This is a genomic window from Franzmannia pantelleriensis (assembly GCF_900102875.1).
Classification (GTDB): domain Bacteria; phylum Pseudomonadota; class Gammaproteobacteria; order Pseudomonadales; family Halomonadaceae; genus Franzmannia; species Franzmannia pantelleriensis.
In genome coordinates this window covers 1-114,916 of the sequence record NZ_FNGH01000002.1, presented here as the reverse complement: position 1 = coordinate 114,916, position 114,916 = coordinate 1, and the positions used below count along the sequence as shown (strand labels likewise).

Sequence of the window (114,916 nt, the reverse complement as noted above, 5' to 3'; positions counted from 1 at the left end):
CGCGATCCTCGGCGGTGATGTCGCTGATATGCAGCGGATAGACGCCGTCGCGGCGGTCCTGGTAGAAGTGGCGCAGGGTGCGTTCGATGGTCGGGAAGGCGAGTTCGTCCCAGGGAATCTCATGCTCCTCGAACAGCGCCACCTCGAGACTTTCGGGACCGGCGTCGAAGCCGCCCTCGAGATCGGCGCGGAACATCATGTAGACCTGGTTGATATGCGGCAGGTTGATCATCGTGTAGAGGCCATGGATCGCCACCTCGGCACAGGCCTCCTCGCGGGTCTCGCGGGCGGCCGCCTCGACGGTGGTCTCGGCGTTCTCCATGTAGCCTGCCGGCAGCGTCCAGAAGCCCTTGCGCGGCGAGATGGCGCGGCGGCACAGCAGCACCTTGCTGCCGATCACCGGCAGGGTGCCGGCGACGATGCGTGGATTCTGGTAGTGGATGGTGCCACAGGCGTCGCACAGGTAGCGCGGGCGGTCGTCGCCCTCGGGGATCGCAAAGCGGACAGTCTGGCCGCAGTGGCTGCAGAAATTCATGGCTCTCCTTCATGGCGCGGGGGCGGAGCGCGCCTTGACGCCTGCGCGGGAGCTGGGTACAACACATGAAACCCAGCGGACACCCCATGTTAGAGAAACTGCGCGAGCGCCTGCAAGCACACCGCCCTCAACGCCTGAGGCTCGCCATGCCCGAGGCGGCGGTGCTGATACCAATCGTGACCCGGCACGAGCCAACGCTGCTGTTTACTCGACGCGCCGATCACCTCGACACCCATCGCGGCCAGGTGGCCTTCCCCGGCGGCAAGCGCGAAGAGCACGACCGTGACCTGCTCGACACTGCACTGCGCGAGTCGGAGGAGGAGATCGCCCTGCCCCGCGGCCAGGTCGAACTGCTCGGTCAACTCAGCGAAGTGGTCTCGCTGCACGGCCTCAAGGTTACGCCTTACGTGGGGCTGATCCCGCCGGACCTGCCGCTGACGCCGGACCCAAACGAGCTGGACGCGATATTCGAGGTGCCGCTGGCGCTGTTCCTCGACGACTGCCGCAGCCACACCGACGTCATTACCGTCGACGGCCGCCCCTACTACGTGCCCAGCTACCAGGCCCAGGGCCAGGTGATCTGGGGACTCTCGGCAATGATGCTGGTGGAGCTGCTCAGCGAGGGATTCGGCTGCCCGGTGAGCCTCGACCGCGCTCCCGACGGTGGCCCACTGCGCCATCGCCCACCCCGTCGCGGCCCGCGGCAGACCTCACCAACCACCCATTCTCGACAAGATTGAGCCGTATGACCCAAGTTGTGCTGATTAGCGTCGCCATTGCCGCCCTGCTGGTATGGTTCTTCATGCGTACCAAGGCCAAGGGCTTCCAGCTGATGCGCTGCGCCCTCTACCTGCAGAACCTTCAGGAAGTGATTGACGGCAATCCCGGCGACGACGACCTGGTCGTCACCCGGGAGCAGGCCGAGCAAGCCTACCAGGCCGCCCGCGAGGATTTCGCCGGCATGGCCACCCGCCAGGGGCAGGCCTACTGCGTGCATGTCACCCAGGCCCAGCTCAAACTGTATGGCAAGAAGCGTGTGATGCTGGCCCGTGCCCGCGCCCACGGCTTCCCGGAATGAAAACGCCATGAGCGGTCCCCCCGTCGTCGACCCGCGGCAGCTGGCGCCGCTGGTCGATGCACTGGTCGAGCAGGGCTGGTTCGTCGCCGAGGACGTCGTTGACGCCGAGCTGTGTCGGGCGCTGTATACCGAGATTATCCAGCTGGCAGAGAGGGACGCGCTGGCTGTCGCCGGTATCGGCCGCGGCAGAGAGCACCTCCTGCGCCGCGATATCCGCGGCGACGCCATCCATTGGCTCGAGCGCGAGAGCCCGGCCCAGCGCCGCTACCTCGCGGCCATGGGCGAGCTGCAGCAGACCCTCAACCGGGCGCTCTATCTGGGGCTGTTCGAGTTCGAGGCGCACTTCGCCCACTACCCACCGGGCAGCTTCTACAAGACCCATCTCGACAGTTTTCAGGGCCGCACCAATCGCGTGGTCTCCACGGTGCTCTACCTCAACCCTGAGTGGCCCATCGACGGCGGCGGTGAGATGGCCATCTACTCGAGCGACAGCACGCCCCGCGAACTCGCCCGAGTGCGCCCGGAGGCCGGCACCTTCACCTGCTTTCTTTCCGAGACGGTGCCCCACGAGGTCCTGCCGACCCGCCTGCCGCGGGCCAGCATCGCCGGCTGGTTCCGGCGTAACGCCTCGCTGGGCGGTCGCGTCGACCCGGCGCGGTAAGCGTAGACGTCAGGCCTTGAGCACGTAGCGCAGGATCTCGACCACCTGGTCGGTGGTAGTGGCCCACGCCATCGCCTGGGCGTCGACTTCCTTGAGCGGGTGCACGATGTCCTCGGCGTGGAGGGTCACGTAGGGCTTGCCCAGCGCCGCGCAGTAACCAGCGTCGAAGGCCGCGTTCCACTGCTTGTACTGGTCGCCGAAGCGCACCACCACCAGGTCGCTCTGCTCGATTAGGGTCTTGGTGCGGATCAGGTTGACCTTGGAGGACTTGTGATCACGCCAGAACTGGTGGCTATCCTCGCCGAGGTGGTCGCCGGCGGCATCGCTGGCGGCATGGTCGGTCACCGCTGAGGTAAATACCACGTCGAGACCTAGCGCCTCGGCGCCGCGCTGGATCTCATCGCGCCAGTCGGTGTGGATCTCGCCGGAAAGGTAGACGTAAAAGCTCATCAAAGGCTCCATGGCAACGCAAAAAGGTCGGCCATGATAGCCCAGCGAGACGGACGATCAAAAATCCCGCGACAGGGTAACGTTGCCGAACACGTCATGGCTGGTCTGGCCCTCGAACTCATGGCTACGACGCACCGCGGTGTAGCTCAGCTGCCAGGCGTCCCAGGCCAGCGCTGCCCCACCCACCAGATCGCCGACCCACTCGCGACGCTCCACCGAGTGGCTGCTCTTGACGGTATTGCCGTCGAGGGTCAGGTTGTGGGCCATGTAGTAGCCCTCGACGCTGGCAAATAGATACCAGCGCAGTCCCGAGCGCTGGGTGAACGCTTGGCGCCCGCCCGGGTTGGGGGTGACCGTAGGGATGCCGGTGGCATCGTCACCGAAACGCACCCCATAGCCGCCGCTGGCATAGGTGTAGAGGTTACCCAACGCCAGGCCTGCGCTTGGGCCGTGGGCCAGGGTCTTGCCGGCCAGTGGCGACTCATGCCACCACTGTCGTTGCAGCGTGGCGTTGACGATTGGTTCGTCGGCGAGTTGATTATCCCAGCCCCGCGGTCGATCGGCGTGCGAGAGCCGATGCGCCTCGCGCTGGATTCGCTCGGCCTGCGAGGAGCGCCCCACCAGGCCCACGTCGAGGTGCACGTCCGTGGCCTGACGCCAGTCACCACGCGCCACGTCTTCGTAGAACGACACCCCGCCCAACACCAGTCCGGCATAGGGGCGATCGTCCTCGATCAGCGCGCGCTGCTCGATGTCGTCGGGGGTATAGATCTGGTGAACCAGCCGATAAGCCACCGTATCGGCCTGGCTAATCAACGCCTCCGGTAGCACCGCGGCCACCCGTTGACTCCAGTGCTCCGCCTCAGGCCGAAAGGCCCAGTTGAGTTCGGCGCCGCTGGTGTAGTGGCCGTCGTCGCTGCTTGCCAGGAAGTCATTTTCGACCTTGAGGGTGAACGTACCGTCAGCAGCTACGGCCACCGCGGGTAGTACCGCCACGGCCGCTGTCGCCAGCCAGCAGCAGACATTGCGATGGGTCATGTCTCGATCCTTGAGCGCCTGAGATTAGAAGCGATAGCTGACAAAAGCGCCTGCCACCGGCTGCAGGGCATCGCCGAGATCGTCGACGATGGGACTGTCGGCGGCATCACCGGTCAAGTAGGTCACGCCAGCCAATGCGGTGAGCGACCAGGCCGGGGTCAGCGCATAGCTGATGGTCCCGCTCAGCCCATAGCGCAGATAGCCGCTGCCCGGTTCGTAGGCGGCCACTCCCGAGCGTGCACTGTCTTGTGCCGAGACGCCAAAAATCGCGCGCGTCCAACTCTCGCTCGAATAGCTCACGCTGGGCCCCAGGGTGACGAAGGTGCGCTCGTCGAGGGGCGCACGCCAGGTGGCCCGCGCCTGCCACTCCGAGCCGTTGATATCACCGCTCACGGCGGATTCGCCGGACAGGCTGTAGCGCCACGGTCCCTGATCGTAGCTGACGCGCAGCCCCAGGGTGGCGCCGCCGTCGACCTCCTCGAAGGCCGCCAGCTCACCGCGACTGTCGCGGCCAAAGGTATAGCCGAGATAGGGCGATACCACCCAGTTGCCCTCGCGAATGGCGTCCCAGCCCAGCCCTTCTCGGGGATTGAAATAGAACGCATCGCCGTAGCGCAGCTCCAGCGACGGCCAGGCCCGGGTGCGGAAATCGTCGCTACCCAGATACTCCGGCGTAACCAGCACCCCGGCACCAACGCTGCCCTGCCACGGGCTTTCCGCCACCGCTGGGGTCACTGCCAATCCTGTCACCAAGCCTAGCCACCATCCGCGCATTGCCATGTTTCTTCCCTGTGATCGACTTTTAAACATGCAAACATTTTTGATTGTATGTAATAAGGCAATCACTTAGCAAGCCAACGGATAATCGTCATCCTGCTTTGATCAGCCGCTGCAGCTCCTCCAGGTAGCCCTCCATTACCAGGTTAGGCGGCGCCGCCTTGCGGGTGATGGCGCAGTAGCGGGTCAAGTAGTGCCAGCGTTCGGGGTTCAGGGGGCGCATACGGTTATCGCGCACCCAGCGCTCGGCATAGTGGGTAGGCAAGTAACCGATGTAGCGACCGGAGAGAATCAGGAAGGCAATGCCCTCACGATCCGTCGCCGAGGCGGAGGCCTTGAGCGGCTCATGCAGCGCCTTGACCTCAGGTGTCTGGGCATAGGCGGGTACCACGGCATCATGCTCGGCCAGCTGCTGTTCCGGCACTGTTGCCACCTTGAACAGGGGATGGTCCGCCGCGCAATAGAGCTGCGAGTGCTCCTCGTAGAGGGAGAGGTAGTTCAATCCGGCCAGGGTCTTGAGCGCCGGAATCACGCCGGTGTGCAAGCGGCCATCCAGCACCGCCAGCTCGATCTCACTAGGGGGCATCATGCGAATATGAATATGCACTTCAGGCCCCCGCTCCTTGAGGGCGCTGAGGGCATGGGTGATATGCATCTCCGGCATGGTCACCAGGTTATCGGTGATGCCGATATTGAGCTCGCCCTTGAGCCAGGCGTGCAGGCCGTTGACGCGGGTGCGAAACCCTTCTACCGCGGCCAGCAGGCGCTGGGCCGCCTCGTAGACTTCTGCGCCCTCGTCGGTCAGCGAGAAGCCGCTGCGCCCGCGCTGGCAGAGCCGCAGTCCAAGCCGGGTCTCCAGATCGTTCATGGCCATGCTGATCGCCGCACGGCTGATATTCAGCTCCACCTCGGCGGCGGAGAAGCCGCCGCACTCCACCACCTTGCGGTAGATCCGCAGCAGGCGCAGGTCGGCATCACTCACTTGACCACTAAGGGCCGCTTTGCGCCTCGACATCGCTTCCTCCTCCTGCTCGACGGCCGTGGCCGTCGCGGAAAAAGTTAACCATACACTTGCATGAGCTTAAAAAAAGCTAGATTTAACTTATCACCGGCTAGGGCTAGGCTACCAGGCACGATGCCAACAATAGCGGCCACATACAGAGGGTACGGTCATGTCAGAGCGAGCGTTATCGCCCACCGCCGGGCTTAGCACAGAGCAGCTGGATGCCTACTGGATGCCCTATACCGGCAACCGCCAGTTCAAGCGCGACCCGCGGATCATCGTTGGCGCCAAGGGCAGCTACTTTACCGACGCCGAGGGTCGCCAGATCTTCGACGGCCTCTCAGGCCTGTGGACCTGCGGCGCCGGCCACTGCCGCCCGGAAATCACCGAAGCAGTGAGCCGCCAGCTGGGCGAACTCGACTACTCGCCGGCCTTCCAGTTCGGCCACCCCAAGGCTTTCGAACTGGCCCACCGTCTGCGTGAGATGACCCCGCAAGGCCTCGACCATGTATTCTTTACAGGCTCCGGCTCCGAGAGCGCCGACACCGCGCTGAAGATCGCCCGCGCCTACTGGCGCAAGAAGGGCAAGCCCACCAAGACCAAGCTGATCGGCCGCATGAAGGGCTATCATGGCGTCAACTTCGGCGGCATCAGCCTGGGCGGCATCGGCGCCAACCGCGCCCTGTTCGGCCAAGGGGTCGACGCCGACCACCTGCCCCACACCCTGCTGGCGGAGAACGCCTTCACACGTGGTATGCCGGAGCGCGGCGCCGAGCGCGCCGACGAACTACTGGAGTTGATCGCGCTGCACGATGCCTCCAACATAGCCGCGGTGATCGTCGAGCCGATGGCCGGTTCAGCCGGGGTGATTCCGCCGCCGGTCGGCTATCTGCAGCGGCTACGCGAGATCTGCGATGCCCACGACATCCTGCTAATCTTCGATGAGGTCATCACCGGCTTCGGCCGCATGGGCGCCATGACTGGCGCCGATGCCTTCGGCGTGGTACCGGATATCATGAATACCGCCAAGCAGATGACCAACGGCGCAGTGCCCATGGGGGCGGTGATCGTCCAGGGTGACATCTACCAGACCTTCATGGACCAGGGCGGTCCCGAGTACATGCTCGAACTGCCCCACGGCTATACCTACTCCGGCCACCCGGTGGCCTGTGCCGCGGCGCTGGCGGCACTCGACGTGCTCGAGAACGATCGCCTGATCGATCGCGTACGCGAGATGAGCCCGGTGTTCGAGTCGGCCCTGCATGGTCTCAAGGGCACACGCTATATCAGCGACATACGCAACTACGGCCTGGCCGGCGCCCTGCAGATCGAGCCGTACCCCGGCGAGCCGACCCGACGTCCCTTCGAGATCGCCATGAAGTGTTGGGAAAAAGGGGTCTATGTGCGCTACGGCGGCGATACCATCCAGCTCGGCCTGCCGTTTATCGTCGAGCATGAAGAGATCGACCACCTCGTCAATGTGCTGGGTGACGCCATCGGCGAACTCAACTGAACACACCAAATTACACGTTTTGCTAGAGGTATTGTCATGACCACGCTTGGCCATTTGATCAACGGCGTACGGGTTGCCGACGAGCGTCGCACCCAAGACGTCTACAACCCTTCCACCGGCGAAGTGGGCGGCCAGGTCGCCCTGGCCAGCAAGGCCACCGTCGAGGAGGCCATCGCCGCCGCCCAGGCCGCCTACCCCGCCTGGCGCGACACCCCGCCCGCCAAGCGCGCCCGGGTCATGTACCGCTTCAAGCAGCTGTTGGAGGATAACGCCGACGAGATCTGCCGCCTGATCGGCCAGGAGCACGGCAAGATCGTCCACGATGCCAAGGGCGAGCTGCAGCGTGGCATCGAGAACGTCGAGTACGCCTGCGGGGTTCCCGAGCTGCTCAAGGGCGAGTACAGCAAGAACACCGGCCCCGGCATCGACTCCTGGAGCGAATTCCAGCCGCTGGGCGTGGTGGCCGGCATCACCCCGTTCAACTTCCCGGCCATGGTGCCACTGTGGATGTATCCGATGGCCATCGCCACCGGCAACACCTTCGTGCTCAAGCCCTCCGAGCGCGACCCCACCTCGACCCTCTATATCGCCGAACTGGCGCTGGAGGCGGGCCTGCCGGCCGGCGTGCTCAACGTCGTCAACGGCGACAAGGAAGCCGTTGACACCCTGCTCGACGACAGCCGGGTCAAGGCCGTCAGCTTCGTCGGCTCCACCCCCATCGCCGAATACATCTACAGCCGCGCCAGTGCCAACGGCAAGCGCTGCCAGGCCCTCGGCGGCGCCAAGAACCACGCCATCGTGATGCCGGATGCCGATATGGACAACGTGGTCAGCTCGCTGACCGGAGCCGCCTTCGGCTCCTCCGGCGAGCGCTGCATGGCCCTTTCGGTGGCCGTCGCGGTGGGCGATGCCGCCGCCGATGCCCTGGTCAGCAAGATGCAGGCGCAGCTGCAGACCCTCAAGGTCGGTCCCTACCACGACGGCGCCAACGACTTCGGCCCGGTGATCACCAAGGCGCACATGGACAAGGTATGTGGCTATATCGCCGGCGCCCAGGAGCAAGGTGCCGAGATCGTGGTCGACGGCCGCGGCGTCGAGGTCCCCGGCTTTGAAAACGGCTTCTACGTCGGCGGCACCCTGATCGACCGGGTGACCCCCGAGATGACCTGCTACCTGGAGGAGATCTTCGGCCCGGTGCTGCTGGTGGTGCGCGTCGACACCATGCAAGAAGCCATGCAGCTGATCGACGATCACGAGTATGGCAACGGTACCTGCATCTATACCCGCGACGGCGAAGCAGCACGCTACTTCAGCGACAACATTCAGGTCGGTATGGTGGGCATCAATGTGCCGCTACCGGTGCCGGTCTCCTACCACAGCTTCGGTGGCTGGAAGCGCTCGCTGTTCGGCGATCTCGCCGCCTACGGCCCGGACGCCGTGCGCTTCTACACCAAGCGCAAGACCGTTACCCAGCGCTGGCCGTCAGCGGGGGTACGCGAAGGCGCGCAGTTCTCCTTCCCGTCGTGAATGGTCACAGCCAGCAATACTGGCTGGATAGATGGCACTGATAGACGGCCGAACCGGGAGACCGGTTCGGCCGTTTGAAATGAGAGGGTAGCTAGTTGTGATATAGAGTGAGTATCTGGTGCTCAGCTGTCGCACCACGCATGAAGTGCTTACTTACATCACGGCCCTAGCGCTTACCCTATATATGATTTCTAGAGCATCCAACCTCATTGCTTGAGAAACTATGGATTAGGACATCTGACACCCAGATACCTTTAGTGTTTGATCAACCCAAGAGCGGTCGACAGTACCCGAGTGGATTTCGGACATCTGCTTATTTTCCGCTTCCTGCTTGCTCTTGGCCTGGGCCAAAACCTCATCTAAACTGTCGTAGGGAACCGACAACACGCCATCGCTATCGCCTAGCACTAAGTCACCAGGCTCGATTATCATCCCTCCAAAGTTGACAGGAACATTAACCTCTCCCGGGCCATTTTTATAGGGCCCACGATGAGTAACACCCGCCGCAAACAGTGGAAGATTAAACTCCCGAATTGCCTCTACATCACGCACGGCACCATTCAGAACGAAGCCAGCAACGCCACGCTTAGCAGCATAAATCAGCATAAGCTCTCCCATCAGTGCGTTAGTGAGATCACCACCGCCATCACAGACGATAACATCGCCCGGCTGCGCAAGATCAATTGCTTTATGCAGAAAGAGATTATCGCCTGGCCGACAACGTACGGTAAGCGCAGGTCCAGCAAGGCCCCCTTCATTATGCAACGGCCTGATATTATTCCCGCCCGCAAACATTCTCGACATGCAGTCGCTAACGTTAGCAACAGGAAGCTCCCTATACTTTTCTACCATGTCTTGACTGACAATTTTTTGGCGCGCAAGGATACGATTACCCAGTGTCATCACAACCACCTTCTAATGTTAAATTTAAATAAACACCACGACAAAACCCACATGCTAGAATCTAGTTAACCATCCGGTCATCTTCTATATGTTTACCGTCCAAATAGTCAACAACTCCACTAACCGCCAACACCCCAACTCGAGAGCCCGCTTCTTCAGTAACACCTGCCACGTGAGGACTTAATACAACTTTTTCAGAGCGCATAAGCGATGTAATATCCTTGGGAGGCTCATCCTCAAATGTATCTAGACCTGCCCCTGCAATATGGTCATTATCTAGAGCGACTGCCAAGGCTTCTTCATCGATCAACCCCCCACGAGACGTATTGATCACATAGCTACCACGGGGCATAAGCCCAATGGTTCTGGAATCTAGAATATGGTGGCTTTCATTGGTATGAGGGCAGTGAAGGCTGATCACATCAGAACAGCGAAACAAAGCATCCAGATCTTTTACACAAGCGGCACCTAGGGAACATATATATTCTTCAGAGACAAATGGGTCATAAACTGAAACCTTAAGACCCAACCCCTTGGCCATTTTTAACGTCTCTACAGCAATGGCCCCACCACCAATCAACCCTAAGCGCATGCCAGCCACTTCACGCCCAAGAAAACTTGCCTTTTCCCAGTGCCCGTTGCGCATACTGGCATCCAAAGGAATGAGTCGCTTAATAGTAGCCAGCATCAATGCAAGAGTATGCTCAGCCACAGAAACTGCATTCGCTCCAGGAGCACGCATAACCTTCACTCCTCGCCTGGTAGCAGCATTGACATCAATATTATCTACACCTGCACCATGCTTGGATATCACCTTTAGGGATTTTCCTGATTTTAAGGCCGCATCCGTAATCTTCCCCATTCTTGAAATAATAGCTACTGGATCATGGCGCTCAATGTAACTTAAAAGCGTGTTCTCATCAGGATAAGGAGGAGAGCAAACAATCTTATAACCAGCCTCATCAGCTATAGTACATGCTTGCTCCGCTAGGTTTGGACCTGTCACGAGTATCGTCTTATCAGCCAACAATTTCAATCCCCCATTCATCACAAATATCTCTTCATAAAAGAAAAATCACAAAGCCAACCCACACTTCAAACATACAGGACGCCCTGACGCCTGTAAGTCGAATGTTTTATTCAACCAATCAAGAAGGTCTTAACGAAGACGTTTAATCAAATTTTACGCAGCCACCAAGCGTGACCAACCAAACATTTAATGACATCTATCGAGTAACGAAATATGGCCTCGCCATATGACCACCTACCACCCTGTGATTGCAGTCAAGTAAACTTCAACAGCAACATCGAACGGCTAGCTTTTTTCGACAGACACAGACTCTTCTAGCACTTTCATGCGTTTAGTCATCTGCCAGCCGGCGAAGATCGCCAGCACCGTGAGTATAATCAGCACTACGGAAAGCGGGCGTGTAAAAAATGACAACGGGTCGCCACCACTTATCACCATTGCACGCCGCAGGCCTGCTTCCGCCATGGGACCAAGAATAGCGCCAAGCAATACTGCGGCTATGGGCACACCTACTTTGGCAAGCCAGATTGCAACTAGCCCGATCGTCACCATTAAACCAATGTCAAACACTTGCTGACGCGCTGCATAGGCTCCGACAAAGGCAATAAGCAACATAGCAGGTGCCAGAATTGCTGTTGGAATACGGACAATAGAGCCAAACCATCTACTTCCATACCACCCCATGCCCAACATGATTACATTACAAAAGAAGCCAGCCGCAATGAATGTGTATGTCGTCTCAGCATGACGAGTAAACAACTCGGCTCCTGGGGTCATGCCATGAATCATCAAAGCACCCAGTATAACTGCAGCCGTTGGGCTTCCAGGGAGAGACAGCGTAAGTAGTGGTACCAGCGAAGCACTGCAGGTCCCATTATTTGAAGACTCAGAGGCAATGACACCATCTGGATTTCCAGTTCCGAACGAGCGCGGGTCTTTTGATGCGCGTTTTGCAGCAGCATAGCCAACAAAGCAAGCAATATTAGCACCAGCGCCTGGGATAATACCAATTAAGGTACCAAGCAGTGAAGAGCGAATATAAGTACGTCGAGAACTCCACATTTCTGCCCAGGATATTTTGGGACCACCATTGCTAGAAGAACCAGCACTAGACAGTGTTTTAGCGCGACCTTGAATGACATCCAGGCCTAATTCCAATGCACGCGGGAATGCAAACAAGCCTAGCAGCATCGGGATCAGTGGCAAACCATCATATAAAGGCACTTGGCCAAAGGTATAACGCATATCACCTACAATTGGGTCAATACCTACGGTTCCCAGTAACAATCCTAGCGCCCCGCCCATTAGACCGAGTATTATTGATGTAGGGGCGAGAGCGGCAATAACCGTCAGACCGAATATTGCTATCAGGAAATATTCATGGGGGCCAAAAGCCAAAGAAAAGCGAGCAAGCGGAGGAGCAAGTAACAGCAATGCTAAAGCACTTATCATTCCCCCAACAGCGGACGCCGTAACGGATGCTGTTAACGCCTTATTAGCCATGCCTTTTTTAGCCATTGGATGACCGTCGAAAACTGTGGCCGCGTCCGCAGAGGTCCCTGGCACCCCCAAAAGTATAGCTGTAATTCCTCCACCATAAATTGAACCAGCATACACACCTGCTAGCATAGGCAAGGCGACATTGGGATCAACCCCATAAGTAAAGGGGATAAGTAATGCTATACCTAGCGTGGCACCCAGCCCTGGAAGCGCACCACATATGATCCCCCATGCTACACCAACAGCCATAGCAAGAAAAACAATAGGATGCGCTAGATTTAAAACGCCATTTAATAAATCCATCATCAGCCCCGCGATTAAAATATTGGCCAAGAGGAAGGAAGTCTGAGCTGAAGCCCCAGCCTAAACACAACTCCCAAGAACATCGGCAGCAAGACTGCTATCCACCAATAGCGGAGCGCGACCCTCCAATCGAGTAGCGCCATACCAATCAGCAATAACATGCTGCCAGCCAACTCAAAGCCAAGAGGGTTTAGGCTTATAACGAACAGGACTGTTGCCCCCACAAAGCCTAAAATACGCAGCAGGGAAGAAAATGACAGCGAGACTTCTTCCGCATCCTTTCCACGTACCTTCCAAACTCTAACCAAAGATAACAATGAAAAACACGCAGCAGAAAGGGCCATCATGCTCGGAAAGTTTGAAGCACTGCCCGTCATCGTGTTTGCTTCCAGAAGAGCCCAAAGGGAAAAAACAAGAACAGCAACTATGACGCATAACTCAATGCGATATCGTGGAAAACTAAGCATCGTCAACCCCCACATTAAAAGAGGTCAGCCAGGAAACAAGCTGACCTCGTTTATATTCCTATTCGACCATCTCTTCTTCTGGAAGGATAGAGCGCATTAGGTCTTGAAGGTCAAGAAGGTAAGAATGGAACTCATCACCGCTCATATATGATAGGGAAGGGGCAAGCCCTAAACGAGCAGCTTCTTCCTGAAAAGCCTCGGTTTCTATGACTTCTTCAATGTTTTTTTGCAACCACTCTACGACGTCATCAGGGGTTCCACTAGGCACGCCAAAACCACGATTCGAGCCCAGCACTATGTCATACCCTAGCTCACTGTATGTTGGAACGTCTGGATAATCGGCCCAACGTTCTGTACCACCTGATGCTAGAATACGAACCTCACCATCATCAGCCAGCGAAGCAAATTCTGAAAACCCACCTGCCGCCATATCTATATGGCCACCTAATAGGGCAGCACGAGACTCAGAAGCCCCATCAAACGGCACATAGTCGTATGAAACTCCAGTTTTTTCACCTAATAACAAAGCATGAACATGATGCGCACCATATAAAAAAGTTCCGCCCCAACTTAGTGGCCCATCTTCCTGAGATCCCTCAACCAACTCTTCCAGTGTCTCATAAGGGCTATCTTCACGAACAACTAGTACTGATGGATCAAGAACCATTTGGGCGACGGGCCGGAAGTTGTCTTCATAAGTATAGGTCACCCCACTTCGGGTTAACTCATGAGTAATAATTGACATCGTAGTGATGGTGCCGAGAGTGTAACCGTCTGGTTCAGCATGAGCTAGGCGTGTATAGCCAATTTGGCCACCCGCTCCAGGGTGGTTTTCTACGACGAAAGTCGCGCCTGTGTGGTTTTCGAGCTGACGAAATACCAAGCGAGCAAGCACATCAGTCGACCCACCAGCTGTGGTATGAACCACGACAGAAACGGGACTATCTGGATAGGCATTATCCGCAATTGCTGAAGACATTGGCGCAACGAGCAAAGCAGCGATAGCTGCAGCAGGCATTATGCTATTAGCATTCACTTTCATGGCGTCCTCTGTATTGGGCTTATTGTGATAGTCAAAATTTGCACGAACCTCAAGGTCCGGCTGCCTCCACTCCCAACCTAGAGCCCGCACATTGTGTAGTAAAGCGAAATGTGCTTCATTTTAGCAACAGATTTCCTTAACATGCTGCAGAGGAGGCAAGCCACCATGGATTTCCGTCAGCTCAGGACCTTGATTGCCATTGCAGAAGAGGGCAGTTTTTCGCGCGCTGCTGAGGCAGTGCACCTGACTCCGTCCGCAGTCAGCCAACAAATGGCAGCTCTGGAGAGTGAGCTTGATATCGCCATTTTTGACCGCTCTGCTAGGCCGACCACGCTGAATGCACGAGGGCTTATTCTTCTTAGCGCGGCCAAGGAGATGGTTCTCATTAGCAACAAGGCCTTGACTACCATATCGGGTCGAGAGCTCGCTGGAACGCTTTCTTTGGGAACGGTTCGCAGCAGTATTTTTAGGTTGTTACCGCGAGCTATTGCTACTTTGACCAGAAGCTTTCCAGAACTAAGCATCCGGTTGCGAACCGGAAAGTCCGAAGAACTACTCCGGGATGTTGCTGCCGGAAAACTTGACGCGGCCATAGTAGCAGAACATGCCAGCATGCCAGCTAAGATACGCTGGCACCCCTTTATAAGTGAACCACTATTAGTTATTGCTCCGCCCAGCACAGCCGCAACTGATGCAATATCAGCACTTAAAACCCATCCGTTCATAAGATTTCAGAGCAACGTACCCTTAGCTCATCTTATCGAAGATGAACTTTCAAAACTGAGCCTTGATCTGAATTCACTGATAGAGGTTGACACCATACCGGCACTCATTGCCTGCGTTGAATCAGGCTTAGGGGTCTCAATCACTCCCCATACAGCTCTGCGAGATTCGCCGCATATGGAACTTCCTAATTTTCCGTTTGGCGATCCGGTAGTGCACAGAAAGATTGGTCTTGCAGAGCAGTTAAGCAGTCCTCGGTCGGATATCGTTGCATGCCTACACGACGAGCTTGCTAAATTGAGCGCTCCATTCGGCATCTATACGCCAAAAAATTAACACTTCCCTACAAGTTAATTATGTTTCATAGCCATTAATATTTTATCCCGAAGCTAGCCGTGAAGCTTTAATAGTTAACGATCCGGCGGATAACGCGGCAGGGGTTGCCGGCGGCGAAAACGTCGGCGGGGATATCCTAAGTGACGACGCTGCCGCTGCCGAGCCAGCAGTCGTCGCCGATGTCGATGAGGCGGCCTGCTTCCAGACCGCTTTCTATCGAATGGGTCGCGGTGTAGCACTGCACCGCCGGGCCAAACAGTACGCGGTGGCCAACCGTCAGCGGGCGGCACCATGCCGCCCGTTCGCTATTGCCTCAGCGTATCCTCAGCCCGCTTGAATCGCCACCTTGAGCACGCCGTCACGCTGATGGGAGAACAAGTCGTAGGCCTCGACGATATTCTCCAGCGCGTAGCGGTGGGTGACCATGGGACCGAGATCGAGACGGCCGGCGGCGATAATGCTCATCAGCCGGCGCATGCGCTCCTTGCCACCGGGGCACAGCGAGGTGACGATCTTGTGATCGCCGAGGCCGGCGCAGAAGGCCCCCAGGGGGATGGTCAGATCCTCGGAGTAGACACCAAGGCTCGACAGGGTGCCACCGGGCTTGAGCACGCGCAGTGCAGATTCAAAGGTCTGCTGCAGGCCAAGCGCCTCGATAGCAGCGTCCACCCCGCGTCCGCCGGTCAGCTTGAGGATCTCCTCGACCACGTCGACCTTGCGAAAATCCAGAGTCACGTCGGCCCCCATCTGCTTGGCCATGGCCAGGCGCTCATCGACCCCATCCACGGCGATGACCAGGCCTGCGCCGCGCAGCCGCGCGCCGGCGGTGGCACAAAGGCCGATCGGCCCCTGGGCGAACACCGCCACCGTATCGCCGATCTTGATGCCGGCGGACTCAGCCCCGGCGAAACCGGTAGACATGATGTCGGGGCACATCAGCACCTGCTCATCCGTCAGGCCGTCGGGCACCGGCGAGAGGTTGGCCTGGGCGTCGGGTACCAGCAGATACTCGGCCTGGGCGCCGTCGATGGTGTTGCCGAAGCGCCAGCCACCCATCGGCTTGTAGCCGTGGCCATGGTGGCCGCCATCCTGGGCGCAGCAGTCATCCTGGCAGGCATACGACGTGAAGCTCGGGCAGATCGCCCCGGCGATCACCCGCTGGCCTTCGCGGTAACCCTTGACGTTGGCACCGAGTTTCTCGATCACCCCCACCGGCTCGTGCCCGATGGTCAGGCCGCGCTCCACCGGGTATTCGCCCTTGAGGATGTGCACGTCGGTGCCACAGATGGTGGTGGTGGTCACCCGCATCAGGGCGTCATTAGGACCGATCTCGGGGATCGGCTTGTCGTCGATCTCGATGCGACCGGGCTCGACGAAGATAGCGGCTTTCATCATGGCGGGCATGTGGCAACTCCTCTGCAAAGTCAGACAAGGCACCACGCCATCAGGCCATACTCCGCGGCCATGATTATTGTCCTGGATCAAGCTGTCCAGGTGTTGCAAGCCGACTGCGTGTCGTACCAGGGCTGTGAAACGATCAAGCTGCCCATCGTGGCCGTAGAAGGCTAAGCTGCTTCAGCAACCCAGCGGGTAATGGAGCCCTGATCGTCATGTCGCGCACAACGCGTCTATTCGACCTGATGCAACTGCTACGCCACCATCGGCGCCCGGTGAGGGGCCAGCTGCTCGCCGAGCAGTTGGGCGTGTCACTGCGCACCCTGTACCGCGACATCGCCGATCTCAAGGCGATCGGGGCCCAGATCGACGGCGAGCCCGGTTTGGGTTACGTGCTCCAGCCAGACTTCATGCTGCCACCCCTGATGTTTTCCGCCGACGAGGTGGAAGCCCTGGCACTGGGACTGACCTGGGTAGAGCGTCGGGCAGACAGTGAATTGGCGGCTGCCGCTAGCGAGGTGCTGGCGAAGGTCTCGGCGGTACTGCCACGCGAGCTGCATGCCCGCCTGGAGGATCAAGCGCTGCTGGTCGGCCCTGGCTGGGATAAGCCCCAGACTGTCGCATTGCGCGACCTCCGTCAGGCCATTCGCGAGGAGCGCAAGCTGCAGATCGACTATCAGGATGAAGCCGGCAGGGCATCGACTCGCACCGTCTGGCCAATCAGCCTGACCTTCTTCGAGTCGAGCCGCATCCTCGCCGCCTGGTGTGAGCTACGCCATGACTATCGGCACTTCCGCGCCGACCGAATTGCTGCGGCCACGCCGTTAGCGGAACGCTACCCACGCCGGCGCTACCTACTGCGACGCGAATGGCTGGCGACTCTCTGCTCTCACGCACCCTGCTGACAAAATCTGTCAGCAGATTCTCCTATGCTGGTAGCTCCCACAATGGCTATCAGGAGTCGATCATGCCAGCAGCTATCACCTTCTACACCAACCCTTTCTCACGCGGCGGCATCGTGCACTGGATGCTCGAAGAGCTCAGGGTCCCCTACCGAGTGGAATATCTTGAATACGGCACGTCGATGAAGGCCCCGGACTACCTGGCCATCAACCCAATGGGCAAAGTCCCGGCTATTCGACATGGTGACGTGGTAGTAACCGAGGCAGCGGCGATCTGCGCCTATCTTGCCGACGCCTTTCCCGAGGCCGGCCTGGCTCCTCCGCCGTCGGAGCGAGGCGACTACTACCGCTGGCTGTTCTTCGCTTCCGGGCCGCTCGAGGCCACCATCGGCCTCAACAGCTGCAATGTGGAAATGACCCCTGACCAGGAGATGCAGCTGGGATGCGGGCGACTCGAAACGGTGCTGGATGTGCTGGCCGATGCGGTGCGGGAAAAACGGCATATCGCCGCCGATCGCTTCTCGGCAGCGGACATCTACGTCGGCAGCCACATCGGCTGGGGCATGCAGTTTGGCACCATCGACCGGCGCCCTGAGTTCGAGGACTATTGGCAACGCCTGGCGCAACGCCCTGCTCACCGCAGCAGTATGCAGCAGATCGAAACGGCAATGGCCAAATACCCGCTGCCCAGCGCCATGACCTGAGCCGGCCCAAGGCCTCGAAGCGGCGAGTGTCGGGCATGGTCAGCATTTCTGCGCAGCTGCTATATTGCCCCGACCACACTACTGACGAGACTCGGCCATGACCACACCGCCGCATAACGCCCCAGGCCAGCACTGGAACGCCGAGGGTTACGCCCACAACGCCGACTTCGTGCCTACGCTCGGCAGTGAGGTGGTTAAGCTGCTGGCGCCGCAGGCCGGCGAGCGCATTCTCGACCTCGGCTGCGGCGACGGCGCCCTCACCGAACGCCTGGCCAAGCTCGGCGTCGATATCGTCGGCGTGGACGCTTCAGAAGCAATGGTCGAAGCGGCTCGTGAGCGGCGTATCACCGCCCAGGTGATCGACGCTCACCAGCTGCCGTTCGACCACGAGTTCGATGCCGTCTTCAGCAACGCTGCCCTTCACTGGATGCTCGAGCCCCAGGCGGTGATCGCCGGGATCAAGCGCGCGCTCAAGCCCGGCGGTCGTTTCGTTGCCGAGTTCGGCGGGCACGGCAACGTCGCCGCCATCTGCACCGCGCTGCTGGCGTCGCTGAAGTTCCGTGGCATCAGCGCCCGCGGTCGCCACCCCTGGTACTTCCCCACCGCCGCGGAGTACCGCCTGCTGCTGGAGAACGCCGGTTTCCGGGTCGAGGAGATCGCCCTGATTCCGCGCCCCACACCGCTGCCCACCGGCATGGCCGGCTGGCTCGAAACCTTTGCCAATCCCTTCCTCCACGGCCTCGACGAAGACGTGCGCGAAGCCGTGCTGGAGAATACCCTGACCCTGCTCGGCCACAGCCTGCGCGATAGCAGCGGCAACTGGAGCGCCGACTACGTGCGACTGAGGGTGCGCGCCCGAGTGTGACAAGGCGCCACGAAATCCGCACAATATCGGTTCGATCTCTCGATTCGTTCTCAGCGAGGCACCCCACCGCATGGCATTCAAGGTCTACGTAGACGGGCAGGAAGGCACCACCGGACTCCGGCTGTTCGAGTATCTCAACGCACGCTCCGACATCCAGCTGCTGCGCATCGACAGCGACAAGCGCAAGGATAATGCCGAGCGCGCACGCTTGCTGAATGCCGCCGACGTGGCGTTCCTGTGCCTGCCGGATGCCGCCTCACGCGAGGCCGCAGCGATGGTCGACAACCCCGACACCTGCCTGATCGATGCCAGCACGGCCTTCCGTACCGATCCCGCCTGGGTCTACGGCCTGCCCGAGCTGGCCCACGACCAGCGTGATGCGATCCGTTCGAGTAAGCGCATCGCCAACGTCGGCTGCCATGCCAGCGCGTTCATCCTGCTGGTTCGCCCGCTGGTGGACGCCGGCCTGCTACCGGCCGACTATCCGCTCTCGGCCTTCTCGCTGACCGGCTACAGCGGCGGCGGCAAATCACTGATCGCCGCCTACGAATCCGATCAAGCCGGCCAGCTGCAGGCGCCGCGGCCCTATGCCATGAACCTGGCCCACAAGCACCTGCCGGAGATGCAGCAGCACGGCCGCCTGGCCCAGCCGCCGGTGTTCTCACCGGTGGTCGGCCCCTTCCTCAAGGGGCTGGCGGTGACGGTGCCGCTGCACATTGACCGCCTGGGCGCCAACGCCAGTGCCGAGGCACTGCTCGCCGCCTACCGTGAGCGCTATGCCGACGAGCCCTTCGTCCGTGTGCACGCCTTCGACGACATGGCCAACCTCGACGGTGGCTTCTTCGACATCCAGGCCAGCAACGATACCAATCGCGTCGACCTGTTCGTGTTCGGTAATGCCGAACAGCTGTGCCTGGTATCGCGCCTCGACAACCTCGGCAAGGGCGCGGCCGGCTCCGCGGTACAGAACATGAACGTCCACCTCGGCCTCGACGAGACCATCGGCCTGGACGCCTGACCCGCTATCGCTAGGCTATGTACAAAAAGTCGGGCCGCGGTCATGACCCCACGGCCCGACTCTTAGAGCAGGTCAGTAGCTTTCGCCTACTCCATCAGTCGAGCGACGATTCGGCGTATTGCCCGTGCTGGCGAGGATACTCATCAAGTTCATCAGCATAGCAGTGGATCATCGCCCCCCAGCCATGTCTTGCCATCGGCTGGCTGGTGGCCGGCGCCGTTTCACCTTCTGCGACGTCACCTTCGGGCATGCGAATGCCATAGGTCTCGCGGGTCTGACGCTCCACGTCGCGCACGAGATCTTCGCCGAGTTCTAGACTAGCCAGTAGATGCTCGGCAGTACGCGTGGTAATGAACTGACGCGCCTGGGCATCGTCTCCCGCCTCGAACAGTTCCAGCGCCTGTGCCTCTACCTCGCCACGCTCATCCAGCAGCTGGCGTTCGAAGGTTTCAATTTCACCGGTCACTGGATGCAGGAAGTCTCGAGGATGCTCGCAGGTATGGTAGAGCAGACGCTTGAAGGTGCGGGTGGCGTAGCGTGTCGCCTCCAGGGGGCCGTAGTCCGGATCAAGGAAGTGCGAATCGGCATCCTTGGTCATATAGCGATGCTGCTTGAACTCCGGCGGCACATCTTCAGCGCCGATCGGGATTCCCACGAACGGCGTGGTAATGGCACTGGTCACTGCTACCCACAGGCTTTGCAACTCTGGGTGGGTTTCGGGGCGCAGTTCGGCGACCTGGCCATAGCCGCTGAAGTCGGTAGACCAGCGAGGATCGCGCACATAGGCCAGCATGTCCTCGAGCGTCAGCGGTCCCATCTCTTCCAGCTCGCGCTCGAGCGCCGGGGGGTTACGCGCCTCGGTGTAGAAGGCTGGGTAAAAGTCGCCCGGATCCTCGGCGGGAAATGCTTGGCCATAGGTCTCCTGGACGTTGAAATAATCGCCTTCGCCGTCCCACCAGCCTTGTTCGATGGCAAAGTCGACAAAGTTGTCCGAGGCCATGTAATCGTCAGACTGACCGGGGTCGGCGGGGAAATCATGAATATATCCCGGATACGAGACCCGTATTTGATCGGCACCCAGCCGCTCGGCTGCCCATAACCCCTGACCGCCGGCGAAATTGATGAATACCCAACCTTCCTCAGCGTCGGCAATCAGATGGGAGTTGCCACCATAGGTAGAGAAGCCGTGTTCATCGATCAGGCCACCGATGATCTCCACCGCTTCGCGCGCGCTTGACGCTCTCTCCATAGCGGCTTTGGCCAGATCACTGTACTGGGGGCCGGTCTGGGGCGTCTGCTCGGCAGCATCTTCCGACATCTCCACCAGCTCTGGCCTTGATGGCGCCCAGATATCGCGTGCCGCCACGCCCTTTTCATTCAACCCACCGTTGGTCAACGGCGGAGGGAAACCAGCAAACTCTGAATAGCTCGAGGAAATGTATTTATAGGTCGTCGACACTTGGGGAATATCGATCAGCTCACCGGGGATCCGCGCCTGGTCGGTCACGCCGACTTGCCAGGTCGCCCCCTCCGGATGCTGCTGCCGGGGAATGATCTCGAGCCAGTGACTGGAGGGCTCGTGGCCAAAGCCAGCCAGGTAGGTGCTGCCGCCCTCGGTCAGTTCACTGCCAACATAGATCCCGATACTTTTTTGATTAGGGTGCCCCATCTCGCCGGGTGATAATGTATCCGCCTGGGCGAAGCCAGCTGGCATCATGACGCCTAACGTCAGCATCCAGGCAAGCTCCCTCCTTCGATCAAAAGCCATTGAATTGACTCCATTTATTAGTGTTTGAGGGTACACACGAGTAGGCTCTTACCGTCAGCAATCCCGTTCAGCTTGTCAAATCGTGCCCCAGCGGGATATGTCAGCGCCACCAAGGACTGACGCCGCGATCACAAGCACTCGTTAGCGCGCTTTCTTTCTCGTCACGGCGGTCGTAAGCTGGGGTGTTTCCGATTCATAAGGACACGGCATGTCTCCCGCCGATACCCTGCGCCTGCTGCTGCTCTCCTCGCTGTGGGGGCTGTCGTTCATCTTCATGCGCGTGGCGGTGCCCGAATTCGGCCCGGTGCCGCTGGTGTTGGTGCGGATGGGTATCGGCGCCCTGCTGTTGATCCCGCTGCTGCTTGGCGCACGTTACCTGAGACTGGTTTGGCAACATAAGCGCCAGCTGTTCCTGCTCGGCTTCGTCAACCACGTGCTGCCATTCAGCCTGCTGGCGCTGGCCACCACCCGACTAGAGGCCGGCTTCACCTCGCTGATCAACGCCACCACGCCGATCTTCACCGCGCTTATCGGCGCGCTGTTCTTTACCACACCGGTGCGCCGCCAGCAGTACCTGGGCCTGGCGCTAGCCTTCGTTGGCGTCTACGTACTCTCCGCCAACCGGCTCGACTTCGCGCTGGGCGGCGACGGCTGGTTCATCCTCGCGGTACTCGGCGCCACCTTCTGCTACGGCATCGCCGGCAACTACTCCAAGACCCACCTCTCGCACCTGCCGGTGCGGGTACTGGCGGCGGGCAGTTCGGCGATGTCGGCGCTGATCCTGCTGATCCCCGGCCTGCTGCTGTGGCCCAGCGAGCCGATCAGCGGCCTGGCCTGGGCCAACGGCCTGGCGCTGGCGGTGCTAAGCACCACCGTGGCCTTCCTGCTCTACTTCGGTCTGCTCTCCAGCGCCGGCGCCACCGCCGCTTCGACGGTGACCTTCCTGGTCCCGGTCAGCGCCCTGCTGTGGGGCTATCTGCTGCTCGGCGAGGTGCTCAGCGTGCAGATCCTGATCGGCATGGCGATCACCCTCACCGGCACCGCCGTGGCCACCCAGATGGTGCGCCTCAGGCGGCGCGCGGTGCCCGCGCCGCCGCCCTGAAGAACGCCGATCCCGGCACTCTCTTAGAACGTGCCGGGATAATTACCACCATCGATCAGCAGGTTCTGGCCAGTGATGTAGCCGGCCTGAGCGCTGCACAGGAACGCACAGTAGCTGCCGAACTCCTCGGCATTGCCGAAGCGCTGGGCGGGAATCGCCTGGGCGCGTTTTTCACGCACCGCCTCCACCGGCTCGCCGGAGTCGGCAGCCACCTTGTCGAAGTTACCGGCCAGGCGCTGGGTATCGAAGGCGCCGGGCAGTAAATTGTTGATCGTCACATTGTTGCCGGCCAGTTGGGGCTGGCGGGCCAGCCCGGCGACGAAGCCGGTCAGCCCGCAGCGCGCACCGTTGGAGAGCCCGAGGATATCGATAGGCGCCTTGACCGCGGACGAGGTGATATTGACCACCCGCCCGAAGCCGCGCTGCGCCATGCCATCCACCGTGGCCTTGATCAGCTCGATGGGGGTGATCATGTTAGCGTCCAACGCATCAAGCCAGTCGCCGCGCTGCCAGTCGCGGAAGTCTCCCGGGGGCGGCCCACCGTTGTTGTTGACCAGGATATCCACCTGCGGGCAGGCGGCGAGCAGCGCATCGCGCACCTCTGGCGTACCGATGTCACCGGCCACGCAATGCACCACGATGCCGGCGTTGAGCTGGCGCAGCTGCTTGGCCGCGGCCTCGAGTTTCTCGGGGTTACGCGAATTGATCGCCAGATTGACCCCTTCGCGTGCCAGTGCCGCGGCACAGCCATAGCCTAGCCCTTGGCTGGCCGCACAGACGATGGCCCAGCGGCCGTTGATGCCTAGTTGCATGAGATGCTCCCGTTCGGATAGCCAGGCGTATCAGCCTAGCATCGATATGCAACAGCGTGACGAGGCGCGTCACGCCGAGCCTGCCACCCGTTCGATCAGCTCGGCCAGCGCCCAGGCCGGCTCGCTGACCTGCCCGCTGGCGCGCTGTACCAGGCCGATGTCGCGGTGGAAGGTATCGCTGCCCAGGTCGATGGCACGCACCGCCGCCGGCCACGGGCGAAGCGCCGCGGTTTCCGGCACCAGCGCTACACCGACGCGGTTGGCGACCAGCTCGACGATGGCCTCGAGCTCATCCACCTCGCAGACTTCGCGCACATTGAGGCGCTGCTCGCGCAGAAAGCGTTCGACCTGACGACCGCCGAACGACGCGCGGTCATAGCGCACGAAGGGCCGCTCGTTCAAGCACTCGCGCCAGTCGTCGCCGGCCTGCCCGGCGGGCACCAGCAGGCGGAAAGGCTCCCGCGCCAGGGTCGTCCAGCGCAGGTCGCTCTGCAGCGAGAACGGCGGGCGGATGCTGACCGCCATGTCGAGTTCGCCGGCATCGACCAGGTCGACCAGCTGCATCGAGAGGCCCGGCATCACCCGCGTGCGACAGCCGGGATAGTGGCGATGAAAGCGTGCCAGGGCGCTGGGCAGCAGGCCGCGCTGCACCGAGGCGATGGCCCCCACGCTGACCAGGGTCGACGCGACCTGGTCATCGGCGTCGGCGCCTAGGCTGGCGTACAGCCGCACCAGCTCCTGAGCCTGCAGCAGGGTATGGCGCCCGCGTGCATTGAGCCGCGCATTGCGCCCCTGGCGCTCGAACAGTGCGACGCCGAGAGTCGACTCCAGGCGCTTCATCTGGGCGCTCACCGCGGCCTGGGTCAGGCCGATGCGCTCGCCGGCGGCGGCAAAGGTGCCGGCCTCGGCCACGGCGATAAAGGTCTGCAGCTCACGCAGCATTGATCAATACTCTTTGTGTTTTATACAAAAATATATTGATTTTATTATAGCTTCTCCTCTCCTAGGCTGTGAGCCTGGCAATCACTTACAACAGGAGCCGACCATGAGCCTTTCCCCCTTTCACCTGGCCATTCCCGTACACGACCTGCCCGCCGCACGCACCTTCTACGGTGAGGTGTTCGGCCTGGAAGAGGGTCGCTCCAGCGAGCAGTGGGTCGACTTCAACTTCTACGGCCACCAGCTGGTGATTCACGAGCACCCCAAGACGTCCACCCAGGAGGGCGCGCACACCAACCCGGTGGACGGTCACGACGTGCCGGTGCCGCACTTCGGCATCATCCTCGAGTGGGAGCAGTGGGAGGCCCTGGCCGAACGCCTACGCGGCCGCAACACCGAGTTCGTGATCGAGCCCTACGTGCGCTTCAAGGGCGAGGTCGGCGAGCAGGCCACCATGTTCCTGCTCGACCCCTGCGGCAACGCCCTGGAATTCAAGGCCTTCAAGGACATGAGCCAGCTGTTCGCCAAGTGAGTCGTTGACTCAGGACGCCTGCAGCGGCGCGACCAACTCAGCTGACATCCCTGCGACATCGAGATGCTCGATATCCACGACATCAACGCGGCCTACCAGCGCATGGAGCAGGGCGACGTACGCTACCGCTTCGTCATCGACATGGCCTCCCTGAAGGCTGATAAGGCCGCTTGAACTGAGAGATGCCCGGCAATAGGCGGACTGCCGGGCATCGACTACCCTTGCCAGGACATGCGCAGTCGCGCAGCCTCACATAATAACGACGCGGTGAGGAGAGAACCTCATGGTCACCCTGACGATCAACGGTCGGCAGCATGAACTCGACGTGCCCGAGCAGATGCCGCTGCTATGGGCGCTACGCGATGTGGTGCGGCTGACCGGCACCAAGTTCGGTTGCGGCATCGCCCAGTGCGGCGCCTGCACCGTACATCTCGATGGCGAAGCGGTGCGCGCCTGCGTCACGCCGGTCTCCCAGGCCCAGGACCGCGAGATAACCACCATCGAAGGCATCGCCGATGACGCCGTCGGCAGCCGCGTGCAGCGCGCCTGGCTGGAGCTCGGCGTCGCCCAGTGCGGCTACTGCCAGAGCGGCCAGATCATGGGTGCCGCGGCCCTGCTCAAGCAGACCGCGAGCCCTAGCGACGAACAGATCGTCGAGGCCATGGACGGCAACCTGTGCCGCTGCGGGACCTACTCGCGCATCCGCCAGGCGATTCATCGCGCCGCCGAGCACGGGGAGGAGTCGGCATGACCACTCATCGCGACACCCTGCTGCTGGCCAACGTCAGCCGCCGCCACGTGCTCAAGGGGCTGGCCGCGTCCAGCGCCCTGGTCATCGCCGCCCGCTGGTCGCCGCTGCTGGCCGACGATGAAGCGAGCTATGGCGCCGAGGCCATGCCCCACGGCTGGGTCGACGATCCCAACGTGTTCATCCGCATCGACGAGGATGGCACGGTCACCGTGGTCAACCACCGCGCCGAGATGGGGCAAGGGATCCGTACCAGCCTGGTGATGGTCGCCGCCGACGAACTTGGCGCCGACTGGCAGCAGGTGAAGGTCGAGCAGGCCCCCGGCGACGAGGAGACCTACGGCAATCAGAACACCGACGGTTCGCGCAGCATGCGTCACGCCTTCGACCCGATGCGCCGCGCCGCCGCCGCGGCCCGCACCATGCTCGAGCAGGCCGCCGCCGAGCAGTGGCAGGTCCCGGTCGACGAGTGCCAGGCCGGCGTGCATGTGGTGATCCATGCAGCCAGCGGCCGCGAGCTCGGCTTCGGCGAACTGGCCGCCGCGGCTAGCCAACTGCCGGTACCCGAGCGCGACAGCCTGACCCTCAAGCCCCGCAACGAGTGGCGCTATATCGGCCGCGACAACGTCGCCGACGACGTCCCGCTGGCCATCGACGGCGAGGATATCGTCACCGGTCGCGCCCGCTACGGCGCCGATATTCACCTCGACGACATGCGCTATGCGGTGATCGCCCGACCGCCGGTCTACGGCGCACAGCTCGCAAGCGTCGACGACTCGGCGGCGCTGGAGGTGCCTGGCGTGGTGCGCGTCGTCGAGGTGCCGGGCGTGGGGCAGCCGGCTGGCTTCGCCCCGCTGGGCGGCGTGGCGGTGATCGCCGAGAACACCTGGGCGGCGATCCAGGGCCGCGATGCCCTCGACATCGAGTGGGACCTGGACGCCGCCGGCGACAACGCCGACTACGACAGTGACGCCTACCGTGAGGCGCTGGAGCAAGCCGCCACCGCGGCCGGCCGGGTGATCCGCGAACGCGGCGATATCGACGCCGCCCTGGATCAGGCCGAGCAGCACCTCGAAGCGACCTACTACATGCCGCATATGGCCCAGGCACCCATCGAGCCCCCGGTGGCACTGGCCCGGATCGTCGATGGCAAGGCCGAAGTCTGGGCCCCGGTCCAGCATCCCCAGGCCGCCCGTGAGGGCATTGCCGAGCAGCTCGGCATCGCCCTCGAGGACGTGACCGTCCACGCCACCCTGCTGGGCGGCGGATTCGGTCGCAAGTCCAAGCCCGACTTCATGCTCGAGGCGAGCTACCTCAGCCAGGCGCTGGACGGCCGCCCGGTGCGCGTGCAGTGGACTCGCGAGGACGACCTCCACCACGCCTACTTCCATGCCGTCTCGGTGGATCGGCTGGAGGCCGGCCTCGATACAGAGGGCAAGGCGCTGGGCTGGCGTCACCGCACCCTCTCGCCGAGCATCGCCTCGCTGTTCGCCCCGGACCCGGAGCACAAGCAGGACTTCGAGCTCGGCATGGGCTTCACCACCGTGCCCTTCGATATCCCCGCCATGCGCCTGGAGAACCCCGACGCCTCGGCGCATGTGCGGATCGGCTGGTTCCGCGCCGTCTACAACCTCCCCCACGCCTTTGCCATCCAGAGCTTCGCCGCCGAGATGGCCGCCGCCGCCGGCCGCGACCATCGCGACTATCTGCTCGAGCTGCTGGGGCCGGCGCGCCAGATCGACCCGCGCGACGTCAACGATAGCTGGAACTACGGCGAGGACCCGGCGCGCTACCCCATCGATATCGGCCGCCTGCGCGGAGTGATCGAGCGCGCCACCGAAGCCGCCGAGTGGCAGCGTGAGCGCCCTGCGGGGCGCGGCCTTGGGCTGGCCGTGCATCACAGCTTCGCCGCCTATGCCGCCGTGGTCTTCGACGTGGCGGTCAACGATGCCGGCGAGGTGACGATTCACAGCGCCGATATCGCCTTCGACTGCGGACCGCAGATCAATCCGGAGCGCATTCGTTCACAGATGGAAGGCTCGTGCATCATGGGCATCGGCATCGCCCTGCACAGCGAGATCACCGCCCGCGAGGGGCGCATTGAGCAGGACAATTTCCATCAGTTTCGGATTACCCGCCTCTCGCACACCCCACACGAGATTCGCGTGCACCTGATCAATGACGACCCCGAGCTAGCGCTGGGTGGCGTCGGCGAGCCGGGCCTGCCGCCGGTGGCACCGGCGCTGTGCAATGCGATCTACGCCGCCACCGGCAAGCGCATCCGGCGCCTGCCGGTGGGCGATCAGTTGGCGGGGTGAGCATGCAGCAGCTCGACCTGCAGGTGATCGAGCGGGCCCTGAGCTGGGCCCGCGACGGCGAGGCGGTGTGGCTGTGCACGGTCCTCGCCACCTACGGTTCAGCGCCGCGAGCCCCGGGGGCACTGCTGGCGGTGTGCGGCGAGGGTCGCCATGTCGGTTCGCTGTCCGGCGGCTGCGTCGAGGAGGACTTCCTCGAGCGCCTCCAGTGCGGCGAGTTCGACGCCCCGGTGACCACCCTGCGCTACGGCGGTGGCAGCGAGGATGGCGGCGTCGATGCCCCGCACGTCAGCCTGCCGTGTGGCGGCATCCTCGACGTGCTGGTCGAACGCCTGCCCGCGACTGCCGAGACCCTGGTGCATCTGGAGGTGTTCCACGCCACCCTGCTGGGCCAGCGCCCACTGCTGCGCTGCGTCGATCTCGACGACGGGCGGCGCCACTTCCTGAGCGACGACGGCACCGGGCCGCGGGTGGTTCACGACCCGCAGCGGCGCACGGTCCAGCTGCGCATCGGCCCCGCGGCGCGCTTGATCATCGCCGGCTTGTCGCCGGTTTCCGAGGCCTGCGCGCGCTTCGCCCAGAGCCTCGGCTTCGAGGTGATACTGTGCGACCCCCGCGACGCGCTGCATCGCGATATCGCCCTCGACGGCATCGAGCTGCAGCGGGTCTTGCCATCGCAGTTCATCGCCTCCGGCGCCTGCCACGCCGCCACCGCCGTCGTCGCCCTGACCCATGATCCGCGCATCGACGACCTGGCGATGATCGAAGCAGTGCGCACCCCAGCGTTCTATATCGGCGTGATGGGCTCGGCGCGCACCTCCCAGGCGCGTGCCGAGCGTCTGCGCCGTTCCGGCGGCCTGAGCGACGCCGATATTGCCCGCCTGCACATGCCCATCGGCCTCGACCTAGGCAGCAAGGCGCCAGCGGAGATCGCCCTGGCGGTGATGGCCGATGTCCTTCGCGTGCAGCGCGGCAAGGCCCGCGATGAACTCTAAGCCGCCCCCCTCCACCCCCTGTGTGGCGATCATCATGGCCGCCGGCTATTCGCGGCGCTTCGGCGCCCAGGACAAGCGCCGCGCCCAGCTGACCGGCGAGCACACCCTGCTCGCCGCAACGCTGGGGAACGCGCAGCGGGCGTTTCCCCTGCTGCGCGTCGTGCTGCGTGAAGACGACGACCCACAGCGCCTGGGGCTACCTGCCACCACGCCGATCATCCGCGCGCCCCGCGCCGAGCGCGGCCTGGGCGCCAGCATCGGCGATGCCGTGGCGGCGCTGAACGGTGATCGCGAGCTAGATGGCGTTGTTGCCGCTGCGGTGCTGCTCGGCGATATGCCGGTGATCTCCCCCGCCACGCTGAGGCAGCTACAAGGCCAAGCCGACGCCGCGACCATCCTACGCCCCAGCCATGCAGGCCGGCCCGGTCATCCGGTGCTGTTCGGGCGGGAGGTGTGGCCCGAGCTGGCGGCACTGGACGGCGACCAGGGCGCCCGCGAGGTGATCCGTCGGCATCGCCATCGCTATCGGGAGATAGCGGTCAGCGATGCCGGCGTGTGCCGCGATATCGACAGCCCCGATGAGCTGCAGGGCTGGATAGCAGAGGACCGCCGCTAGGCGGTTGCCGCTGGCCGCCGCTCAGAAATTAGGCTTGCGCTTGTCGACGAAGGCGCCCATGCCCTCGCGCTGCTCATCGCCGGCGAAGGCCAGCGCGAACAGGCTCGCCTCCAGCGCCAGGGCGCTGTCGAGGTCCTGCTCGAGGCCATCGTGGACCGCCTGCTTGGCGCTGCGCACCGCCTGGGGGCCGTTGCCGGCGAGCTGCTTGGCGAGACGCTCGACGTAGGCGTCGAGCTCGGCCTGGGGCATCACCTGGTTGACCAGGCCAATACGCAGCGCCTCCTGGGCGTCGATCTTGCGCCCGGTGGTGACCAGATCCAGCGCCATGGCCGGGCCGACCCGACGCGGCAGACGCTGGGTGCCGCCAAAGCCGGGGATCACCCCCAGCGCCACCTCGGGCTGGCCGAAGATGGCGTTGTCGCTGGCTACCGCCCAGTCGCAGGCCAGCGCCAGCTCGCAGCCGCCGCCCAGGCAGAAGCCGTTGACCAATGCCACCACCGGCACCGGCAGCCGCTCGAGACGCTTCAGCGTGGCCAGACCGCGCTGGGCGAAGTCCCGCGCCTGGGCGGCGCTCAGCTCGCGCATCTCGGTAATATCGGCGCCGGCGACGAAGGCCTTGTCGCCGGCGCCGGTGATCACTACCCCGCGCAGGCCAGGATCGGCCTCGAGGGCGTCGAGCTCGGCGGCCAGGGCATCGAGCAGCGCGCTGTTGAGCGCGTTCAGTGCCTTGGGCCGATTGACGGTAAGGCAGACCAAGCCGTGGCGTTCGCTGCGTTCGATCAGGTTATCGCTCATGACGCTCTCCGCTCACTCGTAGATATGGAAACCGCGGCCGCTCTTGCGGCCCAGATAGCCGGCGGCGACCATGCGCCGGAGCAGCGGGCAGGGGCGGTACTTGGGATCGCCGAAGCCCTGCTGCAGCACTTCCATGATCGCCAGGCAGACGTCGAGACCGATCAGGTCGGCGAGGGCCAGCGGCCCCATCGGGTGGGCGGCGCCGAGCTTCATGCTGGCATCGATGTCCTCGGCGCTGGCCACGCCCTCCTGGAGCAGGAAGGCCGCCTCGTTGATCATCGGCACCAGCAGGCGGTTGACGGCGAAGCCGGGGGCGTCGGCGATCAGCACCGCGGTCTTACCGAGGCGCTCGGCGAGGTCTTGCACCGCTTCCACGGTAGCATCCGAGGTCTGCTCGGCGCGGATCACCTCGACCAGCTTGAGCACCGGCACCGGATTGAAGAAGTGCATGCCGACCACCCGCTCGGGGCGCTCGCACATGGCGGCTAGCCGGGTCAGCGACAGCGACGAGGTGTTGGAGGCAAGAATGGCATTCGGCGCCAGGGCGTCGAGATCGCGGAACAGCCGCTCCTTGAGCTCGGGGCTCTCCGGCGCCGCCTCGATGATCACCTGGCAGCCGGCCAGGGCATCCAGCGCGGTGCTGGCGGTCAGGCGCGCCAGGGCGGCCTGGCGATCACCGTCATCGAGTTTCTCTTTGTCGACCAGCTTGGCCAGGCGCTTGTCGATGGCCGCCTGGCCGCGCTCCAGGGACGCCTCGGCAACGTCGCACAGCACCACCTCGAAACCGCTGGTCATGGCCACCTGGGCAATCCCCTGGCCCATGGTCCCGGCGCCGACTACGCCGATCGTCATATCGCTCATCGCTCGCTCCTGTTGCACTGCATATAAGGCTCTAACATAAGCCCTTTGCAACGTCTTGCCCAGGCGGCGAGCAAGCGGCGCTATTGCAGGTAGACAGCACCGCTCAGAACTATTCCGTCGACAGGCCTACGAGGAGGCGCTGTAAACCCTTCCCTGGGCGCTACCTACACCGTCCCTGGTGTAGAACCTCCTCTTCGGCCTGTCCCCGGCGTTCTTCGCTTAGAGGCGACTAGCGCGCTTAACTCCTCGTGTCTGACTCTCCTTGGGGGTCGTCGCCATGCGGGCCGGCTTCGGCATCGACGTCGAAGTAGTCGATATGCACCGCGTCCTCGCGGGGCGGCCCAACCAGCGCCTCGGCCACCTCGACGTCGGGCACCAGGTCGGAGAGATCCTCGACATGCTCGTGCTCGATAGCGCCCTGCACTTGCTCCTCGGTCACCCCCAGCTCGGCCCCAACGGCGGTCATCGGCGTGCTCGGCGCGAACGGGGCCACCGGTAGCGGCGCCGGGCGCACGCTGCGCCGCCAGATGAAGAATGCCACCAGCATCAGCCCTAGCCCGCCCAGCGACCAGAACAGTCCGCCGTCGCCCACCGCACTCATCACCGGGGTGATCAGCGGCGGGCTGAGCGTCGAGCCGATGGCGTTGATCAGCAGCAAGCCCTGGCTCATGCGTACCAGGGCGCCGGCCGGGGCACGGTCGGCGGCATGGCTGACCGCCACCGGATAGAGCGCGAATACCCCACCGCCGAGCAGGAACAGCAGCCCAGCCAGCAGCCAGGTATTGAGCGGCAGCCACAGCATGCCGGCCGAGATCACTACGCAGAACACGCCGATCAGAATCAGTACCTGCTGGCGGTCGTGGCGATCCGACCAGCGGCCGATGGGGTACTGCAGCAGCATGGCGCCGACCACCACCACCGCCATCATCTGGCCGATCTGGTTGACCGACAAGCCCACCCGCTGCAGGTAGAGCGGCAGCAGGCTATAGATCGCCGCCACCAGTAGCCCTGAACCGAAGCTGCCCACCACCCCGGTGGGGGTCACTACCATCAGGCGCCACGGTGAGAGCGGTTCGGCGTGCTCGATCAGCGGCGACACCCGCGGAATCATCGCCATCGGTAGCACCGACAGCGCCGCCAGCATGCCCACCACCATGAACGGCTGGGTGACCCCGGCGGCGTCGGTAACCCCCAGCAGCAGCTGGCCAATGGCGCCGGCGGCGTAGAGCGAGATCATGTACATCGCCAGCAGTCGGCCGCGCACCTTCTGGTCGCCGGAGGTCAGCAGCCAGCTCTCGATCACCAGGTACACGCCCACCGTGGCCCAGCCACCGATCAGGCGCAGCACGAACCAGGCGTAGGCGTCCAACCACAGGCCCTGCAGCAGCACGGTGACGGCGACGATCGAGGCGAAGCAGCCATAGGCGCGGATATGCCCGATGCGCAGCAGCAGCCGGTCGTTGAACACCGCGCCTAGCGCCAGGCCAATGAAGTAGGCCGAGGAGACCCACCCGATGACTACCGGCGAGTAGCCGGCATCGTCGAGGCGCAGGGTAATGAGGGTGGCGAGGAAGCCGTTGCCGATACCGAGGATGAACAATCCCAGCAGCGGCGCCAGCGCCATGGAAAGGAGTTGCCGCGACATGAAATCAGCCTCACAGGCATGAGAATCAACAGGAAAAAGGGTGGCAGACAACGCCGATGAATGCCTGCCGTGCCAGCCGCGTGCAGGGAGACGCGGGGCAATATACACCCGACCCTAAAGAAGTCAATGACCGCTTGAGGAAAGCATCAAGGCGCCCAGCTACTCGGCCACCGTCCACTCCACCAACTCGCTGGAGAGTCGCTCAGTGGCACGCCAGAGGGCCATCACGGCCTGCTCGACGGAGGCATCCCCGAGCGCATCACGCACCTCGAAACGCCGACTGTCGGCCAGGCGGTTGGCGGCGAGATCGATCAACTGGGCGTCGAACACGATCAATGCCTCAGGTTCGCCCTGCTCATACTGAATCCGATAGGCACGCAGCTGTCCGCCCAGCGCCAGGTCCGCGGCAACGCCCTGCTGGTCGGAGACCACCCGCGCCAGGCGTCCGTCACGCTGGAAGGCGTCCATCAAGTGGTCGCGCAGCATTACCGGCACCGGGGCGCTCCAGCGTGCCTGGCCATAGCTCTTGAGGGAGATCGGGTCCGGCGCCACCACGATATCCATGCCGCCCTGCACCTCATCCACGGCAGGCCTGGCTACCCGCAACACCCGCTCGCTGGCCGGTGCCTGGCTGGCGGTAAGCTGCGAGGCGGGCAACTGGTAAACCTGCCTTGGCTCACGCTCGGGAAACACGGTGCAGCCGGCGAGCAGCAGCGTCGCCAGAACGCCGAGAATGGCGATGACGGCTCTCATGGGTTGAACTCCGGTAAGCGCTCGCGCCCCAGCATGTAGCCGGCCGGGTCGCCTTCGAATTGACGCGTGGTGCGTTCGATCGCATTGACCGCATCGCGAAAATCGCGAATCGCCGGTTCCAGTGCGTGCACGCCCTGCAGGCCCTGCTCGAGGGAGCCGCGATTGTCGTTGATGATCTCATCCACCGAGGCGATCACGCCATCCAGGCGCCGCATGGTATCCGACACGCTGCGCATCGCCTCTTCACCATGCACGTCCAGCAGCCGATTGGTGTCCAGAATCAGGCCATCGAGATTTTCGAGTGCCCGGTTAGCCGAAGCGGAGGCCTGTGCCAGATTGTCCATCGCCAATCCCGCCTGCTGCTGGTTCTCGGTAGCGAAGCGGCTGACCTCTTCGAGGTGGCGCAGTAGCGAGGAAACGCTGCTGGCGTTCTCTTCGGAGAACATCTGGTTGACGTTGTCGATCAGCGCATTGACGCCCCCCATCGACTCTTCCCAATTGGCACGTAGGCGGGCAAACGGCGACGGCTCGGCGATGATCACTGGCACCTCGCCCTCCCGCTCGGCCACCAGGGGCGGCCCGCTCAAGGAGTCGGTGCTCAGTTGGATATGCGCCGAGCCGGTAATATTGGTCATGGCGATGCGCGCCTGAGTGTCGGTAGTGACCGGCGTATCCGCCGACACCGTGATGCGCGCAATGACCTGAGTCGGGTCGGCCTCATCGAGCCGCAGGCGGCTCACCGAGCCAACGCGCAGGCCGTTGTACTCGACGCGGCTGCCGTCGGACAGACCGCTCACCGCCTCCTGGAAGACCACGTCGATCGCCAGTGTCTCGCGCTCATCGCCAAACCTGGCCAGCCACAGGCCGAACAGCGCAATGGCGGCGATCAGCAGCAGGGTAATGCCACCGATCATGATGTGATTGGCACGTGGCTCCATCGCTCAAGCCTCCCTCGTGGCATGTGCGGCCAACTGGGCACTGCGCCCACGCGGACCATGGAAGTAGTCGCGAACCCAGGCGTCATCGGTCTGTGCGACGACGCTGAGCGTGTCGGCGACCAGCACCCGCTTGCCGGATAGGACAGCGATCCTGTCGCAGGCGGTGTAGAGGGTATCCAGGTCGTGGGTCACCAGGAAGACCGTCAAGCCAAAGGCGTTTCTCAGCGTCAGCAGCAGCTGGTCGAAGGCAGCGGCACCGATGGGGTCGAGCCCGGCGGTGGGCTCGTCGAGAAACAGGATGTCGGGGTCCAGGGCCAGCGCCCTGGCCAGGGCGGCACGCTTGATCATGCCCCCGGAAAGCTCGGATGGCGCTAGCCTTCCGGCATGTGGCGGCAATCCGACCAGCGCCAGCTTGACCTCGGCCAGATGCTCGGCCTCTGCACGCGGCAGCTGCAGGTGCTCGCGCAGCGGCAGCGCCACGTTCTGGGTTACATTCAGTGAAGAGAACAGCGCGCCCTGCTGGAAGAGCACGCCACAGCGCCTCTCCAGCAGCACGCGACGGCGCTCCGAAAGCTGATCGAGTTGCTCGCCCAGCATGCTCACTTCGCCACCGCTGGGCCGCAGCAAGCCGACGATGCTTCTCAGCAGCACCGACTTGCCGCTACCGGAGCCGCCTACCACGCCCAGGATCTCGCCGGGCATCACATCCAGGTCGAGCCGGTCGTGCACCACATGCTCGCCGAAGCGATTCTGTAGCCCACGCACCTGGATGATTGGCTCCCCCGGCTCAAGTGGCCCCTCGCGTCGTTCGCTCATCACCAGCCCATCTCCATGAAGAACAGCGCCGCCAGGGCATCGACCAGAATCACCACGAAAATGCTCTGCACTACGCTCGAGGTGGTGTGCTGGCCCACCGACTCGGCGCTACCGCTGACGCGAAACCCCTCACGGCAGCCAATCACGGCAATCAGAAACGCAAACAGCGGGGCCTTGCCCATGCCTACCAGGAAGTGCTGCAGCGGCACATCGCGGTAGATGGCCATGATCCGGCCCAGCGGGATGTCGAGGGCCAGCAGCGCCACCAGGCCGCCTCCCAGCAACCCCGACACCAGGCCGACAAAGGCCAACAGCGGCAAGGTGATCAGCAGCGCAAGGACCCGCGGCAGGACCAGCCATTCGGCCGGATCGAAGCCCTGGACGCGCAGCGCGTCGATCTCCTCGTTGACCTTCATCGAACCGATCTGGGCGGTGAAGGCACTGGCGGTCCTGCCAGCCACCAGAATCGCCGCCAGCAGCACGCCAAATTCACGCATGAAGGAGTAGGCTACCAGATCGACGGTGTAGACACTGGCACCAAAGGCATCGAGCACCGTGGCGCCGAGGAACGCCACTACCGCGCCGATCATGAAGGTCAGCAGGGCCACGATCGGCAGCGCGTTCAAGCCGGTATACTGGATTTGGCTCATCAGTGCATTCATCCGCCAACGACGGGGGCGCCATATCAGCCGCGCCGCGATGGCCAATGTCAGCCCGATGAACCCCAACAGGCCGACGAGGTTCTGAAGATGCAGCTGGACCGCCTGGCCGATACGCGCCAGCCCATCGGTGAGCGCTGACGGAGCGCGCTGCTCGGGCTGCTGCTGGACCTTGTCCAGCGCATCACAGACCGTACGCAGCAGCGCACGCCGCTCGGCGCTGAGCGACCTATCGCCATCGGCCACCAGGCGCAATCGCTCGACCCCGAGCAGCCGGGCAAACAGCACCACACCCGCGGTGTCCAGCCTCAGTACCTGATCCAGCTCAAGGGCCTCGGCGCCCCGATTGCGCTCGACTTCCCCACACAGCGTCGCATAGTGAACCAGCGTCCAGTCGCCGGTCGCCACCAGGCACTGGCCCGCATGCCCCTGCTGCAGCGCGCCTGGCGTACCGTCTGATTGCATCGCTACTCCCTAAGGGATTGCCTATTAGCACTCTATCATGTCAGCCCACTGCGCCCACCCGGTGAGTCCGAGGATTGCCCTAGCGGCCCTTATGCAGCAGCGCCACGTCGGAGGCCGGAAAGCGCACCGAGAGGCCATGGGTAGAGGCGAACCAGCTCAGGGTGGCCTCACTGTAGTAACCAATGTGCGTGGGATCGAGAATATAGTGCCAGTCGCCGAAGGCGGCATGTCCTGTGGGCCGCTTGGTCATCAGCCCCAGCCAGCCTCCCGGCCGCAGCAGTCCCACCAGCCGAGCCAATTCACGCCCCGGCGCCGCCAGGTGCTCGACCACCTCAGTGGCCGTAATAAAGTCATACTGCCCCGTCAACACTGTCGTGTCCGGCGCATAGTAAGGATCGTAGATCGCCATTGGATGGCCGGCCTCCTCAAACATCACCGACAGCGTCGGTCCCGGCCCGCTACCGAAGTCTAGGCCGCAGGCCCCAGGAACGAGCTCGGCGATCAGCGGCGTATACAGCCGTGAGAGAAAACGCCGGTAGCCGGCATCCGCGGGGGAGTTCTGGTGCTGGTCGTAGACCGCACGCTCCGCCTGCGGCGCCAGATGAAAGGCCGCCGGCACGAAGATCAGCGCACAGCGCGGGCACTGCAGATAGTCACGCCGGGTGTCGCGGTGATAGTGGCCGCAGGGGCCGGCGGCGCACAGGGGGCAAATCGGTGGTTCGCTCATCGGGCGGTCTCGGTGCTGGCATCATCGGCCGTGGCGGGTATCATGAAGGCCTGTATGGTAACGCCTCAAGGATGACCCGATGAATGATACCGTCACCCCCGAGCCCAATCCGGTCGAACCGTCGAACGGGCCCGATACCACCATCCCCATTGTGGTCTATGTGCTGCTCCTGGCGGGGATCGCTACCGGCGGGCTGACCTCGCTGATCGGCGTGGTGATCGCCTACGTCTACCGCGGCAAGGGCCCCGACTGGCTGGACGAGCACTACCGCTTCCAGATCCGCACCTTCTGGATCTCGCTGGTCTACTTTCTGCTCGCCGGCATCCTGACCCTGATCGCCATCGGCTTCGTGCTGTGGCTGGCGGTCGTGGTATGGCTGGTGATTCGCTGCGTCAAGGGCATCAAGGCGCTGCAGGCTCAGCGCGCCCCGGACAACGTCGATACTTGGCTGGTCTGAACATGAGCCGCAAACCACGTTCCAGCGCTTCGCCGCTACAGGCCAAGCTGATCGCCGGACTCTGGCGGGTTCTGGCCAGCTGCCGTCTGGGCCTTCTGTGGCGGCTGGCACGTATCGCCGGTCCACTGGTGCACCGTTTCAGTCGCCGCGAGCGCGAGGTCACCGAGATCAACCTGGCCGAGGTCTATCCCGAGCAGAGCGACGCTGAGCGGCGCCACCTGGCCCGCCACAGCCTCGCCCACTCCACCGCCACCATGCTCGAGCTGGGCTTTGCCTGGATGGCCGAGCCGGGCCGCGTGGAGCGCTCAATCCTCGACGTGCACGGCCGCGACCTGCTCGACGACGCCCGCACCGAGGGCCGCGGCGTAATCGTGCTGGCGCCCCACTTCGGCAACTGGGAGGTGCTCAACTTCTGGCTGTCGAGCCACTTCCCTTTTACCGCCATGTACGAGCCGCCCAAGATCGCCGCCCTGGACCCAGTGATTCGCCACGGGCGCGAGCGCATGGGCGCCAGCCTGGTGCCCACCAATCCGCGCGGTGTGGCGTCGCTGCTCAAGGCGCTCAAACGCAGCGAGGCGGTGGGCATCCTGCCCGATCAGGAGCCCGACTGGGGCAGCGGCGTATTCGCACCCTTCTACGGCCGCCTGGCCTACACCGCTACCCTGCTCCCCAAACTGGTCGCCCGCACTCAGGCCCGTGTAGTCACCGGGGTGGCGCAGCGTGTGCCCGGCAGGGGGTTCGTAATTCATTTCCTGGAAGCCGACCCGCGGGTCTACGAAACCGACGAGACCGCCTCGGCGGCCGGCGTCAACGCCTGCGTGGAGGCCGCTATCGCTCTGGAGCCCGCCCAGTACCAGTGGGAGTACAAGCGCTACCGCAAGGTCATCGAGGAGCTGCAGGGGCATCCCGACCACCCCTCATTCCGGCTTTATTGAGCCGTCATCCCTACCGTATATATCTTCAAAACGCACGATATCGTCCTCGCCCAGGTAGCTTCCCGACTGCACCTCGATCAGCTCCAGCGGAATCTTGCCGGGGTTCTCCAGGCGGTGAGTGGCGCCGATAGGGATATAGGTCGACTGGTTCTCGCTGAGCATGAATTCGCGGTCATCGAGGGTCACCCTGGCGGTGCCGCTGACCACTACCCAGTGTTCGGCGCGGTGATGATGCAGCTGCCGCGACAGCCGCCCTCCCGGCGCCACGGTGATGTGCTTGACCTGATAGCGCTGGCCGCGCTCGATGGCCTGGTAGCTGCCCCAGGGCCGATGCACCCGCGGGTGGTGAACCGGCTCGTCGCGCCCCGCCGCCAGTAGCGCCTCGACCAGCGTCTTGACCTCCTGGCTGCGCCGACGCGGCGTTACCAGTACCGCGTCCTGAGTCTCGACGATCACCAGATCCTCGACTCCCAGCGCGCTGACCAGCCGCTGCTCGGCGTGCACCAGTAGCCCACGACAGTCGTGGAGCTGTACATCGCCGCTCACGACATTGTCGTCGGCATCCTTGGGACTGGCCTCCCACAGCGCCTGGAACCCACCGATATCCGACCAGCCGGCCTCCAGCGGGACCACCGCCGCGCGATCGGCGTGCTCCATCACCGCGTAGTCGATGGAGTCGGCGGGGCTCTGGCAAAAGGCCGCGGCATTGAGGCGCAGAAAGTCGAGGTCCTCGCGAGCCCCCTCCACTGCGGCGCGGCAGGCGGCGAGCATGGCCGGCTGCCGCGCCGCCAGCTCGTCGAGGTAGCGCGAGGCGCGAAACACGAACATGCCGCTGTTCCACAGGTAGTCGCCGCTAGCCAGATAGCCCTCGGCGGTGGCGCGGTCGGGTTTCTCGACGAAGCGCGCCAGCCGATATCCCGCCGGTCCCAATCGTGCGCCACGCTGTATATAACCGAAGCCAGTCTCGGCGCGCTCAGGCACTACGCCGAAGGTCACTAGCTCACCGCTTGCCGCCAGGCTTGCCGCCGCCCCGACGCTGGCCTGAAACGCCTGGCAATCGCGGATCAGGTGGTCGGCGGGCAGCACCAGCAGCAGCGGGTCACCGCCGTCCCGACGGGCGTGAAGTGCGGCACAGGCGATCGCCGGGGCGGTATTGCGGCCCTCCGGCTCGAGCAGCAGGGTCGCATCCTCGACCCCGGCCTGGCGCAGCTGCTCGGCGAGCAGGAAGCGATGCGGCTCGCTGCCCACCACCAGCGCCGGCGTCAGGGGCAGGCCATCCAGACGCGCAAAAGTCTGCTGGAGCAGGCTGGCCGGCACGTCAACGCCGCCCTGATCGCCCAGCGCCAGGAACTGCTTGGGATAGTGTTGGCGCGACAGCGGCCACAGCCGGCTGCCGCTGCCGCCGGCGAGAATCACCGGGGTCAGGGATTCATTCATGGTGCGCCACCTGGTAAGCGCTGCTCGTCAGCCAGCGGGGCGAGGCTAGCGCCGGGCACGCCGAAGTCTTCGTGCAACCAGCCGCGCAGGCGATCCATGCCCGCCGCGCCCTCCGACGGCGGCGGCAGGGTACCGGGTACGAAGCCGCGCTCGAGAAATGGCGCCAGCAGCTCAGGGTCGCCGCTGATGATATGCACCGGCACGCCGAGGCTGGCGCCCTCGCCGGTGATCAGCGGCGCGGCCTGGTGATCGCCGAGCATGATCAGCAGCGTATTATCGTCGACCGCCCACTCGGCCCAGCGTGCGGTGGCCTTGACCGAGTAGTTGACCGACCAGGCGTAGTGGTCACGGATACGCTCTATATCCTGCCACACCACTTCGGGCGGGTCGCCGGCGTGCTCCCAGGGCGCGAACAGGCTGCCGTCACCGATCAGTTCCCAGTCGTCGAGTACCGGCAGGATCGGCGTCCACGGCGCATGGCTGGAGATCAACGCGATCTGGGTAAATAGCGGTATCCGTTGAGGCTCGCGAATGCGGCGCTGGTAGTAGTCGAGCACGAACTGGTCGGGCATGGTCACCCAGTGCAGCGCCGGCCCGGCGTAGTCGATGTCGGCGGCGGCATAGATGTCGTCGAAGCCGTAGGCCTCGCCCTCCGGCCACAGCATGGTGATCGCCGGCATCACCGTCTGGGTGCGCTGGCCGGTGGCACGAAAGTCGTCGATCAGGGTGGCCTGGTCACTGTCGAGCAGCAGCCGATACCACAGCTGGTTGTCGATCCATAGTCCGCTGAGCGCAGTGGCATGCGCCAGCCACGACTGGCCGCCGCGAATCGGCGCATCGAGCACCCCGGACACCACCTCGAGCCCGGCGGCGGCCAGCCGCTCGTCCATCTCGGCGAGGGTCGGCAGCAGCACGTGGGAGTAGCGCTCATCTTCCACGGCGGCAACGCCGTAGGACTCGACGAAAGCCAGGATCACGTCGCGTCCTTCCAGCCCCGGCAGCGGCTGCGCCGGACTCGGCGACTCGGCGAGTCGCTCGGTGAACGCCTGACGGGCCTGGTGGGTCGCCACCACCTGCTCGGCCTGGTAGCGCCAGGTGTCCACTAGCGGCGTGCGTGCCACCGGGACCATTCGTGTGCCGGCGATCTCCAGGCCGGCCAGCAGCGTGACAACGGCCAGCGCCGCGAGGGTGATCATGCGTGCCACCTTGCGCTGTGGCCGGGCAAGTAGGCCTGCCAGCAGCCTCGCCAGGCCCCAGATGACGACGATGATCAGCCCTGCACCGGCAGTCATGGCCAGCACAGCGGCAAGGTCACCGAGATTGCCCTGTAACAGGTGGTAGACAGCACGCAACAACGGCAGGTCGAGATAGACGTTGAGCGAGCGTCCCAGCGCCAGCTGAGCGGCAGCCTCGCCAAGCCCTGCCAGTACGCCGAACATCACCAGCGTCACTGCCAACCAGCGCAGCGCCCGGCTCCAGGCGGACAGCGGCAACAGCGCGAACAGCGCCGCCAGCCACCACGCCTCCCAGGCGATCAGACGCGGCGTGAACTCGGTAAACCGCCACCACAGAGGAATCAGCACTAGGATATTGAGAAGCAGGCCACTAATCAGCCAGCGCATAGGCACGAAATCCTTTTTTGTCGGGTGGCAGCTCGATAAATCATGTACTGTAATCAATATCTGTACAAGTTATGTCTCGTTTTAACCTGCTCGCTGCAAGGAGACGCCGGTGAACCGCACGATACGCACCGCCCTGGGATGCGCCTGCTGGCTGATGCTAGCGCCCCTGGCCAGCGCCGAACACAATATCCAGCACCACTTCGAGGCGGTGATCGAGCGCGCCGAGACGCTTGCCAACGAGCCCCACAATAGCGGTCACGGGGAGATGCCCGCCATACTCCGCAATCTGAATTATGATACCTACCGTCAGATCCGCTTTCGCGGCGATCGGGCGATCTGGCGTGACGACGGCCTGTTTTCGGTGCAGCTGTTCCATAGCGGTTTTCTGTTCGATACGCCGGTGACCCTCAACCTGATCGAGGATGGTGAGGTCCGTGCGTTGGATTTCTCCACCGACGACTACGACTACGACGGCGATGCCGAACGCCTGCTCGAGGCCGACCTGGAGGGTGCCGGGCATGCTGGGTTTCGCCTGCACTACCCGCTCAACCGCGGCGACTACGCCGATGAGTTCGTCGTGTTTCTCGGCGCCAGCTACTTTCGCCTGGTGGGACGCGACCAGGGCTATGGTCTGTCGTCACGCGGCCTGGCCATCGATACCGCCGCCCCCCAGGGCGAGGAGTTCCCGGCTTTCCGCGAGTTCTGGCTGCTCAAGCCTGCGCAAGACGCCGATCAGATGAGCGTACTGGCGCTGCTCGACAGCCCATCGTTGACCGGCGCCTACCGCTTCGATATCCGCCCCGGACGCAACGTGGAGATCGAGGTCGATGCCCGGCTGTTCGCCCGCCGCGACGTCGCCAAGCTCGGCGTGGCACCGCTGACCAGCATGTTTGCCCATGGCGATACCAGCCCCTATGGCGCCGACGACTTCCGCCCGCGGGTGCACGACTCCGACGGTCTCGCCATGCGCACCGCCGCCGGGGAGTGGATCTGGCGGCCGCTCTCCAACCCTCGCCGGCTGCGCCTCTCGGCACTACAGGACGACTCCCCGGGCGGCTTCGGGCTGGTCCAGCGCGAGCGTGATTTCGACGCCTACCTCGACATGGAGGCACGCTATGAGCGTCGTCCCAGCCAGTGGGTAGAAGCGCTCGGCGGCGACTGGGGCAGCGGTGGCGTCGAGCTGGTAGAGATCCCTACCGACACCGAGACCAACGACAATATCGTTGCCTACTGGGTCCCGGATGAGCCTCTCAATGCCGGTGAATCGCGACGCTTTCACTACCGTACCCATACCTTTGGCTCGCAACCGGATGCCCAGCAGGTTGCCAGCGTGATACGCACCCGCACCGGCTGGGGCGCGATTCCCGGCCAAAGTGACCCACCGCCGCGCAGCCGCCGCCAGTTCGTGGTCGACTTCCAGGGCGGTGAGCTGTCGGGCCTCGACGCTAGCCAACCGGTGGAAGCCGAGCTCTCCACCAGCCGCGGTGAGACCCACCAGCTGCAGGTACAGCCGCTCCCCGGTGGCGATACCTGGCGCGCCAGCTTCCGCGTACAGCCCGAAGGTCGCAGCGCCGCCGACATGCGTCTCTATCTGACCCTGCGCGGCCATCGCATCAGTGAGACCTGGAGCTATGTCTGGTACCCCGATGAGCTACGCTGACCCGGCGCCGCGCCAGCCCATGCTGTGGCTGCGCCGGCTGGCGCTGGTGGCGCTGGTGCTGGCCAGCACCGCACTGGGCGTGGCGACCATGTTCCGGATTCTCCACGACGGCGGCCTGAGCGTGCTGCAGGTGGCGGTGCTGGGGCTATTCGCCATTACCTTCGGCTGGATCGCCCTGGCCTTCTGGACCGCCCTGATCGGCTTCGTGCTCAGCCTGGCTCGACGCGACCCCTTGTCTCTGGCGCGCCAGGCGCCATCCGCGATAGCACCGCTGACCTCGCGTACCGCCCTGGTCATGCCGATCTATCATGAAGACCCGGCACGCACCCTGGCAGGGCTGGAGGCCACCTGCCGCGACCTGCTGGCGAATGCCCCCCATGACCTGCACGGCCGCGTCGAGGCCTTCGTGCTCAGCGATAGCCGTGACGAGGCCATTGCCGACGCCGAGCGCCGCCATGTCAGCGCGCTTCAGCAGCGCCTGGCGGGGCAGCTCGAGGTGCACTACCGGCGGCGCAGCGACAATACCGCACGCAAGGCCGGCAACCTGGCCGAGTTCTGCCGCCGCTGGGGACGCCGCTACGACTATCTGGTAGTGCTCGACGCCGACAGCGTGATGGGCGGCAAGAGTCTGCTGCAGATGATCACTGCCATGCAGCGTGACCCCGCGCTCGGCCTGCTGCAGACGGTGCCGATCCCGATCCGTCAGAACACCCTGTTCGGGCGTTTCACGCAGTTCGCAGCGGCGCTCTACAGCCCCATGCTGGCTACCGGCCAGGCCTTCTGGCAGGGCGACTGCGCCAACTATTGGGGCCATAACGCGATCTTGCGCACCCGCGCCTTCATGGCCCACTGCGGGCTGCCAGAACTCCCCGGCCGGCCACCGCTGGGCGGGGATATCATGAGCCACGACTTCGTCGAAGCCGCCCTGATGCGACGCGCCGGCTGGCGAGTCCGCCTCGAGGTGTGCCTCACCGAGAGTTTCGAGGAGCTGCCCGGCAACCTGCTCGACTACGCCAAGCGCGACCGCCGCTGGACCCAAGGCAATCTCCAGCACCTGCGGCTGCTGGCGACCAGCGGCCTGCACCCGATCAGCCGCCTGCACTTCGCCATGGGCGCCCTGGCCTACCTCTCCTCGCTGCTGTGGGTGATGATGCTGGCGCTGAGCAGCGCCGACGCCATGCTCAGCGCCTTCCGCCGCGAACGCTTCTTCGGCGACGCCTACCAGCTGTTCCCCGACTGGCCGCTGGATACCAGTGCCATGGTCATGCCACTGCTGGCGCTGACTGCGGCCATGCTGCTGCTGCCCAAGCTGTTCGGCTTGCTGCTGGCGCTGTGGCAAACCCCGGCAGCCTTCGGCGGGCGCTGGCGTCTGAGCGTCAGCGCGCTGCTGGAAATGCTCCACGCGATCCTGATCGCACCGCTGATGATGGCCTACCACAGCGCTTTCGTGCTCGGCATCCTGGCCGGCCGTAGTGTCGGCTGGGATCCGCAGGTACGCGAGGGCCGACCGGTGCCCTGGCGCCAGGCGTTTGCCCACACCCGTGCTGCCACGCTGCTCGGCGGCGGCTGGGCGCTGGCCATGTACCAGTTCACGCCGAATTTCTTCTGGTGGCTGACGCCGGTATGGGCCGGGCTGATCGCAGCCCCGCTGCTGGTGCGCCTGTCCGGCAGCCGCCGCCTCGGCGCCTGGCTGACACACGCCGGGCTCCTGGCAGTGCCCAGCGAGGAGCACCCCACCACGCTGCTGACACGGCTCGACAACGCCCTTACCGAGGCGACACTGGCGCCGCTCGGCACCGCCGCGACCAGCGTTCCGCCGGAGCAGCCCGGCGAGATGCCCGTCCAGCTACTGGGCTGGCGCCAGCGTTCGCCGGCACGCCACCAACCACCCCTCAAGGACCCGCACTGATGTCCCACGCCACCCACTCCCCGCCGTCGCTGCTGGAACGCGGCAAGTTCGCGCTGGGTATGGCCCGCTCGCTAGTGGTCTATTGGCGTCCGGGTCGCCAGCGCGGCCTGCAACAACTCTACGGCGAGTTTCTTGGCCCCGGCGACCTGGCTTTCGATATCGGGGCACATCTTGGTGACCGCACCGCGGCCTTTCAGGCGCTGGGCTCCGAAGTGGTGGCACTGGAGCCGCAGCCACGCCTGTTTCGCTGGCTGGTAAGGCTGATGGGCGAGCGCCGCGGTCTGGTATTGATGCCGCTGGCTGCCGGCCCCGAGGAGGGCGAGGCAGAGATTGCCATCAGCGTCGCCAATCCCAGCGTCTCCACCCTCGCTCGCCAATGGCGCGAACGCATCGGCCGCGACAATCCCGGCTTTCGCCAGGTACGCTGGGAACGCCGGGTCAGGGTGACGGTCACCACCCTCGATGCCCTGATCGCACGCTTCGGTGTCCCGCGCTTCATCAAGATCGACGTAGAGGGCTTCGAGGCCGAGGTGCTGGCCGGGCTGAGCCAGCCGGTAGAGGCGCTGTCGGTAGAGTTCGTCGCTGGCGCGCTGGACGTTGCCCATGCCTGCGTCCAGCGTCTCGAGGCGCTGGGCGATTACCGCTTCAACGCCATTCAGGGCGAACGCCGCGACTTTCTTTGGGACGAATGGCGCAGCGCCTCTCAGGCGCGCGACTGGCTCGAGGGCGGCGCCGGCGGCCTCGCCTCGGGCGACCTCTATGCCCGACGCCAACCCACGCCGCCATTCGGAGGGACGCCATGACTCGCACTTACCACTGGGCCGACCTCACCCAGGATCGCCTCGGCGAGCTCGCCGACGAGGACCCGGTAGTGATCCTGGTGCTCGGCGCCATCGAGCAGCACGGCCGACATCTGCCGCTCTCCACCGACCTCGACATTGGCCTGGGGCTGCAACAGGCCACGCTGGACGCACTGCTGGCGCGTCAAGCCAGCGTCTGCGCCCTGTGCCTGCCCCCCTTGGCGGTGGGCGCCAGCGACGAGCACGCCAGCTACCCCGGCACCCTCAGCCTGCCCGCGCCCCTGGCCATCGCCACCCTCGAAGCCTACGGCGACAGTATCGCCCACGCCGGCCTTCGTCGTCTGCTGCTGCTCAATAGCCACGGTGGCAACAAGGCGGTGATGGACCTGGCCGCCTTAACGCTGCGTCGCCGCCACGCCATGCTGGTGGTCAAGGCCACCTACACCCGGCTGGCGCCACCACCCAACGACTGGCTACCCACCGAGGAGCTCCGCCACGGCCTCCACGGCGGCGCCTTGGAAACCGCCATTATGCTGCACCTGGCGCCGCACAAGGTCGAGATGTCGCGGGCCGGGCACCCGCAGACCAGCGCGGAATCCCTGGCTGCCGCCGGCAAGGCCGTCGGCCCCGAGGGCGAGGCGTCGTTTGCCTGGCTGGCCGAAGACCTGCATGCCGACGGCGTCGCCGGCAACGCCACCCTGGCCGATGCCGCACTCGGCGAGCGGCTGGTGGCGCACTACGCCGAGCGCTTGGCCGAGATCGTCATCGAAACTCAGCAACTGACGCTGCCCGGCTCCGCGCCCTGAATCCGGGCTACTTGCAGGCCGAGGAACGCGAGCTATCGGCGTGCAGCACATCGTCCAGCAAGTGGCCGGCGCGCTCCGCCTTGGCGCTGAGGTAGCGGCGATTGTGATCGTTGAGGCGACCATACAGCGCCTGACGCTCCACCACCTCGATGCCGCCGGCCTCCAACGAGGCGATCTTCTGCGGGTTATTGGTCAGCAGCTGGACACGCTGGATCTGCAGCGCCCCCAGCATGTCCACCGCCGCCCGGTAGTGGCGCTCATCGTCGCCGAACCCCAGCACCTGGTCGGCGTCCACGGTATCCAATCCTCCATCCTGCAGGGTATAGGCTCGCAGCTTATTGGCCAGGCCGATGCCCCGCCCCTCCTGAGCCAGGTACAGCAAGACCCCGCCGCCCATCGACTCGATATCCGATACCGCATTGCGCAGCTGCTCACCGCAGTCGCAGCGCAGGCTGCCGAACAGGTCGCCGGTCAGGCACGCCGAGTGCAGGCGCAGCGGCACCGCCGGCTGCCAGTCGTGCTGCTCGCCGATCACCACCGCCACATGCTCGCGCAAGCCATCCGGCTCGCGGAACAGGATAAAGCGACTCTCTGGCGCGTCGGCCAGCGGGATCCGCGCATCGCTGACCCGGGTCAGCATCCCCGCGGCGCTGTCGAAACAGCCGATCGCCGCCTCGGCATCAACGCTTAGCCATTCGCCGGCGGCGATACGCGCCTGCGCCAACTCACGCGCTTCACCGGTCAGGGTGACGGTGAGCGCGGCTGGGATCAGTAGCGCGCGGCGCATCAGCGCCAGCGCACCACACTCCCCCACGCTGGCCGGCTGGGCTAGCGCTGCCGCCCTCGGCTCCGGCTGAGCGCCGAAGGCCAGCCGCTCGAGGCGTGCCAGGTCAAGGGGCCCACAACTGCCCAGTGGCAAACGCATCGCCTCGACACCGGGCGCTGCACGTCCCCGCTCAGGGTCGCCGCCCAGCACCGCCAGGCGGTGGCGACTGACCACCAGCGAGGCATCTGCCTGCAGTTCGCCCAGGCGGCTCGCCTGCAATCCCTCCAGCGGCTGAATCAGGATCGCCGTGTCGGCATCCTGCAGTACCACCGGCACGCCGCGGCGAAGATCGAAGATGGCGCGCTCGACGTGATGTCCTGTGCGTGGCATGGAGCCTCCTTGTCGCGTTCAACCGCGTATGGCACGAAAGGTGATGAATCGGGATACGGGTGCGACAGCCCCACGGATGCGTTGGCCTTGTGCCGGCATCCGGGGCTGCGCATGATAAGGGACGTTTCTGACCGAGCGAGACCCTGCATGAGCGAGTCCCCTGCGCCGCGCTGCGACGACACCGATCTGGCCCTGGCCTGGCATGCCCTTGAAACAGCGCGCGACCATGCCTGGAAAACGCAAGCCTCGCTGCGCGTCACCTTCGACAGTGCCGCGCTGAGCCTCGAGCGCGGCGGGCGCTGGCACGCCGAGCCCACGCTGACGGATGCCGCCGGTGCGCTGCTCGACAGCCTGCTGCCGCTGGTCTGTGATAGCGACCCGCGGGTCGTCGCGCAGCTCGGTCAGAGCCTCGACGGGCGCATCGCCACCCACAGCGGCCATTCCCACTACGTCAACGGGGTCGAGAGCCGGGTTCACCTGCACCGGCTGCGGGCCCTGATGGACGCGGTGCTGGTCGGCGCCGGTACCGCCGACGAGGACGATCCCCAGCTCAACGTGCGCCACATCGAGGGGCGCCAACCGCTGCGGGTGGTGCTCGATCCGCGCGGCCGGGTGCCAGCCGCACGACGGGTGTTTCAGGACCCGACGCAGGCCACCCTGCACCTGCTGGGCGAGGGTGTCGTCGCGCCCGCCGGGGTCGGCGACCATGTCAGCCAGCGCTGGCTGGCACGGGACGCCGAAGGTCGCGTGTCCCCGCAGGCGGTGATTGATGCCTTGCGCCAGGCCGGCTGCCGGCGCGTGCTGGTCGAAGGCGGCGGCCAGACCGTGTCGCAGTTCATTGCCGCCGGCTGCGTCGATCGGCTGCACCTGCTGGTGGCGCCACTGCTGATCGGCTCCGGCCGTCCCGGTCTGACGCTGCCGATCATCGACACCCTGGATCAGGCGCTGCGCCCCGTGACGCGACGCTTCGACTGCGGTGACGACACCCTCTTCGACATCGTCCTGAGTGCCTCCCGCGGCTGAGGCCGGCGGCGACGAATGCTGGCGCTGCCACCAGCACAGCGCACCGGGCAGACTGGCCAGCAGCACCAGCAGCCCATAGCTCACCGACACTGCCACCCCCTGAGCCGGCGGTAAGCCGACACTAAGCCAGACCAGCGCCGCAGCACCTTCGCGAAAGCCCCAGCCGGCCACCGACAGCGGGATCAGCATCGCCAGCAGCACCGGGGGCAACAGTATCAGCAGCGTCGTGGCCGACAGCTCGACACCGATCGCACGCGCCGCGCAGACGAAGATCGCCGCATAGCTGGCCAGCACCAGCAGCGAGCCGCCCAGCTGTGCCGGCCAGGCGCGGCGGCTAAACAGCGCACGGCGCAAATCGCCACCCAGGCCGTCGGCCCAGCCGGGTGTCTTGGCCCGGGTGTGGCTGCGCTTCCACCACAGCAGCAGGCCAAGCAGCGCCGGCACCGCTATCGCCAACCCCACCGCGGGCCGCGCCAGCAAATTGCCCAGCGCCGCATGCCAGCGCGGCGACAGCGCCAGGATCGCCAGCGTCACCAGCGCCAGCACCAGCTGACCGGACGCGCGCTCGATCAGCACGCCGCGCCAGGCGGCAGCGCGTTGGCCACTGGCGCGCGCATGGCGCCAGGCGCGGGTGGCATCACCGAGCACCGCGCCGGGCAACACCTGATTGAGGAAGCTAGCCAGGTAATAGTCATTGATGGCACGGCGCCAGCCGAGCGCCACCCCGAGCCGCGCCGCAGTGAAGCGCCAGCGCCAGGCAGAGATCACGACCTGCGGCAGACTCAACAGCAGCGCCAGCAGCACCCAGCCGGGGGCCAGCCGCTGCACCTGGGCCACCACTTCCCCGGCCTCCAGCCACACCGCCACGCCGCCCAGCAGCGCCAGGCTGATCACCAGGCGCAGCAGGGTGCGCCGCCACGGCACGCCAACCATCAGCCATCACTCCCGGGCGGGGTCAGCAGAAGATCAATGTGGCCAACCCATACCCCACAGCGTGCATTGGCCAGGTCACGCTGGCGCGCCAGCTGCCAGGCCTCGATGCGCGCCGCCTGAGCCGGGCACTGCTCGGTGGCCGCCGTGGCCCAGCCGGCCACCAGCGACTGACCGAGGGACAGCGCCGCCTCGCTGCCCGGCGCCAGGCGCCATGGGCTCGATGCACGCTCGACACGATAGCCGCGCGCCTCGAAGACGCTTGCCAGTGCCGCCGGAGCCGCCCCGCCCAAGGCCGCACCCAGCCCCTTGTCGCGGCGCTGATGGTCGACGAACTGACAGCGCAGCCAGTCATCCTCGGCGTTCTGCCGCGCACCGTCGGCATCGATGAACTGCCAGTGACCGTCGACGCTGAGCGTAAACAGCCCGGCCAACTGGCGTGCCGCACAGGCCTCGGCAAGCGCTTCGATCCAGTCCGCCGAGCACAGGTCGAACAGCGCCGAGGCGCATACCATGTCGGCGCCATCGAGCAGTCCAGACAGCGCCTTGACGTCGGCCAGGTCAACCTGGCGATTTTCGATATCGGGCTGCTTGCCCGTCGCGTCGACATGGCGTGCCAGCCGCTGGCGAGCCCCCTCCAACAACGCCGGATCATGATCCACCAGCCGCCAGCGCTGCGGGCCAGGCAACCGCGACGCCAGATAGGCCGGGTTACTGGCGCGCCCGCAGCCCAGATCGACCAGCGTCAGCGGTGCGCTGTCAGATGCGCGGACACGGCTTAGCCAGGTGCCCGCCTGGGCGGTTAGTCGGGCACAGCGAGCAGCGTGATCGGCCGCCTCACGTAACGCCAGCCAGTCGCTGTCGAAACGGCTGCCCGCCGCGCTGCGATCCACGGCTTTCATGTATGCGGTACCCCAAGGGCAGCGGCGAAGGCATCGCCGGCCGCCTGCCAATCGCGCTGCTGTTCACGCGCCGCGATGGCCCCACGCCGCAGCTCGCGGCGCAAACCGGCGTCTTCCAGCCAGCGCCGCAGAACGCCCCGCAGCGCGCCCACATCACCGGGGGCGACCGCCAGGCCGGCGCCTTGGGGCAGCGTGAAGCGCAGCGCCCCGCCGGTGGTGGTAATCACCGGCAGCCCGCGGGCCAGCGCCTCGGTGACCACCATGCCGTAGCCTTCGTAATGCGAGGGCAACACGAACAGATCCGCCTCGCGGTAGGCCGTGTCCAGGGCCTGGGGATCACGTTCGCCGAGCAGCCGGAACTGCTCCGTCAAGCCATGCCCGACAACGCTGGCCGCGACGCGTTCGGCGTGCTCCGGGTCGCGGTCGAGTCCCCCGATGCAGTCGCAGGTCCAACGGGCTGCATCGAGGCCCGCCAACGCCTCGACCAGCAGGTCGTGGCCCTTGCGCGGGGTTACACTGGCCACGCACAGCAGCCGCTGGGGGCGCTCGCTGTCCTCCAGATCGAGGGCGCTGGGCGCCAGCGCTGCCGGCTCGACGCCGGGCTCCACCACCTGCGACACGGCAACGCCGAAGTCGCGCAGCCGCCGAGCGGTGAAGGCACTGGTGCTGATAACCCGCGCCACCAAGGCCAGGGCGCGCGCCTCACTGTCGAATAGCCGTACGCGGGTCGCCTCATCCAGGCCGGTCTCGTCGGCCAGCGGGTGATGCACCAGCGCGGTGAGGTCGAGGCGTGAGGCATGCGCCTCGAGCACCTCGGGCAGCCCTCCCATCGCCAGACCGTCGATGACCACGCGCGCATCGTCGGGCTGGGCAGCAAGCGCCGTCTCCAGAGCATCCTTGGCACGCTCGTCGGGGTCGGGAAAACGCCCCGCCAGGCCCACCACCTGAACCCACCAGCCGCGCTTTTCCAGGGCCTCCACGATGTGCGCATCATAGACGTAGCCGCCGGTCAGCTGGCCGGGATCACCGGCGACGATCAGACAAAGATCGGGCGTTGCCGTCATTGCAGCTCTCCCTCGTAGCTGGCCCAGGCAATATGCGACTCGTGGAGGGTCACAGTAAGAGCCTCCAGGCCACGCCCACTATCGCCGAGGCGTCCTGCGGCAATAGCCGCTGCAAGGCGCTCGAAGATGACCCGTGCCATGAACTCGGTCGTGGTATTGCGGCCCTGGAACTCCTCCAAGTCATCGAGATTCTGGAAGTTGAATTCGGCCAACAGCGTCGACAGCGTCTCGCTGGCCAGCCCGATATCGACGATCAGATCGTCATCATCCAGCTCGCGGCGCTGGAAGGTGACATCGACCACATAGGTGGCCCCGTGGGTGCGCTGGGCCGGGCCGAAGATATCGCCATTGAAGCTATGGGCGATCATGAAGTGGTCACGGACAGTCAGGCGATACATGCGTTGACTCCTTGCGCAGAGTTCGGATCAAGTCGGTGTATAGCGAATGCGGTGACACAGCACCTTGCCGGCGCCCTGCACCAGGCGCGGCATCTCATCGGGCAGTGAGGCAAAGGGCGTCTCGCCGCTGATCAGGGCATCCAGACGCGGTTCCGCCAGCAGCCGCAGTGCGAGCTCCAGGCGCCGACGAAAGTCCCAGCGTGGCTGGCGCTGCGGTGCAATGCCACCTACCTGGCTGGAGCGCAGCGTCAGGCGCTGGGCGTGAAAGGCCCCGCCCAGCGACACCGCCACCGGCTGCTCGCCGTACCAGCTCATCTCAAGCAGGGTGGCCTCGCGTGCGGCTACGCGTATGGCCGTCTCCAGGCCCGAGGGATGGCCACTGGCATGAATCACCAGATCATTGCCGCGGGGCGCCTCATCGGGCAGCGTGAACGTCAGCCCAAGTGCACGTGCCAGGCTGGCACGCTGGGGTTCGATATCCACCAGGCAGACCTGGGTGCCAGGGATGCCCGCACACAGCCAAGCGACCAGCGTCCCCACCACCCCGGCGCCGATCACGCAGATCCGGTCACCGAGCCCGGGGGCGGCGTCCCATACGCCGTTGATGGCCGTTTCGAGGTTGGCCGCCAGCACCGCGCGCTCTGCCGGCACATCATCGGGCAGTGGATGCACGGCGCTGGCGGGTACGACGTAGCGCTGCTGGTGGGGATAGAGGCAAAACACCGTGCGCTCGCGCAGCGCCTCCGGGCCTTCGACCACCCGCCCAACGCTGGCATAGCCATATTTCAACGGCCCCGGGAAGTCGCCCTCTTGGAACGGCGCACGCATGCGCTGATATTCGCTGGGCGGCACCCGGCCAGTAAACACCAGCGATTCGGTGCCCCGGCTGACGCCGCTATAAAGGGCTTCGACCAGCACTTCCTCTGGTCCTGGCGCCTCAAGCGTCTGACTGCGCAGCACACCGTGCCCGGGGGCCAGCGTCCAGAAGGCCATGCTTGTCGTATAAGACATATCGCGGTTCCGTTCGTGAGTCGCTCTACTCAAGACGCTTTCTCGACACTTAGGTTTCAATATTTATACAACATATGTACCAATAAAGCATTCTGCATCATTTTTCGCCATCGTCGATGCGCTGGGCTAAGCTGGTAATGACAGGCCCGATCAACGCCTCTCCTTCAGCTATAGCCCATGAGAGACCAGCATGAGTCGCATAATGCCGAATTCCATCGCCGTTCAGCGCCCGATCGCCGACCTGGTAGCCGGGCTGGCCATGGTGCTGGTGCTGGCCCAGCTGACACAGCACATGCTGGCGGCATCGGCCTGGTTGGCGCTGACCAGCGGCCTGAGCTATCTGGTCATCGCCGTGGTCGTTGCCGCCGCCTGGACGGGTGAACTGCGCGGCTTCGGCTGGGCCAACCGCGTAACGCTGCTCCGCGGCGCGTTGATCGCGCTGATCGCCGGCAGCCTGTGGTGGCCGTCTCTGTGGCAACAGCATGCCATGCTGCTGGTTGGCGTCGCCGGCACGGCACTGCTGCTCGACGGCATCGACGGCTGGGTGGCCAGGCATACCGGATCAACCAGCGCTTTTGGTGCACGCTTCGACCTTGAGCTGGACGCAGGTTTCATTCTGCTGCTGTGCCTCACACTGGTGATACTCGACAAAGTAGGCGCCTGGGTGCTGCTGATCGGCGCGATGCGCTATGTCTTCGTGCTCGGCGGCCATGCCTGGCCCTGGCTGCAGGCACCGCTACCCGAGAGCCTGCGTCGCAAGGCGGTGTGCGTTATCCAGGTGGTCACGCTGATGGTGGCACTGCTGCCGGGCGTGTCCTCGGCACAGGCCACCCTGCTGACGGCCGCGGCACTGCTGTTGCTGAGTGCCTCCTTCGCCCTCGATGTGCGCTGGCTGGCTGGCAAGTCTGCTTCAAACTGCTAAGCTAGAACATCGCTTGACGGGGTGTCGGTGAATTCCGGCTGAGATGGCGCAGGGGTGTCGATTGCAACACCCAAGCACTGGTCCCGTTGAACCTGATCCGGCTCGTACCGGCGTAGGAATCAAGCGGCGGCCAGACGCATCAGCATCACGTCCACTCGTCAGGCCCCTCCCCCTTCGCCCGTGCACCGGATCGCCATACCGCTTCCGGAGGCAAGATGGGCTACCGCTTTAGTGATCTGACCGACGCCTGCCAGGCCGACTGGCGCGCCTATATCGAGCACGGCTTCGTGCGTCAGCTCGGTCAGGGCACCCTCGCCGATGAGGCCTTCCGCCACTACCTCAAGCAGGACTACCTGTTCCTGATCCACTTCGCCCGCGCCTATGCGCTGGCTGCCTACAAGAGCCCGACGCTGGCCGACCTCCGCCAGGCCCATGAGGGGTTGAAAGCGATCGTCGACGTCGAGCTCGCGCTGCACGTCAGCTACTGCCGGGAGTGGGGCATCAGCGAACAGCAGCTGGCCCAGCTGCCCGAAGCCCGCGCCACCCTCGCCTACACCCGCTATGTGCTCGACACCGGCAGCCGCGGTGACCTGCTCGACCTGCACGTGGCGCTCGCCCCCTGCCTGATCGGCTACGGCGAGATTGCCAACTGGCTGAATGCTCAGCCGGATACCCTGCGTGGCGACGCCAACCCCTATGACGCCTGGATCGCCATGTACGAAGGCGAGGAATTCCAGACCGCCATGCGCGCCGAACTGGCGTGGCTCGATGCGCGCCTGGCCGACGTCACCCCGGCGCGCTTCGAGGAGCTGACCCGCATCTTCCGCGACGCCACGCGCCTCGAGATCGACTTCTGGCAGATGGGCCTAGATGGCGCCGACTAAGGCAGTGGCCACGCTATCGCCGAGCTCTGCCGGGGACAAGCCTTCGAGCAGTAACCACGCGTCGTCCCTGGTCAGGACGACACGCTTCACCGCGATACTCCGGTATCGCCGACCACCACGCTTGACGGGGTGCCGTTGAAAACGGCTGAGATCGTGCAGCGCCTTGGGGCGCCCAAGCATGGATCCCGTTGAACCTGACCTGGCTAGGACCAGCGTAGGGATCAAGCGACACGCCGCCACGCCCGGCGGCCCCTGTCCTTCCCAGCGGTCCTCCCTGACAACGCCATACATCCCAAGGGAGCATACCGATGAGCAAGACCACCCATTTTCTCGCCGAGACCGCCAAGGTCGACGCGGCTGCCATCCAACCACTGCCCGGCTCGCGCAAGGTCTATGTGGAAGGCTCACGCCCGGATATCCGCGTGCCCTTCCGCGAAATCAGCCTCGCGCCGACCCAGACCTCCGGCGCCGATGAGGAGAACCCGCCGCTACTGGTCTACGACACTTCCGGTCCCTATACCGACCCCGAGGTCAGCGTCGACCTGCGCCGCGGCCTACCCGAGCTGCGTCGTGCCTGGATCGACGAGCGCAACGACACCGAGTTCCTCGACGGCCCCACCTCCGAGTATGGCAAACGCCGCGCCAGCGACCCCATGCTCGCCCCGCTGCGCTTCGACCTGACCCGCTCTCCAAGACGCGCTAAGGAAGGCAAGAACGTCACCCAGCTGCACTACGCTCGCCAGGGCATCATCACCCCGGAGATGGAGTTTATCGCCATCCGCGAGAACCAGCGCCGCCAGGCGCTGGGTACACAAGAGGTCGAACGCATCCTCGGCCACCAGCATCCTGGCGAGGGCTTCGGTGCCCGCCTACCGGAAGAGATCACCCCGGAGTTTGTGCGCCAGGAAGTGGCCAAAGGCCGTGCGATCATTCCCTGCAATGTCAATCACCCGGAATCCGAACCGATGATCATCGGCCGCAACTTCCTGGTGAAGATCAACGGCAACCTGGGCAACTCCGCGGTGACCTCCGCCATCGAGGATGAGGTCGATAAGATGACCTGGGGGATCCGCTGGGGCTCGGACACCATCATGGACCTCTCCACCGGCCAGAACATCCACGAGACCCGTGAGTGGATCATCCGCAACGCCCCGGTGCCGATCGGCACCGTGCCGATCTACCAGGCGTTGGAGAAGGTCAAGGGCGTGGCCGAGGACCTCACCTGGGAGGTGTTCCGCGACACCCTGATCGAGCAGGCCGAGCAGGGGGTGGACTACTTCACCATCCACGCAGGCGTCTTGCTGCGCTATGTGCCGCTTACCGCCAAGCGCGTCACCGGCATCGTTTCCCGGGGCGGCTCGATCATGGCCAAGTGGTGCCTCTATCACCATCAGGAGAGCTTCCTCTACACCCACTTCGAGGAGATCTGCGAGATCTGCAAGCAGTACGACGTCGCCTTCTCACTTGGCGATGGCCTGCGCCCCGGCTCGGTGGCCGACGCCAACGACGAGGCCCAGTTCGCCGAGCTCGAGACCCTCGGTGAGCTGACCAAGATCGCCTGGAAGCACGACGTCCAGGTGATGATCGAGGGGCCGGGCCATGTGCCCATGCACCTGATCAAGGAGAACATGGACAAGCAGCTCGAGGCGTGCCACGAAGCGCCCTTTTATACCCTCGGCCCGCTGACCACCGATATCGCCCCAGGCTACGACCACATCACCTCCGGCATCGGCGCGGCAATGATCGGCTGGTACGGCTGCGCCATGCTCTGCTACGTGACGCCCAAGGAGCATCTGGGCCTGCCCAACAAGGACGACGTCAAGACCGGCATCATCACCTACAAGATCGCCGCGCATGCCGCCGACCTCGCCAAGGGCCACCCGGCTGCCCAGCGCCGCGACAACGCCCTCTCCAAGGCGCGCTTCGAGTTCCGCTGGGAGGACCAGTTCAACCTCGGCCTGGACCCCGACACCGCCCGCGAGTACCACGACGAGACCCTGCCCAAGGACTCGGCCAAGGTCGCCCACTTCTGCTCCATGTGCGGGCCCAAGTTCTGCTCGATGAAGATCAGCCAGGAGGTGCGCGACTACGCCCGTGACAACGGCCTCGATGGCGACCAGGAAGCGGTGATGAAGGGCATGGAGGAGCAGGCGGAGAAATTCAGAAAGGAGGGGGGAGAACTCTACCAGGAAGTGTGACGACCGCCAGTCACTCGCAGGGGCCGTATGGCCCCTGCGAGTGACACTGTGTGTCCTCAAGGTCAGACACCAAACACCCTGACGCTGGCGACGAAGTCGCTAAAGCGTTCCCCCTGAATCAGGACATGCTCGCGGAGGCTCCGCTCAGCGAGTTGGGCATCGCCCTGCTGAATCGCTGCAACGATCTCACGATGCTCACCCAGCGAGTTGCTCATGCGCTGTCGGACCTGCAGCTGCAACCGCCGGTAGGGCTTCAGACGCTGCTTGAGACGACGTGCTTCTTCGGCCAGAAAGGCATTGTGACTGGCCGCATAGATGCACTCGTGAAAGGCTTCATTCTCGTAATAGTACTCATCGGTATCGCCAGCTTCGGCGGCCGCGTCACAGCGCGCCAGAGTAGCTGCGAGAGAGGCAAGTTCAGGGGCCGTGATGCGTCGAGCGGCGAGGCGACCGCACATGCCCTCCAACTCGGCCATGACCTCGAACATTTCGATCAGCTGTTCAAGCCCCACCTTGGCAACGAAGGTGCCTTTCTTGGGTGATACCGTCAGCAGACCGCTGGCAACCAGTTGCTGGATCGCCTCACGAACCGGCGTTCGCGAAACCTCGAAGCGCCGCTCGAGAACCTCAGGGTCGACCCGTTCTCCGGGAGCCAGGCGGCCATTAATGATGTCGTCTTCCAGCGAATCGCGTAGCCGCTGTGCATTCGAGCGTTTGCTGCTCACCATCTGTCTCCTCAAGGGCTCACCCCATTCTACTCAGCGCCGCTGATCGCCGTTCAACGCACGACATTGACGAAAATATATATACCAGCTATTGATGTATATATCAGCAGCGCTGATAAACACTACAAAACAAGAATCTCAGGAGCACAGCATGACACGCCAACTCAAGCCCGCTGCCACTGCAGCACTGGGGCTCGCCGTCGCCTTGAGCGGTGCCGCGTCCGCCGACACCGTCCTTCGCGCTTCACACCAGTTCCCCGGGGGCCAAGGTGATATCCGTGATGAAATGGTCCAGATGATGGCCCAGCATGTCGCGGATGCCGACGTCGGCCTGCAGATCCAGGTCTATCCCGGCCAGTCGCTGTTCCGCGCCGGTGAACAGTGGGGCGCGCTGGTCCGCGGGCGACTCGATATGACGCTACTGCCGCTCGACTATGCCAGCGGCCGCCATCCTGAATTCTCCGCCACCCTGATGCCCGGCCTGGTGCGCAACCATGAACACGCGGCGCGCCTCAACGACTCGGCCTACATGGACATGATCAAGGAGGTGATCATGGACAATGGGGCAAGGGTGCTGGCCGACACCTGGCTGGCCGGGGGCTTCGCCTCTAGTGAACAGTGCATCACCTCGCCGGACACCGTGAGCGGTCAGAATATCCGCGCCGCAGGCCCGGCCTTCGAGCAGATGCTGCAAGCCGCCGGCGCTTCAATCGCCTCCATGCCCTCGTCGGAGGTCTACACGGCGATGCAGACTGGTGTGCTCGACGCCGCCAATACCTCCTCCATGTCATTCGTCTCCTTCCGTCTCTACGAGCAGGTGGAGTGTCTGACCGAGCCAGGCGACTTCGCGCTGTGGTTCATGTATGAGCCGGTATTGATCTCCGAACAGGTGTGGCAGGGCCTCACCGAGGAGCAGCAGGACGCACTGCTGGAGGCCGGCCAGGCTGCCGAGGAGTACTTCGCCGCGGAGGCAGCCGCCATCGACCGCCAGATGGTCGAGGTCTACGAGGAGAACGGCATCGAAGTAGTACGTATGAGCGAGGAGGACTACAACGCCTGGCTCGATATCGCCCGCGAGACTTCCTACAAGAACTTTGCCGAGAACGTACCCAACGGCCAAGCCATCATCGACGCCGCCCTGGCGGTCGACTGACGGTCGCCCTTCCCATCGTGAACTAGGCCACCCGTCAGGGTGGCCCCCTTTTCGCACCCCGGGAGGAGTCAATGGCCATGGCCAACCCCCTTGCTCAACGTTTCAGCGCCATCGGCGGATTCATACGGCTGATGGACGTGCTGTCCCGCGCCAGCGCCTACCTGGCGGCCGCGATGTTCATCGCCGGCGTGCTGGTGATCTGCCAGATGGTCTTCATTCGCTATGTGCTCGGCATGAGTACTAGCTGGCAAACCGAATTCACCGTGTTCTCGGTGACCGGCGCCATGCTGATGGGCAGCCCCTATGTGCTGATGACCGGCGGCCACGTCGCCATCACTATCCTGCCCGATGCGTTGGGCGGCGTTGCCCGGAAGGCAATGCGGCTGGTCGCGTCATTGATCGGCCTGGCCTTCTGCGGCGCTCTCGCCTTCGCCTCTTGGGTCTATGTCGTGGAGGCCTACGCCTTCAACTGGCGCACCGGCACCGTGTGGAACCCTCTGTTGTGGCCGGGCCTGCTGCCCATGGCCGTGGGTACCACGCTGCTCACACTGCAGTACGTCGCTGAAATCCTGCGCGGGGAGACATAGGCATGGATCCGATTACCCTGGGTATCATCGTTGCCGTCGCGCTGGTCGTGCTGATGGCCATCGGCACGCCCATCGCCTTCGCCCTTGGCGGCGTCTCTCTGCTCGCCCTGATGTATGACCGCGGTCTACCTGAACTGGTCTATTTCGGCGAGACCTTTTTCGACCGCATCGCCGAATTTGGCTTCGTGGCAATCCCGATGTTCATCCTGATGGGCGCGGCAGTGGCCTCTTCTCCCACTGGCCGCGACCTCTATCGCTCGCTGGATCTGTGGATGGGGCGCCTGCCGGGTGGTCTCGCCGTTTCCAACATCGGCGCCTGTACCATCTTTTCCGCGCTATCCGGCTCTTCGCCCGCCACCTGCGCCGCCATCGGCAAGATGGGCATCCCCGAGATGCGCACCCGCGGCTATCCCGACGGCGTGGCCGCTGGATGCATCGCTGCCGGCGGCACACTGGGCATCCTGATTCCGCCCTCGGTGACCATGATCATCTACGGCATCTCCACCGAGACCTCGATAGGGCGGCTGTTCATGGCGGGTGTGCTGCCCGGGATAATGCTTGCCGGCCTGTTCATGATCTGGACCATGATCGCCTGCCGTCTCGAAGGCGGCTACAACAACCCGATGGCGCAGACCGCCGAGCGGGTCAAGGAGAATATCAAGGCCAACGTCGATACCAACCTCAAGGCGCTGGTGCGGGTCGTGCCGTTCCTGGCGGTGATCGCCGGCATCCTGTTCGCCCTTTACGGCGGGGTAGCCACACCGTCAGAAGCAGCCGGCGTGGGAGCCTTCCTGTGCGTGGCACTGGCGGTGCTGATCTACCGCATGTGGCAGGTCAAGCCGGTCAAGCTGATCATGCGAGACTCGCTGCGCGAAAGCGTGATGATCATGCTGGTCATTGCCACCGCAGAGGTGTTCGCCTATGCCCTCTCCTCGATGTTCATTACCCAAACCATCGCGGCCGCCATCGCCGACATGGAGGTGAACCGCTGGGTGCTGATGGGCATCATCAACCTGTTCCTGCTGGTGGCCGGCTTCTTCCTGCCACCGGTGGCGGTGATCGTGATGACCGCACCGATCCTGCTACCGATCATCCTGGCTGCCAACTTCGATCCCTACTGGTTCGCGGTGATCCTGACCATCAACCTGGAGATCGGATTGATCACGCCACCGGTGGGACTCAACCTGTTCATCATCAAGGGCATTGCCCCTGACATTTCACTGCGCAACATCCTCGTGGGTAGCCTGCCCTATGCATTGTGCATGGTGCTGGGGATCATCCTGCTGTGCTTCTTCCCCGGCATTGCCTTGTGGCTACCCAACCTGATTATGGGCTAACGGGAGTAGGTCAATGAACATGTCGTTCCTGCAGGAGTTGTTCAACAACATCACTCAGCGTGATGCGCTGCTGTGGCGACGCCAGGGCGATGCCGCGGTTCATGACCACAGCGTGCTGGTGGAGGCGTGTCATGAGCTGTTGGAGAGTGATGGAGAAGCCTCCAGCATCACCCTGGCAAGTCGCGCGCTGGCGATCTACCAGCATCTCGACGAGGAGCATAAGCGTGCGTTCTTTCACGCACTGGCTGACGCCTTCGCCGCTGACCCAGCACACATCGACGCCGCCTACTCGGCCTATCGGGACGCGCGTGACAACAGCAGCCTTCAGACGCTGTTCGAGGCCTGCGAGCCACGTCGCCAGGAGCTGTTCCGGCGCCTCAACCTGGCCAGTGGCGGCACCTACCAGCTGGTCAAGATGCGCGAGGACCTGCTCGGCCTCCTCAAGGAAGCTCCCGCACTGCAGGCCATCGATGCCGATTTTGCCCACCTGTTCGGCTCCTGGTTCAACCGCGGCTTCCTGGTCCTCAGGCGTATCGACTGGAACACTCCAGCGTCGATCCTGGAGAAGATCATTCGCTACGAGGCGGTGCATGAAATCCAGGACTGGGACGACCTGCGCCGCCGCCTCGACGCCCGCCATCGACGTTGCTTTGCTTTCTTTCACCCGGCGATCGGCGACGAGCCGCTGATCTTCGTTGAAGTGGCGCTGCACAAAGGCCTACCGAGTCGCATCCAGCCGATCCTGGCCGGTGAAGATGCCGGCGTGGAAGAACCCGAGGATGCCGATACCGCGGCCTTCTTTGGCATCAGCAACTGCCAGACTGGCCTGCGTGGCATCTCGTTTGGCAATTTCCTGATCAAACAGGTGGTCCAGGAACTCAAGCAGGAGCTGCCACAGGTCAAGCACTTCGTGACGCTGTCGCCGGTGCCCGGCTTCGCCCAATGGCTGAGCGCACAGCGTGAGGGCGGCGGCCTGACCAGCGCAACCCGCGACGCGCTCGAGGGACTGGATGCACCGGACTGGCATCGACAGCCCGAACTCGCCGACTCGCTGGGCGCCATCATCAAGCCCTTGGCGGCGAAGTACCTGGTCGAGGCCAAGCACCGTAGCGGACTGCCGCTCAACCCGGTGGCCCGCTTCCACCTCGGCAACGGTGCCCAGCTGCATCGCATCAACTGGCTGGGCGACACCTCCTCCAAGGGGCTTAGCCAAGCCGCCGGGCTGATGGTCAACTACCTCTACGTACTCGATGACATCGAGCGTAACCATGAAAACTATATTGCCAACGCCAATGTCGCACGCTCCAGCGAGGTCAAGGACCTCACCAAGCGCGCCAGGAAGCTGACCACGGGAGAGAGCCCCACATGAACCACAACCTCTTCGCGACCTTTGCCGAGCGCATGCAGGCACGCGGCGATGCCGACTTCATCACCACCCGCGAGGGGCGAGGTTACTCCTACGCCGATGCCCTCGCCGAGAGCGCCAGGCTGGCCGGTGCCCTGAGTGAGCTCGGCGTACAGCAGGGGGATAGAGTCGCAGTGCAGGTCGACAAGAGCCCCGAGGCGATCCTGCTGTATCTCGCCTGCCTGCGCAGCGGCGCCGTCTACCTGCCGCTCAACACCGGCTATACCGGGGAGGAGATTCGCTATTTTCTCAACGACGCCGAGCCGGCGCTGTTCGTCTGCCGTCCTGCGGATGCCGCCCAGGCCCGTCAGCTTGCCGGCGAGACCGGCTGCCCCGCCGTCGAGACCCTGAGCAGCGCCACCGACGGCAGCCTGATGGACAAGGCCGCAGCTGCCACGCCCCGCGAAGAGATCGCCGAACTCGGCGAGCGCGATCTGGCCGCGATCCTCTACACCTCGGGCACCACCGGACGTTCCAAGGGCGCCATGCTGACCCATCGCAACCTCGGTTCCAACGCCGAGACACTGCGCCAGGCCTGGCACTTCTGCGCCGAGGACCGGCTGATCCACGCCCTGCCGATCTTCCACACCCACGGGCTGTTCGTGGCCTGCAACGTCACCCTGATGACCGGCTCGAGCATGCTGTTTCTGCCAAAGTTCGACGCTGATGTGATCTTCGAGGAGATGCCGCGAGGCACGGTGATGATGGGCGTGCCGACCTTCTATACCCGCCTGGTACAGGACTCACGCCTGACGCCTGAGATGACCGCCAATATGCGCCTGTTCGTGTCGGGATCGGCACCGCTCACCGCCGAAACCCATGAGGCCTTCGAGCGCCTGACCGGCCACGCCATCCTCGAGCGCTACGGCATGACCGAGACCAACATGAACCTCTCCAATCCGTATGAGGGGGAACGTCGCGCCGGCACCGTGGGCATGCCGCTGCCCGGCGTGGAGTACCGCATCACCGACCGCGAGAGCGGCGAGGCGGTACCTCAGGGCGCGATTGGCATGCTGCAGATCCGCGGTCCCAACGTCTTCGTCGGCTACTGGCGGATGCCCGAGAAGACCCGCGAGGAGCTACTCGATGATGGCTTCTTCATCACCGGCGATCTGGCCATGGTCGACGAGCGCGGCTACGTGCATATCGTCGGTCGCGACAAGGACCTGGTAATCTCCGGCGGCTACAACGTCTATCCCAAGGAAGTCGAGCAGCTGATCGACGAGCTGGATGGGGTGCAGGAGTCGGCGGTGATCGGCCTGCCCCATCCCGACTTTGGCGAGGGGGTCACTGCCGTGGTGGTGCGTCAGGCAGGCGCCCCCCTCGACGAGGGCGAGGTGCTCGCCCACCTAGACGGTCGGCTAGCCAAGTACAAGCGGCCCAAGCGGGTCTTCTTCGTCGACAGCCTGCCCCGTAACACCATGGGCAAGGTGCAGAAGAACCAGCTGCGCCGCGAATACGACGCCACTTACCGCTGACCTAACCTGCATACGACCGCGCCCCCGACCGATGGCCGGGGGCGCGACGTCACTGGTATTAGCTTAGCGCTTAGAAACGATAGCGCAGGCCGACGCTGGCAGCGTCGAAGGTGTAGTTCGACTTGTCGAGATAGCGCATGTAGTCGGCGCCCACCGAGAGGTTCTGGGCCACGTCGAATTCCGCGCCGGCCCCATAGGAGAAGCCGCTCTCGCTGTCGACGTCGAAGTCCACCTCGGTGAAGCCGGCCAGGCCATAGAGACGAATCTCGTCGGCGATCGGCAGGATGCCCTTGGCATAGGCGCCGATCAGGTAGTCGAGCTCGACCGGGCCGTCGGAGCCGCCGCCACCAAGATGGCCTTCAACGGCGAAATAGTCGTTGATCTGGGCGCCACCACGCAGACGCAGACCCACGTCGTCACGACTGGGGCCCTGGTCTGGGTTGAGGTCCCAGAACATGGCGTCACCACCGACATAACCCTGCGGGTAGAAGGTCTGCGCCTGCTGGGCGTGAGCCGCGCTGGCACCGACAGCGGCGATCATGGCGATAGCGCTTGCCGAGAGTAGTCTTTTCATCACACACCTCCTGTTTAGAAACAGCGTTTCCTAACTCCTGGTCAGTGTGGATCATTGCCCGACGTAAGACAAATGAGAGAACGTCATTTTCACGCTTCTTGCATGAAGTGCCCCCTGCCTCTCAAGCGCGACGCGATAACCCCAGCACGACTATCCCCCCCAGCACGATGGCGCCACCCAGCAGCTGCATCGGGCCCAGCATCTGCCCCAGTACGATGTAGCCCAGCACCAGCGAGGCCACCGGTTCGATGTTCATCACCGGCGCATTGCGCGCCATATTCAGACGCGGCAGCGACACGAACAGTATCGAGAAACCGATCCCGTAGAGCAGCGCCAACGCCGTCAGGCCGCTCCAGCCACTCACGGTAGCGGGTAGCGCCAGGCCACCAGGCACCAGCCCTGCCACGCCAGCAACCAGCATGCTGAGCAGCACCACGCCCATGGTCAGGAAGGTGCGCAGGGTATTGCTGACCCGCGCCAGGCGACGGTCGGTGATCCATAGCGCGCAGGAAAACACCGTCGCTGCCCCGATGCCGAAGGCCACCCCGGTTACCCAGTCATCCCCCATCTGCGCTGGATCGGCCAGCCAGGTGGGCACGTCGAGCACCACCACCAGCCCTATCAGAATCACCGCCATGATCAGGGTCGCCCGCAGCGTCGGCCGGGCACCGCCCAGCGCCCAGGTCAGCAATGCCAAGATGATCGGAAAGGTATTCATCAGCAGCAGCGCCACTGCCACCGGCAACCGCGCCACCGCCGAGTACAGGAACACACTCTGCAGCGTGATCAGCAGCCCGACGCCGAGCTGCCAGGGCCAGCTGCCGGCGGGCAGTCGCAGCGGCGTGCGCTTGATCACCAGCAGCGTACCCAGCACCACCAGCGCCAGACTCGAGCGGGCCATGATCGCCAGCAGCAGGCCGGTGCCATCGTCGAAGGCCAACCGCGCGGCCACATGGTTAGCAGCGAACAGGCATGCCACACTCAGCAGCAGAACGATGGCCAGATGGCGAGGCAGCAGGGCAGCGCTAGGGTCGGTCGCGGGCATTCGGTCATCCAATCGATAGCAGGCTAATTCAATTGCGTATCAGAGCATAAATCCCGCGGCAAACCCAGTGCTGCAGCGAGCCACCTACCCCATCGATTTAGCCAATGACGCAAGATGTTATACTAAGGTCTTAGTTCTTGACGCTTCACGACACAGGTCAATAGTGCGCCCATGAAAGCCCCCGTTCTGGTCATCAACTGCGGTTCCTCCTCCATCAAGTATGCGCTGATTCCCGACGACGGCGGGCCACGCCTGGAGGGCATCGCCGAGCGCTTGGGCAGCCAGGAGGCACTGCTCAAGGCCAAGGACAGCAAGGGACAGCGCCACGAGACGTCTCTGCCGGGAGCAGATCATGGCGCGGCGCTAGAGGCGATCTTCACCAGCCTCGATGGCCATGCACCGGTCGCGGTGGGCCACCGCATCGTCCACGGCGGCGAGCACTTCACCCGCGCCTCACGGCTCGACGACCAGGTCATCGCCGCCGTCGAGGAGACCTCGGCGCTGGCGCCGCTGCACAACCCGGCCAACCTGGCCGGCATCCAGGCCGCCCGCGCGCTGTTTCCCGCGCTACCCCAGGTCGGCGTGTTCGATACCGCCTTCCATCAGAGCCTGCCGGCCCACGCCTACCGCTACGCACTGCCCGAGTCGCTGTATCGCGACCACGCCATTCGCCGCTATGGTTTCCACGGCACCAGTCACGCTTTCGTCAGCCAGCGTGCCGACACGTTGGCCGGCAGCGGGGACCACGGCTGGCTCACCGCTCATCTCGGCAACGGCTGCTCCACCTGTGCGGTATGGCAGGGCCAGAGCCGCGACACCAGCATGGGGCTGACCCCGCTGGAAGGCTTGGTAATGGGCACCCGCAGCGGCGACGTTGACCCCGGCCTCCACGCCCACCTGCACCGCCAGTTGGGCTGGTCGCTGGACGAGATCGACGCCATGCTCAACCAGCGCAGTGGCCTCGCCGGACTGTCGGAACTGACCAACGACATGCGCGAGCTGGAAGCCGCCGCAGAACGCGGCCATGCAGGCGCCAGCCTGGCACTGGAAGTGTTCTGCTACCGTATTGCCAAGTCACTGGCGGCGCTCTCCTGCGCGCTGCCGACGCTGAGCGGGCTGATCTTCACCGGCGGCATCGGCGAAAACTCGCCGACCGTACGCGCCAAGGTGATCGCCGCCCTGCCCCACTTCGGGCTCGGCCTCGATGAGGCAGCCAACCTGGCCACCCTACGCGGCCGCGAGGGCCGCATCGATGCCGGCTCAGGACCGCAGCTGTGGGTGATCCCTACCGACGAGGAGGGCCAGATCGCCCGCGAGACCCGCGAACTGCTGGAGCTCTCGGCATGACCCCACTACCCAACGATCGCCAGGTCCAGACCCTGCTGTTGGTACCCACCTCGGTGGGCGCCGGCCTTACCTCAGCCTGCCTGGGACTGATCCAGGCGCTCGACTTCATCGGCATGAAGGCCGGCTTCCTCAAGCCGTTCATGCAGCGCGAGCTCAACGGCAGCGGCCCCGACCGCTCCAGTGCTCTGGTGGCCCGCGCGCTGGGGCGCACGCCTCCGGAGCCGATCACCCAGGAGCGCCTTGAACGGCTGCTACGTGAGGACCAGCTCGACGAGCTGCTGGAATCGGTGGTCGAACTGCACCAGCAGGCCGCCAGCACGGCGGACACCACCCAGGACATCGTGGTAGTAGAGGGATTGGTGCCCACCGAGCACAGCACCTATGCCAACCAGCTCAATACCCAGCTGGCTCAGGCCTTGAACGCCCGCATCATCTTCGTGGGCAGCGGCGATCTGGCGGCGCCACGCGAGCTGGCAGAGCAGCTCGACATGCACTCGCGCAGCTTCGGCGGGGTCAGCTCGACGCGTACCATGGGCTGCATTTTGATGCGCATGAAGGGCCTGCCAGCACCGCCCGCCAGCGAGCAGCCCATTGCCCCGGGCGCCGCCAACGTGACCCTCGATGCAGGCCTGCTCGAAGAGCTGCGTCGCCACTCGCCGGCACTGGCCACCGACCGCTTCCATCTGATCGGCGTGGTGCCCTTCAGCGATACCCTCAGCGTGCCGCGCATCAAGGATGTCGCCGAAGCCCTCGGCGCGCGCTGGCTCAACGAAGGTGAAGCCGCCAGCCGGCGGGTGCTGAGTACCAGCCTGTGCGGACGCAGCGCCGCCCATGCGCTCAAGGTGTTCAAGCCCGGCAGCCTGATCGTCACCTCCGGCGACCGCGACGACATCGTGCTCGCCGCGGCGCTAATGACCATGAACGGTACGCCACTGGCGGGGGTGATGCTGACCAACGGCTACCTGCCCAACGACGATATGATCGACGCCTGCCGTCCGGCACTCAAGACCGGGCTGCCGGTACTGGCGGTGGACACCGACAGCTTCACCACCGTCCAGCACCTGACCCAGATGAGCAATGAGATCCCCGCCGACGACCTGGAACGCGCCGAGCAGGTGGCCCACTTCGTCGCCGCGCATATCGACCTGCAGTGGCTCAAGGATCACCTCAGTCGCGGCTATATCCGCCGCCTGTCGCCATCGGCGTTTCGCCATCAGCTGGTCAAGAAGGCCCAGCAGGCGCACAAGCGCATCGTGCTGCCGGAGGGCAACGAGCCGCGCACCGTGGAGGCCGCCGCGCTCTGCCAGCGCCGCGGCATCGCCGACTGCGTGCTGCTGGCCAAGCGCGAGGAGGTCGAGAGCGTGGCACGCAGCCGCGGCATCGCGCTGCCCGAGGGACTCGAGATCATCGACCCGGAAAGCATCTATCACGACTACGTCGCCGACATGGTCGAACGCCGACGCGGCAAGATCAACGAGCCGATGGCCGAGGCCCAGCTCCAGGACACGGTGGTACTGGGCACCATGATGCTGCATCGTGGCGAGGTCGACGGCCTGGTGTCGGGCGCGGTTCACACCACCGCCAACACGGTGCGCCCGGCCTTCCAGCTGATCAAGACCGCGCCGGACTACCAGCTGGTGTCGTCGATCTTCTTCATGCTGCTGCCCGAGCAGGTGGTGGTCTACGGCGACTGCGCGGTCAACCCCGACCCCGACGCCGAGGCGCTGGCCGAGATCGCCATCCAGAGCGCGCGCTCGGCCAAGGCCTTCGGCATAGAGCCCAAGGTGGCAATGATCAGCTACTCCACCGGGGAGTCGGGCACTGGCTCCGACGTCGACAAGGTCCGCGAGGCGACCCGCATCGCCCGCCAGCGCGCCCCAGAGCTGCTGATCGACGGCCCGTTGCAGTACGACGCCGCGGCGATCGAGAGTGTCGGCAGGCAGAAGGCCCCCGATTCGCCGGTCGCCGGCCAGGCCACGGTGTTCGTGTTCCCCGATCTCAACACCGGCAATACCACCTACAAGGCGGTGCAGCGCAGCGCCAAGGTGGTCAGCGTGGGGCCGATGCTGCAGGGCCTCAACAAGCCGGTCAACGATCTCTCGCGGGGCGCCCTGGTCGATGACATCGTCTACACCATCGCGCTGACCGCGATCCAGGCCGCTCAGTAAATTTTGCTGCCGATGCGGCCGATCTCGACAGCATCCGCCTGGCCCAAGCGGCGCGATGCTCTTACCCTTATCTGACCCACGCCACGCTGACACCAAGAGGCTGACCATGCCCGGACTACTGCCTGACGTCGACCCCGACGGCCTGCTCGAATACTCGGTGGTCTACACCGACCGCTCGCTCAATCACATGTCCCAAGCCTTCCAGGGCGTGATGAACGACATCTCCGCGACCCTCAAGCGCGTCTACGGCGCCGCCGGCGTGGCCATCGTGCCGGGCAGCGGCACCTTCGGCATGGAGGCCGTGGCGCGCCAGTTCGCAGCCGGCAGCAAGACCCTGACGATCCGCAACGGCTGGTTCAGCTACCGCTGGACACAGATCCTCGAGATGGGCGACCTGCCGGCCAGCGCCACGGTGCTCAAGGCGCGCCGCCAGGGCGATGGCGCCCAGGCGCCGTTCGCGCCGGTGCCCATCGGGGAAGCAGTAGCAGCCATCGAAACCGAACGCCCCGACGTGGTGTTCGCGCCTCACGTCGAGACCTCCGCCGGGATGCTGCTGCCCGACGACTACATCCGCCACCTGGCCGATGCCGTGCATGGGGTCGGTGGTATGCTGGTGCTCGACTGCATCGCCTCGGGCACGCTGTGGGTGGACATGCAGAAGACCGGCGTCGACGTGCTGATCAGCGCACCACAGAAGGGCTGGAGCGGCTCACCGGGCTGCGCCATGGTGATGATGTCACCGCTCGCGCTGGAGCGCCTGGCGGCCACCACCAGCTCGAGCTTCGCCGCCGATCTGCGCAAGTGGTACGAGATCATGCAGGCCTACGAGAACGGTGGACACGCCTATCACGCCACCATGCCCACCGACGGTCTGCGTCGGCTGCGCGACATCATGGCCGAGACCGAGGCCTACGGCTTCAACAAGGTGCGCGCCGAGCAGCTCGAGCTAGGCGAGCGGGTGCGCGCCCTACTCAGCGAGCATGGCTTCAAAAGCGTTGCTGCAGCGGGCTTCGAGGCTCCCGGGGTGGTGGTCTGCTACAGCGACGACGCCGGCATCGCCGGCAAGTTTGCCGCCGCCGGGCTGCAGGTCGCCGGCGGCGTGCCGCTGATGTGCGATGAGGGCGACGATTTCCGCACCTTCCGCATCGGCCTGTTCGGTCTCGACAAGCTACACCACGTCGAGCGCAGCGTAGCGGCGCTGGAATCAGCGCTCACTCACCTGAAATAGGCATCTGCCAATGCGGCGCCGTGAGGCGCCGCTCTTCAGGTACCGCTGAGCCCGCCGCGAGGCATGAAACCGAGATGGTTCTCGACCCGCATCACGCCGTTGATGTTTTCGGCGGCCACCTGCACGGCCAGCTTCTCCTGCTTGCTCTCCACCAGCCCCCACAGCTGCACTTCGCCACCGCTGACCATCACATTGATATGGTCAGTCAGCACGTCGGTGTTGTCCTTGAGTTCCTTGATGATCGCGGCGCGGATCTCGCGGTCATCGCTGCTTGGTGCCTGGGCCTTGCTGACCCCGGCCATGGCCAGACCATGCAGCAGGTTGGCACGGCTGACGATCCCCACCAGCCGCCCATCGCGGACTACCGGCACGCGCTTGATGTGGTGCTTCTCAAGCAGCTTGGCCACCTCGTCGAGGGGCGTGTCCTCGGTGATGGTCACCGGGTCGGGGGTCATGATTTCGCCCGCCTTGCGCCCGTGGGACTTGACGTACTCGCCGGCACTCTGGGTACCGCTGAACAGATTGGCCAGCCACCAGGAACTGCGACGCTCGGTACCGGTCTCGACCCGATGCATCAGGTCGCCCTCGCTGACGATCCCCAGTACTTTGTCCTCGGCCCCGACCACCGGCACCGCGCTGATGCGATGCTCGATCAGCAGGCCGGCAATTTCACGTACCTCGGTATCCACCGAGACACTGATCACATCAGAGGTCATGACATCGAAGGCTTGCATGATAACGTCCTCGCTATGCGGCGGCGAACCATCGTCGCCTTATCTCTTGAGAGTAGCAGTCAGGCGAGATCAGCAACCTTGATCCAGGACAAGCTGCCGCCAACCGTCCCTGAGACTGCCTCAGCTCACCGCAGCCACCACGCTCACTATTCGCTCGGCGAACAGGATGATAATAAAAAACCGCCTCAGGCAGGGGCTGCCAAAGGCGGTTTCATGGGGCGTATCGGGTAACGCTGGGCGTCATACCAGCATCGGCACCATCGCTTCCAGCACCATGACGAGACTCATCGCAGCGCCCCCGACAATGCCCGGTTTGATCAGCTCGAGCTGGTCCCGCCAGCGCTGGGTGCCGACATCAGCCGATCATCATGTTGAGATGTAGATGGTGCATGATCCACAGCGAACCTCCCACAACCAGACCAAGTATGGTCACCGTGAAGACCAAGGACATGAGGTTCCAGCCCTCCTCCTGCTTGGTGTCCATGTGCATGAACAGGATCAGCTGCACCAGCACCTGCGACACCGCGGCCGCCACGATCACCAGCACCTTGGTGGACGCGGCGACCAGGTCGCCCATCACCACGGCGAAGGGAATCGCCGTCAGCAGCAGCGAGAGGGCCAGGCCCATCACATAGGACCTGACGCTACCATGCGCAACCGGTGAATCCTTCATGTCACACTACCCCCATTAAATAGACGAACGAAAATACGCAGATCCACACCACATCCAGGAAGTGCCAGAACAGGCTGAGGCACAGGATGCGTGGCCGCGTCATGTCATTCAGCCCCTTGGTGTGGAGCTGAACCAGCACCACCACCAGCCACAGCAGGCCGAACAGCACATGCAAGCCATGGGTGCCGACCAGCGTGAAAAAGGCCGATAGAAAGGCGCTGCGATCAGGGCCGAAGCCGGCATGGATCAGGTGTCGGAATTCATAGAACTCGATGGCGATGAACCCCGCCCCGAGCAGGAAGGTCACCACCAACCAGGCCTTGAGCCGCGTCACTCGCTCAGCGGTCATCGACAGCACCGCCATGCCGTAGGTGAAGCTACTCACCAGCAGCAGCAGGGTTCCCGCCAGGATCAGTCGCAGGTCGAATATCTCCGCACCGCTGGGGCCACCTGCCGTGCCCCGCATTAGCACGGCATAGGTAGCGAACAATGTGCCGAAGATGACCAGGTCGCTCATCAGGTAGACCCAGAAGCCGAACACCTTGATGCTGCCGGTGTCGTGGTGCCCGTGGGTCACCGCATGGGCGTGAGCGTCGCTATGCTTGATGGTATCGGTCGTCATGGATCACCCCCGCAGGTCGGCCGAGACGAAACCGCCCCGGGCCGATCCGTTCGTCTGCCATTGGTCACCTGCCTCACGCTGGCGCTGATGGGCACGCTCGCAGCGCGCCACCTCCGCGGCGGGCACCCAGTAGTCGATATCGTCGTTGAACACCCGGGCCAGGAAGCTGATCAGGCAACCGACGGCGGCGGCGATTGCCAGCCACCAGATGTGCCATACCAGAGCAAAGCCCAGCACCACCGCAAACAGGCTGATGACCGGCCCGGCCACGGTGTTGCGGGGCATATGGAGGTCCTGGTAGGGCCTCTCCTCGAGGGCCTCGATGCCACGCTGCTTTTGAGTCCAGAAACTGTCGATGCCGCCGACCTCGGGGGCGTGGGCGAAGTTGTAGTGCGGTGGCGGCGAGGCGATCGACCACTCCAAGGTGCGGCCATTCCAGGGGTCGCCGGTGAGGTCGGCATTCAAGCGCCGATCACGGATGCTCACCCACAGCTGGATCACGGTGCAGGCGATGCCCAGCATGATCACCACCGCGCCGACCAGGGCCAGGAGCATCCACGGCTGCCACTCGGGATTGGCATAGGACTGCATGCGCCGAACGGCGCCGAAGAAGCTCAGCACGTAGAGCGGCATGAACGCCAGATAGAAGCCGATCAACCAGCACCAGAAGGCGCGCTTGCCCCAGGTCTCGTCGAGGGTGAAGCCGAATGCCTTGGGGAACCAATAGGTCATGCCGGCCATCATGCCGAACACCACGCCACCGACGATCACGTTATGGAAGTGGGCGATGACGAACAGGCTGTTGTGCAGCACGAAGTTGGCGCCGGGTACCGCCAACATCACCCCGGTCATGCCGCCCAAGGTGAAGGTGATGATGAAACCCAGCGTCCAGAGTACCGGCGAGGTGAACTCGAGACGCCCGCGGAACATGGTGAACAGCCAGTTGAACACCTTCACCCCGGTGGGGATGGCGATGATCATCGTCATGATGCCGAAGAAGGCATTGACGTTGGCGCCGGCGCCCATGGTGAAGAAGTGGTGCAGCCAGACGATGAAGGACAGCAGCGTGATCGCCACCGTCGCCCATACCATGGTGGTGTAACCAAACAGACGCTTGCGCGCAAAGGTCGCGATCACCTCCGAGAAGACCCCAAAGGCCGGCAGGATGAGGATGTAGACCTCCGGATGCCCCCAGGCCCAGATGAGGTTGACGTACATCATCATGTTGCCGCCGACGTCATTGGTGAAGAAGTGCATACCCAGGTAGCGGTCCAGGGTCAGCAGCGCAATGGTGGCGGTGAGGATCGGGAAGGAGGCGATGATCAGCACGTTGGCGCATAGCGATGTCCAGGTGAAGATCGGCATGCGCAACAGTGTCATCCCCGGGGTACGCATCTTGAGGATGGTGACGAAGAAGTTGATCCCTGTCAGCGTGGTGCCGATCCCCGATATCTGCAGCGCCCAGATCCAGTAGTCGACCCCGACCCCGGGGCTATACTCGATCCCCGATAGCGGGGCATAGGCCAGCCAACCGGTGGTGGCGAACTCGCCGACGACCAACGACACATTGACCAGGATCGCGCCGGCGGCGAACAGCCAGAAGCTGAGGTTATTGAGGAACGGATAGGCGACGTCGCGAGCGCCAATCTGCAGCGGCACCACCAGGTTCATCAAGCCGATGACCATGGGCATGGCGACGAAGAAGATCATGATCACGCCATGGGCGGTGAAAATCTGATCGTAGTGCTCCGGCGGGAGGTAGCCCATCGAGCCACCGGCCGCCATGGCCAGTTGCAGGCGCATCATGATGGCGTCGGAGAAGCCGCGCAGCAGCATCACCAAGGCAACCAGGAAGTACATGATGCCGAGCTTCTTGTGGTCGACGCTGGTAAACCATTCGGACCACAACCAGCCCCATTTGCGGTAGTAGGTAAGAGCAGCGATCAGGGCAAAGGCGCCGATCGCCATGATGACGGCCACGACCATGATGATGGGCTCGTGGTAAGGAATCGCCTCTAGACTCAGTTTTCCCAACATAGCTTATCCCCCTGCCTCTGTGCGCGCGGGTTGGCGGCGCAGGGCGTGATGTTGATCGGCATGGTGATGTGCGACGCGATGATTGGCGGCATCGGTACGCGTGGCGGTGGCGCTCTCCACGTCATGGGAATCGCCGTGGGAGTCCGCGTGCTCGGCGCCGCCGTGGAAGCTGTGCAGCAACTGCTCATAGAGCTGCGGCGTCACACTCGAGAAGTACTCGACAGGGTGGTACTGGCTGGGCGCTGCCAGTTCGGCGTACCCCTGCGGGTAGTCGAGCTCCTGCTCGGCGTTGCGCACCTTCGCGACCCAGTCATCGAACCCCTGCTCGGAGGTCGCCAGCGCCTCGAAGGTCATGCCGGAGAAGCCCGCACCGCTGTAGTTGGTGGAACGGCCGGCATAGCGCCCAGGGTGATTGGCGATCAGGTGGACATCGTTGTCCATGCCGGCCATGGCGTAGATCTGGCTCCCTAGTTGGGGGATGAAGAAGGCGTTCATCACCGAGTCGGAACTGACCCGAAAGCGCACCGGGACATCCACCGGGAAGGCGACCTCGTTGACCGTGGCGATGCCCTGCTGGGGATAGATGAACAGCCACTTCCAGTCCATGGAGACGGCCTGGATCTCGAGGGTTTCCTCTGCAGAGGCGAGCGGCTTGTGGGGGTCGAGGGTGTGCGAGGTATGCCAGGTAAGGGCGGCCAGGACGGCGATGATCAGGCAGGGAACTACCCATACCACGGCCTCGATCCAGTTGTTATGTGCCCAGTCCGGCTGGTAGGAAGCAGGTCGCCCGCGGTGTCGATAGCGCCAGGCGAACAGCAAGGTCATGACGATGACAGGTACTACGACGATCAGCATCAGGCCAAAGGAAGTGAGAATCAGGCTGCGCTGCTCTACCCCGATCTCCCCCTTGGGATCCAGTAGCGCCGAACTGCAGCCGGCCAGCAGCAGCGATAGCGACCATAGCGCGAGGGTGCCGAGAAAACGGCGTACTTTACTCATGGGTCTCTCTCATAGGTGAGGCACGCAAAATTAGCATGCATATTTTAAGCATGCTAAATAAATGCGTGTGATTTTACCCCTTACCGCCCCAAGGGGCGGCGCCCAAGATGCGGCCAAAGTAGCCACATCGCAGCTATTGAATAAGGTAATGTTGATACGCGAAAGCGACCAAACGTCGCAGTCAGCGGTCGGGTTCGCCTTTCACAGCGCAGCGCAGTGGCCTAGAGTGGGAGAACCGCTTACTAGCCACGGGATGGATGCATGAACGTAGAGGAACGCAAGACCGCCGCCACGCCGAGTTCTCAGCGCCAGCAGCTTTCACTATTCGCACGTAACTTCTTCAAGCATCCCAGGATGCTGGGATCGATCATCCCCAGCTCACCGTTCCTGATACGTCGCCTGCTCGAACCCGTGGACTGGGAGCGCGCGCGGGTAATCGTCGAGTACGGGCCCGGTGTCGGCACCATTAGCCGCGAGATCCTGCGCCGCATGCACCCCGAGGCAATTCTGGTGGCCATCGAAACCAACGACGACTTCGTCGACTATCTGCGCACGGCCCTGCCCGATCCGCGGCTACAGCTGGTAGCGGGCTCGGCCGAAGACGTGGCGGCAATCCTCGCCGATCGTGGCTTAAGCGCCGCCGACTATGTAGTGGCGGGCATCCCGTTCAGTACCATGCCCGAGGGACTTCGTAACGGCGTGCTCAGCGCCACCCGTGACGCACTCTCTCCCCAGGGCGAACTGCTGATCTATCAATTCTCGCCCAAGGTCCTGCCCGATCTGCAGCGCAACTACCAGAACGTGCGGCGCGGCTTCGAGCCGCTCAACATACCGCCAGCTCAGGTCTACTTCTGCGAGCCGTGAGTCCTGGCAGTCAGGCCACCATCACCCGCGGCGGCTGATGCTCACTGCCGACCCGGGCATTGAGCCGCGGGGCCGCCTTGGCATCGGTCACCACCACATCGAAAGCGTCGAGTTCAGCAAACAGGGCGGGACGCACGATGCCCAGCTTGCTGGCATCGACCACCAGAATCCGGTAGAGGGCGGTCTCCAGGGCCGCCTGCTTGGGCGCCACCTCATGGAAGTGAAAACAGCTCACGCCGCGCGCCAGATCGACCCCAGCCGCCGAGATGAACGCCTTGTTGATCCCCAGTCGCCGCACCGCATCGTACATCTCGCCGCTGCCGAACGACTGCGAACTGTGGTGATAGAGCCCGCCCAGCAGCACCAACCGCACATTGGACAGGCTACCCACCGCATTGGCCACATTGAGCGCATAGGTCACCACGGTCAGCTCCTCGAACTCATCGAGCATACCCAGTAGCGGCATCAGGGTGGTGCCACAGTCGATGAACAGCGTATCGCCCTCGGCAATGAACGACGCCGCCCCCTGGCACAGCCGCTGCTTGGCCAAGTAATGACTGCCTTGCTGCTCGTCGAGATCGTAGACCGGCGCGAACTGCGGGTTGTCGGCCATCATCAGGTGACCGCCGAGGAAGGTCATGGCACCGTCGCTGGCGGCCACGTCGCGGCGAATGGTCATTTCCGAGACGCCGCACAGCTTGGCCGCCTCACTGAGATGGATGGTACCGCCCCCGGCCAGGACGTCCTGTAGCCGGGCCAGGCGCATGGCGCTTCGGCCGTTCATCTAACCCCCACCTCCCGTTTGATATGACATCGCGATCCGCACTTGCGGTGACTCCATGCTGAGCCAGGCGCCGACGAATTTCCACCGCGGCCCGGCCCAGCGCCCCCTACAGCGTCGAAATCGCGTTGAGACGTGTCGTCGAGCAAAAAAATGTTAGAAAAATAACACTAGATGTTATAGGTTTCACATATGCAGCATTCCGACTCCCGGCCCTGCGCCGGATAACCAACAATGACAACTGCCTCGAGGCCCGCATGTCTTCTCCACGCACTACCTCCCTCGCCGCCCTGGGTGCCGGCGCTCTATTCGCCTTTTCCGCTCTCCAGGCCAACGCCGCCCAACCGCTGTGGTCATTCGGCAACGTCTCGCTAAACTACCTCGACTGGTCCTCCGGTACCGAGCGACGCACCGCCGACAATGCCGCCAAGAGCGACTTTTACTTCATCGAGCTCGAAGGCGGCGTGGGCTTCGAGTGGGGCGAGTTCTACGGCTTCGTCGATCTCGAAAACCCCTCCCATGACAGCTTCGACGAGGGTAGCGACGGACGCGACAACCGCCGCACCGCGGCCAAGGTGACCTCGCATATCTATCTGAGCGACTCACCCTTCTCGGTCTATGCCCACATCTACGACTTCCGCGACTACGGCTTTAACAGCCGCGAGCAGGACCAGATCCTCGGCGCCGGCTACCGCCACACCTTCGACAATGGCCTGTGGATCAAGCCCTTCCTCGGCGCAGCAAGGGTGCAGAGCGATGGCTACACTGGCATGAACGGCTATATGGCCGGCTGGGTCGCGGGCTATGATTTCACCGCCTTCGAACAGAACTTCAGCGTTACCAACTGGCACGAGCAGACCTTCGACCGCGACAACGACTACCTCGAGCAGAACTTCGTCGGCGACCGCGCCGGGGTGGTCGGCACCAACGGTGCGCTGAGCTTGTGGTGGCACCCCAGCGAGTTGATCACCACCGGCGTGCAGTATCGCTACGCCAACAACAAGCTGGGAACGCCCAATGACTACCAGAACGCCATGATCTACTCCATCAAGCTCAACTTCCTGTAAGTTGCGCCCCCACCAGCCCGACTCGAAGGATCTCCTATGACACTCCTTATGAGCTTGGTTGGGATGATCACTCTCATCCTGATCGCCCTTGCGTTCTCTTCCGACCGCCGCGCCATCCGCTTGCGTACCGTGGGTGGCGCCTTCGCCATCCAGGCCGGCATCGGTGCCTTCGTGCTCTATGTGCCATTCGGCCAGGCCGTTCTCTACACGATTTCCGACGCCGTCAGCCAGGTGGTGACCTACGCCAACGACGGCATCGACTTCCTTTTCGGCGGCCTGGCGGATACCGACACCGTCGGCTTCGTGTTCGCCATCAAGGTGCTGCCGGTGATCATCTTCTTCTCGTCGCTGATCGCCGTGCTCTACTACATCGGCATCATGCAGTGGGTAATCCGCATCCTGGGGGGCGCGCTGCAGAAGGCGCTGGGCACCTCGCGCACAGAGTCGCTGTCGGCGACCGCCAATATCTTCGTCGGCCAGACCGAGGCGCCGCTGGTGGTGCGCCCCTTCATCGCCCGCATGACCCCTTCGCAGTTGTTCGCGGTGATGTGCGGCGGCCTGGCCTCGGTGGCCGGCTCGGTGCTGGCCGGCTACGCGGCGCTGGGGATTCCCATGGAGTACCTGGTGGCAGCCTCGTTCATGGCCGCCCCCGGCGGGCTGCTGTTCGCCAAGCTGATCATGCCCGAGACCCAGGAGCCCGAAGATAGCGTCTCCAAGGTCGAGGAGGAGCAGCAGCAAGATGAGGATCGTCCCAGCAACGTGATCGATGCCGCCGCTGCCGGCGCCACCTCGGGTCTCAAGCTGGCCGCCAATGTCGGCGCCATGCTACTCGCCTTCATCGGCCTGATCGCGCTGATCAACGGCATGCTGGGAGGCGTCGGCGGCTGGTTCGGCATGGCCGAATTGAGCCTCGAACTGATCCTCGGCTGGCTGTTCGCGCCGCTGGCCTTCCTGCTCGGCGTACCCTGGGAGGAGGCGACCCTGGCCGGCTCCTTCATCGGCCAGAAGCTGGTGGTCAATGAATTCGTCGCCTATATCAACCTGGCGCCCTATCTCGACGGCGAGCAGGTGGTGGCCGCCACCGGCCAGGTGATGAGCGCCCATACCATGGCGATTCTGTCGTTCGCGCTGTGCGGCTTCGCCAACCTGTCGTCGATCGCTATCCTGCTCGGTGGCCTCGGCAGCATCGCGCCGAGCCGCCGCCACGACATCGCCCGCTTCGGCCTCAAGGCGGTGCTCGCCGGCACCCTCTCCAACCTGATGTCGGCGTCCATCGCCGGGTTCTTCCTGGCGCTGGGTGCGCTAGGCTAGGACCACCCATCGAGCGCTGCGGCCACGTCGCCGCAGCGCCGCAGCACGCCACCTCATGACGCTATGGACACTGCCATGACCGATACCCCCCTTCAGGCCGACGCCCGCCGGGCACTGGCCCTCATGGACCTGACCAGCCTCAATGATGACGACAGCGAGGCGAGCATTGCCGCGCTATGCGCCCAGGCCGACACCCCGGTGGGCCCCCCTGCTGCGCTGTGCGTCTACCCGGCCTTCATCGCCGCCGCCCATCGCGGCCTCAGCGAGCGCGGCCTGCGCCAGCGGGTCAGGATCGCCACCGTCACCAACTTCCCCGATGGCAGCGACGACATCGCCCGCGCCGTGCGCGAGACCCGCGAGGCGGTCGCCACCGGGGCCGACGAGGTCGACGTGGTGTTCCCCTATCGCGCGCTGATGGCAGGCCAGCAGACGGTCGGTCGCGACCTGGTCGCTGCCTGCAAGGCCGCCTGCGGCGAGGCGACCCTCAAGGTGATCCTCGAGACCGGCGAGCTGGCCTCGCCGTCGTTGATCCGCCAGGCCTGCGAGCTGGCCATCGCCGGCGGTGCCGACTTCCTCAAGACCTCCACCGGCAAGGTGCCGGTCAATGCCACCCTCGAGTCCGCCGAGCTGCTGCTCGAGGCGATCGAGCGCAGCGGCGCCAATGTCGGCTTCAAGGCCGCCGGCGGGGTGCGCAGCACGCAAGACGCCGCCGCCTACCTGGCGCTGGCCGAGCGCATCATGGGCGCCGACTGGGTGAGCCCGGCGCACTTCCGCTTCGGCGCCTCGAGCCTGCTCGGCAACCTGCTCGAGACCCTGGGTGTCGAAAAAACTGTCGAGGCACCAGGGTCGGATACCCCAGGAGGCTACTGATGCTGCCCCAGGAGCTGATACGCGCCAAGCGTGACGGCCAGGCACTGCCGGCCGCGGCGCTGCGTGAGTTCATCCAGGCCATCGCCAGCGGCCAGATCGGCGATGCCCAGATCGGTGCCTTCGCCATGGCCGCCTACCTCAACGGCATGGACGACGCCGAGACGGTAGCGCTGACCGAGGCCACCCGCGACTCCGGCCAGGTGCTCGCCTGGGACGACCTCGACCTGCCCGGCCCGGTGCTCGACAAGCACTCTACCGGCGGCGTCGGTGACCTGGTGTCGTTGGTGCTGGGCCCATGGGTCGCCGCCTGCGGCGGCCATGTACCGATGATCTCGGGCCGCGGCCTTGGTCACACCGGTGGCACCCTCGACAAGCTCGAGGCGATCCCCGGCTACGACATCGCCCCCGATCAGGCGCGCTTCCGGCGCCTGGTCAAGGAGGTCGGGGTAGCGATCATCGGCCAGACCGCCGACCTGGCCCCCGCCGACAAGCGCCTCTACGCGGTGCGCGACGTCACCGCCACGGTGGAGTCGATGCCGCTGATCGTCGCCTCGATCCTCGGCAAGAAGCTGGCCTGCGGCCTCGATGCCCTGGTGATGGACGTCAAGAGCGGCAGCGGCGCCTTCATGCCCACCCATGAGGCGTCGCTTGAGCTGGCCACACGCATCGCCGAGGTCGCCAGCCAGGCCGGCACGCCTACTACCGCGCTGGTCACCGATATGAGCCAGCCGCTGGCGCCCTGCGCCGGCAACGCCGTGGAAATCCGCGAGACGCTGCGCCTGTTGCGCGGCGATGCCGGCGATAGCCGGCTGCTCGAAGTGACCCGCGCCCTGGCCGTGGAGATGCTGCTGCAGGGCCGGCTGGCCACAGATCGCCGCGACGCCGAGCACCAACTCGAGCGGGCGCTGACCTCGGGCGCCGCCGCCGAGCGCTTCGCGCGCATGGTCGCCGGCCTCGGCGGCCCCGCCGACCTGCTCGAACGTCCCGATCATTACCTCGCCGCGGCCCCGCTACAACGTGCCGTGCACGCCGAGGCGCCGGGCATCGTCCAGCGCCTCGACACCCGCGCGCTGGGCATGGCGGTGGTCGAGCTCGGCGGCGGCCGCCTGCAGGCGGGTGCCGCCATCGACCACCGCGTCGGCCTGAGTGAGATCGCCGCCATCGGCGAGCGCGTCGACGCCGAACGCCCGCTGGCGGTGATTCACGCCCGCGACGCGGCCAGCGCCGAGCGCGCCGCCAACCAGTTGCGCGCCGCCATCATCCTCGGAGACACCGCCGCGACGCCGCCCACCCTGATTCACGACGCCATTCGTCGGGAGGCTTCATGACCCGTGCCATCGTCCTGGTGCTCGACTCCTTCGGCATCGGCGCCGCCCCGGACGCCGCCGCCTTCGGCGACGCCGGCGCCGACACCCTGGGCCATATTGCCGCCGCCTGCGCCCGCGGCGAGGCCGACACCGCGCAGCGCGCGGGCCCGCTCGCACTGCCCAACCTGGCGCGCCTGGGGCTGTTCCACGCCCACCGCGACAGCAGCGGCAGCCTGGCGGCGGGCGTCACGCTGCCTGAGCGAATAGAAGGCGCCTACGGCCACGCCCGGGAGATCTCGTCGGGCAAGGACACCCCCTCCGGACACTGGGAGATCGCCGGCGTGCCGGTGCGCTTCGAGTGGGGCTACTTCGAGGATGAGCAACACAGCTTTCCCCGCGAGCTGCTCGAAGCGCTGATCGATGAGGCCGAGCTGCCTGGCGTACTCGGCGACTGCCACGCCTCGGGCACCGAGATCATCGCCCGGCTCGGCGAGGAGCACGTCGCCAGCGGCAAGCCCATCGTCTACACCTCGGCGGACTCGGTATTCCAGATCGCCGCCCATGAGCAGCACTTCGGCCTCGAGCGGCTCTACCGGCTGTGCGAGATCGCCCGCGAGCTGCTCGAGCCCTACAATATCGGCCGGGTGATTGCGCGGCCCTTCGCCGGCGACGACGCGGCGAGCTTCCAGCGTACCGCCAACCGCCGCGACTACAGCGTCGAGCCGCCCTCACCCACCGTGCTGCAGCGGCTGCATGACGCCGGCGGCGAGGTGGTCTCGGTGGGCAAGATCGCCGATATCTACGCCCACTGCGGCATCAGCCGGTCGATCAAGGCCAGCGGCCACGACGCGCTGATGGACGCCACCCTGGCCGAGGTGGCGCGCAGTGCCACCCGCGCGCCGGGCGAGCGGGTACTGATCATGACCAACTTCGTCGACTTCGACATGGTCTACGGCCACCGCCGCGACGTGGCCGGCTACGCCGCAGCACTCGAACACTTCGACGCCCGCCTGCCCGAGCTGCTGGCACGCCTCGACGCCGACGACCTGCTGATCCTCACCGCCGACCACGGCTGCGACCCCACCTGGCGCGGCACCGACCACACCCGCGAGTACGTGCCGGTACTGGCCCGCGGCGCCGGCCTGGCACCGGGCCCGCTGGGCGAGCGCCACAGCTTCGCCGATATCGGCCAGAGCCTGGCCAGCCACTTCGGCCTGGCGCCCATGGCCGACGGCGAAAGCTTTCTCTCTGCCCCCATCAAAGGAGCCTCGTGATGGCCACTCCGCATATCGACGCCGAACGCGGCGACTTCGCCGACACCGTGCTGATGCCCGGCGACCCGCTGCGCGCCCAGTACATCGCCGAGACGTTCCTCGACGACGTGCGCCAGGTGAACCGCGTGCGCAACATGTACGGCTACACCGGCCGCTACAAGGGCCGCGAGATCTCGGTGATGGGCCACGGCATGGGCATCCCCTCGGTCTCGATCTACGCCAAGGAGCTGATCACCGACTACGACGTCAAGACGCTGATTCGGGTCGGCTCCTGCGGCGCGGTGCGCGACGACGTCAAGGTACGCGACGTGGTGATCGGCATCGGCGCCTGCACCGACTCCAAGGTCAACCGGATGCGCTTCAACGACCACGACTTCGCCGCCATCGCCGACTTCGAGCTGACCCGGCACGCGGTCGACGCCGCCGCTGCCAAGGGCGTGCCGGTCAAGGTCGGCAACATCTTCTCCGCCGACCTGTTCTACAACCCCCAGACCGAGATGGTCGAGCTGATGCGCCGCTACGGCATCGTCGGCGTCGAGATGGAAGCCGCCGGCCTCTACGGCGTGGCCGCCGAGTTCGGTGCCAGGGCAGCAACGGTGTGCACGGTGTCGGACCACATCGTCAACGCCGATTCGCTGTCCAGCGCCGAGCGCCAGAACACCTTCGACGAGATGATGGAGATCGCCCTCGAGGCGGTACTGCGCGACGACGCCGCACGCCACTCAGCGGGGGGAACGCCATGAGCGAGGTATCTCGGGATATCGTCGAGCGCCTGCGGGAGATCCAGGGGCACGCCTATGTGCCCTACTCCCAGCACCCCGTCGCCGCGCTGGTGGAGAGCGCCGACGGCAACCAATTTCTCGGCTGCAACGTCGAGATCGCCAACTACAAGGGGCTGTGTGCCGAGGCCTCGGCCATCGCCGCCATGGTTGGCAGCGGCCGCCAGCAGATTCACAAGGTCTACGTCATGGGCCCCGGCGAACACCTGTGCACGCCATGCGGCGACTGCCGCCAGCGCATCCGCGAATTCGCCGGCCCCGACACCCGCATCGACGTCCTCGACGCCAACGGCCGGCACCTCAAGTCCTACAGCATGGACAAACTGCTGCCCGACTCCTTCGGGCCGGAGAATATCGGCAAGCCCTCGCCGATGTCGTCTGGGTGAGGGTGGAAGTGAGTCATCAACAAGCAGCGGCTACTGGATCAATAACACTGACCTATTGATCCAACTCCTCTCGCCAGGAGTAGCGAGGTGCGAAACCAACCAGACGCCGCGCTTTCTGGTTGCTGTAGAGGGTCTCAAACTCGCCCATTTTGCGCTTGATCGGTACTCCTGAGTAGAAGCGTTCGATCACCTGAGCGTTAGTCAGGCCCACCGACAAGTCGTCGTTGGCGACGTTGAACACCTGGTAGCCCAAGCCCTCTGTCTTCAGACAGCAGTCGACCATCTGACCCAGGTCGCGGGCGTCGATATAGGCAAAGATGTTACGGCGGCGCAGGGCGGGGTCATCAATATAGGCGGGAAAATTCTGGCGGTACTCGTGAGGTTCGATCACATTGTTGATGCGCAGGCCGTAGATATCCATCCCCGAACGCGCCTGGAATGAGCGTGCGGTCACCTCATTCACCACCTTGCTCATGGCATAGCTATCCTGAGGTACGGTGGGATGCTCTTCATCGACAGGCAGGTAGTCCGGTTGTTTCTCACCATCAGCGAAGCAAACGCCGTAGGTGGTCTCGCTGGAGGCAAAAATAACTTTGGGAATGCCCAGCTTGGTGGCGGCATCCAGCACGTTGTAGGTACTCAGCGTATTGATACGGTAGGTCTCGTTATCCGGCCGATGCAGAATGGCCGGAATAGCCGCAAAGTGAACAATGGCATCGTAACGCGGCACGCCGGTGCCCGGCTCCAGCTCGTCGAACCCAGCGTAAGCCTGGCAGGCATTAAACACCTGGCCCGCATCGGTCAGGTCGGTTTTCAAGGTAGTGATACCGGGCACGTCGGACGCCACCCAATCCAGATTGGTGACTCGATGACCTTGGTCGCGAAGATATGCCGTAGCATGACGGCCAGCTTTCCCGCTACCGCCGGTGAACAAGATACGCATAGAAGACTCCGTCCGTTATGGTGAACTACGTTACCATAGCGAAGGTGTCGCTGAAGGTAGCACCGAGGCCGCCGCGGTTATTTACAAGGCTGACTGCGCCGGTCCCGGCCAGTGAGCCGGCGCTGACCATGCCGGCAGCCACACCACCTTCGGCCAGCCCTAGCAAGCCGGAGGCCGCGGGGCCGGCCCAGGCGGCGGCGACAATGCTCACGGCGAGGGCCGCGCCCGGCCCGAGGCCGGACTGGGAGTAGCTCCAGCTGTCGTGAATGGCTTCGACGTGGCGCCAGTCGATATCGCCGCGCTGCTCCATCTCCTGCAGCCAGGCGAGGTCGGGGTTGGCCGCGGCCATGGCGTCGACGGTCTGGCGCACCGATTGGGCGTTGATACCCTCCACCTCGATGCTGATGCCCTGGGCGGCCTGGATGGCCAGTTCGCCCTGGTAGCGCAACTTCGTTCTGGCGCAGTGTCTCCCTGGTCGTGCCTTCGCCGCTGGCCGATTGCCGCACGAAGTTGCTCTTGCTGCGCTCGTGGGATTCCTGGCGCAGGTCGCTGGCCATATCGAAGGCGATATTGCCGCCGCTGAGCAGGGCCAGGTCCTGGCCGGCGTCCAGCCGTGCGCCGCGGTAGGACTGGTCGCCGCCGCTGACGAGGGCGATATCGTCGCCTGCACTGATCTGGGTGCCGACTTCGCGGATATCGCGGACTTCATCGCGCTGGTGGCGGCCACTACGAAGCAGTCCGCCACTGCGGCGGTACTCGTAGAGGGAGTAGTCCTCCTCCTGGGCAGTCAGCAGGTCGATCCGGTTACCGGCCATCAGGGCTGCGCTGCCACCCGCCTGCAACTGGCTGGCGGTGAGGCGTAGATCGTTGCCGGCTTGCAGGCTTGCAGGCTGATACCGCGGCCGGCGGAGAGAGCCAGGTCGTCGCCGACATTTAACTGGGCGGCGCGTAGACCAGGGTCACCAGCACGGTAACGGTGTCGGGTACTTGAGCAGTTAATGCACCGAGACTGCCCCCTCACTCCTTTCTCCTGCGTGCCGGAGGATAGCGATCAGGGTGCTTTCGATAGTATAAAGTATTGAATGTATCGACAGCGCACCCTAAAACAAAAAACAAGAAGAATCCGACTGCCCATATACGGTGCCATCTTTGGGTTCCTTCCCCATATCCTCTTAACTCAGCATCGAACAACTCATATGCCCATTCCAACACAGTCACACTGTTCCAAAAAAACAGCCCCCCTATCAAACAGGTCATTAAGAACTTGGCCTGCCTTTTAAAATATGAAGACCACTCCCACTTATTCATTTTCACTGTCACCACTCTCTCTAAATCCTGTAATGCTAAACAAAGATGGAGCATGGCCAACGCCTATTTGAACACTCCTTCCTATAGCCTCTGAGGTTGGAATAGGAGCTTGGAAAGATGGCACTGGTTGCGTATACGGAACAGTTGAAGAATGCGGAGTTAGGAAGTGCGGGATATCGATGCTTCTCGGTATATCTTGCAAAAAACGCTGAGCTTGTGTGCCAGCTGCCGAGCCAGCACCGCCTCCAATAGAACCAACGATCCCACTAGATATTATCGAATGGTTTTCATCGTAAATACTATTCGTCGTCGCTGTATGAGACATGCTTCCCAAAGACCCCGCTGCCGCATGGCTTCCAACTCCACCAGCACGTCCAGGGATCGCTCCAAAGATTGCCGAGTTAACGCCTGCGGAAATCGTTTGCCCCATTCGGAAATCGCCTCCTCCAAGTGCCTGTCCGATGAGATCGAAGGCGACTCCCGCACCTCCGTCGATAGCAGCATCGCGCATCGTGAAGTTGCCGATCGTTTGCAGGCCAAGACGTGCGCCGCTACCGACCCCGCCGGCACCCAAGAGCAGTTGAATATCACCGGTAAATGGCGTGGCGCCACCACCCGCTACTCCCCATTGCACCTGTTCATGTAACGCATCCAGCGAGGGCAAGTCGTGACCAAAAGAGAAAATCTCCTCTTGGTGCTGTACGGCTTGGCCGTAGCCGTATGGCGTGGCGCCGCCGAAGATGCCGAGTCCTCGAGCCCCCGGCGAGACTATATTGAACAAGCCGGCATCCTGGAATTGCTCGGGCGTGGCGTGGAAGGGGTAGGTGGCGTCACCGAAGGCGGTGATGGGGCTCCCGTCCTGCCATGTCAGCGGTTGATCCTGATGTACCGCCGCCAGGCCAAGAGCTGCTGTATAGGCGGTTTGTAGATCGGCGAGGAAACGCTGCTCAAAGGGACTGCTCCCGTTATTCAACTGGGTCAACAATTCGTTGAAGCGCTGGGTGGTTTCCTGGTCCAACAACGAGCCGGATGCCAAGATCAGGAGTTCTTCCCACGAGACATCACCGAGCTGAGGCGCACCGAGTTCGGTCTCCATTAGCGCGGCCTGCTCAGCAAGCAGATCACGTTCACGCGGGTGTAACTGCCGATTGTAGGACTCCACCTGCCCGGCGATAAAGGCACCGTCGTTCACATCACCGCCCGCCAGCTCCGCTGCGACGATACCGACGATCTGGGCGGCTGCATTGCTGAATTCGGCTCGGCTGGCATCACTCATGAGCTCATTAACGAGGGCTTCACTGGCCCCCGCCGCCAGCGCGCCGGTAGCGAAGTCGCCGCCCATGGCTTCGCTGACGCTGCCGCCGATCAGGGCGTGCAGGGCGATCTTCTGCGGGGCGCCTTCTTGCCACAGTTGCTCGTTGGCAAGGTCGCCCACGGCATTGAACAGCACGCCGCTGACCACATGTGCCACGGCGTTCTCGAGGCTATCGCCGAGATGATCGCCGAAGCTACCTCCGGCGATGGCGGTGCGGATGCCGGCATCGATGGCGGCCTGGGTGGCGCGCTGCCCGGCGAAGCGGGCGATGTCGCTACCGTTGCCGAAGCTGAGGTTAAGGTTGGTGGTGGCGCCGGTAGTAGAATTGGTCTGCGTTCCCCAGACGCGGTCGGTCATGCCACGGGTGGCACCGGCCGTCAAGGCGGCGGTGGCGGCACCGCGCAGGCTGTCGCTGGAGAAGGTGTCGCCAAGGGCCGCGCCGAGGTCGCCGCCATGGTTGGCTAGGCTGACCGCGCCGGTACCAGCCAGGGAGCCGGCGCCGGCGCTGACCATGCCGGCAGCCACACCACCTTCGGCCAGCCCCAGCAAGCCGGAGGCCGCCGGGCCGGCCCAGGCGGCCGCCACAATGCTCACGGCCAGTGCCGCCCCCGGCCCGAGGCCGGACTGGGAGTAGCTCCAGCTGTCGTGGATGGCCTTGACCTGTTGCCAGTCGATATCGCCGCGCTGCTCCATCTCCTGCAGCCAGGCGAGGTCGGGGTTGGCCTCAGCCATGGCGTCGACGGTCTGGCGCACCGCTTGGGCGTTGATGGCCTCCACCTCGATGCTGATGCCCTGGGCGGCCTGAATGGCCAGTTCGCCCTGATAGCGCAACTCGTTCTGGCGCAGCGTCTCCTTGGTCGTGCCGTCGCCGCTGGCGGATTGGCGCACGAAGTTGCTCTTGCTGCGCTCGTGGGATTCCTGGCGCAGGTCGCTGGCCATATCGAAGGTGATATTGCCGCCGCTGAGTAGCGCCAGGTCCTGGCCGGCGTCCAGCCTTACGCCGCGGTAGGACTGGTCGCCGCCGCTGACGAGGGCGATATCGTCGCCTGCGCTGATCTGGGTGCCCACTTCACGGATATCGCGGACTTCGTCGCGCTGGTGGCGGCTGCTGAATAGGCCGCTGCGGCGGTACTCGTAGAGGGAGTAGTCCTCCTCCTGGGCAGTCAGCAGGTCGATCCGGTTACCGGCCATCAGGGCTGCGCTGCCACCGGCCTGCAGCTGGCTGGCGGTGAGGCGTAGATCGTTGCCGGCTTGTAGGTTCAGGTCGCCACCGGCCTCGAGGGTGGTGGATTGCACCCGGGTCTGGCTGTCGATGGTGTGGGTGCGCCCCCGGCGCGTCTCTTCGTACTGCTGGGAGCGCCCGGCTTCAAGGCTGATATCGCGCCCGGCGGAGAGGGTCAGATCGTCGCCGGCATTGAGCTGGGCGGCACGCGCAGTGATGTCCTGCCCGGCGAGGAGCGCAAGGCTGCCGCCGATCTCCAGTTGGGTGCCGATCTCTTCACTTTCCCGGGTCGTGTTGCGCCATGAGCGTAGGCTCTCTTGCGTCGTCAATGTCTCGAGGCTCAGGTCGCGACCGGCACTGAGCAGGCCGCTGCCCTGGGCGCTGACGTCGACCGCCGTGAGGGTGAGATCACGCCCGGCGTCGAGCATCAGGTCGTTACCTGCCGACAGGGTCGCTGCACGCTCAATCTCGGTGCTGCTGAGACGATAACCGCGGTTGACCTGTTCGCTGACCAAGGTGCTGGTGATATCCAGGTCACGACCGGCGCCGAGCCGAAGATCGCCGGCGCTGTCGAGGTCGGCACCGACGACGCTCAGGTCACGGCCGGCGGTGGCGCTCAAGCGGCCACCAGCCTCCGTGACGTAGAGCCCGGCCAGGCGCTCCGAGGTGCTGGCCAGCGTCAAATCGCGCCCAGCCTGTAGCGCCAGTGAGTCGCCGGCGGTTATCTGGCCACCGATATTGTCGAGATCGTTGCGTGCGTCGAGGCCGACCCGATTACCACCGATGCGGCCACCCAGGTTGGCGATGTTCTCCGCCGTCAGCGAGACGAGCTCACGGCCGGCGAGGGTGCCCGTATTACGGATGTCGTCCGCTACATCCAGCGCCAGGGAGTTCCCGGCAATCAAGGTGCCATCACCTTGCAGGTCACCCTCGCGAACCCGGACATAGACCTGGGGCACCAGCACCTCGACCGTACTGCCATCGTCGAGTGTCACGGTTTGCTCGACCAGCCAGACAATATCGCTGGTGAGCTGGGCCATCTGCTCGGCAGTCAAAGCCACGCCGGGACGCAAGCCATGCTGCTCGGCGAAGGTAATGCCAGCATTCATCAGTGCCCGATACTGATCGTCATCGTTGCCATGGCCTGCCAGGTAGCGCTGCCCGGTCAACTGCATGATCTGCTCGTTGACCACGCGCTGCTCGTAAAAGCCATCGCCCAGGCGCTTATGGGTCGTGCTCGGATCACTCTTCAGCGCATTGAGCATATAGTCCGATCCGAGCCACTCACGCTGGTTGGTGAAGCGAGGGTCGGTCTCGACCAGATAGTGAGCCGTAGGCGCGGGATTGACCTGAAAGAGGCTGTTGGCCGGCAGGTTGATAGTGGGCATCACGCTGCGGATCACGCCGAGTGGCTCAGCATCCGTAGCACTCGCCGTGGATCCCCCCACCATGTCGTTGAAAAGCGCCGTCAGCCTCTCTACATCACCCTCGTCGAGAGAGTGATGGCTCGCCACCAGCCTCTGAATATCTGCCGGCATGGCGGCCAGCCCTTCGAGGTCCCCCCGCACGCTCGCTATCCAGTCACCAAGCGCCAGGCTGCTTTCGGCGTTAGCCGCGGGCGGACGCAAGGCGGGCACTTCGATCACGCTAGCACCAGACCTGTTGGTCTGGAGACTCACCTGAGCGCCATTTGCGCCCTGAGCAGAGGCATTGAGGGACGCGGCACTATGAGCGGCTGGCTGGGCACCACTGCCATTGACAGTACGGTTACCACCAACTGCTGCGATAGGTAGAGCAAAGGTGCCAACCTCTCCAGAGTAGGAGTAGGCCTGCCAGTCGCTCCATGTACGTGAGTATAAGCGCCCGCCACAACCGTGCTCACCTTGGCAAATTCCACTACCCGAAGGAGCACTGCTTCGCATGAAACCACTCTCATCAACATAGCGCACGCCTTGCGCTTCGAGGTTCTCTAGTTGCTCGAGATCGCCTCCAAGTGCACCACCGGCCAAGATCTGGCTCTTGTCATTGACCAGTTTTCCACCACTCAGGTGTATATCGCCACCGGCAAGAATCTGACCTGGCTGAGAGTGCACTACTTGGCTTTCGTATTCAGTGCGTTCGGTATTGTATTCCGTCCAGCGAGTGATCGTCTGCCCCATCCAAGGGTCATCCGGTTCCCGATAACGGTATCCCCCTTCAACATAGTCATTCATTCGAAGATTAACCTGCCCCAAACGGGCAAATTCGCTTTCGGGCAATTTCTCGTCCCACCCAGAGGGTTGGATATAGCGTCGTCGTGACAAATCAGACACCTGGACGAGTTCGGTTTTGAAATGCTCATTGGTGTTGTCTAGCCGTGCAGTAGACAGGCTTAGATTGCCAAGCGCCTCGATGGTCGCGCTGGCGTTGCGCACCCGCCCGGCCTGCCCCCTGGCCCGGCCGCTGGCGTTCAACGAGCCGCCGATGGCCATATCGCCAGCGCTGAAGATAAGCGCGTCATCGCGATTCGTCAGGTTACCCACGCCGAGGTCCAGTCGCTCGCGGGCGGCGATCACGGCGGCCTGTCCGTCTTCATTATCGTTGTTAAGAGTACCTGCCTCGATTCCCAGCCGATCGCCGTAGATACGCCCGCTACCGAGATTTTCGAGCACATCGGCGGCGATAAGGGTCACTACCCCGTCGATCAGGCCGCGATTGGTCAGGTGCCCGGCATCGATATGGGTAGTGGTGCCGGAGAGCTCGCCACTGGCGGCATTGATCAGTCGTGCGGCATCGATGTCGAGGGTTTCACCAGCCCTCAACTTTCCTTGGTTGTCGATCGTACCCGAGGTCGCAAGATGGAGATCGCCCGCCGCCATCAGTTCGCCGCCCTCGGCGAGGGTGAAATCGCTGGCCAGCCGCAGTGCCAGGTCGCCCAGCGACAGGACGCGGCCATCGCCGGTCAGCTTTGCCGTCGTCAGATCGAGGGATCGATCTGCGATCAGGGTGCCATCACGGTTATCGATGTCATTAGCGCGTATGGCCAGCGTATCGAGCGAGGAGATCAGGCCATCGCGGTTGTTCACGCCTGCATCCACCTGAATGTCGGCCAGTCGGTCGGCGCGAATGGTGCCTTGGCGGTTGTCGAGCTCACCGGCCTCCAGCTGAATCGCGCGCGCCTCGATGCCTTGATCGTCGCCCTGGGTCTGGCGATTGCTTACCTGGCTCGCGCTTACCTCCAGCGTCTTCCCGGCGCGAATCAAGCCGCCCTGATTACTCAGGGTGCCGCCGATGTCGAGGCTCGCGTCATCCAGGGTCTGGAGTTGGCCACCCCGGTTGTCGAGGCTAGCAGCCGCGAGTTGCATATCGGCTTCGCTAAGTAGTGCGCCGCCGTTGCGATTGGTCACGGAGCTGGCCTGGAGGTCGAGCCTCGTGCCGGCACCGATCAGGCCCGCCGTGTTGTCGAGCCCCCCCACCGTCAGCGACACGTCGCCTTCGCCCAGGATCGTGCCAGCCTGCGTATTGAGCAGCGCCTTGTCGTAGGTGTCGAGGGATAGATCGCCACCCGCTTGCAGCGTGCCGCCGGCGTTGTTGAACTCGCCGCTGGCTAGCTCGAGCGACTCCCGAGCGGCAATCAGACCACTACGGTTGTCCAGGCTGCGCGCTTGAGTATCGAGGTCTGTCCGGGTAGCAACGATCTCTCCGTCGTGATTGTCGAGGGCACGACTGAGCGAGGTTAGCTCACCGCCTGCTTCAATACGGCCCCGACGGTTATTGATGGCCCCGTCGATGTTCAGGGCGAGATCGCCCTCGAGGGACGCGATCAGGCCATCGACGTTGACGAGAGAGGCAGCCGCAAGCGTGGCGTCGCGAGAAGCCAGGACGCGGCCTCCGCTGTTGTCGAGTCGCCCGTCGGCGTCCAGCGCCAAGCTCCCGCCAGCGAGGACCTCACCTTGCCGATTGTCCAGTTCATCGCTGTCCAGGCTCAGGTTACCTGCCGCCTGCAGCATACCCGAGCGATTGACGAGATCACCGACATCGGCGGAAAGATCGGCGTGGCTAACGATCCATCCCTCGAGGTTATCCAGCTCTTCGCGAATCGCCAACAGTAGCTCGCCATCATCGCCATGCTGCGACATCTCACCCCGCTGGTGACTGAGTCGCCCGGCCTGAACGGCAATTTGCTTGGCACTGGTAACGGCGCCATCGAGGTCGATGCTATCGGCCGTCAGCGTCAATTCGCCCTGGCTGACCATCAAGCCATCGCTACCGTCTATACGCGTGGCGTCGATCCGTGCCTCGCCGTCCCCGGCATGCACAATCTCGCCATCTTGGTTGGTCAAGGTGCCGGCAATATCGAGCGTCAGGCCGCCAGCGGTTTCCACCCGGCCCTGGGTATTGTCGAGTGCCCCAGCCTCAACCGTCAGTTGGCCTTGCAGTGCACCGAGCATTCCCGAGCGATTGTCCAGCGATGCCGCGCGCAGCGCGATACCTTGCTCGCCGATCAGGTCACCGCCGCGGTTGTCGACGCTGCCGGAAGCGGCAACGCTGAGTTGGCCGCCGGTGACGAGTTCGCCGCGACGATTGTTGATGCCGCCGGTATCCAGCCGCAGCCCCTCAATGGCTTGCAGTGTGCCGTCCCGGTTGTCGATGTCGCCGGCAGTGATATCGAGCCCGGCATTGCTGGCGATCCGCCCTTCGGTGTTGTCCAGCGCCTGGCCGATGCTAAGCGTCAGGTCATCGGCATCGCCGAACTGCTGCATCTCGCCCTGGCGGTGGCTAAGGTTCTCGGCGTGCAGGGCGATGGACTCGGCGCTGGTCGTCGCACCATCCAGAACAATATCTCTGGCATCCAGCGTTAGATCGCCCTGGCTGACAATCAAGCCATCGTTGCCGGCGATATGGGTGGCGTCGATCTGGGCCTCGCCCTGGCCGGCATGGATAATCTCGCCCGCTTCGTTAGTCAGAGTACCGGCGATATCGAGGGTCAGATCGTCCGATGCCTCCAGGCGGCCCTGAGTGTTATCGAGCTCCGCCACCTGGGCATTAAGCGCGCCGCCATTGGCGCTGATCAGGCCAGCGGTGTTGTCCAGCCCACTGGCGGCAACGTCGATACGCTCGGCCCGCCACTGCCCCTGGGTATTGTCGATATCGCCGCTGGCTTCAACGGCCAGGGCACCGCCGGCGACGATATCGCCATCGCGGTTGTTGAGGCGGCCGGCGTTGATGCGAATATCGTCCACTGCCTGCAGGGTGCCGGCGGTATTGGTCAGGTTCTGGGCAGTGATATCCAGCCCGGCGTTACCGGCGATCAGCCCTTCGGTGTTGTCCAGCGATTGGCCGATGTTCAGTGTCAGGTCATCGGCATCGCCGAACTGCTGCATCTCGCCCTGGCGGTGGCTAAGGTTCTCGGCGTGCAGGGCGATGGACTCGGCGCTGGTCGTCGCACCGTCGAGCACGATATCTTGAGCTACAAGGGACAGCTCGCCCTGGCTGGCGATCAGGCCATCACTGCCGGCGATATGGGTGGCGTCGATCTGCGCCATGCCGTCACCGGCATGCACGATCTCGCCGTCTGCGTTGGTCAGTGTGCCAGCGATATCGAGGCGCAGATCGCCGGCGGTTTCCAGGCGGCCCTGGGTGTTATCGAGCTCATCAAGCTGCGCATACAAATCGCCGCCATGGGCGCTGATCAGGCCAGCGGTGTTGTCCAGCCCGCTAGCGGCAATATCGATACGTTGGGCTCGCCACTGCCCCTGGGTGTTGTCGATATCCCCGCTAGCCTCGACGGCCAGGTCAGCGCCGGCGACGATATCGCCATCGCGGTTGTTGAGGCGGCCGGCGTTGAGGGTGAGATCGTCCACTGCCTGCAGGATGCCAGCGGTATTGGTCAGGTTCTGGGCAGTGATATTCAGCCCGGCGTTGCTGGCGATCAGCCCTTCGGTGTTGTCCAGCGCCTGGCCGATGCTAAGCATCAGGTCATCGGCATCGCCGAACTGCTGCATCTCGCCCTGGCGGTGGCTAAGGCTCTCGGCGTTCAGGGCGATGGAGTCGGCGCTGGTTGCGGCGCCATCCAGGACGATATCCTCGCCACGCAAGGCAAGACGCCCTTGGCTGGCGATCAGGCCATCGCTGCCCTCCACCCGCGAGGCATCAATGTTGGCCTCGCCTTGGCCGGCATGGATAATTTCGCCCGTTTCGTTGGTCAGTGTATCGGCGATATCGAGGCGCAGATCGCCGGCAGTTTCCAGGCGGCCCTGGGTGTTATTGAGCTCATCAAGCTGCGCATACAAGTCGCCGCCATGGGCACTGATCAAGCCGGCGGTATTGTCCAGCCCGCTGCCGGCAATATCGATACGCTCTGCTCGCCACTGCCCCTGGGTATTGTCGATATCACCGCTGGCCTCAACGGCCAGGCTTGCGCCGGCGACGATATCGCCATCGCGGTTGTTGAGGCGGCCGGCGTTGAGGGTGAGATCGTCCAGCGCCTGCAGGGTGCCGTCGGTGTTATCGATGGTCTGGGCCGCAATATCGAGCCCGCTTTTGCTGGCCACTCGCCCTGAAGTGTTATCGAGAGCGTCCAGCCGTAACGCCAGCGAGTTCTCGCCATGCTGTACGATGTCGCCGCCGATATTGGATAGGCTGCCCACATCGAGAGTGAGCCTGGCGGCGGCGACACTGGCGCCATCGGTGCGCAACGTGCCGGGAGTTCTCGTGTTGAGCGCCTCTTGAGCGGAGAGGGTCGCGCCGCTGGCATCGATACCCGCTTGGCCCGCCACGATATCGATCTCGCGGGCCTGGGTATGAGTGTCACGCAGTGCCACGGTCTCCGCCTCGGCATAGACCCCACCGGCAGCGATATGCCGCCCGCTGCCGTCGATGCCCTGGGTCGCCGACATCGTGAGGTCGCCAGTGGCGTTCCACGTCCCATCATCGCGCACGCCGGCGGCGAGCAGTGAGTCGCTGTCGCTGCTCAGGGTAGCCGCCGATAGCTGGATGTCGTTCCCCGCGGTGATCGTGCCACTGTCGCGATTGGCCAGCTCGCCGTCACTGGTCACGACGAGTGTGTCACCGGCACGCAACGAGCCGTGGTTGGCGATAGCGTCGCGGCTGGCTAGCTGCATATCGCCCTGAGAGGCGATCTGCCCACGATTGGTAATGCGTCCATCCGCGGCGACCACGATCTCATTGGCGGCCATGTCACCGGCATGATGGACACCGACACCCCGCTCGGTGGCCATGAGATGGATCTTGCCGGCGTACATGCCGCCGAGGTGGGCCACATCGATGGCGACCTCCGGTGCCGCCCCCTGGCCATCGATAGTATCGATCGCTTGGCGGTCGGCGCTGATGCGATTGGCACCGGTGACGATCTCGAGTTCCTCTGCCCATACCCCGGCCTGAACCTCGGCGGCACGGGCAAGAATGGCAGCATAGTCGGCATCGCCTGCGTCGAAGCCGTTGCCGTGAATCCTGACTGAGCCGCCCTCGACGCGGTAACCCTCCAGCGCGCCGTTGCGATATTGCGGCTGGCCGGTGGTCAGGGTAATACCCTGGGCGTTGATGAAGCCGGCCCCGTTGACATCGATACCGGCTGGGTTGGCAATGACCACCTCGGCGCGCCTGCCGGCGACCTCTACGGCACCATGCAGCCGGCTCGGGTTCGAGGAGTTGACTTCGTTGACGATGACCCGGGCCTCGCCGTTGGCGAGATTGGGGTTGCCCTGGACCCAGCCACCGATCTGGGTCGGCGCTGCGTTGCGGGCGTTGTTGAGGATCGCACCCTTGCCATCCACGTCGAACTGGCGATAGGCGTTGCGTGACACGCCCTTGGCATTGGGGGAGGTGATATTGACCTGAGGGGTGCCATTGGCACTATTCACGACATGGGGGCGTTGGCTACCTGGGGCGCTGCGGTCGGGAGCGATCTGGGCATGTACCGGCACTGCCACCAAGCCGAGCGCCAGCATGACGCTCCAGGTCAGTGGTCTGAAGTACCCCAGGATCGAGCAGCGTATGACCGGCGCTGGCGGAATGTGGCAACGTGGTGTCGCTACACCATCTCGGCCTTCCGAGCTGGCGGCCTCGGACGCGACCACCCAGCGCCCCTTGACCTTGTTGAAGATTAGGCGATAGCAGTGTCGGTTCATTCCCTTTCCCTCACATGCAAACGATCCCTATTTGCATATCGACCGTTCAATATTAAACTTTAGCGCCGCGCTCAAAACGCGATATGCACACTGAAGCCAAGGTCATGGCTGTCGCTGCGAAACCCATCCGGCTGGATGACCGGCGCGGCAACGAAGACGTCGTAGTTGACGAAGTGCAACAGGTTGCCTCGCAGGCCGAGCGCCACTCCCCCTAGCTCCTTGCCGAGCAGCCATTCGCTGCTCGGGCCACCGACCCGGCCATAGTCGAGTCCGGCGTATAGCGCTTGGCCGCTACCGCCCAGCGGGATCTCGAGTTCATTGCGGACCAACCAGCCGCGATCGGCAGACAGTCCAGTGTCGTTAAAGCCGCGCACGGTATAGCGACCGCCGATGGAGAAGCGCTCCAACGGCGCCAGGGGGGTGAGATTGCGTTGCCAGCGCCATTGGCCAAGGTAACGCAGTGGCTGCTCGCCCACCGTGAACGGCACCTTGAGCTCGGCATCGGCGGTGACGATCTGAAAGCGTGACGTACCTTCACCGAAGGCTTCTCCCGGTGCCGGCAACGAGCCGAAGGCACCGGTTCCTCGCTGGTAGAAAAGCGTCGAATCTAGCGTGGCAGGCCCCAGGAACTCTCGATGCTCGATTCCGGCTTCCCAGCCGCCTACCTGGCGGCGCTGCACCAGCACCTCCTGGCCATCGATGTGGGTACGCGAGCGATTCTGGAAGCCACCGAGCGAGGCAGTGGTCTTGCGCGAGGCATCGCGATGGATGACACGGGAGAGATTGACCTTGGTATTGCGACTCGAGCCTTCATAGACGATATCCTCGAAGGCACCGGCAACGGTCTGGTGGTAGTCGTAGTCACTGTATGTCGCGCCCAGGCTCCAGTACCCCCAGGGTACGGAGTAGTGCACGGTGCGGCTGCGATTGCCATTCGAGCCAGCATCGCCACCGCCCAGGTCCTTGCCCAGGTGAACATAGAACAGGTCATTGATGCCCAGCAGATTGTCGTAGGCCACCGTCACACCGCTCTGGTAGCGCCCCGTGGCGTCGCTACCACTGTCGTCGACCGACCAGGCGGGACGTAACGGCCGCCCCTGGTGGTAATCGACAACCAGATCGCTGTGATTGGGCGTCTCACCCGGCGCGATCTGAATATCGACATCCGCCGAGGGCACACGCTGGAAGTTCTCCAGCGCCTGCTCGATATCGCGCAGGTTGAGGATATCGCCAGAACCGGCCGGCACGGCATTGCGCAGCGAAGCGTGCGAACGCTCGGCATCCGCCACACGGAGACTCGCAATACGCCCGGGCAAGAGCGTAATGGTGAGGGTCCCATCACTAAGGTCCTGGGGCTCGACGAGAACCCGGCTGGTCACGTAGCCACGCTCCACCAACGCGTTCTGGGCGCGCTCCAGCACCAGGTTGATACCCTGGGTCCCCAGGCAGCGCCCAATGGGCGAATCCTGCCCATCGCTATTGACTACCGCGGCATCGAGCCATCCAAAGCGCTGGAGCGCCTCTCCCTGCCACGCCAGCGCATCGATGATAAAACATGGCGATTCCTGATCAGGAAACCGCCCCACCGTTTCCTGAGGCACCGACAGCCGGACATCCGGCCGCGTCTCCAGGCGCTCCTGCAGGGCCCGATCACGCTCGCGCTGGCGTAGCAGCTCGTCATCGGGGGCCAATTCCTGTGCCTTGATGTCAGCGGCAAGCCCGGCCAGCAGCAACAACGCAAACGCCCCTATAGCGCCGCGGCTCGTTTGGATGGCAAACAACACTCGATCCTCGTACTGCCCCAGGTCGCCCTAAGCAATAGGTATCGGTGTCGACGCTGCCCTGGCTGTGCCAATGACACTTGGCCCAATCAAGGGAGATCGACGCCAATACCCGAATGGGTTGGGCGTGACCTCCCTATCATCGGCAACATTCACGATATCTTTAGTAGAAAATCCACCCATATGGCGCCAACGCCGGGAAGCTCAGGACAAGCGTTGACGAATCCACTCAGGCGCTCGTCGACAGTCAAGAATGGCGTAAACACGCACTTCGTCGGCGTTGACTGAGTAGTAGATAGCGAACGGGAAGCGCTTGGCGAGCAAGCGGTGGAAACCGAAGACTCGCTGATGAATACCGGCGTGGTGTCTCAGCGAATCAATATCGGCAGATAGATTGTCGATGAAGTAGTCACCCAAACCAGCGACTTGTGCGTCATAGAACGCGGTAGCCTCAAGCAGATCATCAACCGCCGAGTCGAGTAAGCGAAGCTTCACCGCAGGCGCTCGCGCACCTGCTGCTTGACCTCTTCCCAATCGACGAAGCGCTCGTCTGTCGCCTGCCCACGTTCGGCCAGCACCTCACCATGCCATGCCGGCGACTCAATCACGTCGGGTGCGCGCGACAAGTCATTCCACAGGGCATCGAGCGCTTCGAGCTTCTCGGCGGTGGTCATGGATGCGAGCGGCAGTTCTATTCCCATGGCAGTTTCCACCTCGCGGTTAGTCACTGTTCAGTATAGCGATCTTTCTACCCCACTTGCTCAAGCTGCCCCGAAGCGCTTGTGCAGGTAGGCGTTGATGGCGTCCGACTCGTAGAGCCACTCGACGCTGCCATCCTCGTGGGTGATATGCAGGCACGGCACCTTGACCTTACCGCCGCCCTCCTGCAACGCCTGGCGATGGTCGGGGTCGAGCTGGGCGTCGCGAATCTCGATCTTGAGCCCAAGCCGGGCGATCTCCTTGCGCACCTTGATGCAGAACGGGCAGGTGCGGAACTGATAGAGCGCCAGGGATTCGCAGGCGCGATCCACCTCGGCTTGCTCCTCATCGCTGCGTTCGACGGCCTGCGGGGTGCTGAGTTTCTCGGCAATCAGCATCACCGGGGCCAGCAGCAGTCGCAGGGTGCGGAAGAAATAACGTAGTACGAGCCTCATTGGCGAGCCTGTCCTGTCAGAAATGTCGGGCCGTAGTCTATCATCCCGAGGCGCCGGCGTTTGCTGCCGGATCGCGGTCCGTCGTCGCACTGGCGGCCGACTGGCCGGGTTCGGCGGGCTCGATATCGACGATCTTGGAGCGGCTCATCACCACCTTCCAGCGCTGGATCACCGGCTCGCCGTCGCCGCTGCGCTCCCGCGTCACCAGGTTGATCAGGTGGCGTTTCTCGACGCTCTCGCGTACCACCTGGCCATCCTTGACCCGATAGACATGGTGGGAGGCCTTGTCCATCAGCCGCGAGAGTACCGCCAGGTCCAGGGTAAGGGTTTCGCGGGTCTGCTCGTAGCCGCTGAGAAAACGCGTCGGCGACATACGAGAGCTCGAGCGATAGTGCAGCACCATCTCCTCGCGCTGGGCCACGTTGCGCTTGCGGGCGGTCTTGATCGCCTCGTCCAGCTTGCTGTAGCGCTGGTAGTCGAACCACTCGAGCTGGCGGCCCACCAGCTGGTTGCTGTGCACGTCGTAATACTGCCGCCGCCACTTGGGCCGGCCCTTGCGCAGCCAGCGCCACAGGGTGGTGCGCAGGTCGTCCTTGAACACTTCGCGCAGCGCGTAGAGCACCGCCAGCACCAGCACGAACAGCGCGGTGATATCGCCGATGCTCTCGCGCGCCTGCAGCAGCCCCAGCGAGACGAAGATCATCACTACCGCGGTGGCTAATGCCTTGACCGCCTTCTCCTCGCCACCACCGAGCTCCTGGGTCTTCTCCTTGAGGGTCACCGGGTACTCGATCAGGCGACGCAGCAGGCGCATCTTGTTGGAGATCCGTGTCGGATCGCGATTGACCCGCGCCGAGTTGTACTCCTGGGCCTGTCGATACTCCTGCTCCGCCTGACAGATCGCCAGCAGGCGCGCTTTATTGGCCTTGTAGTGGCGGTCGCGGGGCAGGTGCGCCACCAGCGATAGCAGCCGCTGCTCGGTAAACCACGACAGGTAGTTGTCGATATTGGCGAAATACTTGTGCAGCCGGGCGTCTTCCGGCCTTGAGCGACGCAGCCGCTTGAGAATGTCCAGCGCCAGTTCGATCAGTTCCTCGATGTTGGCCTGACGCGCCTCGGCCTGGGCGGCGGCTTCCTTCTCGTTGCGCTCCTCCTCGCGCTTGGCGTCGTGAAGCTCTCGGCCGCCGCGCTCCAGCGCCACCACGTACTGGTAGGCGTAGAGGCTCAGGCTTAGACGGTACTGGTCGCTGTCCAGCGAGCCTCGGCGCGCCAGCCGACTGAGCACCAGCGGCAGCTGGTGGCGGTCACTGTAGTAGGTGCGCTTGACGTGGATCGCGCCGTGATAGAAGGCATTCTCGGCGATGACATCCGAGGAGAGGCCCAGTTCGCCGGGTACGAACAGGTAGAGGTCCAAGCGATGGGTGGTCGACTCACGCAGGATCCGTGAGATCTTGAGGGTAAAGCCTTCCTTGCGTTCGACACTGACCATCGTTGCTCCCTGGCGGACGCTGCCCGATCCCTCGGTTATACCATGATCCGACCGAGGATGACGGCCGTTGCCGGGCTTGCCTTCGCCGCCGGCCGAGGCGACCATGTGGCGCTGCCAGGTCCTATAATCAAAAAATTGCGACCCCGTGGAGACAAGGGATGCCCATCGCGCGCTTTTCGCCCTTCGAGCTGCTGCTGCTGAAGAGCCGTCATCAAGCGGATACTGCAGCGCTGCTGCTGCTCGCCTGGGTGCTGGCCAGTCGTGGCCACATCGGCGAGCCCGAACGCGCGCGGCTCACCGAGCTTACCAGCGGCTTTCGTCACGGCCATGCCCTGGAGCCGATCATCGAGATCGCTGCCAGCCAAGACCTCGCTGCCATCCAGCTGGCCGCCGAGCTGCTGCAGAAGGAGTGCCACGGCGAACAGGCCTACCCGTTTCTGCGCCTGGCCATTGCCCTGGCAGTAGAGGGCGGCAAGCCGTCGCTGGCCAATCATCACGTGCTGCGTTTTCTGGCCGACCTGCTGGGAGTCGCCCCCGGCGAGTTCGCCCCACTGTTCGAGGCGGTAGCCGGCAAGGCCTTCGCCAATCCCGACGACCCCAGCCGCACCGGTTACTGGCAAGCCAAGGAGCATCATCACCAGCAGCAGGAGCAGCGCCGCCAGCAACAGGAGCGCCACCAACATAGCCAGCGCGACCAGGAGCGCCAACGCCGCGAGCGCGACCAGCAGGAGCAGGCCCGCCAGCGCCGCGAGCAAGAGCGTCAGGAGCAACATCACCAGTATCAGCGCCAACGCCGCCATGGCAATGATCGCCCCCCCCCTGCCGGGGACCGCACCCGTCGTGCCTTGGTCGTGCTCGGCCTCGAACCCGGTGCCAGTCGCAGCGAGATCCGCAAGGCCTATCGCCGACTGGCCCAGACTCACCACCCAGACCGGGTCTTCGCCCAAGGCGAGGCGCGAGTGGCCAGCGCCTCGCTGCGCTTCCAGCGCATCAAGAGCGCCTACGAATACCTGATGGAGGTGAGCTGAGATGCGCGACCTCTACAAGCGCCTGGGTCTCTCCCCCGACGCCAGCCAGGAGGCGATTCATGCCGCCATCGACGCCTGCCAGCACAGTGCGCTCAAGGCCGATGCCCAGATGGTGCTGCAGGTCGAGTCGCGGCGCGACGAGTACGATGCGCTGCATGCTGCACTGAGTGACATCGGTCTGCTGCGGGCGCGCCTGGGGCTGACCCACGGCGCCTACTGGCAGGACAGCGTGGCCAACGACTTCTCGCTGCCGCCGGACAATGTCTGCTCACGCCAGGACGAGCTGGTCGAGCGACTCAGCCATGCCGCCGGTTGGCACAACCGCTGGCGGGAGTGGCGCGCGCCCTGGCTGATCGCCGGGCTGTTCGCGCTGGGCGTGCTGACCGGCGCCGCGCTGTGCCACATGCTGCTTTAGAGCACAACGGCTCGCTCTGCTAGCGAGGCATGACCTTGATGCTGGTATGCGCCAGCGCTGTCACCGGCTGCGGCTTGCCAAACAGATAGCCCTGGGCATAGTCGACGCCCAACTCACGCAGCCTCTGCAGCACGTCTTCGTCCTCGACGAATTCGGCAATCGTCAGCAACCCCAGGGTGTGCCCAACGGTGTTGATCGCCTCGACCATGGCCCGGTCGATCGAATCACGATGCAGGTCACGCACGAAGTGGCCGTCGATCTTGAGAAAGTCCACCGGCAACTGCTTGAGATAGCCGAACGAGGATAAGCCAGCGCCGAAGTCGTCGAGGGCAAAGCGGCAACCCAGTGCCTTGAGCGTGACGATCAGCTCGCTGACCGTCGACAGTTGGGCGATTGCCGCGCTCTCGGTGATTTCAAAGCAAAGCGTTCCCGCCGGTAGGGCAGCCGCCGCCACCTGCTCCTCCAGCTCGCGACAGAACTGTGGATCGGAGAGCGAGGCGCCGGAGAGGTTGATCGACCACATGCCCTCGAGTTCGCCACAGCGGTAGGTGTCGCCGAGCCAGGCCAGGGTATTGCGCACAACCCAGCGGTCGATCCGCGGCATCAGGTTGTAGCGTTCGGCAGCGGGCAGGAAGGCTCCCGGGTTAATGATCTTGCCGCTCTCCTCGAGACGCACTAGTACCTCGTGGATCGCCCCTCCGGAAGCCTTGTCGATGGCCACGATGGGTTGCGCGTAGAGCCGCAAGGCATCGGCATCCAGCGCCGCCTGCAGCCGCGGCACCCACTGCAGCTCGCCATGGCGCTCGAGCAGCTGGCTGTCGTCGGGCTGATAGAGATGCACGCGATTGCGTCCGCCCTCCTTGGCCGCATAGCAGGCTGCATCGGCGGCGCTCAGCGCATCGCGCAGGGTCAGCGCGTGACCTTCGCCCAGCGGCACCATGCCGATGCTGACGCCGATAGCAAAGCTGTGCCCCTCCCAGCCAAAGCGAAACGCCTCTATGGAACACCGCAGCTCCTCACCCAACTCGACGGCCTTGGCGGCCGGACAGTCGAACAGCAGGATACCGAATTCGTCGCCCCCCAATCGGGCCAGCAGGTCGGTACCACGCAGATGCTGGCGCAGCAGCCGCGAAACTTGGCGCAACAGCTCATCGCCGGCCATGTGGCCGCAAGTGTCGTTGACCACCTTGAACTGGTCGAGGTCCAGATAGCACAGCATATGCTGCTCACCGACCGCTGCCACCAGCCGCTGCAACTGGGCCTCGAAGGAGCGACGATTGGCGAGTCCGGTCAACGCATCGTGGCTGGCCTGGTGGCTGAGCTTGCGCGCCAGGCTGCGGTTCACCGTCACATCTTGAAACACCACCACCGCGCCCACGGCGAGCCCCTGTCGCGAGCGAATCGGTGCCGCCGAGTGATGCACCGGCCAGCGCTCGCCGGCGGCTCCCAGCAGCAGGTGAGCGGCGTCGGCCGCCACCACACGCCCCGAGGCCAACACCCGCCGCGCAGGGTTGTCGACCCGGCCACCGTGCGTCTCGTCGAGCAACTGATAGATATGCGCGATCGGCTGTCCGTATGCCGCCTCCAGCGACCAGCCGGTCAGGCGGCTCGCTTCGGCATTGAGGAAGGTCACACAGCCCGAGGCGTCGGTAGTAATCACCCCGTCACCGATCGAGGCGAGCGTTACCTGGGCCAGGTCACGCTCGCGATAGAGCTGCTCTTCCAAGCGCTTGCGTTCGGTGATGTCGCGCACCATACCGGCAAACTCTGCGTGTGAGCCAGCAGCACCCTCACTGACCTGAATCTCCAGATAACGAATGCCATCCGCCCCGCGCAGGCGAAGTTCGCGGCGCTCGCCGAGCGCCGGCAGCTCATCGGCGATCAATTGACTGATCGGTGCGCCGATCAGTGTTTTGGCTTCTACACCGAACAGTTGCTCGGCCCCCGGGTTGAGGCCGGTCAGGGTACCGTCTGCACGCCAGGTGACGACGCCGTCGCGCAGGTTTCGCAGCATCACCTGGGTGTTGGCCACCGCCCGCTCGAGCGCCCCAGCCACGCGGTTATAGCCCGCCGCGATCTCGCCCACCTCGGTGAACGGATCGGCCTCCACGCGCCCCTGAAGGTCACCTCGCCGTTCATGCTCGCGCATGCATTCGAGTAGCTCATTTAGCTCGGTACGCGCGCCGTGTTCGGCCATGTTCAATCCCAGGCGCTCGGCCTCGTCGCTGACCCGCAACGGACGCAGGCGATCGATGCCGCGCAGCAGCAGCCAGGCCAAACCAAAGCTCCAGATGCCGCACACCACCACGCCCAATGCCTGAATCAGTAGCTGCTCGACACGCCCCAGCCCGGTATCGAGCAGGCTCATATCGCCCAGTAGCCCCACCGCCAGGGTGCCCCAGATGCCGGCGACCAGATGCGCCGGCACCGCGCCGACGGCATCGTCGACGCCGCGGCGCAGCAGCCACTCGCTGGCCAGCACCATCAGCACGCCACCGATCGCGCCCACTGCCAGGGCCTGGGCCATGCTAAGCGCGTGCGCCCCGGCAGTGACCGCGACCAGCCCGGCGATTGCCCCGTTCATGGCATACATCACATCGGCATAGCGTCGCACTCGCCAGCCGATGAGCATGCCCGAGAGTACACCGGCCACCGCCGCCAGCACGGTATTCACCAGCACGCCCGGTACTCGCCCGTCGAAGGCCAGAGTGCTGCCGCCATTGAAGCCGAACCAGCCAAGAAACAGCAACAACACGCCGAGCATCGCCATCGGCAAGTTGCCCGCCGGCAGCGTTCGCGGTGCCTCACCGGCGACGAAGCGTCCGCGTCGCGGCCCGATCTGCAGGATCGCCGCCAGGGCTACCCAGCCCCCCACGCTGTGGACCACCGTGGCACCGGCGAAATCGACGAAGCCCAAGTCGGCCAGCCAGCCGGGCGCGCCCCCCAGCAGGCCACCCCAGGCCCAGTGGCCAAACAGCGGGTAGATGAGCAGGCTGACGATCACCGTGACCGCCAGGTAGCCAAGGAAAGACATGCGCTCCGCCACCGCCCCGGAGACGATAGTTGCCGCCGTGGCGCAGAACATCGCTTGAAACAGAAACAGCGTGGCAAGCGCCGCGTCGCCGGCCTCGAGCTCTAGCAGGAAGTGCTCGCCACCCCACCAGCCGCTGAGGCCGCGGCCGAACATCAGGCCAAATCCCAGCGCCCAGAACACCAGCAGTGCCATGGCAAAATCGGCAAGGTTCTTCATCGCCACGTTGATGGCGTTCTTGGTTCTCGTCACCCCGGCTTCCAGGCACAGAAAACCGGCCTGCATCACGAAGACCAGCCCCGCCGCCCACAGCACCCAGAGGAGATCCAATTCGGATTCCAGCATGCGTTATGCTCCTTTACGGTGCGTTTCGCGCACCGGAATGAGTCACGACTCGACGCCGGCCTCGAGCGGCATGCTCGCCGAGGGCCTGACGGCGGACGCTGACGCCAATTCCGTAGCAATTGGCGTCGCCACCTCATTCAATCAGAAGCAATAACAGTGCCATATATCAGCACTCGTCGATCAACGCGATGGTGCAGAGCTCGGCGAGCCTCCGCTGGGGCTGGTCTCGCCCTCGGGGTCGGCGACACCGGCTTCGCCAGGTTCACGGCCGGCGCTGTCCTGGGGTGCGTCGGGGAGCTCGCCCTGGTCCTCGTCCAGCGTTTCGCCGAGGCGCCCCTCCATTTGGATGCTCATGCGCGGCATGGCCATGTCCAGTCCATCCTCTTCCATGCGCTGCTTGAGGCGCAGGTTGAAGGCGCGCGCCACGTCCCACTGCATCACCGGCGCGGTACGCATGCGCATGCGCAGTACCGCGGCGCCCTCCTCGAAGCGCTCGATGCCCTGCAACTCCAGCGGCGACCAGATGTGGTGGCGCATCATCGGGTCCTGACGCAGCTCGTCTGCTACCTCGCGCACCAGCGTGATGGCATCATCGATCTTCATCGCATGGGGAATGCGTACCCGCATCAGGGCGATGCCGAACTGCCGCGACATGTTGTGGATGGATTGAATCTGGCTGAAGGTGATGATGTGTACGATACCGTCGAGGTCGCGCAGCCGCACGGTACGCAGGGTAAGCCCCTCGACGGTACCCATATGCCCTCCCAGGTCGACGAAGTCGTCGATCGCCAGCGAATCCTCGATGAGGATGAAGATGCCGGTAATCAGATCCTGCACCAGGGTCTGGGCACCGAAGCCAATCGCCAGGCCGATCACCCCGGCACCCGCCAGCAGTGGCGTGACGTTGACGCCGAGGTTGGCCAGCCCGACGATCACCGCAATCACCACGATGGTGGCGAAGATGACATTGCGGATCAGCGGCGTGATGGTCTGCGCCCGCGCGCTGTTGACGCGCCGCCCACGGGAACGCGCCGAGGAGGTCAGGGCCCGCTGGATGGCGGTGTCGGCAAAGATCCACGCCAGCCACGCCACCAGCACGGTGACACCGATCGCCACCAGCGCCTGGCCGATGCGTGCGCTGGCCACGCCCTGCTGGCCGATGCCCAGCAGCGAGCCGCCCCATACCTGCAGCGACAGCTCGCCGAACGCCACCCAGCAGACCATATGCGCCAGCGCGTAGCCGAAGCGCTCGAGGCGCTTGCGGTACTGCGAGATACGCTTGCGCCGGGTCACGGTTTCGCTGTGGCGGCGAATCAGGCCGGTGACCACCAGCGTCAGTACCAGCAGCGCCGCCGAGATGATCGCCCGGGTCAGGGCACCGCCCGCATCCCCCACCGAGACGAAGATCGCCAGCAGCGATGCGCCCACCAGCAGCAGTGCCGGCACGTGCCACAAGCCGCCAAGCACCCGAATCAGGTCATAGCTGGTGCTCGAGCGGTGCCGCTGGGCGTAGGGCCGATTGCGTATCAGGTGCTTGATCGGACGCTTGAAGCGCAGCACGAAGGCCCCCGCCAGCAGCGCGGCGAAGATATTGGCCAGCACCGAGAGCAGCGACGACAAATCGTCGCCGAGCAGTTCGATCAAGCGTCCCGACTCCAGCGCATCGGCCAACGCCACCAGCGCGCCGATGATGAACAGCCGACGCAGTGCGCGCTGGCGCAGGTGCGATACCGCCACGAAGCGGTGCCCGCGGGTGAACACCGATACCACCACCTCGATCACCACCGCCAGCAAGCGGCCGCACAGCGCCACGTAGGCCACCACCAGCGCCAGCGTGCGGCCTGCGCTCTCGGGCACGAACTGCGCTACCCCGAGCATGATCAGGAACGCCAACAGCCAGGGCAGCAATCGCCGCAGCAGGTGCACTACCAGCAGCCAGGCGCGCGGCTCGCGGGGCAGTAGCAGCGGCCAGCCACGGCGCTGGGCCACCAGCCGGGCGCCGGCCATCAGAATGACCAACAGCCCGGCCCAGATCCCCAGCATCACCGTGGCTTCGACCGCCAAGCCGACCAGCTCGCCGTAGCTGGCCTCGCCGAGCAGCGCGCGGCTCTCGCTGCGCGCCTGATCGAACTGTGTCTGCCAGACGTCGAGGGGTGACTGGCCGGCCTCGGCCTGGTCACCGAAGTCGCTGAGGGTATCCGCCAAGGCCCCCAGCAGCCCCTGGCGTGGCAGCGTGGTCTCTTCGCCCTCGGCCTGGGCCGACGCCTCGCGCAGTTCGCGCAGGCTCTCGACCAGACTGCCGCGGCGCTCGGCGTCCTCCAGGGTCGCTATCACCTCGTCCAGCGACTGCCGGAACGCCTGGGGGTCATGCTCCTCGGCCGGCTCATCGCCGCCGGTCAAGCCCACCAGCGGAGAGCCCTGGCCGTGAGCCTGGAACGGCAGCGCCAAGCCCAGCGACAGCAGCACCAGCAGTAGCCAGCCACAGCGCAGCAGGCGGTCGAACAACAGGGCAGTGGCGGCTCGCGGCATGCTTCCTCCGATGTGATGGTTGCCGCAGAGTCTGCACAGACCCGCGGTCGCGGTAAAGTTGGCGCCGAATTTGCTCTCTTCCAGAGTAGCGTGTCGCGCCAAGTGCTTATGATAGGCTAAGCGCTGACCCGTCATCGCTGCAGTGGAGCCCGGCATGGATGTACGCCCTCCCCCGACCCCCAAGAATGCGGAAGGCAAGACGCGGCGTGTCGGCGTCGAAATCGAGTTTGCCGGTATCACGCCCGCCAACGCCGCCCAGCTGGTCTGCGAACTGTTCGGCGGCCAGGTGGTGGTGGTCAGCCCGCACCGCCTGAAGGTCGAGGGCACACGCTGGGGCGAGTTCGGCATCGAGCTGGATGCCAAGGTGGCGCACCCCGATGCCAAGGTGGTCGAGCGCACACCGCTGAGCGACGCCGAGTGGGACCGTCAACGCCATCAGATGCGGGTCGAGCTGCACAACAAGACCCGCGAGCTGATTGGCGATGTGGTCGCCGGGCTGGTGCCCACCGAAATCGTCTGCCCGCCGGTGCCCTGGGATCAGCTCGGTGAGCTCGATGCGCTGTTCGACGCGCTGCGCGTACACGGCGCCAAAGGCACCGATGCCAGCCTGCTGTATGGCTTCGGCCTGCACCTCAATCCCGAAGCCCCGGACCTCGGCGTCGACTCGATCCTCGCCCATCTGCGCGCCTATCTGCTGCTCGCCGAATGGCTGCGCGATCAGATCGACATCGACATCACCCGCGAGGTACTGCCCCACGCCAACCCCTTTCCCAAGGCCTACGCGATCCTGGTGCTCAATCCCGACTACGCACCGGATCTCGACACCCTGATCGGCGACTACCTCAAGCATAACCCGACCCGCAATCGTGAACTCGATCTGTTCCCGCTGTTTGCCGAGCTACGCCCCGACTATCCCGACCCGCTGTTCTCCGAGGCCCTTATCAAACCGCGCCCGACCTACCACTATCGGCTGCCCAACGCGCAGCTCTCGGCACCGCAGTGGGGGTCCGTCGTGGAGTGGAACCTATGGGTCGAGGTGGAAACCCTCGCCGCCGCACGCGAACGCCTCGAAGCGCGTTCGCGGGAATACCTCGAACACCACACCCTATCACCCATGACACGCTGGCTGGACAAGCTACGCAGCTGGATGAACGAGTCCTGAGGAGTCGCATGCCCCGCCCGCTGATCGGTATCACCACCTCCGACTACAAGAGCCGCATCGCCTGGTGGTTCGACTGGTTCGCCGTCTGGCGCCACGGCGGTCATCCCCTGCGGCTGTCGCCATCACGCCCCCATCCCGACGAGCTCGACGGGCTGATCATCGGTGGCGGTGACGATATCGAAGCCCACCTCTACGGCGGCGAAGTGCAGTTCGACGTACGCGTCGACCCGCAGCGTGACGAGCTCGAGCTGCAGCTGCTCGAGCGCTTCATCCCGACGGGCTGCCCGGTGCTGGGTATCTGCCGCGGTGCCCAGCTGCTCAACGTCCACCTCGGCGGCACCCTCGACCCGGATATCTACACCACCCATGAAGGCCTTAAGCGGCGCCGCACGGTGCTGCCGCGCAAGACCGTGGATATCGTCGGTGCCAGCCGGTTGCAACGCATTCTCAAGGTCAGCTGGTGCCGCATCAACAGCCTTCATCACCAGGCGGTGGACAAGACCGGACGCGGCATCGAGATCGTCGCCCGCGACCGCGATGGCCTGGTGCAGGGTATCGAGTCCCGCGAACACGACTTTCTGATCGGCGTGCAGTGGCATCCCGAGTGGCTGATCTTCAACCGCCCCCAGCAGCGCTTGATTCGCGCCCTGGTCAAGGCCGCCGACCGCCATGCCGAGCGCCGCACCAGCAACGCAACGCAAGACGGCCACCGCGTGGGTGGCCGTCAGGTACGCTGAGTGCTGCAGGATCAGCTGGCCAGCTTGGCCTCGAGCGTGATCTCGGCGTTGAGCAGCTTGGAGATCGGGCACCCGGCCTTGGCCTTGTTAGCGGCGTCCTGAAACGCTGCATCGTCGGCACCGGGAATCTTGGCCGTGGTCTCGAGGTGGATCGCGGTGACGCTGAAGCCGCCATCGTCCTGATCGAGCTTGACCGTGGCCTGAGTATCGATGCTGTCAGCGGTGAGACCAGCCTCCCCAAGCATCATCGACAGCGCCATGGAAAAGCAGCTGGCGTGGGCCGCACCGATCAGCTCTTCAGGGTTGGTCCCCGGCTCGCCTTCGAAGCGATTCTTGAAGCCATACGGGGTCTTGCCCAGCGACCCGCTGGCGGTCGATACCGATCCCTGGCCCGTCTTGAGATCGCCCTGCCAATGCGCGGAAGCCTTGTTGGTTATGCTCATGACACCTCCTCTCCGTGGGAAAGCGCCGGCCGCATCGGCGACCGGCTATCGCATGGCGGCAACCGCCGCCACTATTGCTCAGTCGAGAGCGGCCAGCGCCGCCTCATAGTCTGGCTCTTGCTTGATCTCGTCGACCAGTTGACTGTGTATCACGCGGTCTTGTTCATCGAGCACCACTACCGCCCGCGCGGTCAACCCGCTCATCGGCCCGCTGGAGAGCGCCACGCCATAGTCGCGATGAAATCCGGGATGGCGAAAGGTCGACAGGGTAATGACATTGTCGAGCCCCTCGGCACCGCAGAAGCGCTTGGCCGCGAACGGCAGGTCCGCCGACACCACCAGCACCACGGTATTGGCCAGCCCCGATGCCAGCTCGTTGAACTTGCGTGTCGAGGTGGCGCAGGTGGGGGTGTCGACGCTGGGAATGATATTGAGCACCTTGCGCTTGCCGGCATAGTCGGCAAGGGTAACGTCCTGCATCTCCTGATTGGTCAACGTCAGCGGCGGCGCTGCCTGCCCCTTCTCTGGAAAGTCACCGGCGACGTCGACGGGGGTTCCAGCACGGGTTACCTGTCTCATGCACACTCCTCATGGTGGGGGAAATCGTCATGCCGGCCCTCACTCGCGCAATGCCGCCAGCGAGGCGGCTAGCCGAGGCCTGCCCAGCTCAGCCATCAGGGCCATATTGCGCTCAGGGATCGACGCCGGATCGGGATGCCGATCCAGCACGGCACTGAGACTCGCTTCGCGCAGCAGATGCAGCAGCGGCCACGGCGAGCGATTAGTATAGTTCTCGACCGCGTCTTCTGCGGCGTCGGCGAAACAGTAATCGGGGTGAAAGCTGGCCAGTTGATAGACCCCTTCGTAGCCCTGATCGACCATCAGCGCCTCGCCCATTGCCAGCAGGTCGAGGTAATCGTCGAAGTCCTCGGCGCCCTCGCCAATCACCAACAGCGTGGTCTCGATCTGCGTCACCTCGTCGAGCCGTCGACACTCCTCGATCAGGGTGGTCAACAATGCCTCCCAATCGCGGGCCGACACCTCTCGATAGCGCACCCGTTCAGCCGCCACCTCGCGAGCCGCAAACGGACAGACCGTGTGGCCGACCACGAACTGTTCGACCCAGCGGCGGGTGGCCGCCACGCAGCGGCTGTCGGGGCATTGGGCTTGGCTCACATCGGGTTCCTCGAACGGTACTGCAGTATAGCCGGACACATTGCAAAGGCGCCCATCCTGAGCCAGCATGCCATGAAATACGTTTCCATTACGTTATCGGAGGACACCACCATGGCCCCCGCCGCCGCGTCTCGTCAAGCTGCCTGCGTCACCCTGCCGGCCAGCGCCCACCAGCCCGCCATCGAGCTACCCGCCATCGGCCAGGGCACTTGGTACATGGGTGAAGGCCTGGCGCCACACCGCGACGAGGTGCGTGCGCTGCAACAGGGACTGGAACTGGGCATGAGCGTCATCGACACCGCCGAGATGTACGCCGAGGGCGGCGCCGAAAAGGTCGTAGGCGAAGCCCTGGCCGGGCGCCGCGACCAGGCGTTTCTGGTCTCCAAGGTCTACCCCTGGAACGCCGGTCGTGACAGCGCCATCGCCGCCTGCGAGGCGAGTCTCAAGCGCCTCGACAGCGACTATCTCGACCTCTACCTGCTGCATTGGCCCGGCAACGTGCCCCTCGACGAGACCCTCGAGGCCTTCGAGCGGCTACGCGAGCAGGGCAAGATTCGCCGCTTCGGGGTCTCCAACTTCGACGCTGACGACATGACAAGCCTCAATGCACTGCCCGGCGGCGACCAGTGCGCCATCAACCAGGTGCTCTACCATCTCGGCTCGCGGGGTATCGAACGCCGCCTGCGCCCGTGGCTACGTCAGCAACACATGCCGCTGATGGCCTACTGCCCGATCGCCCAGGGCGGGCGGCTGCGCGACAGCCTGCTGACACATCCCGAAGTGCTCGAAATCTCCTCGGGCCTCGGCATCACACCCGCACAGCTGCTACTCGCCTGGGCGATTCGCCCGCTGGACGGCAAGCGCGACGTGATCGCGATCCCCAAGGCAGTGCGCGGCGAGCACGTCGAGCAGAACGCCCGCGCATTGGACATTGCGCTGAATGACGAGGCCATTGCCCGGCTCGATGCCGCCTTCCCCGCGCCCGACCAAGACGTTCCGCTGGATATTGTCTAGTCGCTGCGTTCAGCCAACCCGGCCTCGGCGCGACGCAAGCCGGTCGGCCAGGCGGGTTGGCTCGGGCAGCTTGGTGCGTCCCAGGCAGCGCACCACCCAATCCACCGCGGTCGGCAGGCTCAGGCGATGCCCGGGCGACACGAACACCGGCTTGACGCCCTGTCGCGAGCGCAGCACCGCACCGATGGTTTCGTCGCGATGCGCGAGCGGTGTCCATTCGCCACGCGCCTCGGGCACCGCGCCGTGTTTACCACATAGCCGTGACTTGGCGATGCCAATGGTGGGCAGATCGAGCCATAGTCCAAGATGCGACGCGACGCCCAGGCGACGCGGATGGGCGATGCCCTGGCCGTCGACCATGATCAGATCGGGACGCGGCTGCAGCGCGTCGAACGCCGCCAGCGCCGCCGGCACCTCACGAAACGAGAGCAGTCCCGGCACATAGGGCATGCGGGTGAGTTCACGGTGGACGTGCTGTTCGAGGTACTCGAGGGAGGGCCAAGCCAATACCACCACCGCGGCGCGGGTGATCTCGCCCGCCGCCTCGAAGCCGATGTCGACCCCGGCGATGGTCTCTACCGCCTCGATCCGATCCTCGAGGATCAGCCGTGGCGCCAACTCGCGCTGCAGGGCGACCGCCGCACTCGGCGTCAGCGACCAATCATGCAGCGCCGTCACCACGCCTCCCAATGCAGATCATGGTTGCAGATCACGGCGATGGCCAGGCCTACTCGCAGAAGCCCCAGCCTTCCAGCAGCATGCGCAGCTTTTCGACGCGGGCGCGATTCTTGCCGAGATCGGTCACGCCGAGTCGCGATGCACTGCGCACATGGCACACGCCCTCCTCTTCGCTCCACAGGAATTCCAGGTCATCGACGAAGCCGAACAGCGCTGAGCGGCACTCAGCGTGAACATAATCTTCCGAGACGGTGACGATCTCGGCGTCTTCGCAGCCGGCCAGGGCCGTCTGCAGGCGCTTCATCAGCTCGGTCTTGGAGCGCCGTCCCGGCTCCAGCGGTGCCACATAGTGGGCATCATCGTCGGCCTGGCTGCAGACGCTGTTGGCAGTACTGGGACACTTGGCCAGCCGGCCATTGTGAATGCCCAGGGTGTCGGGACGTTTGCTGGTCAGCGGATTGGTCATCATGGGTCGCGTCCTCTGTTGTTATCGCCTAGCTGTTACTTTCACTATATTGGAAATATTTTCCATAGAAAAGTTCGGCGTAGCTCAGATCAATGCCGCAAGCGAAAAAGCGACCTCTCGACTATCCAGTCAAGTCTAGATTGGCGCGCTTGGCAAGTCGGGCCGCCCCGCGCACGCGGCCCGTCTGCGGGAGACGGGCCGCGGGATCCCCCATTGCATAGGTGTGTCAGGTGGTGCCCGGCAAGGGGCGCCCGCCCGACTGGCCACGCTGCATCAGCAGCAGGCCAAGCCCCACCGCCAGACCGGCGATGTCGGTGTAGATCCCGCCGTAGATCATGCAGATGGCACCGGTCAGCAGCAGCAGCCGCTGCCACGCCTTGACCGCCCCGAAATACCAGGCCTGCACCGCCGCGGCGAGCATCACCACGCC

101 protein-coding genes, 2 pseudogenes and 2 riboswitches (1 of these 105 cut by a window edge) are annotated in these 114,916 nt (G+C 64.3%); of the genes and pseudogenes, 48 read left to right on the top strand and 55 right to left on the bottom strand.

Annotated elements, in window-relative coordinates:
• Positions 1-535, bottom strand: the 5' portion of a protein-coding gene (locus tag BLT16_RS02595; protein WP_089656970.1) for an NUDIX hydrolase. The gene continues 23 nt to the left of window position 1, outside the view; only the first 535 of its 558 coding nucleotides appear in the window; the start codon lies at positions 533-535; the stop codon falls past the left edge of the window.
• Positions 536-621: 86 nt separating this feature from the next.
• Here BLT16_RS02595 and BLT16_RS02590 point away from each other — a divergent pair, with 86 nt between their 5' ends.
• From BLT16_RS02590 to BLT16_RS02580, 3 genes are read left to right on the top strand one after another with little or no spacing between them, the layout of a single operon-like run.
• Positions 622-1,275 carry a CoA pyrophosphatase gene (locus BLT16_RS02590; protein ID WP_089656969.1) on the top strand — a complete coding sequence of 218 codons (654 nt, stop codon included), beginning with the start codon at positions 622-624 and terminating at the stop codon, positions 1,273-1,275.
• Positions 1,276-1,280: 5 nt separating this feature from the next.
• The gene (locus BLT16_RS02585; protein ID WP_089656968.1) at positions 1,281-1,613 is read left to right on the top strand and encodes a hypothetical protein; all 333 of its coding nucleotides are present in this window, start codon (positions 1,281-1,283) and stop codon (positions 1,611-1,613) included.
• Between the two features lie 7 nt (positions 1,614-1,620).
• Positions 1,621-2,274 carry a 2OG-Fe(II) oxygenase gene (locus BLT16_RS02580; protein WP_089656967.1) on the top strand — a complete coding sequence of 218 codons (654 nt, stop codon included), beginning with the start codon at positions 1,621-1,623 and terminating at the stop codon, positions 2,272-2,274.
• 9 nt (positions 2,275-2,283) lie between these two features.
• On the opposite strand, the gene BLT16_RS02575 is transcribed toward BLT16_RS02580, so the two are convergent.
• The 4 genes from BLT16_RS02575 to BLT16_RS02560 all read right to left on the bottom strand — a co-directional run bounded on the left by BLT16_RS02575 (position 2,284) and on the right by BLT16_RS02560 (position 5,554).
• Positions 2,284-2,724 carry a YtoQ family protein gene (locus tag BLT16_RS02575; protein ID WP_089656966.1) on the bottom strand — a complete coding sequence of 147 codons (441 nt, stop codon included), beginning with the start codon at positions 2,722-2,724 and terminating at the stop codon, positions 2,284-2,286.
• A 57-nt stretch (positions 2,725-2,781) separates the two neighbouring features.
• A complete protein-coding gene (locus BLT16_RS02570) occupies positions 2,782-3,762 on the bottom strand; it encodes a lipid A deacylase LpxR family protein (RefSeq protein WP_089656965.1) in 981 nt (326 codons plus the stop codon).
• 24 nt (positions 3,763-3,786) lie between these two features.
• Positions 3,787-4,542 (bottom strand): MipA/OmpV family protein, encoded by a 756-nt coding sequence (locus BLT16_RS02565; RefSeq protein WP_089656964.1) that lies wholly within the window; start codon positions 4,540-4,542, stop codon positions 3,787-3,789.
• Between the two features lie 88 nt (positions 4,543-4,630).
• Positions 4,631-5,554 carry a LysR family transcriptional regulator gene (locus BLT16_RS02560; protein ID WP_089656963.1) on the bottom strand — a complete coding sequence of 308 codons (924 nt, stop codon included), beginning with the start codon at positions 5,552-5,554 and terminating at the stop codon, positions 4,631-4,633.
• 157 nt (positions 5,555-5,711) lie between these two features.
• Here BLT16_RS02560 and aptA point away from each other — a divergent pair, with 157 nt between their 5' ends.
• Together aptA and BLT16_RS02550 are read left to right on the top strand one after the other, a co-directional pair.
• Positions 5,712-7,055, top strand: coding sequence for an omega-aminotransferase AptA (gene aptA / locus BLT16_RS02555; protein WP_089656962.1), 1,344 nt, complete (start codon positions 5,712-5,714; stop codon positions 7,053-7,055).
• Positions 7,056-7,091: 36 nt separating this feature from the next.
• The gene (locus BLT16_RS02550; RefSeq protein ID WP_089656961.1) at positions 7,092-8,582 is read left to right on the top strand and encodes a CoA-acylating methylmalonate-semialdehyde dehydrogenase; all 1,491 of its coding nucleotides are present in this window, start codon (positions 7,092-7,094) and stop codon (positions 8,580-8,582) included.
• A 228-nt stretch (positions 8,583-8,810) separates the two neighbouring features.
• Here the strand turns inward: BLT16_RS02550 and BLT16_RS02545 are convergent, their stop codons facing one another.
• From BLT16_RS02545 to BLT16_RS02525, 5 genes are all read right to left on the bottom strand, one after another.
• Positions 8,811-9,485 carry an RraA family protein gene (locus BLT16_RS02545; protein WP_089656960.1) on the bottom strand — a complete coding sequence of 225 codons (675 nt, stop codon included), beginning with the start codon at positions 9,483-9,485 and terminating at the stop codon, positions 8,811-8,813.
• Between the two features lie 61 nt (positions 9,486-9,546).
• A complete protein-coding gene (locus BLT16_RS02540) occupies positions 9,547-10,533 on the bottom strand; it encodes a hydroxyacid dehydrogenase (protein WP_089656959.1) in 987 nt (328 codons plus the stop codon).
• 267 nt (positions 10,534-10,800) lie between these two features.
• A complete protein-coding gene (locus tag BLT16_RS02535) occupies positions 10,801-12,348 on the bottom strand; it encodes a tripartite tricarboxylate transporter permease (protein ID WP_143025031.1) in 1,548 nt (515 codons plus the stop codon).
• Positions 12,333-12,785 (bottom strand): tripartite tricarboxylate transporter TctB family protein, encoded by a 453-nt coding sequence (locus BLT16_RS02530; RefSeq protein WP_176817139.1) that lies wholly within the window; start codon positions 12,783-12,785, stop codon positions 12,333-12,335. The genes BLT16_RS02535 and BLT16_RS02530 overlap by 16 nt, the downstream gene beginning before the upstream one ends.
• Before the next feature lie 58 nt (positions 12,786-12,843).
• Positions 12,844-13,827 (bottom strand): Bug family tripartite tricarboxylate transporter substrate binding protein, encoded by a 984-nt coding sequence (locus BLT16_RS02525; RefSeq protein ID WP_089656956.1) that lies wholly within the window; start codon positions 13,825-13,827, stop codon positions 12,844-12,846.
• Between the two features lie 165 nt (positions 13,828-13,992).
• Here BLT16_RS02525 and BLT16_RS02520 point away from each other — a divergent pair, with 165 nt between their 5' ends.
• The gene (locus BLT16_RS02520; protein ID WP_176817138.1) at positions 13,993-14,886 is read left to right on the top strand and encodes a LysR family transcriptional regulator; all 894 of its coding nucleotides are present in this window, start codon (positions 13,993-13,995) and stop codon (positions 14,884-14,886) included.
• A 324-nt stretch (positions 14,887-15,210) separates the two neighbouring features.
• On the opposite strand, the gene BLT16_RS02515 is transcribed toward BLT16_RS02520, so the two are convergent.
• A complete protein-coding gene (locus BLT16_RS02515; protein ID WP_089656954.1) occupies positions 15,211-16,290 on the bottom strand; it encodes an NAD(P)-dependent alcohol dehydrogenase in 1,080 nt (359 codons plus the stop codon).
• A gap of 206 nt (positions 16,291-16,496) precedes the next feature.
• Here BLT16_RS02515 and BLT16_RS02510 point away from each other — a divergent pair, with 206 nt between their 5' ends.
• The 4 genes from BLT16_RS02510 (at position 16,497) to argC (ending at position 19,770) form a co-directional block, all read left to right on the top strand.
• Entirely contained in the window at positions 16,497-17,186 is a 690-nt protein-coding gene (locus BLT16_RS02510; protein WP_089656953.1) for a helix-turn-helix transcriptional regulator, read from the top strand.
• 62 nt (positions 17,187-17,248) lie between these two features.
• Positions 17,249-17,887: a glutathione S-transferase family protein gene (locus tag BLT16_RS02505; RefSeq protein ID WP_089656952.1), complete on the top strand. Its 639-nt coding sequence runs from the start codon at positions 17,249-17,251 to the stop codon at positions 17,885-17,887.
• 97 nt (positions 17,888-17,984) lie between these two features.
• Entirely contained in the window at positions 17,985-18,752 is a 768-nt protein-coding gene (locus BLT16_RS02500; RefSeq protein WP_089656951.1) for a class I SAM-dependent methyltransferase, read from the top strand.
• Between the two features lie 70 nt (positions 18,753-18,822).
• Positions 18,823-19,770, top strand: a complete 948-nt coding sequence (gene argC, locus BLT16_RS02495; RefSeq protein ID WP_089656950.1) for an N-acetyl-gamma-glutamyl-phosphate reductase — start codon at positions 18,823-18,825, stop codon at positions 19,768-19,770.
• Positions 19,771-19,864: 94 nt separating this feature from the next.
• Here argC and BLT16_RS02490 read toward each other — a convergent pair whose 3' ends face one another.
• Positions 19,865-21,505: a C69 family dipeptidase gene (locus BLT16_RS02490; protein WP_218124394.1), complete on the bottom strand. Its 1,641-nt coding sequence runs from the start codon at positions 21,503-21,505 to the stop codon at positions 19,865-19,867.
• Positions 21,506-21,746: 241 nt separating this feature from the next.
• On the opposite strand from BLT16_RS02490, the gene BLT16_RS02485 reads away from it, so the two are divergent.
• Positions 21,747-22,640, top strand: a complete 894-nt coding sequence (locus tag BLT16_RS02485; RefSeq protein WP_089656948.1) for a DMT family transporter — start codon at positions 21,747-21,749, stop codon at positions 22,638-22,640.
• Between the two features lie 23 nt (positions 22,641-22,663).
• Here BLT16_RS02485 and BLT16_RS02480 read toward each other — a convergent pair whose 3' ends face one another.
• On the bottom strand, positions 22,664-23,452 hold the full coding sequence (locus BLT16_RS02480; protein ID WP_089656947.1) for an SDR family oxidoreductase: 789 nt from the start codon (positions 23,450-23,452) through the stop codon (positions 22,664-22,666).
• 69 nt (positions 23,453-23,521) lie between these two features.
• Positions 23,522-24,394, bottom strand: a complete 873-nt coding sequence (locus tag BLT16_RS02475; protein WP_089656946.1) for a LysR family transcriptional regulator — start codon at positions 24,392-24,394, stop codon at positions 23,522-23,524.
• A 103-nt stretch (positions 24,395-24,497) separates the two neighbouring features.
• Between BLT16_RS02475 and BLT16_RS02470 the strand changes: the two genes are divergently transcribed.
• The 6 genes and pseudogenes from BLT16_RS02470 to BLT16_RS02450 all read left to right on the top strand — a co-directional run bounded on the left by BLT16_RS02470 (position 24,498) and on the right by BLT16_RS02450 (position 29,597).
• Positions 24,498-24,923, top strand: a complete 426-nt coding sequence (locus BLT16_RS02470) for a VOC family protein (protein ID WP_089656945.1) — start codon at positions 24,498-24,500, stop codon at positions 24,921-24,923.
• Positions 24,924-24,974: 51 nt separating this feature from the next.
• Positions 24,975-25,097 (top strand): annotated as a pseudogene (locus BLT16_RS20495) (NAD(P)-dependent alcohol dehydrogenase); the annotation flags it as partial.
• 109 nt (positions 25,098-25,206) lie between these two features.
• Positions 25,207-25,674, top strand: a complete 468-nt coding sequence (locus BLT16_RS02465) for a (2Fe-2S)-binding protein (RefSeq protein WP_089656944.1) — start codon at positions 25,207-25,209, stop codon at positions 25,672-25,674.
• The gene (locus BLT16_RS02460) at positions 25,671-27,989 is read left to right on the top strand and encodes a xanthine dehydrogenase family protein molybdopterin-binding subunit (protein WP_089656943.1); all 2,319 of its coding nucleotides are present in this window, start codon (positions 25,671-25,673) and stop codon (positions 27,987-27,989) included. The genes BLT16_RS02465 and BLT16_RS02460 overlap by 4 nt, the downstream gene beginning before the upstream one ends.
• A 2-nt stretch (positions 27,990-27,991) precedes the next feature.
• Positions 27,992-28,981 (top strand): XdhC family protein, encoded by a 990-nt coding sequence (locus BLT16_RS02455; protein WP_089656942.1) that lies wholly within the window; start codon positions 27,992-27,994, stop codon positions 28,979-28,981.
• A complete protein-coding gene (locus tag BLT16_RS02450) occupies positions 28,971-29,597 on the top strand; it encodes a nucleotidyltransferase family protein (protein ID WP_089656941.1) in 627 nt (208 codons plus the stop codon). Before BLT16_RS02455 ends, BLT16_RS02450 begins: the two co-directional genes overlap by 11 nt.
• A gap of 21 nt (positions 29,598-29,618) precedes the next feature.
• Here the strand turns inward: BLT16_RS02450 and BLT16_RS02445 are convergent, their stop codons facing one another.
• The 8 genes from BLT16_RS02445 to BLT16_RS02410 all read right to left on the bottom strand — a co-directional run bounded on the left by BLT16_RS02445 (position 29,619) and on the right by BLT16_RS02410 (position 37,256).
• A complete protein-coding gene (locus BLT16_RS02445; RefSeq protein WP_089656940.1) occupies positions 29,619-30,392 on the bottom strand; it encodes an enoyl-CoA hydratase-related protein in 774 nt (257 codons plus the stop codon).
• Between the two features lie 12 nt (positions 30,393-30,404).
• The gene (locus BLT16_RS02440; RefSeq protein ID WP_089656939.1) at positions 30,405-31,253 is read right to left on the bottom strand and encodes a 3-hydroxybutyryl-CoA dehydrogenase; all 849 of its coding nucleotides are present in this window, start codon (positions 31,251-31,253) and stop codon (positions 30,405-30,407) included.
• 238 nt (positions 31,254-31,491) lie between these two features.
• The gene (locus BLT16_RS02435; protein WP_089656938.1) at positions 31,492-32,898 is read right to left on the bottom strand and encodes an MFS transporter; all 1,407 of its coding nucleotides are present in this window, start codon (positions 32,896-32,898) and stop codon (positions 31,492-31,494) included.
• Positions 32,899-33,057: 159 nt separating this feature from the next.
• Positions 33,058-33,651, bottom strand: a complete 594-nt coding sequence (locus tag BLT16_RS02430; RefSeq protein ID WP_089656937.1) for an ABC-type transport auxiliary lipoprotein family protein — start codon at positions 33,649-33,651, stop codon at positions 33,058-33,060.
• Complete coding sequence (locus tag BLT16_RS02425) at positions 33,648-34,589, bottom strand: MlaD family protein (protein ID WP_089656936.1); 942 nt, start codon at positions 34,587-34,589, stop codon at positions 33,648-33,650. The genes BLT16_RS02430 and BLT16_RS02425 overlap by 4 nt, the downstream gene beginning before the upstream one ends.
• A gap of 3 nt (positions 34,590-34,592) precedes the next feature.
• Positions 34,593-35,405 carry an ABC transporter ATP-binding protein gene (locus BLT16_RS02420; protein ID WP_089656935.1) on the bottom strand — a complete coding sequence of 271 codons (813 nt, stop codon included), beginning with the start codon at positions 35,403-35,405 and terminating at the stop codon, positions 34,593-34,595.
• Positions 35,405-36,529 carry an MlaE family ABC transporter permease gene (locus tag BLT16_RS02415; protein WP_089656934.1) on the bottom strand — a complete coding sequence of 375 codons (1,125 nt, stop codon included), beginning with the start codon at positions 36,527-36,529 and terminating at the stop codon, positions 35,405-35,407. Before BLT16_RS02415 ends, BLT16_RS02420 begins: the two co-directional genes overlap by 1 nt.
• Positions 36,530-36,608: 79 nt before the next feature.
• Complete coding sequence (locus BLT16_RS02410; protein ID WP_089656933.1) at positions 36,609-37,256, bottom strand: class I SAM-dependent methyltransferase; 648 nt, start codon at positions 37,254-37,256, stop codon at positions 36,609-36,611.
• Positions 37,257-37,335: 79 nt separating this feature from the next.
• Between BLT16_RS02410 and BLT16_RS02405 the strand changes: the two genes are divergently transcribed.
• Positions 37,336-37,713 carry a DUF4870 family protein gene (locus BLT16_RS02405; RefSeq protein WP_089656932.1) on the top strand — a complete coding sequence of 126 codons (378 nt, stop codon included), beginning with the start codon at positions 37,336-37,338 and terminating at the stop codon, positions 37,711-37,713.
• 2 nt (positions 37,714-37,715) lie between these two features.
• Positions 37,716-38,648, top strand: coding sequence for a lysophospholipid acyltransferase family protein (locus tag BLT16_RS02400; RefSeq protein WP_089656931.1), 933 nt, complete (start codon positions 37,716-37,718; stop codon positions 38,646-38,648).
• Here the strand turns inward: BLT16_RS02400 and BLT16_RS02395 are convergent.
• Positions 38,631-40,085, bottom strand: a complete 1,455-nt coding sequence (locus BLT16_RS02395) for a mannose-1-phosphate guanylyltransferase/mannose-6-phosphate isomerase (RefSeq protein ID WP_089656930.1) — start codon at positions 40,083-40,085, stop codon at positions 38,631-38,633. The two genes, BLT16_RS02400 and BLT16_RS02395, sit on opposite strands and share 18 nt — an antisense overlap.
• Entirely contained in the window at positions 40,082-41,707 is a 1,626-nt protein-coding gene (locus BLT16_RS02390) for an alkaline phosphatase family protein (protein ID WP_089656929.1), read from the bottom strand. Before BLT16_RS02390 ends, BLT16_RS02395 begins: the two co-directional genes overlap by 4 nt.
• 154 nt (positions 41,708-41,861) lie before the next feature.
• On the opposite strand from BLT16_RS02390, the gene BLT16_RS02385 reads away from it, so the two are divergent.
• Genes BLT16_RS02385 through BLT16_RS02370 form a run of 4 tightly spaced genes read left to right on the top strand, consistent with a single transcriptional unit; the run spans position 41,862 to position 46,882 of the window.
• Positions 41,862-43,367: an OpgD/OpgG family glucan biosynthesis protein gene (locus tag BLT16_RS02385; protein WP_089657272.1), complete on the top strand. Its 1,506-nt coding sequence runs from the start codon at positions 41,862-41,864 to the stop codon at positions 43,365-43,367.
• The gene (gene mdoH, locus BLT16_RS02380; RefSeq protein ID WP_089656928.1) at positions 43,339-45,276 is read left to right on the top strand and encodes a glucans biosynthesis glucosyltransferase MdoH; all 1,938 of its coding nucleotides are present in this window, start codon (positions 43,339-43,341) and stop codon (positions 45,274-45,276) included. Before BLT16_RS02385 ends, mdoH begins: the two co-directional genes overlap by 29 nt.
• Positions 45,276-46,079 (top strand): FkbM family methyltransferase, encoded by an 804-nt coding sequence (locus BLT16_RS02375; protein ID WP_089656927.1) that lies wholly within the window; start codon positions 45,276-45,278, stop codon positions 46,077-46,079. The genes mdoH and BLT16_RS02375 overlap by 1 nt, the downstream gene beginning before the upstream one ends.
• Complete coding sequence (locus BLT16_RS02370) at positions 46,076-46,882, top strand: creatininase family protein (RefSeq protein WP_089656926.1); 807 nt, start codon at positions 46,076-46,078, stop codon at positions 46,880-46,882. The genes BLT16_RS02375 and BLT16_RS02370 overlap by 4 nt, the downstream gene beginning before the upstream one ends.
• 7 nt (positions 46,883-46,889) lie before the next feature.
• Here the strand turns inward: BLT16_RS02370 and BLT16_RS02365 are convergent, their stop codons facing one another.
• Positions 46,890-48,038, bottom strand: a complete 1,149-nt coding sequence (locus tag BLT16_RS02365) for a GTP cyclohydrolase II (RefSeq protein ID WP_089656925.1) — start codon at positions 48,036-48,038, stop codon at positions 46,890-46,892.
• On the opposite strand from BLT16_RS02365, the gene BLT16_RS02360 reads away from it, so the two are divergent.
• The gene (locus tag BLT16_RS02360; RefSeq protein ID WP_340148241.1) at positions 48,021-49,061 is read left to right on the top strand and encodes a RibD family protein; all 1,041 of its coding nucleotides are present in this window, start codon (positions 48,021-48,023) and stop codon (positions 49,059-49,061) included. The genes BLT16_RS02365 and BLT16_RS02360 overlap by 18 nt on opposite strands.
• Before the next feature lie 63 nt (positions 49,062-49,124).
• On the opposite strand, the pseudogene BLT16_RS20960 reads toward BLT16_RS02360, so the two are convergent.
• The 5 genes and pseudogenes from BLT16_RS20960 to BLT16_RS02335 all read right to left on the bottom strand — a co-directional run.
• Positions 49,125-49,994: pseudogene (locus tag BLT16_RS20960) on the bottom strand (lysylphosphatidylglycerol synthase transmembrane domain-containing protein); the annotation flags it as partial.
• A complete protein-coding gene (locus BLT16_RS02350) occupies positions 49,994-50,893 on the bottom strand; it encodes a methyltransferase domain-containing protein (protein ID WP_089656924.1) in 900 nt (299 codons plus the stop codon). The gene BLT16_RS02350 and the pseudogene BLT16_RS20960, both read right to left, overlap by 1 nt.
• On the bottom strand, positions 50,890-51,957 hold the full coding sequence (locus tag BLT16_RS02345; RefSeq protein WP_089656923.1) for a glycosyltransferase family 4 protein: 1,068 nt from the start codon (positions 51,955-51,957) through the stop codon (positions 50,890-50,892). The genes BLT16_RS02350 and BLT16_RS02345 overlap by 4 nt, the downstream gene beginning before the upstream one ends.
• Positions 51,954-52,355 carry a 6-pyruvoyl trahydropterin synthase family protein gene (locus tag BLT16_RS02340; protein WP_089656922.1) on the bottom strand — a complete coding sequence of 134 codons (402 nt, stop codon included), beginning with the start codon at positions 52,353-52,355 and terminating at the stop codon, positions 51,954-51,956. The genes BLT16_RS02345 and BLT16_RS02340 overlap by 4 nt, the downstream gene beginning before the upstream one ends.
• Positions 52,356-52,382: 27 nt before the next feature.
• The gene (locus BLT16_RS02335; protein ID WP_089656921.1) at positions 52,383-53,366 is read right to left on the bottom strand and encodes a zinc-dependent alcohol dehydrogenase; all 984 of its coding nucleotides are present in this window, start codon (positions 53,364-53,366) and stop codon (positions 52,383-52,385) included.
• Positions 53,367-53,568: 202 nt separating this feature from the next.
• Between BLT16_RS02335 and BLT16_RS02330 the strand changes: the two genes are divergently transcribed.
• From BLT16_RS02330 to thiC, 3 genes are all read left to right on the top strand, one after another.
• Complete coding sequence (locus BLT16_RS02330; protein ID WP_218124393.1) at positions 53,569-54,288, top strand: CDP-alcohol phosphatidyltransferase family protein; 720 nt, start codon at positions 53,569-53,571, stop codon at positions 54,286-54,288.
• A gap of 7 nt (positions 54,289-54,295) precedes the next feature.
• Positions 54,296-54,424: riboswitch (TPP riboswitch) on the top strand.
• Between the two features lie 79 nt (positions 54,425-54,503).
• Positions 54,504-55,172 (top strand): thiaminase II, encoded by a 669-nt coding sequence (tenA, locus tag BLT16_RS02325; RefSeq protein ID WP_089656920.1) that lies wholly within the window; start codon positions 54,504-54,506, stop codon positions 55,170-55,172.
• 115 nt (positions 55,173-55,287) lie between these two features.
• Positions 55,288-55,410: riboswitch (TPP riboswitch) on the top strand.
• A 70-nt stretch (positions 55,411-55,480) separates the two neighbouring features.
• Positions 55,481-57,370 (top strand): phosphomethylpyrimidine synthase ThiC, encoded by a 1,890-nt coding sequence (thiC, locus tag BLT16_RS02320; protein ID WP_089656919.1) that lies wholly within the window; start codon positions 55,481-55,483, stop codon positions 57,368-57,370.
• A 62-nt stretch (positions 57,371-57,432) separates the two neighbouring features.
• On the opposite strand, the gene BLT16_RS02315 is transcribed toward thiC, so the two are convergent.
• Entirely contained in the window at positions 57,433-58,098 is a 666-nt protein-coding gene (locus BLT16_RS02315; RefSeq protein WP_089656918.1) for a GntR family transcriptional regulator, read from the bottom strand.
• 148 nt (positions 58,099-58,246) lie between these two features.
• Between BLT16_RS02315 and dctP the strand changes: the two genes are divergently transcribed.
• The 5 genes from dctP (at position 58,247) to BLT16_RS02290 (ending at position 64,055) form a co-directional block, all read left to right on the top strand.
• Positions 58,247-59,248, top strand: coding sequence for a TRAP transporter substrate-binding protein DctP (dctP, locus tag BLT16_RS02310; RefSeq protein ID WP_089656917.1), 1,002 nt, complete (start codon positions 58,247-58,249; stop codon positions 59,246-59,248).
• Positions 59,249-59,319: 71 nt separating this feature from the next.
• Complete coding sequence (locus BLT16_RS02305) at positions 59,320-59,835, top strand: TRAP transporter small permease subunit (RefSeq protein WP_089656916.1); 516 nt, start codon at positions 59,320-59,322, stop codon at positions 59,833-59,835.
• Positions 59,836-59,837: 2 nt separating this feature from the next.
• On the top strand, positions 59,838-61,172 hold the full coding sequence (locus BLT16_RS02300; protein ID WP_089656915.1) for a TRAP transporter large permease: 1,335 nt from the start codon (positions 59,838-59,840) through the stop codon (positions 61,170-61,172).
• A 13-nt stretch (positions 61,173-61,185) separates the two neighbouring features.
• A complete protein-coding gene (locus tag BLT16_RS02295; RefSeq protein ID WP_089656914.1) occupies positions 61,186-62,541 on the top strand; it encodes a malonyl-CoA decarboxylase in 1,356 nt (451 codons plus the stop codon).
• A complete protein-coding gene (locus BLT16_RS02290; protein ID WP_089656913.1) occupies positions 62,538-64,055 on the top strand; it encodes a malonate--CoA ligase in 1,518 nt (505 codons plus the stop codon). The genes BLT16_RS02295 and BLT16_RS02290 overlap by 4 nt, the downstream gene beginning before the upstream one ends.
• 70 nt (positions 64,056-64,125) lie before the next feature.
• Here the strand turns inward: BLT16_RS02290 and BLT16_RS02285 are convergent, their stop codons facing one another.
• Complete coding sequence (locus tag BLT16_RS02285) at positions 64,126-64,629, bottom strand: porin family protein (RefSeq protein WP_422717909.1); 504 nt, start codon at positions 64,627-64,629, stop codon at positions 64,126-64,128.
• A gap of 121 nt (positions 64,630-64,750) precedes the next feature.
• Complete coding sequence (locus BLT16_RS02280; protein ID WP_089656911.1) at positions 64,751-65,674, bottom strand: EamA family transporter; 924 nt, start codon at positions 65,672-65,674, stop codon at positions 64,751-64,753.
• A 171-nt stretch (positions 65,675-65,845) separates the two neighbouring features.
• Between BLT16_RS02280 and BLT16_RS02275 the strand changes: the two genes are divergently transcribed.
• From BLT16_RS02275 to BLT16_RS02265, 3 genes are all read left to right on the top strand, one after another.
• Complete coding sequence (locus BLT16_RS02275) at positions 65,846-67,021, top strand: acetate/propionate family kinase (RefSeq protein ID WP_089656910.1); 1,176 nt, start codon at positions 65,846-65,848, stop codon at positions 67,019-67,021.
• Positions 67,018-69,189 (top strand): phosphate acetyltransferase, encoded by a 2,172-nt coding sequence (pta, locus tag BLT16_RS02270; protein WP_089656909.1) that lies wholly within the window; start codon positions 67,018-67,020, stop codon positions 69,187-69,189. Before BLT16_RS02275 ends, pta begins: the two co-directional genes overlap by 4 nt.
• Positions 69,190-69,295: 106 nt before the next feature.
• Positions 69,296-70,417 (top strand): aminotransferase class V-fold PLP-dependent enzyme, encoded by a 1,122-nt coding sequence (locus BLT16_RS02265; RefSeq protein ID WP_089656908.1) that lies wholly within the window; start codon positions 69,296-69,298, stop codon positions 70,415-70,417.
• Between the two features lie 35 nt (positions 70,418-70,452).
• Here the strand turns inward: BLT16_RS02265 and BLT16_RS02260 are convergent, their stop codons facing one another.
• The 5 genes from BLT16_RS02260 to cyoA form a co-directional block, all read right to left on the bottom strand.
• Positions 70,453-71,151, bottom strand: a complete 699-nt coding sequence (locus tag BLT16_RS02260; protein WP_089656907.1) for a CBS domain-containing protein — start codon at positions 71,149-71,151, stop codon at positions 70,453-70,455.
• A 355-nt stretch (positions 71,152-71,506) separates the two neighbouring features.
• On the bottom strand, positions 71,507-71,824 hold the full coding sequence (gene cyoD / locus BLT16_RS02255; RefSeq protein ID WP_089656906.1) for a cytochrome o ubiquinol oxidase subunit IV: 318 nt from the start codon (positions 71,822-71,824) through the stop codon (positions 71,507-71,509).
• Position 71,825: 1 nt separating this feature from the next.
• Entirely contained in the window at positions 71,826-72,446 is a 621-nt protein-coding gene (gene cyoC, locus BLT16_RS02250) for a cytochrome o ubiquinol oxidase subunit III (protein ID WP_089656905.1), read from the bottom strand.
• 3 nt (positions 72,447-72,449) lie between these two features.
• Positions 72,450-74,483, bottom strand: a complete 2,034-nt coding sequence (cyoB, locus tag BLT16_RS02245) for a cytochrome o ubiquinol oxidase subunit I (RefSeq protein ID WP_089656904.1) — start codon at positions 74,481-74,483, stop codon at positions 72,450-72,452.
• 3 nt (positions 74,484-74,486) lie between these two features.
• Positions 74,487-75,482 carry a ubiquinol oxidase subunit II gene (gene cyoA, locus BLT16_RS02240; protein WP_089656903.1) on the bottom strand — a complete coding sequence of 332 codons (996 nt, stop codon included), beginning with the start codon at positions 75,480-75,482 and terminating at the stop codon, positions 74,487-74,489.
• 261 nt (positions 75,483-75,743) lie between these two features.
• Between cyoA and BLT16_RS02235 the strand changes: the two genes are divergently transcribed.
• Positions 75,744-76,346, top strand: coding sequence for a class I SAM-dependent methyltransferase (locus tag BLT16_RS02235; RefSeq protein ID WP_089656902.1), 603 nt, complete (start codon positions 75,744-75,746; stop codon positions 76,344-76,346).
• A gap of 10 nt (positions 76,347-76,356) precedes the next feature.
• Here BLT16_RS02235 and BLT16_RS02230 read toward each other — a convergent pair whose 3' ends face one another.
• Positions 76,357-77,130 carry a DeoR/GlpR family DNA-binding transcription regulator gene (locus tag BLT16_RS02230; protein WP_089656901.1) on the bottom strand — a complete coding sequence of 258 codons (774 nt, stop codon included), beginning with the start codon at positions 77,128-77,130 and terminating at the stop codon, positions 76,357-76,359.
• Between the two features lie 254 nt (positions 77,131-77,384).
• Here BLT16_RS02230 and BLT16_RS02225 point away from each other — a divergent pair, with 254 nt between their 5' ends.
• The 7 genes from BLT16_RS02225 to cdd all read left to right on the top strand — a co-directional run bounded on the left by BLT16_RS02225 (position 77,385) and on the right by cdd (position 84,121).
• Positions 77,385-78,194, top strand: a complete 810-nt coding sequence (locus tag BLT16_RS02225; RefSeq protein WP_089656900.1) for an outer membrane protein OmpK — start codon at positions 77,385-77,387, stop codon at positions 78,192-78,194.
• A gap of 36 nt (positions 78,195-78,230) precedes the next feature.
• Positions 78,231-79,505 (top strand): NupC/NupG family nucleoside CNT transporter, encoded by a 1,275-nt coding sequence (locus tag BLT16_RS02220; RefSeq protein WP_089656899.1) that lies wholly within the window; start codon positions 78,231-78,233, stop codon positions 79,503-79,505.
• 75 nt (positions 79,506-79,580) lie between these two features.
• Entirely contained in the window at positions 79,581-80,375 is a 795-nt protein-coding gene (gene deoC, locus BLT16_RS02215; RefSeq protein WP_089656898.1) for a deoxyribose-phosphate aldolase, read from the top strand.
• On the top strand, positions 80,375-81,703 hold the full coding sequence (gene deoA, locus BLT16_RS02210; RefSeq protein WP_089656897.1) for a thymidine phosphorylase: 1,329 nt from the start codon (positions 80,375-80,377) through the stop codon (positions 81,701-81,703). Before deoC ends, deoA begins: the two co-directional genes overlap by 1 nt.
• Positions 81,700-82,956, top strand: coding sequence for a phosphopentomutase (locus BLT16_RS02205; protein WP_089656896.1), 1,257 nt, complete (start codon positions 81,700-81,702; stop codon positions 82,954-82,956). The genes deoA and BLT16_RS02205 overlap by 4 nt, the downstream gene beginning before the upstream one ends.
• A complete protein-coding gene (gene deoD, locus BLT16_RS02200; protein WP_089656895.1) occupies positions 82,956-83,699 on the top strand; it encodes a purine-nucleoside phosphorylase in 744 nt (247 codons plus the stop codon). Before BLT16_RS02205 ends, deoD begins: the two co-directional genes overlap by 1 nt.
• Positions 83,696-84,121 (top strand): cytidine deaminase, encoded by a 426-nt coding sequence (gene cdd / locus BLT16_RS02195; protein WP_089656894.1) that lies wholly within the window; start codon positions 83,696-83,698, stop codon positions 84,119-84,121. Before deoD ends, cdd begins: the two co-directional genes overlap by 4 nt.
• 52 nt (positions 84,122-84,173) lie before the next feature.
• Here the strand turns inward: cdd and BLT16_RS02190 are convergent, their stop codons facing one another.
• The 8 genes from BLT16_RS02190 to BLT16_RS02155 form a co-directional block, all read right to left on the bottom strand.
• Positions 84,174-85,064: an NAD-dependent epimerase/dehydratase family protein gene (locus tag BLT16_RS02190; protein WP_089656893.1), complete on the bottom strand. Its 891-nt coding sequence runs from the start codon at positions 85,062-85,064 to the stop codon at positions 84,174-84,176.
• 77 nt (positions 85,065-85,141) lie between these two features.
• Entirely contained in the window at positions 85,142-85,720 is a 579-nt protein-coding gene (locus BLT16_RS21205; protein WP_422717915.1) for a hypothetical protein, read from the bottom strand.
• Positions 85,721-86,364: 644 nt separating this feature from the next.
• Positions 86,365-97,038 carry a two-partner secretion domain-containing protein gene (locus BLT16_RS02180; RefSeq protein ID WP_089656891.1) on the bottom strand — a complete coding sequence of 3,558 codons (10,674 nt, stop codon included), beginning with the start codon at positions 97,036-97,038 and terminating at the stop codon, positions 86,365-86,367.
• Between the two features lie 71 nt (positions 97,039-97,109).
• Entirely contained in the window at positions 97,110-98,819 is a 1,710-nt protein-coding gene (locus tag BLT16_RS02175; RefSeq protein WP_218124392.1) for a ShlB/FhaC/HecB family hemolysin secretion/activation protein, read from the bottom strand.
• 204 nt (positions 98,820-99,023) lie between these two features.
• Complete coding sequence (locus tag BLT16_RS02170) at positions 99,024-99,314, bottom strand: type II toxin-antitoxin system RelE/ParE family toxin (protein ID WP_089656889.1); 291 nt, start codon at positions 99,312-99,314, stop codon at positions 99,024-99,026.
• Positions 99,311-99,520 carry an addiction module protein gene (locus tag BLT16_RS02165; protein WP_089656888.1) on the bottom strand — a complete coding sequence of 70 codons (210 nt, stop codon included), beginning with the start codon at positions 99,518-99,520 and terminating at the stop codon, positions 99,311-99,313. Before BLT16_RS02165 ends, BLT16_RS02170 begins: the two co-directional genes overlap by 4 nt.
• Positions 99,521-99,580: 60 nt before the next feature.
• Positions 99,581-99,973: a glutaredoxin family protein gene (locus tag BLT16_RS02160; RefSeq protein ID WP_089656887.1), complete on the bottom strand. Its 393-nt coding sequence runs from the start codon at positions 99,971-99,973 to the stop codon at positions 99,581-99,583.
• A gap of 40 nt (positions 99,974-100,013) precedes the next feature.
• Positions 100,014-101,462 (bottom strand): hypothetical protein, encoded by a 1,449-nt coding sequence (locus BLT16_RS02155; RefSeq protein ID WP_089656886.1) that lies wholly within the window; start codon positions 101,460-101,462, stop codon positions 100,014-100,016.
• Positions 101,463-101,620: 158 nt separating this feature from the next.
• On the opposite strand from BLT16_RS02155, the gene BLT16_RS02150 reads away from it, so the two are divergent.
• Together BLT16_RS02150 and BLT16_RS02145 are read left to right on the top strand one after the other, a co-directional pair.
• Complete coding sequence (locus BLT16_RS02150; protein WP_089656885.1) at positions 101,621-102,490, top strand: J domain-containing protein; 870 nt, start codon at positions 101,621-101,623, stop codon at positions 102,488-102,490.
• Between the two features lies 1 nt (position 102,491).
• A complete protein-coding gene (locus tag BLT16_RS02145) occupies positions 102,492-102,905 on the top strand; it encodes a hypothetical protein (RefSeq protein WP_089656884.1) in 414 nt (137 codons plus the stop codon).
• A gap of 19 nt (positions 102,906-102,924) precedes the next feature.
• Here BLT16_RS02145 and amt read toward each other — a convergent pair whose 3' ends face one another.
• The gene (gene amt / locus BLT16_RS02140; RefSeq protein WP_089656883.1) at positions 102,925-106,281 is read right to left on the bottom strand and encodes an ammonium transporter; all 3,357 of its coding nucleotides are present in this window, start codon (positions 106,279-106,281) and stop codon (positions 102,925-102,927) included.
• Positions 106,282-106,461: 180 nt separating this feature from the next.
• Complete coding sequence (locus BLT16_RS02135) at positions 106,462-108,810, bottom strand: mechanosensitive ion channel family protein (protein ID WP_089656882.1); 2,349 nt, start codon at positions 108,808-108,810, stop codon at positions 106,462-106,464.
• Between the two features lie 154 nt (positions 108,811-108,964).
• Between BLT16_RS02135 and BLT16_RS02130 the strand changes: the two genes are divergently transcribed.
• Positions 108,965-109,972 (top strand): amidoligase family protein, encoded by a 1,008-nt coding sequence (locus BLT16_RS02130; protein ID WP_089656881.1) that lies wholly within the window; start codon positions 108,965-108,967, stop codon positions 109,970-109,972.
• Positions 109,973-109,980: 8 nt separating this feature from the next.
• The gene (locus tag BLT16_RS02125) at positions 109,981-110,709 is read left to right on the top strand and encodes a gamma-glutamyl-gamma-aminobutyrate hydrolase family protein (protein ID WP_089656880.1); all 729 of its coding nucleotides are present in this window, start codon (positions 109,981-109,983) and stop codon (positions 110,707-110,709) included.
• Between the two features lie 11 nt (positions 110,710-110,720).
• On the opposite strand, the gene BLT16_RS02120 is transcribed toward BLT16_RS02125, so the two are convergent.
• The 3 genes from BLT16_RS02120 to BLT16_RS02110 form a co-directional block, all read right to left on the bottom strand.
• Positions 110,721-111,152 carry an OsmC family protein gene (locus tag BLT16_RS02120; protein ID WP_089656879.1) on the bottom strand — a complete coding sequence of 144 codons (432 nt, stop codon included), beginning with the start codon at positions 111,150-111,152 and terminating at the stop codon, positions 110,721-110,723.
• A gap of 78 nt (positions 111,153-111,230) precedes the next feature.
• Positions 111,231-111,731, bottom strand: coding sequence for a thiol peroxidase (gene tpx, locus BLT16_RS02115; protein WP_089656878.1), 501 nt, complete (start codon positions 111,729-111,731; stop codon positions 111,231-111,233).
• Between the two features lie 39 nt (positions 111,732-111,770).
• Positions 111,771-112,328, bottom strand: coding sequence for a DUF1415 domain-containing protein (locus BLT16_RS02110; RefSeq protein WP_245701405.1), 558 nt, complete (start codon positions 112,326-112,328; stop codon positions 111,771-111,773).
• Between the two features lie 111 nt (positions 112,329-112,439).
• Between BLT16_RS02110 and BLT16_RS02105 the strand changes: the two genes are divergently transcribed.
• Positions 112,440-113,342, top strand: coding sequence for an aldo/keto reductase (locus tag BLT16_RS02105; protein ID WP_089656876.1), 903 nt, complete (start codon positions 112,440-112,442; stop codon positions 113,340-113,342).
• A 9-nt stretch (positions 113,343-113,351) separates the two neighbouring features.
• Here the strand turns inward: BLT16_RS02105 and nfi are convergent, their stop codons facing one another.
• From nfi to BLT16_RS02090, 3 genes are all read right to left on the bottom strand, one after another.
• On the bottom strand, positions 113,352-114,023 hold the full coding sequence (gene nfi / locus BLT16_RS02100; protein WP_089657269.1) for a deoxyribonuclease V: 672 nt from the start codon (positions 114,021-114,023) through the stop codon (positions 113,352-113,354).
• A 46-nt stretch (positions 114,024-114,069) separates the two neighbouring features.
• Positions 114,070-114,489, bottom strand: a complete 420-nt coding sequence (locus BLT16_RS02095) for a DUF1499 domain-containing protein (RefSeq protein ID WP_089656875.1) — start codon at positions 114,487-114,489, stop codon at positions 114,070-114,072.
• A 223-nt stretch (positions 114,490-114,712) separates the two neighbouring features.
• Positions 114,713-114,916: hypothetical protein (locus tag BLT16_RS02090; RefSeq protein ID WP_143025029.1), on the bottom strand; the 204-nt coding region annotated here is incomplete at its 5' end.

Coding starts and splice junctions, on each gene's coding strand:
- BLT16_RS02590 (WP_089656969.1), top strand. CDS start 622: ATGTTAGAGAAACTGCGCGAGCGCCTGCAAGCACACCGCCCTCAACGC.
- BLT16_RS02585 (WP_089656968.1), top strand. CDS start 1,281: ATGACCCAAGTTGTGCTGATTAGCGTCGCCATTGCCGCCCTGCTGGTA.
- BLT16_RS02580 (WP_089656967.1), top strand. CDS start 1,621: ATGAGCGGTCCCCCCGTCGTCGACCCGCGGCAGCTGGCGCCGCTGGTC.
- BLT16_RS02575 (WP_089656966.1), bottom strand. CDS start 2,724: ATGAGCTTTTACGTCTACCTTTCCGGCGAGATCCACACCGACTGGCGC.
- BLT16_RS02570 (WP_089656965.1), bottom strand. CDS start 3,762: ATGACCCATCGCAATGTCTGCTGCTGGCTGGCGACAGCGGCCGTGGCG.
- BLT16_RS02565 (WP_089656964.1), bottom strand. CDS start 4,542: ATGGCAATGCGCGGATGGTGGCTAGGCTTGGTGACAGGATTGGCAGTG.
- BLT16_RS02560 (WP_089656963.1), bottom strand. CDS start 5,554: ATGTCGAGGCGCAAAGCGGCCCTTAGTGGTCAAGTGAGTGATGCCGAC.
- aptA (WP_089656962.1), top strand. CDS start 5,712: ATGTCAGAGCGAGCGTTATCGCCCACCGCCGGGCTTAGCACAGAGCAG.
- BLT16_RS02550 (WP_089656961.1), top strand. CDS start 7,092: ATGACCACGCTTGGCCATTTGATCAACGGCGTACGGGTTGCCGACGAG.
- BLT16_RS02545 (WP_089656960.1), bottom strand. CDS start 9,485: ATGACACTGGGTAATCGTATCCTTGCGCGCCAAAAAATTGTCAGTCAA.
- BLT16_RS02540 (WP_089656959.1), bottom strand. CDS start 10,533: ATGAATGGGGGATTGAAATTGTTGGCTGATAAGACGATACTCGTGACA.
- BLT16_RS02530 (WP_176817139.1), bottom strand. CDS start 12,785: ATGCTTAGTTTTCCACGATATCGCATTGAGTTATGCGTCATAGTTGCT.
- BLT16_RS02525 (WP_089656956.1), bottom strand. CDS start 13,827: ATGAAAGTGAATGCTAATAGCATAATGCCTGCTGCAGCTATCGCTGCT.
- BLT16_RS02520 (WP_176817138.1), top strand. CDS start 13,993: ATGGATTTCCGTCAGCTCAGGACCTTGATTGCCATTGCAGAAGAGGGC.
- BLT16_RS02515 (WP_089656954.1), bottom strand. CDS start 16,290: ATGCCCGCCATGATGAAAGCCGCTATCTTCGTCGAGCCCGGTCGCATC.
- BLT16_RS02510 (WP_089656953.1), top strand. CDS start 16,497: ATGTCGCGCACAACGCGTCTATTCGACCTGATGCAACTGCTACGCCAC.
- BLT16_RS02505 (WP_089656952.1), top strand. CDS start 17,249: ATGCCAGCAGCTATCACCTTCTACACCAACCCTTTCTCACGCGGCGGC.
- BLT16_RS02500 (WP_089656951.1), top strand. CDS start 17,985: ATGACCACACCGCCGCATAACGCCCCAGGCCAGCACTGGAACGCCGAG.
- argC (WP_089656950.1), top strand. CDS start 18,823: ATGGCATTCAAGGTCTACGTAGACGGGCAGGAAGGCACCACCGGACTC.
- BLT16_RS02490 (WP_218124394.1), bottom strand. CDS start 21,505: ATGCTGACGTTAGGCGTCATGATGCCAGCTGGCTTCGCCCAGGCGGAT.
- BLT16_RS02485 (WP_089656948.1), top strand. CDS start 21,747: ATGTCTCCCGCCGATACCCTGCGCCTGCTGCTGCTCTCCTCGCTGTGG.
- BLT16_RS02480 (WP_089656947.1), bottom strand. CDS start 23,452: ATGCAACTAGGCATCAACGGCCGCTGGGCCATCGTCTGTGCGGCCAGC.
- BLT16_RS02475 (WP_089656946.1), bottom strand. CDS start 24,394: ATGCTGCGTGAGCTGCAGACCTTTATCGCCGTGGCCGAGGCCGGCACC.
- BLT16_RS02470 (WP_089656945.1), top strand. CDS start 24,498: ATGAGCCTTTCCCCCTTTCACCTGGCCATTCCCGTACACGACCTGCCC.
- BLT16_RS02465 (WP_089656944.1), top strand. CDS start 25,207: ATGGTCACCCTGACGATCAACGGTCGGCAGCATGAACTCGACGTGCCC.
- BLT16_RS02460 (WP_089656943.1), top strand. CDS start 25,671: ATGACCACTCATCGCGACACCCTGCTGCTGGCCAACGTCAGCCGCCGC.
- BLT16_RS02455 (WP_089656942.1), top strand. CDS start 27,992: ATGCAGCAGCTCGACCTGCAGGTGATCGAGCGGGCCCTGAGCTGGGCC.
- BLT16_RS02450 (WP_089656941.1), top strand. CDS start 28,971: ATGAACTCTAAGCCGCCCCCCTCCACCCCCTGTGTGGCGATCATCATG.
- BLT16_RS02445 (WP_089656940.1), bottom strand. CDS start 30,392: ATGAGCGATAACCTGATCGAACGCAGCGAACGCCACGGCTTGGTCTGC.
- BLT16_RS02440 (WP_089656939.1), bottom strand. CDS start 31,253: ATGAGCGATATGACGATCGGCGTAGTCGGCGCCGGGACCATGGGCCAG.
- BLT16_RS02435 (WP_089656938.1), bottom strand. CDS start 32,898: ATGTCGCGGCAACTCCTTTCCATGGCGCTGGCGCCGCTGCTGGGATTG.
- BLT16_RS02430 (WP_089656937.1), bottom strand. CDS start 33,651: ATGAGAGCCGTCATCGCCATTCTCGGCGTTCTGGCGACGCTGCTGCTC.
- BLT16_RS02425 (WP_089656936.1), bottom strand. CDS start 34,589: ATGGAGCCACGTGCCAATCACATCATGATCGGTGGCATTACCCTGCTG.
- BLT16_RS02420 (WP_089656935.1), bottom strand. CDS start 35,405: ATGAGCGAACGACGCGAGGGGCCACTTGAGCCGGGGGAGCCAATCATC.
- BLT16_RS02415 (WP_089656934.1), bottom strand. CDS start 36,529: ATGCAATCAGACGGTACGCCAGGCGCGCTGCAGCAGGGGCATGCGGGC.
- BLT16_RS02410 (WP_089656933.1), bottom strand. CDS start 37,256: ATGAGCGAACCACCGATTTGCCCCCTGTGCGCCGCCGGCCCCTGCGGC.
- BLT16_RS02405 (WP_089656932.1), top strand. CDS start 37,336: ATGAATGATACCGTCACCCCCGAGCCCAATCCGGTCGAACCGTCGAAC.
- BLT16_RS02400 (WP_089656931.1), top strand. CDS start 37,716: ATGAGCCGCAAACCACGTTCCAGCGCTTCGCCGCTACAGGCCAAGCTG.
- BLT16_RS02395 (WP_089656930.1), bottom strand. CDS start 40,085: ATGAATGAATCCCTGACCCCGGTGATTCTCGCCGGCGGCAGCGGCAGC.
- BLT16_RS02390 (WP_089656929.1), bottom strand. CDS start 41,707: ATGCGCTGGCTGATTAGTGGCCTGCTTCTCAATATCCTAGTGCTGATT.
- BLT16_RS02385 (WP_089657272.1), top strand. CDS start 41,862: ATGCTAGCGCCCCTGGCCAGCGCCGAACACAATATCCAGCACCACTTC.
- mdoH (WP_089656928.1), top strand. CDS start 43,339: ATGTCTGGTACCCCGATGAGCTACGCTGACCCGGCGCCGCGCCAGCCC.
- BLT16_RS02375 (WP_089656927.1), top strand. CDS start 45,276: ATGTCCCACGCCACCCACTCCCCGCCGTCGCTGCTGGAACGCGGCAAG.
- BLT16_RS02370 (WP_089656926.1), top strand. CDS start 46,076: ATGACTCGCACTTACCACTGGGCCGACCTCACCCAGGATCGCCTCGGC.
- BLT16_RS02360 (WP_340148241.1), top strand. CDS start 48,021: ATGTCCTGTGCGTGGCATGGAGCCTCCTTGTCGCGTTCAACCGCGTAT.
- BLT16_RS02365 (WP_089656925.1), bottom strand. CDS start 48,038: ATGCCACGCACAGGACATCACGTCGAGCGCGCCATCTTCGATCTTCGC.
- BLT16_RS02350 (WP_089656924.1), bottom strand. CDS start 50,893: ATGAAAGCCGTGGATCGCAGCGCGGCGGGCAGCCGTTTCGACAGCGAC.
- BLT16_RS02345 (WP_089656923.1), bottom strand. CDS start 51,957: ATGACGGCAACGCCCGATCTTTGTCTGATCGTCGCCGGTGATCCCGGC.
- BLT16_RS02340 (WP_089656922.1), bottom strand. CDS start 52,355: ATGTATCGCCTGACTGTCCGTGACCACTTCATGATCGCCCATAGCTTC.
- BLT16_RS02335 (WP_089656921.1), bottom strand. CDS start 53,366: ATGTCTTATACGACAAGCATGGCCTTCTGGACGCTGGCCCCCGGGCAC.
- BLT16_RS02330 (WP_218124393.1), top strand. CDS start 53,569: ATGCCGAATTCCATCGCCGTTCAGCGCCCGATCGCCGACCTGGTAGCC.
- tenA (WP_089656920.1), top strand. CDS start 54,504: ATGGGCTACCGCTTTAGTGATCTGACCGACGCCTGCCAGGCCGACTGG.
- thiC (WP_089656919.1), top strand. CDS start 55,481: ATGAGCAAGACCACCCATTTTCTCGCCGAGACCGCCAAGGTCGACGCG.
- BLT16_RS02315 (WP_089656918.1), bottom strand. CDS start 58,098: ATGGTGAGCAGCAAACGCTCGAATGCACAGCGGCTACGCGATTCGCTG.
- dctP (WP_089656917.1), top strand. CDS start 58,247: ATGACACGCCAACTCAAGCCCGCTGCCACTGCAGCACTGGGGCTCGCC.
- BLT16_RS02305 (WP_089656916.1), top strand. CDS start 59,320: ATGGCCATGGCCAACCCCCTTGCTCAACGTTTCAGCGCCATCGGCGGA.
- BLT16_RS02300 (WP_089656915.1), top strand. CDS start 59,838: ATGGATCCGATTACCCTGGGTATCATCGTTGCCGTCGCGCTGGTCGTG.
- BLT16_RS02295 (WP_089656914.1), top strand. CDS start 61,186: ATGAACATGTCGTTCCTGCAGGAGTTGTTCAACAACATCACTCAGCGT.
- BLT16_RS02290 (WP_089656913.1), top strand. CDS start 62,538: ATGAACCACAACCTCTTCGCGACCTTTGCCGAGCGCATGCAGGCACGC.
- BLT16_RS02285 (WP_422717909.1), bottom strand. CDS start 64,629: ATGAAAAGACTACTCTCGGCAAGCGCTATCGCCATGATCGCCGCTGTC.
- BLT16_RS02280 (WP_089656911.1), bottom strand. CDS start 65,674: ATGCCCGCGACCGACCCTAGCGCTGCCCTGCTGCCTCGCCATCTGGCC.
- BLT16_RS02275 (WP_089656910.1), top strand. CDS start 65,846: ATGAAAGCCCCCGTTCTGGTCATCAACTGCGGTTCCTCCTCCATCAAG.
- pta (WP_089656909.1), top strand. CDS start 67,018: ATGACCCCACTACCCAACGATCGCCAGGTCCAGACCCTGCTGTTGGTA.
- BLT16_RS02265 (WP_089656908.1), top strand. CDS start 69,296: ATGCCCGGACTACTGCCTGACGTCGACCCCGACGGCCTGCTCGAATAC.
- BLT16_RS02260 (WP_089656907.1), bottom strand. CDS start 71,151: ATGCAAGCCTTCGATGTCATGACCTCTGATGTGATCAGTGTCTCGGTG.
- cyoD (WP_089656906.1), bottom strand. CDS start 71,824: ATGAAGGATTCACCGGTTGCGCATGGTAGCGTCAGGTCCTATGTGATG.
- cyoC (WP_089656905.1), bottom strand. CDS start 72,446: ATGACGACCGATACCATCAAGCATAGCGACGCTCACGCCCATGCGGTG.
- cyoB (WP_089656904.1), bottom strand. CDS start 74,483: ATGTTGGGAAAACTGAGTCTAGAGGCGATTCCTTACCACGAGCCCATC.
- cyoA (WP_089656903.1), bottom strand. CDS start 75,482: ATGAGTAAAGTACGCCGTTTTCTCGGCACCCTCGCGCTATGGTCGCTA.
- BLT16_RS02235 (WP_089656902.1), top strand. CDS start 75,744: ATGAACGTAGAGGAACGCAAGACCGCCGCCACGCCGAGTTCTCAGCGC.
- BLT16_RS02230 (WP_089656901.1), bottom strand. CDS start 77,130: ATGAACGGCCGAAGCGCCATGCGCCTGGCCCGGCTACAGGACGTCCTG.
- BLT16_RS02225 (WP_089656900.1), top strand. CDS start 77,385: ATGTCTTCTCCACGCACTACCTCCCTCGCCGCCCTGGGTGCCGGCGCT.
- BLT16_RS02220 (WP_089656899.1), top strand. CDS start 78,231: ATGACACTCCTTATGAGCTTGGTTGGGATGATCACTCTCATCCTGATC.
- deoC (WP_089656898.1), top strand. CDS start 79,581: ATGACCGATACCCCCCTTCAGGCCGACGCCCGCCGGGCACTGGCCCTC.
- deoA (WP_089656897.1), top strand. CDS start 80,375: ATGCTGCCCCAGGAGCTGATACGCGCCAAGCGTGACGGCCAGGCACTG.
- BLT16_RS02205 (WP_089656896.1), top strand. CDS start 81,700: ATGACCCGTGCCATCGTCCTGGTGCTCGACTCCTTCGGCATCGGCGCC.
- deoD (WP_089656895.1), top strand. CDS start 82,956: ATGGCCACTCCGCATATCGACGCCGAACGCGGCGACTTCGCCGACACC.
- cdd (WP_089656894.1), top strand. CDS start 83,696: ATGAGCGAGGTATCTCGGGATATCGTCGAGCGCCTGCGGGAGATCCAG.
- BLT16_RS02190 (WP_089656893.1), bottom strand. CDS start 85,064: ATGCGTATCTTGTTCACCGGCGGTAGCGGGAAAGCTGGCCGTCATGCT.
- BLT16_RS02180 (WP_089656891.1), bottom strand. CDS start 97,038: ATGAACCGACACTGCTATCGCCTAATCTTCAACAAGGTCAAGGGGCGC.
- BLT16_RS02165 (WP_089656888.1), bottom strand. CDS start 99,520: ATGGGAATAGAACTGCCGCTCGCATCCATGACCACCGCCGAGAAGCTC.
- BLT16_RS02160 (WP_089656887.1), bottom strand. CDS start 99,973: ATGAGGCTCGTACTACGTTATTTCTTCCGCACCCTGCGACTGCTGCTG.
- BLT16_RS02155 (WP_089656886.1), bottom strand. CDS start 101,462: ATGGTCAGTGTCGAACGCAAGGAAGGCTTTACCCTCAAGATCTCACGG.
- BLT16_RS02150 (WP_089656885.1), top strand. CDS start 101,621: ATGCCCATCGCGCGCTTTTCGCCCTTCGAGCTGCTGCTGCTGAAGAGC.
- BLT16_RS02145 (WP_089656884.1), top strand. CDS start 102,492: ATGCGCGACCTCTACAAGCGCCTGGGTCTCTCCCCCGACGCCAGCCAG.
- amt (WP_089656883.1), bottom strand. CDS start 106,281: ATGCTGGAATCCGAATTGGATCTCCTCTGGGTGCTGTGGGCGGCGGGG.
- BLT16_RS02135 (WP_089656882.1), bottom strand. CDS start 108,810: ATGCCGCGAGCCGCCACTGCCCTGTTGTTCGACCGCCTGCTGCGCTGT.
- BLT16_RS02130 (WP_089656881.1), top strand. CDS start 108,965: ATGGATGTACGCCCTCCCCCGACCCCCAAGAATGCGGAAGGCAAGACG.
- BLT16_RS02125 (WP_089656880.1), top strand. CDS start 109,981: ATGCCCCGCCCGCTGATCGGTATCACCACCTCCGACTACAAGAGCCGC.
- BLT16_RS02120 (WP_089656879.1), bottom strand. CDS start 111,152: ATGAGCATAACCAACAAGGCTTCCGCGCATTGGCAGGGCGATCTCAAG.
- tpx (WP_089656878.1), bottom strand. CDS start 111,731: ATGAGACAGGTAACCCGTGCTGGAACCCCCGTCGACGTCGCCGGTGAC.
- BLT16_RS02105 (WP_089656876.1), top strand. CDS start 112,440: ATGGCCCCCGCCGCCGCGTCTCGTCAAGCTGCCTGCGTCACCCTGCCG.
- BLT16_RS02095 (WP_089656875.1), bottom strand. CDS start 114,489: ATGATGACCAATCCGCTGACCAGCAAACGTCCCGACACCCTGGGCATT.